At 46.7% G+C, this 115,343-nt stretch carries 107 protein-coding genes and 2 tRNA genes (2 of these 109 cut by a window edge); 91 read left to right on the forward strand and 18 right to left on the reverse strand.

From position 1 onward, the window contains the following. The 4 genes from MKY42_RS09075 to MKY42_RS09090 form a co-directional block, all read left to right on the forward strand. Positions 1-1,343 carry the 3' portion of a helix-turn-helix domain-containing protein gene (locus MKY42_RS09075; protein WP_339850543.1) on the forward strand. 1,072 nt of this gene lie to the left of the window's left edge, so the window shows 1,343 of its 2,415 coding nt (coding positions 1,073-2,415); its start codon lies beyond the left edge, outside the window; its stop codon occupies positions 1,341-1,343. A 30-nt stretch (positions 1,344-1,373) separates the two neighbouring features. Further along, a complete protein-coding gene (locus MKY42_RS09080) occupies positions 1,374-2,891 on the forward strand; it encodes a sulfatase-like hydrolase/transferase (protein WP_256221952.1) in 1,518 nt (505 codons plus the stop codon). Positions 2,892-3,125: 234 nt separating this feature from the next. Next, the gene (locus MKY42_RS09085; protein WP_218152268.1) at positions 3,126-5,024 is read left to right on the forward strand and encodes a hypothetical protein; all 1,899 of its coding nucleotides are present in this window, start codon (positions 3,126-3,128) and stop codon (positions 5,022-5,024) included. Between the two features lie 28 nt (positions 5,025-5,052). Continuing rightward, positions 5,053-6,087, forward strand: a complete 1,035-nt coding sequence (locus tag MKY42_RS09090) for a formylglycine-generating enzyme family protein (protein ID WP_090895017.1) — start codon at positions 5,053-5,055, stop codon at positions 6,085-6,087. A gap of 35 nt (positions 6,088-6,122) precedes the next feature. Here the strand turns inward: MKY42_RS09090 and MKY42_RS09095 are convergent, their stop codons facing one another. The 3 genes from MKY42_RS09095 to MKY42_RS09105 all read right to left on the reverse strand — a co-directional run bounded on the left by MKY42_RS09095 (position 6,123) and on the right by MKY42_RS09105 (position 8,695). Further along, positions 6,123-7,229, reverse strand: a complete 1,107-nt coding sequence (locus MKY42_RS09095) for an MFS transporter (protein ID WP_090895019.1) — start codon at positions 7,227-7,229, stop codon at positions 6,123-6,125. 88 nt (positions 7,230-7,317) lie between these two features. After that, a complete protein-coding gene (locus MKY42_RS09100) occupies positions 7,318-7,848 on the reverse strand; it encodes a TetR/AcrR family transcriptional regulator (RefSeq protein ID WP_090895021.1) in 531 nt (176 codons plus the stop codon). 76 nt (positions 7,849-7,924) lie between these two features. Then, positions 7,925-8,695, reverse strand: a complete 771-nt coding sequence (locus MKY42_RS09105) for a DeoR/GlpR family DNA-binding transcription regulator (protein ID WP_090895024.1) — start codon at positions 8,693-8,695, stop codon at positions 7,925-7,927. A gap of 262 nt (positions 8,696-8,957) precedes the next feature. Here MKY42_RS09105 and MKY42_RS09110 point away from each other — a divergent pair, with 262 nt between their 5' ends. From MKY42_RS09110 to MKY42_RS09220, 23 genes are all read left to right on the forward strand, one after another. Then, positions 8,958-9,923, forward strand: coding sequence for a metallophosphoesterase family protein (locus MKY42_RS09110; protein ID WP_339850548.1), 966 nt, complete (start codon positions 8,958-8,960; stop codon positions 9,921-9,923). A 42-nt stretch (positions 9,924-9,965) separates the two neighbouring features. Further along, positions 9,966-10,823: an EamA family transporter gene (locus MKY42_RS09115; RefSeq protein ID WP_339850550.1), complete on the forward strand. Its 858-nt coding sequence runs from the start codon at positions 9,966-9,968 to the stop codon at positions 10,821-10,823. A 78-nt stretch (positions 10,824-10,901) separates the two neighbouring features. After that, the gene (locus MKY42_RS09120) at positions 10,902-11,783 is read left to right on the forward strand and encodes a glycoside hydrolase family 43 protein (protein WP_090902025.1); all 882 of its coding nucleotides are present in this window, start codon (positions 10,902-10,904) and stop codon (positions 11,781-11,783) included. Positions 11,784-12,042: 259 nt separating this feature from the next. Beyond that, positions 12,043-12,594 (forward strand): nucleotidyltransferase family protein, encoded by a 552-nt coding sequence (locus tag MKY42_RS09125; RefSeq protein ID WP_306459223.1) that lies wholly within the window; start codon positions 12,043-12,045, stop codon positions 12,592-12,594. A gap of 52 nt (positions 12,595-12,646) precedes the next feature. Continuing rightward, the gene (locus tag MKY42_RS09130; protein WP_339850552.1) at positions 12,647-13,393 is read left to right on the forward strand and encodes a YdcF family protein; all 747 of its coding nucleotides are present in this window, start codon (positions 12,647-12,649) and stop codon (positions 13,391-13,393) included. A gap of 683 nt (positions 13,394-14,076) precedes the next feature. Further along, the gene (locus MKY42_RS09135; RefSeq protein WP_090895034.1) at positions 14,077-14,598 is read left to right on the forward strand and encodes a DUF4937 domain-containing protein; all 522 of its coding nucleotides are present in this window, start codon (positions 14,077-14,079) and stop codon (positions 14,596-14,598) included. Positions 14,599-14,616: 18 nt separating this feature from the next. After that, the gene (locus MKY42_RS09140; RefSeq protein WP_090895036.1) at positions 14,617-15,174 is read left to right on the forward strand and encodes a DJ-1/PfpI family protein; all 558 of its coding nucleotides are present in this window, start codon (positions 14,617-14,619) and stop codon (positions 15,172-15,174) included. 58 nt (positions 15,175-15,232) lie between these two features. Next, positions 15,233-15,736: a hypothetical protein gene (locus MKY42_RS09145; RefSeq protein ID WP_339850558.1), complete on the forward strand. Its 504-nt coding sequence runs from the start codon at positions 15,233-15,235 to the stop codon at positions 15,734-15,736. Between the two features lie 81 nt (positions 15,737-15,817). Next, a complete protein-coding gene (locus MKY42_RS09150) occupies positions 15,818-16,699 on the forward strand; it encodes a TIGR01777 family oxidoreductase (protein WP_339850560.1) in 882 nt (293 codons plus the stop codon). A 263-nt stretch (positions 16,700-16,962) separates the two neighbouring features. Next, entirely contained in the window at positions 16,963-17,964 is a 1,002-nt protein-coding gene (locus tag MKY42_RS09155; protein WP_339850562.1) for a beta-ketoacyl-ACP synthase III, read from the forward strand. Beyond that, positions 17,954-19,255, forward strand: a complete 1,302-nt coding sequence (locus MKY42_RS09160; RefSeq protein ID WP_090895046.1) for an ATP-grasp domain-containing protein — start codon at positions 17,954-17,956, stop codon at positions 19,253-19,255. Before MKY42_RS09155 ends, MKY42_RS09160 begins: the two co-directional genes overlap by 11 nt. Further along, positions 19,252-20,247 (forward strand): SDR family NAD(P)-dependent oxidoreductase, encoded by a 996-nt coding sequence (locus MKY42_RS09165; RefSeq protein WP_179265347.1) that lies wholly within the window; start codon positions 19,252-19,254, stop codon positions 20,245-20,247. The genes MKY42_RS09160 and MKY42_RS09165 overlap by 4 nt, the downstream gene beginning before the upstream one ends. Beyond that, positions 20,241-21,101, forward strand: coding sequence for an MBL fold metallo-hydrolase (locus tag MKY42_RS09170; protein WP_090895050.1), 861 nt, complete (start codon positions 20,241-20,243; stop codon positions 21,099-21,101). Before MKY42_RS09165 ends, MKY42_RS09170 begins: the two co-directional genes overlap by 7 nt. Next, positions 21,098-22,414, forward strand: coding sequence for a F390 synthetase-related protein (locus tag MKY42_RS09175; protein ID WP_339850565.1), 1,317 nt, complete (start codon positions 21,098-21,100; stop codon positions 22,412-22,414). The genes MKY42_RS09170 and MKY42_RS09175 overlap by 4 nt, the downstream gene beginning before the upstream one ends. An 86-nt stretch (positions 22,415-22,500) precedes the next feature. Beyond that, complete coding sequence (locus MKY42_RS09180) at positions 22,501-23,421, forward strand: SDR family oxidoreductase (RefSeq protein ID WP_339850567.1); 921 nt, start codon at positions 22,501-22,503, stop codon at positions 23,419-23,421. Positions 23,422-23,461: 40 nt separating this feature from the next. Beyond that, entirely contained in the window at positions 23,462-23,584 is a 123-nt protein-coding gene (locus tag MKY42_RS09185) for a hypothetical protein (protein ID WP_256221955.1), read from the forward strand. 22 nt (positions 23,585-23,606) lie between these two features. Beyond that, positions 23,607-24,188 carry a DJ-1/PfpI family protein gene (locus MKY42_RS09190; RefSeq protein ID WP_339850571.1) on the forward strand — a complete coding sequence of 194 codons (582 nt, stop codon included), beginning with the start codon at positions 23,607-23,609 and terminating at the stop codon, positions 24,186-24,188. Next, positions 24,185-24,766, forward strand: a complete 582-nt coding sequence (locus tag MKY42_RS09195; RefSeq protein WP_339850573.1) for a GNAT family N-acetyltransferase — start codon at positions 24,185-24,187, stop codon at positions 24,764-24,766. The genes MKY42_RS09190 and MKY42_RS09195 overlap by 4 nt, the downstream gene beginning before the upstream one ends. Next, positions 24,763-25,647: a serine/threonine protein kinase gene (locus tag MKY42_RS09200; RefSeq protein ID WP_090895062.1), complete on the forward strand. Its 885-nt coding sequence runs from the start codon at positions 24,763-24,765 to the stop codon at positions 25,645-25,647. Before MKY42_RS09195 ends, MKY42_RS09200 begins: the two co-directional genes overlap by 4 nt. Positions 25,648-25,934: 287 nt before the next feature. Then, positions 25,935-26,603: a GNAT family N-acetyltransferase gene (locus MKY42_RS09205; protein WP_339850576.1), complete on the forward strand. Its 669-nt coding sequence runs from the start codon at positions 25,935-25,937 to the stop codon at positions 26,601-26,603. Between the two features lie 237 nt (positions 26,604-26,840). Next, positions 26,841-27,227, forward strand: coding sequence for a hypothetical protein (locus tag MKY42_RS09210; protein ID WP_339850578.1), 387 nt, complete (start codon positions 26,841-26,843; stop codon positions 27,225-27,227). 32 nt (positions 27,228-27,259) lie between these two features. Next, on the forward strand, positions 27,260-28,084 hold the full coding sequence (murI, locus tag MKY42_RS09215; protein WP_179265338.1) for a glutamate racemase: 825 nt from the start codon (positions 27,260-27,262) through the stop codon (positions 28,082-28,084). A gap of 32 nt (positions 28,085-28,116) precedes the next feature. Further along, a complete protein-coding gene (locus MKY42_RS09220) occupies positions 28,117-28,668 on the forward strand; it encodes a histidine phosphatase family protein (protein ID WP_179265337.1) in 552 nt (183 codons plus the stop codon). 69 nt (positions 28,669-28,737) lie between these two features. Here the strand turns inward: MKY42_RS09220 and MKY42_RS09225 are convergent, their stop codons facing one another. Both MKY42_RS09225 and coaA read right to left on the reverse strand, forming a co-directional pair. Further along, a complete protein-coding gene (locus MKY42_RS09225) occupies positions 28,738-29,100 on the reverse strand; it encodes a DUF423 domain-containing protein (RefSeq protein WP_109999507.1) in 363 nt (120 codons plus the stop codon). 58 nt (positions 29,101-29,158) lie between these two features. After that, positions 29,159-30,088 (reverse strand): type I pantothenate kinase, encoded by a 930-nt coding sequence (gene coaA, locus MKY42_RS09230; protein ID WP_090895075.1) that lies wholly within the window; start codon positions 30,086-30,088, stop codon positions 29,159-29,161. A gap of 193 nt (positions 30,089-30,281) precedes the next feature. On the opposite strand from coaA, the gene MKY42_RS09235 reads away from it, so the two are divergent. The 11 genes from MKY42_RS09235 to odhB all read left to right on the forward strand — a co-directional run bounded on the left by MKY42_RS09235 (position 30,282) and on the right by odhB (position 44,561). After that, positions 30,282-31,067, forward strand: a complete 786-nt coding sequence (locus MKY42_RS09235) for a DUF3891 family protein (protein WP_090895077.1) — start codon at positions 30,282-30,284, stop codon at positions 31,065-31,067. 356 nt (positions 31,068-31,423) lie between these two features. Further along, positions 31,424-31,933 carry an 8-oxo-dGTP diphosphatase gene (locus MKY42_RS09240; RefSeq protein ID WP_090895079.1) on the forward strand — a complete coding sequence of 170 codons (510 nt, stop codon included), beginning with the start codon at positions 31,424-31,426 and terminating at the stop codon, positions 31,931-31,933. Positions 31,934-31,962: 29 nt separating this feature from the next. Beyond that, positions 31,963-32,331, forward strand: a complete 369-nt coding sequence (locus tag MKY42_RS09245; RefSeq protein ID WP_339850583.1) for a nuclear transport factor 2 family protein — start codon at positions 31,963-31,965, stop codon at positions 32,329-32,331. 170 nt (positions 32,332-32,501) lie between these two features. Further along, positions 32,502-32,756: a hypothetical protein gene (locus tag MKY42_RS09250; RefSeq protein ID WP_143067006.1), complete on the forward strand. Its 255-nt coding sequence runs from the start codon at positions 32,502-32,504 to the stop codon at positions 32,754-32,756. Positions 32,757-32,929: 173 nt separating this feature from the next. Next, on the forward strand, positions 32,930-33,442 hold the full coding sequence (locus tag MKY42_RS09255; RefSeq protein WP_177185652.1) for a GNAT family N-acetyltransferase: 513 nt from the start codon (positions 32,930-32,932) through the stop codon (positions 33,440-33,442). Next, positions 33,439-33,801, forward strand: a complete 363-nt coding sequence (locus tag MKY42_RS09260; protein ID WP_339850587.1) for a cupin — start codon at positions 33,439-33,441, stop codon at positions 33,799-33,801. The genes MKY42_RS09255 and MKY42_RS09260 overlap by 4 nt, the downstream gene beginning before the upstream one ends. Before the next feature lie 144 nt (positions 33,802-33,945). Next, positions 33,946-34,407, forward strand: coding sequence for an NUDIX domain-containing protein (locus MKY42_RS09265; protein ID WP_339850589.1), 462 nt, complete (start codon positions 33,946-33,948; stop codon positions 34,405-34,407). Positions 34,408-34,774: 367 nt separating this feature from the next. After that, positions 34,775-36,049, forward strand: coding sequence for an S-layer homology domain-containing protein (locus tag MKY42_RS09270; protein WP_339850591.1), 1,275 nt, complete (start codon positions 34,775-34,777; stop codon positions 36,047-36,049). 150 nt (positions 36,050-36,199) lie between these two features. After that, positions 36,200-39,727 (forward strand): DUF5704 domain-containing protein, encoded by a 3,528-nt coding sequence (locus MKY42_RS09275; protein WP_339850593.1) that lies wholly within the window; start codon positions 36,200-36,202, stop codon positions 39,725-39,727. Between the two features lie 677 nt (positions 39,728-40,404). After that, positions 40,405-43,278 carry a 2-oxoglutarate dehydrogenase E1 component gene (locus MKY42_RS09280; RefSeq protein WP_090895091.1) on the forward strand — a complete coding sequence of 958 codons (2,874 nt, stop codon included), beginning with the start codon at positions 40,405-40,407 and terminating at the stop codon, positions 43,276-43,278. Positions 43,279-43,283: 5 nt separating this feature from the next. Next, positions 43,284-44,561 (forward strand): 2-oxoglutarate dehydrogenase complex dihydrolipoyllysine-residue succinyltransferase, encoded by a 1,278-nt coding sequence (odhB, locus tag MKY42_RS09285; protein ID WP_339850596.1) that lies wholly within the window; start codon positions 43,284-43,286, stop codon positions 44,559-44,561. Between the two features lie 126 nt (positions 44,562-44,687). On the opposite strand, the gene MKY42_RS09290 is transcribed toward odhB, so the two are convergent. The 4 genes from MKY42_RS09290 to MKY42_RS09305 form a co-directional block, all read right to left on the reverse strand. Further along, the gene (locus MKY42_RS09290) at positions 44,688-45,665 is read right to left on the reverse strand and encodes an alpha/beta fold hydrolase (RefSeq protein ID WP_179265331.1); all 978 of its coding nucleotides are present in this window, start codon (positions 45,663-45,665) and stop codon (positions 44,688-44,690) included. An 81-nt stretch (positions 45,666-45,746) separates the two neighbouring features. Next, a complete protein-coding gene (locus MKY42_RS09295; protein WP_179265330.1) occupies positions 45,747-46,724 on the reverse strand; it encodes a type I phosphomannose isomerase catalytic subunit in 978 nt (325 codons plus the stop codon). Between the two features lie 189 nt (positions 46,725-46,913). Continuing rightward, on the reverse strand, positions 46,914-47,498 hold the full coding sequence (locus tag MKY42_RS09300) for a class I SAM-dependent methyltransferase (RefSeq protein WP_179265329.1): 585 nt from the start codon (positions 47,496-47,498) through the stop codon (positions 46,914-46,916). Position 47,499: 1 nt separating this feature from the next. Continuing rightward, positions 47,500-48,453 (reverse strand): TIGR01212 family radical SAM protein, encoded by a 954-nt coding sequence (locus MKY42_RS09305; protein ID WP_179265328.1) that lies wholly within the window; start codon positions 48,451-48,453, stop codon positions 47,500-47,502. Positions 48,454-48,725: 272 nt separating this feature from the next. Between MKY42_RS09305 and MKY42_RS09310 the strand changes: the two genes are divergently transcribed. Together MKY42_RS09310 and trmB are read left to right on the forward strand one after the other, a co-directional pair. After that, positions 48,726-48,926, forward strand: a complete 201-nt coding sequence (locus MKY42_RS09310; RefSeq protein WP_062320234.1) for a hypothetical protein — start codon at positions 48,726-48,728, stop codon at positions 48,924-48,926. A 152-nt stretch (positions 48,927-49,078) separates the two neighbouring features. Continuing rightward, positions 49,079-49,828 (forward strand): tRNA (guanosine(46)-N7)-methyltransferase TrmB, encoded by a 750-nt coding sequence (gene trmB, locus MKY42_RS09315; RefSeq protein WP_090895103.1) that lies wholly within the window; start codon positions 49,079-49,081, stop codon positions 49,826-49,828. 135 nt (positions 49,829-49,963) lie between these two features. On the opposite strand, the gene MKY42_RS09320 is transcribed toward trmB, so the two are convergent. Further along, positions 49,964-52,210 carry a helix-turn-helix domain-containing protein gene (locus tag MKY42_RS09320; protein ID WP_339850600.1) on the reverse strand — a complete coding sequence of 749 codons (2,247 nt, stop codon included), beginning with the start codon at positions 52,208-52,210 and terminating at the stop codon, positions 49,964-49,966. Positions 52,211-52,611: 401 nt separating this feature from the next. Between MKY42_RS09320 and MKY42_RS09325 the strand changes: the two genes are divergently transcribed. The 3 genes from MKY42_RS09325 (at position 52,612) to MKY42_RS09335 (ending at position 56,107) form a co-directional block, all read left to right on the forward strand. Next, positions 52,612-53,517: an ABC transporter permease subunit gene (locus MKY42_RS09325; RefSeq protein ID WP_063564186.1), complete on the forward strand. Its 906-nt coding sequence runs from the start codon at positions 52,612-52,614 to the stop codon at positions 53,515-53,517. A 29-nt stretch (positions 53,518-53,546) separates the two neighbouring features. Further along, a complete protein-coding gene (locus tag MKY42_RS09330) occupies positions 53,547-54,446 on the forward strand; it encodes a carbohydrate ABC transporter permease (RefSeq protein WP_090895107.1) in 900 nt (299 codons plus the stop codon). 113 nt (positions 54,447-54,559) lie between these two features. Continuing rightward, positions 54,560-56,107 (forward strand): extracellular solute-binding protein, encoded by a 1,548-nt coding sequence (locus MKY42_RS09335; protein WP_090895109.1) that lies wholly within the window; start codon positions 54,560-54,562, stop codon positions 56,105-56,107. Positions 56,108-56,193: 86 nt separating this feature from the next. On the opposite strand, the gene MKY42_RS09340 is transcribed toward MKY42_RS09335, so the two are convergent. Together MKY42_RS09340 and MKY42_RS09345 are read right to left on the reverse strand one after the other, a co-directional pair. Next, on the reverse strand, positions 56,194-57,342 hold the full coding sequence (locus tag MKY42_RS09340) for a glycosyltransferase (protein ID WP_090895111.1): 1,149 nt from the start codon (positions 57,340-57,342) through the stop codon (positions 56,194-56,196). A 50-nt stretch (positions 57,343-57,392) separates the two neighbouring features. Continuing rightward, positions 57,393-57,920, reverse strand: coding sequence for a phosphatase PAP2 family protein (locus MKY42_RS09345; protein WP_063564190.1), 528 nt, complete (start codon positions 57,918-57,920; stop codon positions 57,393-57,395). 714 nt (positions 57,921-58,634) lie between these two features. On the opposite strand from MKY42_RS09345, the gene MKY42_RS09350 reads away from it, so the two are divergent. From MKY42_RS09350 to MKY42_RS09390, 9 genes are all read left to right on the forward strand, one after another. Further along, positions 58,635-59,873 carry a glycosyltransferase family 2 protein gene (locus tag MKY42_RS09350; protein WP_024628308.1) on the forward strand — a complete coding sequence of 413 codons (1,239 nt, stop codon included), beginning with the start codon at positions 58,635-58,637 and terminating at the stop codon, positions 59,871-59,873. 305 nt (positions 59,874-60,178) lie between these two features. Next, complete coding sequence (infC, locus tag MKY42_RS09355) at positions 60,179-60,673, forward strand: translation initiation factor IF-3 (protein ID WP_024628309.1); 495 nt, start codon at positions 60,179-60,181, stop codon at positions 60,671-60,673. A gap of 24 nt (positions 60,674-60,697) precedes the next feature. Continuing rightward, a complete protein-coding gene (gene rpmI, locus MKY42_RS09360) occupies positions 60,698-60,898 on the forward strand; it encodes a 50S ribosomal protein L35 (RefSeq protein WP_062320217.1) in 201 nt (66 codons plus the stop codon). 77 nt (positions 60,899-60,975) lie between these two features. Further along, positions 60,976-61,335, forward strand: a complete 360-nt coding sequence (gene rplT, locus MKY42_RS09365; protein WP_017689664.1) for a 50S ribosomal protein L20 — start codon at positions 60,976-60,978, stop codon at positions 61,333-61,335. 578 nt (positions 61,336-61,913) lie between these two features. After that, positions 61,914-62,954, forward strand: coding sequence for a BMP family ABC transporter substrate-binding protein (locus MKY42_RS09370; protein WP_090895113.1), 1,041 nt, complete (start codon positions 61,914-61,916; stop codon positions 62,952-62,954). A 341-nt stretch (positions 62,955-63,295) separates the two neighbouring features. Further along, a complete protein-coding gene (locus MKY42_RS09375; protein WP_064639494.1) occupies positions 63,296-64,834 on the forward strand; it encodes an ABC transporter ATP-binding protein in 1,539 nt (512 codons plus the stop codon). Continuing rightward, the gene (locus MKY42_RS09380) at positions 64,827-65,906 is read left to right on the forward strand and encodes an ABC transporter permease (RefSeq protein ID WP_090895115.1); all 1,080 of its coding nucleotides are present in this window, start codon (positions 64,827-64,829) and stop codon (positions 65,904-65,906) included. The genes MKY42_RS09375 and MKY42_RS09380 overlap by 8 nt, the downstream gene beginning before the upstream one ends. Continuing rightward, on the forward strand, positions 65,907-66,869 hold the full coding sequence (locus MKY42_RS09385; protein ID WP_076289934.1) for an ABC transporter permease: 963 nt from the start codon (positions 65,907-65,909) through the stop codon (positions 66,867-66,869). It abuts the gene before it with no gap. Positions 66,870-67,084: 215 nt separating this feature from the next. After that, positions 67,085-67,459 carry a hypothetical protein gene (locus tag MKY42_RS09390; protein ID WP_090895116.1) on the forward strand — a complete coding sequence of 125 codons (375 nt, stop codon included), beginning with the start codon at positions 67,085-67,087 and terminating at the stop codon, positions 67,457-67,459. 6 nt (positions 67,460-67,465) lie between these two features. Here the strand turns inward: MKY42_RS09390 and MKY42_RS09395 are convergent, their stop codons facing one another. Next, positions 67,466-67,909 (reverse strand): GNAT family N-acetyltransferase, encoded by a 444-nt coding sequence (locus MKY42_RS09395; protein ID WP_090902036.1) that lies wholly within the window; start codon positions 67,907-67,909, stop codon positions 67,466-67,468. A 373-nt stretch (positions 67,910-68,282) separates the two neighbouring features. On the opposite strand from MKY42_RS09395, the gene MKY42_RS09400 reads away from it, so the two are divergent. From MKY42_RS09400 to MKY42_RS09420, 5 genes are all read left to right on the forward strand, one after another. Further along, entirely contained in the window at positions 68,283-68,432 is a 150-nt protein-coding gene (locus MKY42_RS09400; RefSeq protein WP_163759509.1) for a hypothetical protein, read from the forward strand. A 78-nt stretch (positions 68,433-68,510) separates the two neighbouring features. Next, positions 68,511-70,262, forward strand: coding sequence for a biosynthetic-type acetolactate synthase large subunit (gene ilvB / locus MKY42_RS09405; protein WP_090895118.1), 1,752 nt, complete (start codon positions 68,511-68,513; stop codon positions 70,260-70,262). Next, a complete protein-coding gene (gene ilvN / locus MKY42_RS09410) occupies positions 70,259-70,741 on the forward strand; it encodes an acetolactate synthase small subunit (RefSeq protein ID WP_076289931.1) in 483 nt (160 codons plus the stop codon). The genes ilvB and ilvN overlap by 4 nt, the downstream gene beginning before the upstream one ends. 303 nt (positions 70,742-71,044) lie before the next feature. After that, a complete protein-coding gene (gene ilvC, locus MKY42_RS09415) occupies positions 71,045-72,037 on the forward strand; it encodes a ketol-acid reductoisomerase (protein ID WP_024628318.1) in 993 nt (330 codons plus the stop codon). Between the two features lie 123 nt (positions 72,038-72,160). Next, complete coding sequence (locus MKY42_RS09420) at positions 72,161-73,702, forward strand: 2-isopropylmalate synthase (RefSeq protein WP_090895122.1); 1,542 nt, start codon at positions 72,161-72,163, stop codon at positions 73,700-73,702. 224 nt (positions 73,703-73,926) lie between these two features. Here the strand turns inward: MKY42_RS09420 and MKY42_RS09425 are convergent, their stop codons facing one another. Next, a complete protein-coding gene (locus MKY42_RS09425; RefSeq protein ID WP_076289930.1) occupies positions 73,927-74,907 on the reverse strand; it encodes an aldo/keto reductase in 981 nt (326 codons plus the stop codon). Positions 74,908-75,139: 232 nt separating this feature from the next. On the opposite strand from MKY42_RS09425, the gene leuB reads away from it, so the two are divergent. The 15 genes from leuB (at position 75,140) to zapA (ending at position 96,025) form a co-directional block, all read left to right on the forward strand. Next, entirely contained in the window at positions 75,140-76,225 is a 1,086-nt protein-coding gene (gene leuB / locus MKY42_RS09430) for a 3-isopropylmalate dehydrogenase (RefSeq protein WP_024628321.1), read from the forward strand. 273 nt (positions 76,226-76,498) lie between these two features. Then, positions 76,499-77,038: a peroxiredoxin gene (locus MKY42_RS09435; protein ID WP_090895124.1), complete on the forward strand. Its 540-nt coding sequence runs from the start codon at positions 76,499-76,501 to the stop codon at positions 77,036-77,038. Positions 77,039-77,394: 356 nt separating this feature from the next. Then, positions 77,395-77,811 (forward strand): hypothetical protein, encoded by a 417-nt coding sequence (locus tag MKY42_RS09440; protein ID WP_024628323.1) that lies wholly within the window; start codon positions 77,395-77,397, stop codon positions 77,809-77,811. 443 nt (positions 77,812-78,254) lie between these two features. After that, complete coding sequence (locus MKY42_RS09445; RefSeq protein ID WP_090895126.1) at positions 78,255-79,358, forward strand: ATP-binding protein; 1,104 nt, start codon at positions 78,255-78,257, stop codon at positions 79,356-79,358. A 128-nt stretch (positions 79,359-79,486) separates the two neighbouring features. After that, positions 79,487-80,455 (forward strand): MoxR family ATPase, encoded by a 969-nt coding sequence (locus MKY42_RS09450; protein ID WP_339850612.1) that lies wholly within the window; start codon positions 79,487-79,489, stop codon positions 80,453-80,455. 3 nt (positions 80,456-80,458) lie between these two features. After that, positions 80,459-81,574 carry a DUF58 domain-containing protein gene (locus MKY42_RS09455; RefSeq protein ID WP_179265324.1) on the forward strand — a complete coding sequence of 372 codons (1,116 nt, stop codon included), beginning with the start codon at positions 80,459-80,461 and terminating at the stop codon, positions 81,572-81,574. Then, entirely contained in the window at positions 81,571-82,887 is a 1,317-nt protein-coding gene (locus tag MKY42_RS09460; RefSeq protein ID WP_339850615.1) for a hypothetical protein, read from the forward strand. Before MKY42_RS09455 ends, MKY42_RS09460 begins: the two co-directional genes overlap by 4 nt. Positions 82,888-82,970: 83 nt before the next feature. Then, on the forward strand, positions 82,971-83,927 hold the full coding sequence (locus MKY42_RS09465; protein ID WP_090895136.1) for an aldolase catalytic domain-containing protein: 957 nt from the start codon (positions 82,971-82,973) through the stop codon (positions 83,925-83,927). Between the two features lie 410 nt (positions 83,928-84,337). Next, the gene (locus MKY42_RS09470) at positions 84,338-86,464 is read left to right on the forward strand and encodes an EAL domain-containing protein (protein ID WP_090895138.1); all 2,127 of its coding nucleotides are present in this window, start codon (positions 84,338-84,340) and stop codon (positions 86,462-86,464) included. A gap of 142 nt (positions 86,465-86,606) precedes the next feature. After that, positions 86,607-86,680: transfer RNA gene (locus MKY42_RS09475), tRNA-Pro, on the forward strand. Between the two features lie 11 nt (positions 86,681-86,691). After that, positions 86,692-86,762: transfer RNA gene (locus tag MKY42_RS09480), tRNA-Gly, on the forward strand. A 492-nt stretch (positions 86,763-87,254) separates the two neighbouring features. Further along, positions 87,255-89,147 (forward strand): ABC-F type ribosomal protection protein, encoded by a 1,893-nt coding sequence (gene abc-f / locus MKY42_RS09485; RefSeq protein ID WP_339850618.1) that lies wholly within the window; start codon positions 87,255-87,257, stop codon positions 89,145-89,147. Positions 89,148-89,605: 458 nt separating this feature from the next. Beyond that, complete coding sequence (gene pheS / locus MKY42_RS09490) at positions 89,606-90,640, forward strand: phenylalanine--tRNA ligase subunit alpha (RefSeq protein WP_109999538.1); 1,035 nt, start codon at positions 89,606-89,608, stop codon at positions 90,638-90,640. A 72-nt stretch (positions 90,641-90,712) separates the two neighbouring features. Then, complete coding sequence (pheT, locus tag MKY42_RS09495) at positions 90,713-93,166, forward strand: phenylalanine--tRNA ligase subunit beta (protein ID WP_339850621.1); 2,454 nt, start codon at positions 90,713-90,715, stop codon at positions 93,164-93,166. Between the two features lie 138 nt (positions 93,167-93,304). Then, a complete protein-coding gene (gene zapA / locus MKY42_RS09500) occupies positions 93,305-96,025 on the forward strand; it encodes a cell division protein ZapA (RefSeq protein ID WP_339850623.1) in 2,721 nt (906 codons plus the stop codon). Positions 96,026-96,128: 103 nt separating this feature from the next. On the opposite strand, the gene MKY42_RS09505 is transcribed toward zapA, so the two are convergent. After that, a complete protein-coding gene (locus tag MKY42_RS09505) occupies positions 96,129-96,512 on the reverse strand; it encodes a cytochrome C oxidase subunit II (RefSeq protein ID WP_090895147.1) in 384 nt (127 codons plus the stop codon). A gap of 206 nt (positions 96,513-96,718) precedes the next feature. Next, positions 96,719-97,084, reverse strand: coding sequence for a phage holin family protein (locus tag MKY42_RS09510; RefSeq protein WP_053780442.1), 366 nt, complete (start codon positions 97,082-97,084; stop codon positions 96,719-96,721). 187 nt (positions 97,085-97,271) lie between these two features. Between MKY42_RS09510 and MKY42_RS09515 the strand changes: the two genes are divergently transcribed. The 4 genes from MKY42_RS09515 to MKY42_RS09530 all read left to right on the forward strand — a co-directional run bounded on the left by MKY42_RS09515 (position 97,272) and on the right by MKY42_RS09530 (position 102,162). Further along, positions 97,272-99,641 carry an endonuclease MutS2 gene (locus tag MKY42_RS09515; protein WP_090895150.1) on the forward strand — a complete coding sequence of 790 codons (2,370 nt, stop codon included), beginning with the start codon at positions 97,272-97,274 and terminating at the stop codon, positions 99,639-99,641. 114 nt (positions 99,642-99,755) lie between these two features. Further along, positions 99,756-100,133 carry a DUF350 domain-containing protein gene (locus MKY42_RS09520; RefSeq protein WP_090902038.1) on the forward strand — a complete coding sequence of 126 codons (378 nt, stop codon included), beginning with the start codon at positions 99,756-99,758 and terminating at the stop codon, positions 100,131-100,133. Between the two features lie 120 nt (positions 100,134-100,253). After that, a complete protein-coding gene (locus tag MKY42_RS09525; RefSeq protein WP_090895152.1) occupies positions 100,254-100,820 on the forward strand; it encodes a hypothetical protein in 567 nt (188 codons plus the stop codon). Between the two features lie 127 nt (positions 100,821-100,947). Then, entirely contained in the window at positions 100,948-102,162 is a 1,215-nt protein-coding gene (locus tag MKY42_RS09530; protein ID WP_090895155.1) for an MFS transporter, read from the forward strand. Positions 102,163-102,223: 61 nt separating this feature from the next. Here MKY42_RS09530 and MKY42_RS09535 read toward each other — a convergent pair whose 3' ends face one another. Further along, positions 102,224-103,444, reverse strand: coding sequence for an FAD-dependent oxidoreductase (locus MKY42_RS09535; protein ID WP_090895157.1), 1,221 nt, complete (start codon positions 103,442-103,444; stop codon positions 102,224-102,226). A gap of 96 nt (positions 103,445-103,540) precedes the next feature. On the opposite strand from MKY42_RS09535, the gene MKY42_RS09540 reads away from it, so the two are divergent. The 7 genes from MKY42_RS09540 (at position 103,541) to MKY42_RS09570 (ending at position 107,792) form a co-directional block, all read left to right on the forward strand. Then, entirely contained in the window at positions 103,541-103,774 is a 234-nt protein-coding gene (locus tag MKY42_RS09540; RefSeq protein WP_090895159.1) for a hypothetical protein, read from the forward strand. A gap of 35 nt (positions 103,775-103,809) precedes the next feature. Beyond that, complete coding sequence (locus MKY42_RS09545) at positions 103,810-104,205, forward strand: spore coat protein (protein WP_090895162.1); 396 nt, start codon at positions 103,810-103,812, stop codon at positions 104,203-104,205. Positions 104,206-104,368: 163 nt separating this feature from the next. Continuing rightward, positions 104,369-104,869: an Lrp/AsnC family transcriptional regulator gene (locus MKY42_RS09550; protein ID WP_090895164.1), complete on the forward strand. Its 501-nt coding sequence runs from the start codon at positions 104,369-104,371 to the stop codon at positions 104,867-104,869. A gap of 13 nt (positions 104,870-104,882) precedes the next feature. Continuing rightward, on the forward strand, positions 104,883-106,091 hold the full coding sequence (locus tag MKY42_RS09555) for an aminotransferase class I/II-fold pyridoxal phosphate-dependent enzyme (protein WP_090895166.1): 1,209 nt from the start codon (positions 104,883-104,885) through the stop codon (positions 106,089-106,091). A 145-nt stretch (positions 106,092-106,236) separates the two neighbouring features. Then, a complete protein-coding gene (locus MKY42_RS09560) occupies positions 106,237-106,503 on the forward strand; it encodes an aspartyl-phosphate phosphatase Spo0E family protein (RefSeq protein ID WP_053780449.1) in 267 nt (88 codons plus the stop codon). Between the two features lie 163 nt (positions 106,504-106,666). Further along, positions 106,667-107,218: a hypothetical protein gene (locus tag MKY42_RS09565; RefSeq protein WP_090895169.1), complete on the forward strand. Its 552-nt coding sequence runs from the start codon at positions 106,667-106,669 to the stop codon at positions 107,216-107,218. 37 nt (positions 107,219-107,255) lie between these two features. Next, a complete protein-coding gene (locus MKY42_RS09570) occupies positions 107,256-107,792 on the forward strand; it encodes a bifunctional adenosylcobinamide kinase/adenosylcobinamide-phosphate guanylyltransferase (protein WP_339850630.1) in 537 nt (178 codons plus the stop codon). Positions 107,793-107,897: 105 nt separating this feature from the next. On the opposite strand, the gene MKY42_RS09575 is transcribed toward MKY42_RS09570, so the two are convergent. After that, a complete protein-coding gene (locus tag MKY42_RS09575; RefSeq protein WP_179265318.1) occupies positions 107,898-108,509 on the reverse strand; it encodes a DedA family protein in 612 nt (203 codons plus the stop codon). Positions 108,510-108,736: 227 nt separating this feature from the next. Here MKY42_RS09575 and MKY42_RS09580 point away from each other — a divergent pair, with 227 nt between their 5' ends. The 8 genes from MKY42_RS09580 to MKY42_RS09615 form a co-directional block, all read left to right on the forward strand. Next, positions 108,737-109,318: a cob(I)yrinic acid a,c-diamide adenosyltransferase gene (locus MKY42_RS09580; protein ID WP_090895176.1), complete on the forward strand. Its 582-nt coding sequence runs from the start codon at positions 108,737-108,739 to the stop codon at positions 109,316-109,318. Next, complete coding sequence (locus tag MKY42_RS09585; protein ID WP_339850633.1) at positions 109,315-110,298, forward strand: RluA family pseudouridine synthase; 984 nt, start codon at positions 109,315-109,317, stop codon at positions 110,296-110,298. The genes MKY42_RS09580 and MKY42_RS09585 overlap by 4 nt, the downstream gene beginning before the upstream one ends. A gap of 347 nt (positions 110,299-110,645) precedes the next feature. Continuing rightward, the gene (locus MKY42_RS09590) at positions 110,646-111,011 is read left to right on the forward strand and encodes an arsenate reductase family protein (protein ID WP_090895181.1); all 366 of its coding nucleotides are present in this window, start codon (positions 110,646-110,648) and stop codon (positions 111,009-111,011) included. A gap of 173 nt (positions 111,012-111,184) precedes the next feature. Beyond that, positions 111,185-112,078 (forward strand): 5'-3' exonuclease H3TH domain-containing protein, encoded by an 894-nt coding sequence (locus MKY42_RS09595; RefSeq protein ID WP_072734037.1) that lies wholly within the window; start codon positions 111,185-111,187, stop codon positions 112,076-112,078. Positions 112,079-112,083: 5 nt separating this feature from the next. After that, positions 112,084-113,190, forward strand: a complete 1,107-nt coding sequence (locus MKY42_RS09600; RefSeq protein WP_339850637.1) for a phosphodiester glycosidase family protein — start codon at positions 112,084-112,086, stop codon at positions 113,188-113,190. A gap of 29 nt (positions 113,191-113,219) precedes the next feature. Continuing rightward, on the forward strand, positions 113,220-113,915 hold the full coding sequence (locus tag MKY42_RS09605; protein WP_339850639.1) for an MOSC domain-containing protein: 696 nt from the start codon (positions 113,220-113,222) through the stop codon (positions 113,913-113,915). A 77-nt stretch (positions 113,916-113,992) separates the two neighbouring features. Further along, complete coding sequence (locus tag MKY42_RS09610; protein WP_339850641.1) at positions 113,993-114,871, forward strand: ROK family protein; 879 nt, start codon at positions 113,993-113,995, stop codon at positions 114,869-114,871. A 184-nt stretch (positions 114,872-115,055) separates the two neighbouring features. Further along, a protein-coding gene (locus MKY42_RS09615; protein WP_339850643.1) for an HRDC domain-containing protein crosses the window boundary here: on the forward strand, positions 115,056-115,343 show its 5' portion. It continues 714 nt past the right edge of the window; 288 of the gene's 1,002 nt are visible here — the first part of the coding sequence; its start codon is at positions 115,056-115,058; the stop codon falls past the right edge of the window.

A 115,343-nucleotide genomic window follows, 5' to 3' on the forward strand; every position in this document is an offset into this window, starting at 1 on the left:
GACCTGTACATCTGGATGAAATCAAGCATATCGAACAGCGCTGGATCGGGATAAACCGTGAACGGGAATCGTTACAACAGCGCTTGGAAGAACATCTGCCGCTTGCCCGGGAAAGCCTGTTAATCCAGCTAACCCTTGGTCATCTCTTGTTGCCATCAGACCGTGAATGGCGGGAACGACTGTCCCAGCTCGGATGGGATCTAAGGGATGAACAGTTCGTTATTATGCTTGCCCATATTCGTCCTGAAGTTGTTCTTCTTCAGGGGAGTGAACACCATGGGCGTGAATCCCAAGAGTGGATCAGTTTTGCCGTAACCGACATATTGGGCAGACAATTGCAAGAGCTTCCTTATCGGGCTGAGACACTCAATTATCATGATATGTCCATTGCCTTGCTGCTTGCTGTTCCTCCAGAGATCCAGCCGGATACGGCTGAGTTCAGAAATGAACTGATCCGTATGGGCCAACAGTGGATGGACAGTGTACATTCGGAATTGAATATCCGGTTGACGGTGGTCCTTAGCAAACTCACATTGGATGCTTCACACATTCCACAGCTGGTTAGAGAATCACGATCCGTATTGAGGAAAAGGCAGTTCTCTTCCAATCTGTCTATCATGGATATGAATGAGGAGGCGGAGCAGGATGTGAAGCAAAAAGGAGCTTATCCACTCGAATTGGAGCAGGACATTATTTCAGCATTGCGCAGTGGGGATGAGGAATTAGCTCTGGAGTATTTCAGGCGATTTATAGACACATACGCAGGATCTGAATCGCCAGAGGAGCACATTCGCCAGGCGTTATTCCAATTGCTGGCGCGGATACAGCATGCCCTGCTGCAATTAGGTGAAGATCCGGTTGAACTGTTCGGCTTGGCAGTGTATGAGGAAGTGGTACATTTGCATGATCTGGATGAATTGTTTCAGTGGTTCAGGGAACGCATCGTGCATGTATGTGTAGAGGAATTCACAGGCAAGGAAGAGAAGCAGATACAGATGGCCGTTCATCAGATGAAGGAGCACGCCGAGCAGCAATATGCTGGAGCATTATCTCTGGATGAACTGGCAGACCTTCACGGGATTCATGCCTACACGTTAAGCCGGGCCTTCAAGCAGACATTTGGTCAGAATTTTGTGGATTATTTAACCGAAATTAGATTAAATCGGGCTAAAGAGCTGCTTGAATCAACAGACGTCAAGATCAATGAAATTGCGGAGCAGGTCGGTTATCAGGCGAGTTATTTTAATCGTTTGTTCAAGAAAAGCGAGGGAACGACGCCGAGTCGCTATCGGGAAGACGTTCGCAAGCAAACCGGGCATTCACGTGGTAACCGTTCCGTATAATTTTCTGCCGAAAGGAGTGTAGGATCTAACGTGTCACAGCACAAGCCAAACATTATTTTTCTTATGACGGATCAGCAGCGATGGGACTGTATTGGGACCTTTAATGAGCATATTCATACGCCGAATCTGGATAAGCTTGCAGCCGAGGGAATTACTTTCCAGGATGCGGTCTGCCAATCCCCGATGTGTGCACCCAGCCGAAGCTCTATGATGATGGGATACTATCCGTCGCAGCTTGGAGTTCGAACGAATTATGGTGGTTTGTTTGAGGAAGACAAGCTGCCTTCTCAGCCGTTGCCTGAGTTGATGCATCGCGCAGGGTATCAGACGGCGGGGTTTGGAAAAACGCATTGGAACCATAGCGAGGGTATAGACGAGCCATCTACACGCGGGTTTGAAGTGAGATCGATCGGTCTCTCCCGCCAGAGTGGTCATTATGAGCAGGGGGCAAGGATGATGGGGGACACCCATCCCGAAGCGCTGGAGGCTTATCATCAGGAGACGAAGGACTTTGGGGGCGGGGAGGAAAATGTCAACGGTTATACCGGGTTCACCAGCCGAATTCCGATGAACCAGCATCGGGATGGATGGGTAGCCGAACAGGCACTGCAATTTCTGGATGACGGAGTAGATCCGGAGAGGCCGCTGTTTTTTTATTTGTCCTTTCTCAAGCCGCATGCCGGGTTCAACGTACCCCAACAATTTGAAGACCTCTACCGACTGGAGGATATCCCGGACATTCCGCAGCCACCATGGGAAGACGAATTGAATACTCATCTGGCAGCCTCGGATGATCTGAATGTGAACAGTCGTCAGTCTTATCTGGACAAGAAGGCCGTATGGGAGCAGCGCAGTTCGGAGGAGAGAAGAAGAACCACATTGAGGTACTGGGCGAATTGCTCCTGGCTGGATCACTATTTTGGGTTGGCATTGGATAAGCTGGAGCAGCTCGGAAGGCTGGAGAATGCGCTGATTGTATTTGTATCGGATCATGGAGAGATGTTGGGGGAAAGGCAATACCGCTTCACCAAATATAATCTGTATGACAGCAGCGTAAGAGTGCCGCTGATTTTGTCCGGTACGTACATCCCGGAACAGAAGCGAGGAACTATGGATCAGCAACCAGCCGAATTGGTCGATCTTGTGCCTACATTAACGCAAGCAGCAGGGTTAGAGGCCAACCCGATGCTACCGGGTGTGAACTTACTGGACGAGCTCCGGCATCGTGGAACGTTCTGTGAATTTCATGGTAAAGGTGTAACAGCACCCCATTCGGCCCCGGCTTATATGTGGCGTACAACGGAGTGGAAGCTCATTCTGTACATCGAAGGCTCTGTTAAGGAATCGGCCTCCAGGGTACATGAAACAAAAGGTGAATTATATCACCTGACCGTTGACCCCCATGAATGGACGAATCTGTATGATGAAGAGCAGCATGCTGCAGTCCGGGAGCAGTTAAAGACTGAACTGTTGATGCATCTGGCCGTTAGCTGGGCCAAGGGACCGTTCTTCTATGATCGTGGTGGCACCAAGTCGTTGGAGACGTAAAAAGAGTAACATTGAGTTGTTTATAAGTGTGTGAAGTACCAAGTGTATCCGTTGACCGGGCAACCGGAGGCAAAGCGAAGATTATTGCCCCCCTTAGACGATTGAGAGACGTCGGCTAAAGGGTGGAGATCATCTGCTTTGCTTTTTTTATGACCGGATAAGGAGGGGAGCTTGGCGTAAGATATCAGACGGTTTATGAGTTTTTGCCAATCTAATCAATGGAGGTAATTATTGATGAAAACCGAAATGACTGTGGCAAAAGGAAAGAAAGTGCTGTTCACATGGCTATTGAGTGGAGTCATTGGATTGACAGGCTTGGCTTCAACCGGAGGTATAGCACCCAAGGCAGAGGCCGCAGAAGTGTCTGCCCCACGACTGGTAGAAAACTTGGGACGAGGCCTTACTGCCGTGTACCTGGGTGAGAACAAAGTTTATCTGAGCTGGCGTTTACTTGGGACCGAACCGCAGCAGGTAACCTTCGATGTGTATCGACGGACGGGCACAGCAGAGGTGAAGCTGAATACCCAGCCTTTGACGCAGGGAACCAATTATACGGATACAGACGTGGATGTTAACCAGAGCCATACGTATATCGTGAAGTCTTATGTGGATGGTACTTTCCAGGGTACAAGTGCAGAGGTGGTGCTGGCCGCAAATCCCGAGATTCGCAATTATTTCAGTATTCCGCTGCAAAACATAACGTCCAATCCGTCCGATTATTTTGTCCAGCATGGCTGGCCAGGCGATCTGGACGGCGATGGGGAATATGAAGTTGTAGTCACCCGGATTCCGGTGAACGGAGGTAACAAATACGTGGAGGCGTATAGCCTGACTGAAGGTTTCCTATGGCGAATTGATCTGGGGCCTTACAGCGTGACCACAATCGATACATATAATGCGCCACCTGCTTCGGTGAGCGAATTCGGTGTGGCTGGACTGGGCGGCTGGCGTGACAACGACAATATTACAGTATTTGATCTGGATAGTGACGGAAAGGCTGAGGTACTGCTGCGTACCTTTGAAGGTGTGACGTTTGCCGATGGTCAGGTCGTCCCTGCTACAGTGCAGCGCGCACAGTATGTATCTGTCGTGGATGGATTGGCGGGTACAGAAGCTGCACGCACTACAATTACGAATGATTATGCAGCTGATGGACCGCTCAGCGGGCACTTTGGTATTGCTTATCTGGATGGTGAACATCCGAGCCTGATTACGGCGCTCAAGAATCGTGCGCTCAGCCGCAATTTCCAGTATGTGACGTCAGCTTATGACTACGCAGGCGGAGCCCTAACCGAGCGATGGAGACATGTAGGGACTGACGGTGAGTTTTTCCATCAGATTCGCATATTGGATCTCGATGGGGATGGAAAGGATGAGGTGTCTTTTGGCGGCTGGGCACTGGATGATAACGGAGAGACATTATACAGTCTGCCAGGTGTAGTCCATGGTGATCGGTTCCACATTGCGGATATTGATCCGGATCGGCCGGGGCTGGAGCAGTTCGGAATCCAGCAGGCGGAGAACGGCAACTTTAATCAATTTCCTTGGTTTTACGCGGATACAGTGACGGGTGAGATCATTCGTACGGGAGAAGTGCCCCAGGACGTGGCAAGAGGGACATTGGCGGATATTGATCCACGGCACAGAGGGCTTGAGATGTGGTCCAGTTCAGGCAATATCTATAATGTGGATGGTGAAGTGATCAGTTCGGTTCAACCATCAACGAACTTCCAAATCTGGTGGGATGGAGATGTGCTCGGCGAGCTGCTGGATAAGAACTTTGTGGAAAAGTGGAACTGGCAGCAGAACACGACGACACGTCTGTTTACAGCTGATGATGTTCGCGTGAATTCCAGAAACGCCCCTGTAATGTATGGGGATCTGCTCGGGGACTGGCGGGAAGAGATTCTGTATGAGACGAGTGATTTCCAAGAATTGCGTCTGTACACAACCACTATACCGTCGGATGTCCGCATCTACACACTGCCGCATAATCCGGCATACCGTAACGGACTGGCTGTCAAAGGATATATGCAGTCTTTGCTAACCGATTATTATCTGGGTGAAGGAATGACAACACCACCGTATCCGAATATTCGCCCTGCCGTGTACAATAGGGACAACGAGTCTTAAACTACCTATGGAAGGGGATGCTTCCCAGATGCATGATCAGCTGCCAAAGAAATCTTCTTCCTGCTGCTGCGCTGCAAGTCGGGGCGGCAAGCTGGAGGAAAAGAGTCTGTCAGAGGAAACGGCTGCATCGGTAGAGGCTGTTGAAGACAAGCCATCCAGTCATACTAGTTATTCAGCTGACTTCACGATAGCTCTAACCGATAGAGCAGTGAAGAAAGAAAGCATTCGTATTGAAGGTGGACGTTTCCTGATGGGCACAAATGACCCCGAAGCTTTTGAAGCAGACGGGGAAGGCCCCGTCAGGGAAGTTCAGGTGAACTCCTTTTATCTTGATACCTGTACGGTAACCAATGCGGAGTTTGCACAGTTTGTACGTGAGACGGGGTATCGGACTGAGGCGGAGCGGTTTGGCTGGTCTTTTGTTTTTCATCTGTTCGTTTCTCCGCAAACGGCGGCTCAAGTTCGAACCGTTGTACAACAGACACCCTGGTGGTGGGTTGTTGAAGGTGCAGATTGGGCTCATCCCGAAGGACCCGAATCTCATGTGAATGATCGCTCTGATCATCCGGTTCTTCATATCTCATGGAATGATGCCAATGCGTATTGCCGCTGGGAGGGTAAACGTCTGCCCACAGAAGCCGAATGGGAATACGCAGCCCGGGGTGGCCTGATACAGAAAAAATATCCCTGGGGCGATACGTTAAGGCCGGATGGACAGCACAATTGCAACATCTGGCAGGGTGTATTTCCGACGAAAAATAATGCAGCCGACGGTTATGCAGGCACCGCTCCATCCCAATCGTTTCCACCCAATGCATACGGACTTTATAATATGTCAGGCAATGTATGGGAGTGGTGCGCTGACAACTACATTACGGATCATGAGAAGGCTGCGGCTGCTGACACGGAATTATCTCCTCATGAAGATCGCAAGGTGTTAAAAGGTGGTTCCTATCTATGCCACCGTTCCTACTGCAATCGCTATAGAGTGGCGGCGAGAATCCCCAACACGCCTGATACATCTACCGGGCATATCGGTTTCAGATGTGCAGCGGATGTATAGTCTATGGTCTGTTTGTTTGTAGAGTAAGGCTCGGGCTATTTCACCCGAATAAGTAATCCGAACAGACCCAGTACAGCAAAGGCCAGAAATGCTCTAGTGTTAGAGAACATCTCAATGGTGTAACCCGCTAACGATGAACCTATGAACTGTCCTGCACCAAGCGCGAGAAAAGCAAGGCTGATCCCAATGGACGTATTTGGACGAAATAGCCTGGTCGCCCACACGATGAATACACTGGTCAGGAAAATATAGGTACTGCCGAACATAACGGCTGAGACCAGGCTGGCGGCCATCGATGGAAGAAGGATCACGCCAAGTGAAACAGACAAGAGCAAAAGGCCTATCCGATAGGACCATCCAATTCCGATGCGTTCAATAATCCGGCCAGCACATCCGCCGAGAATCCCCATAATTCCCATCACAATCCAGAACAGTACGGCTTCCGAATCGGAGGCCCCTTTTTCGTCTGTGAGGAAGTTACGGGCAAAGGTCCAATAGATCGCAGAACTGATACCTGTCAGAAGGGAAGCCATGAGCAGAGCCACGCCGGGTCTGGTCGGCTTCATGCATGCCCAGAGGGACTTGGTACAAGGCTCTGTTTTGCGTGTGGAGAGAACGCGACTATTCCATAACACCACCACAATACCCAGAACAGCAAAGAAGATGTAGGTCAAACGCCAATACTCGGTGAACAGCCAGTAGATCGGACCGGATACGATAATGCCAAAGCTGGTACCTGTGTTAATCCAGCTATTCCCTCTGGCTTGCTGATCAGGCGCAAGCTCAGCATAGACGGTGTTACCCAATGCAGGAGAGGCCAAGCCTGTACTTAATCCGGCAAGAAAAACGCCGAGTGTGAGAACAAATGCATTTGGAGATAAGCCAATGCCCAATAAACCGAGCACAGCACTAATACCCGCGATTTGAATGACATGATAGTGCCCGATGCGATTAATTAACAGTGGAGCACTAAGTAGAGACAGGCAATAAGCAATGTAGGTTGCGGAATTAATTGCTCCGGATTGGGCATCGTCCAGTTGGAGTGCTTCCGAGATCTCCGGCATAAACAGCCCATAGCTGAATCTCCCGAATGCATAACATACAGCGATAAGGGCAATCCCTGGGAAAATAATTTTTTTCATCAAATCCACCGCCTTTTATATAGAACGATCATTATATTTTCTTTGAAATAAAAAAGTGAGTTGAACTACTAACTCACCCTGTGTGGGACTACTTGAAACTATTCTGCGTCATGTCAATGAGTTCCCGGCATACGTTATTTACATTTTCTGTCTCAGCGAGTGCAGTAGAACCCTCCAGCAGCAGGTTAAATTGCAACACTGCACGGTCGCTTGCGGCAGGATCAAGATTTTTGATCAAGGTCATCACATGTTTCTTATGCGCGTTGACAGTTTGTACGATGACGTTGTCTGGATCTCCGCCAAATTCCTCCTTGGCACGCAGAAACAGACATCCTCTTGACTCATGCTCCATCAACCAGCGTGCATGTCCTTCCGCCAGATTGAGGAATACGGGCTGCGCTTTGTTGTCGGCATACTGCCGCAGCTGCTCCAGATAGCGCTGTTCGCGCCGCCGAAGTACTTCAACGATGAGATCATCCTTGGAGTTGAAGTGATTATATAACGTCATGATGGCGATCCCGGCATCTGTGATGATTCGCTTCAAGCCGATAGAATGAAAGCCGTGCAGGTAGAATAATTCCTCAGCCACGTTCAACAGCATTTCCTTTTTACTGCTCATAAGAAGTAATACGCTCCTTTCAGAATGAGATAGAACGATCATTATACTTCTAAAATATAGAAAATGGCTCACATTGTCAAATGTTGTGAACCATTTCGATTTCCATTTGGTGGAGAGCATCTACCCATTCTGTGGGACATCCTGAATCTGTAATCACCATGGATATTTGATTAATAGGTGCAATCTGGGCGAAGGTGGAACGTCCAAACTTGGTATGATCCGCTACCAAAATGGCTTCCTCCGCACGCTCCATCATTTTGCGCGAGATGAGTGCCTCTTCGAGTACATAATCTGTGATCCCATCCGTTAACGAAACACCGCCTGCTGAGATGAACGCCTTGTTGACTTTGAATTGACTGAGCAATTCATGAGCAATGGGGCCAGTAGAGGCTTGTACGACCGGGGTGACTTCTCCTCCGGCGAAAATGATTTTGCCTGCAAATTCCTCCAGTGCACAGGTAAGAATGGGGACGGAGTTGGTTATGACGGTCACCTGAGACCGATGTCGCAGCTGTCGCATGATCTCCAGCGTTGTTGTGCCGTTGTCGAGCATTACGGTCTCTCCATCCTCAATCAGAGAGGCGGCTGCCACGCCAATGGCCTGCTTTTCGTTCAGTTGAAGCTGCGCACGCTTTTGAAAAGGGGCTTCGATCATGCCTGAACGTACACGTACAGCACCTCCGTATACTTTGCGCAATTCGCCTTCCTTTTCAAGTCGGTCCAGATCCCGCCGAATTGTCTCCGTGGATACCTGGAACAGATCCGCGAGAACCTGTACCTGAACCTTGCCCTGGGTAGCAAGCTGGATAAGAATGGTGTGTCTTCGTTCTTCATACGTTAAAGACATGGGTCGTGCCTCCTGAAGTTTCGATTCTAAGTTCTATTTAGTTTAGAGTTGTGAGATAGTGTGGATTGTTGTTGTTTTAATAGTTTAAGTTGGAGAGAAGACCTTGTCAATTTTGAAATGCTAACGAGGAGAATATTCTGTTCTTAATATGTATTGACAGTAATATGATGTGGCGATAAGATCATATAAAACAACGAAAAACCACAACAAACAACATTGAAATTTTAATCCATAGTACATGGATCATCAGGGAGGAAAAAGGGTGAAACGTCAGCTTGCTTTTCAACAAAATGGGACATTCAAAATCGTGCAGTTTACAGATCTACACTGGAAGGACGGGCGACCTGAAGATCTTCGGACCCGGCAATTGATGAAAACGGTCATTGAAGCGGAACAGCCTGATCTGGTTGTATTTACAGGCGATGTCATCTACACGGGACCGGTTGATCCTGGCAATAAGGAATGTGAACACCCGCAGCAGGTATTCCGGGATGCCGTGTCGGTAGTGGAAGAGCGTGGTATTCCGTGGGCTTTTGTGTATGGCAACCATGATACAGAGAATCGGATTACCCCCGATGGATTAATGGATGTGATTCAGGAGCATGCGCATACCGTGACGGAATCGGGACCGCGTGAGATTGCGGGACTAGGCAATTACACATTGGAGATTGCCGGAGCGGATGGCCGTCCGGCAGCAGTGTTGTATTTACTCGATTCAGGGAGCTATTCCCGGTTCGAGTCCGTTCCCGGTTATGGCTGGATTCAGCCCAATCAGATCCAGTGGCTGATGTCTGAATCCACACGCGTCAATCCCGGCCGCAGCCGCGGGGAGAAGCTCCCAGCCCTGGCGTTTTTCCATATCCCGATTCCTGAATATCAGTCCATGTGGGACACACAGATCTGTTATGGCAGCAAGTACGAGCCTGTCTGCTCTGCTCAAGTGAACTCGGGTCTGTTCTCTGCACTGCTGGAGATGGGCGATGTGATGGGGACCTTTTGCGGACATGATCATGTGAATGATTTTCAGGGGACTTACCACGGCATTCGACTCTGCTACGGGCGTTCGAGTGGACACAGTACATATGGAAGGGAAGGCATGCTGCGCGGAGGACGGGTCATTCAATTGCAGGCGGGACAACGAGGCTTTGATACCTGGCTTCGTCTGGAAGACGGATCGGTCGTGAAGGAACAGTCAGAACATCAACCTGAGAGCACTTCGGCACATTAGAGAATATAGAAGAGCAAGGCATTAGAGAGGAACGTTTGAATTATGATTTTACCTATAGTTCTGGTGCTCGCTTCCGGGATGGCTCACGCTGTCTGGAGTATGTTCACCAAACGCAGCTTAAACAAAAGTGTGTTTTTATGGTCCATCATGATGATTCCGACCGTAATACTGCTGCCTGTGCTCATCGTGGAGTTGGTACGGGAACCATTATCCATGTCAGCCTATGCGCTGCTTGTGTTATCGATGGCACTGCAAGCCTTGTATTCCTGGCTGCTGTCGCAGACGTATGAATTGGGCGATTTGTCGCAGATTTATCCGATTATGCGGGGAACGAGCACCTTGCTGGTGCCATTGATCGGTGTTGCTTTTCTGGGGGAAACGTTATCCATGTTTGGCTGGCTTGGTATTGCCTGCATGATTGCAGGATTTACGGTGCTGAGTGGTGTGGGAAGCAGAGACGGCAAATCTGGCTCAAGGGTAATAGGATCTAAGCCGGTTCTGATGGCCTTATGTGTCGGGTTATGTACAACCAGTTATGTGTTCGTGGACAAATTAAATCTAGAGCATATTTCACCCCTGTCGTTACTTGAAGTGACGAACATTGGCTTTGTTGCCGGATTGACTCCGGCTCTGCTCGCTTCCCGCCAACTGCGTCAGGAGTGGCAGAAGAATCGATCAACCATTATGCTTGGAGCACTGCTGAATCCGGGCTCGTACTTGTTGTTCCTGTTCGCATTGCAGCAGGCGCCAATGGCCAGACTCGGCCCGCTTCGGGAAGTAGGAACCGTATTTGCGGCCTTCCTCGGTATTTTGTTACTAAAAGAACAGCAGGGGAAGAAGCGGATTCTCTGTTCCATCGTTATTTTTGGCGGCATATTGCTGATTGGCATGTGGGGTTAATGGAATTCCAGTATTTGGAGATATGGTGTATACTCATGGTTAATGAACCGCTTTCATGAGGAGGATGAGCCATTGAACGTGCACCGTTTGGAAGATATTCATTTTCGTGATCCCTACATACTGGCTATACCATCGCGCAAGAAATATTATTTATACGGCTCTATCGGTCAAAATGTGTGGAATGGCCCAGCCATCGGTTTTGATGTCTATGAGAGTGAAGACCTGATCCATTGGAGTGGTCCTTCCCCCTGCTTCCGTGCACCTGCGGACTTCTGGTCCGATCACCACTATTGGGCCCCGGAAGTCTATGAATGGGAAGGTCGCTTTTATATGTTTGCCAGCTTCAAGGCGGAAGGTGTTCCGCGGGTAACAGGTGTGTTGGTGGCTGATCAGCCGGAAGGACCTTTTGAATTGTGGTGTCGCTCCCTGACGCCTCCCGATTGGGAATGCCTGGACGGTACATTGTATGTGGACGATCAGGGTGATCCATGGATGATCTTTTGCAAAGAATGGGTGCAGGTGGAGGATGGGGAGATGTACGCGGTACGTCTGAAGCCCGATCTGAAAGGAACGATAGGCAAACCTGATCTGTTATTCAAAGCTTCCGAAGCGTCATGGTCTGTCGGAGGTGGAGAACAGCGAAACCGTTATGTCACGGATGGTCCGTTTCTATATCGCATGCAAAATGATGAACTCGTCATGATGTGGTCCACATCCGGTCAAGACGGTTATACAATGGGGCTGGCCCGCTCGCTGTCCGGCAGACCGCAAGGTCCATGGAAGCAGGATGACAGGCCGTTGTTCGCCAATAATGGAGGACACGGGATGTTGTTTCGAACGTTCGAAGGACAACTGTGCCTCACCATTCACGCTCCGAACAATCATCCGAATGAACGACCCGTTATTTTCCGAATGCAGGAGAAGAACGGACAACTGACGCTTATGGATAATCCAATGTAAATGCTGAAAATGCAGATCACGTATTCGGAAAAGGCACTGTTCTAATCACTTAATTAACTCTTCAATTCATCCCCTCAGGGTAAATGATCTTAAGGAACATCTGTTCAAGATGAGCTTAGGATGACTGCCCGAGGGGATTTGTTTATTTTATCGCAGGTACTCAAACATGATATATTGGAAGGAACAACGTGTCGATAATGTAAAAGGGAGTAATGATAGCTCTACAATGAAATGAACAGAGTGATGGGGAGAGACTTATATGCTGCATGAGGAAAAGTTGATCCAGGCGATTACGGAGCATGAACCATTAATGCACGACCTGCGGCGGGTTCGCAGTCTGGATTTGCCTCAGTGTTACATAGGTGCGGGGTATATTCGCAATTATATCTGGGATGTGCTTCATGGCTATCCTCTACGCGAACTGCACAGCGATATTGATGTGGTTTACTACGATACGAAAGACATACGTGAGAAAAGGGACTTGCTGCTGGAACAAGGGCTTCGCGAGCAAACAGGCAATTCCAAGTGGTCGGTGAAAAATCAGGCGAGGATGCATCTGCGCAATGGAAATAAGCCCTATCAATCCACAGAAGACGCTCTTCGATATTGGCCAGAAATCGTCACAGCCATAGGTGTGAGGTTAGATGAACAGGGTCAGGTGCGTATCTGTGCCCCGCATGGGCTGGAGGATCTGTATGCGTTAATCGTACGCCAAAGTCCGTTTTTCTCGGATGCAGACTACTATAATCAGCGTGTAAAAAAGAAATGCTGGCAACAACAGTGGCCCAAGCTCACGATCATAAAATCCTGAATCAAGGGCATATGACGGAAGTGAAGGCCCAAGAAGGAGTGTTACTGGATTTATGAAAAAGTTTATACGAGAAAAAGGCCTAATCCTTGATCTTATTTTCATTGCATGTTTTGTGTTCTTTCTGGTCTTCTGGGGCTGGAACTTCGCAGTGAAGTTTTATGGCATGATCACTGTAGTCTTTATCGTGTTAAGGCGGATTGATTATCAAAAGCATATTCTCCTAAAACGCATTCTGCTTACCGGCTTCGGGATCGTTGCGGTTTCATTCGTCATTATCGAAGCCCTTGTGTTTACTCAGCTTAACGCGAATGATCCGGAAGAAGCGGACTATGTCATCATTCTCGGCTCAGGCATCAAAGGAACGGAATTGACATTGACTTTGAAACAAAGGCTGGATGCCAGTCTGGACTATATCCGCAGTCATCCTCAGACGCCAGTGATTGTATCCGGCGGGCAGGGGCCGGGGGAATCCATTCCGGAAGCCCTTGCCATGAAAAATTACCTTGTTGATCAGGGGATCAGCCCCACACAAGTCATTATGGAAGATCGATCGACAAGCACTCAGGAGAATATGGCTTTTTCCAAAAAAATCATTGATGCATCCGGGCTGGAGCATCCCGAGATCATGATTGTCACAAGTGATTACCATATGTTCAGATCCAAGTATCTGGCCGCCAAGAACGGGTACGCTGCCGAATACGGCATCTCGGCTCCTTCACCGGGTTATCTGAAACCGATCAATATGATCCGGGAGTATTTTGGGACAATCAAAGCATTACTCTATCTGTTAACGCGATAAACCCGAGAAGGTTTTTAAGTTTACGACGTATAAATTAAAATAGGCAATGCCTCACTCTTAAACGAGTGGAGCATTGCTTTTTTTGTTATCTAATATCTTTACATTCTGAAAAGTATGGAAAGGAAAATATGAGGGTAACTGCGATCGAAAAATGATTTGAGGGCAAAATATTCATTGTAAGATCTTCGTTCAACTTCCGCTTCGTCGAAATCGTGGACGTCCCTCTCCCTATCGGTTGAAGCAGAGGGTGGAGCGCTTAACGAACCTGAGACGTGTTATTAAGGGGGGGGGGAAAGTATTCTGAGAAGGCTAAGGAATCTGAGACAAGCTATATCGGAATTTAGGGCTGTTATAGCGTTTTTTTAGGGCATTTTTAGGAAATAACACGCCTGAGGTTCCTTACGATTGTAAAAGAGGGTTTAGAGGCCAAATAAGACGTCTTATGTTCCTTAGGAAAAGAAAATGCTTACACATCTTAAATAATCTTTAATAATCCTACATATTATGTTTGCTTACTGATCATTTATAATGTGCTTACATGCAGACAGCCACCGACGCCAAGTAGCGTAAAGGGCTGTCTTTTTGTGGTGAAAAATACCAATATTCTGAAAGGATCTTGTACAATGAGATGGTTGGAAGACTGAAATAGAATTGGGTGGTGACTTGAAAGAGAGGGTGTTACGATGCTATTTAAGATCATTTGGTGTGAAGTAGAAGAGCAGCATCAAAAAGCATTTTATTCGGCGCAATCCAAGTGGGGGGAACTAATCAAGGCACCGGGTTTTGTGATGCAACGAGGTGGCTGGAATCTGTTGAACCCCCGGCAAGCTGTAATCCTGGCGATATGGGGCACCAAAACTGCTTATGACGAATTCATGAGGTCGACTCATGATCAGCTGATAAGCAACAACCGTCAGATAGATACATACACGTCTATCAGCGTTTGTTTGTACTCTGCTAACGTAAATAATATGTTTGTCTCTCAGGCAGAAGCATCACATCAATTCTACGTTTATAAATGCACAGAATCCGGGACTTTGTTAGATGCTACAATACCTGATGGGCTTTTATTACAACCGTATGATCCAGACGCATCCATGAGTTTTGTCGGATGGAAACCACTGGACGGTGTGCCTGATGGGATGCAGTGGGAGGCAGGCTTTACAACAATTACGGACTGGAATGTATCAAGAGTAGAACCATAAGGAAGGAGGTAGTTAAATTTGAAAACATACATATTATTATTTGAAGGATACGTATCCTTTGAGATTATGTTAGCCAGCTATTTTATGAAAACGCAAGGAGACATCATAACGGTGGCGTTGGAAAAGGGACCGTTACAGTCATATGAGGGATTTTCAGTTAATCCCTCTGCTCTACTAAATGAGATTAATCCGTCCGAAGTGGACCTTTTCATCATTCCCGGAGGAGATGTTACGGCAATGCTGCAACGTCCGGACTTGATGTACTTCATCAAAGAACTTCATGAGCGCAAGACGCCCATTGCAGCCATCTGTGCAGGAACATTATTGTTCGGTCAAGCGCAAATATTGGACAGCAGATCATTTACGACTAATGCTGAATCCGAGATGAGAGCAGTCACGGGCCAAGGGCAATATGTGAATGAAGGCGTTGTTGTTGATGGACATATCATTACAGCCAAGGCGAGTGCTTATGTGGATTTTGGAATCGAAATCGGTAAAGTGATGAATATCTATTCAGATGCTGAAGATCTGGAAGAAACGATTCAAGTGTTCAAATATTTCAACGCCAAATCATGATATAATATACGTCATTAATAGAAGAACGATGTAGGAGTGAATGATCATTACAGCATATATGTTACCTGCTCTCTATGAGCAAAAGAAAGTTTCAGCGCATGACATGGAAGGGATTGTACGTCTGTTGGCACACGCACCATTACTATATGATGACGGGCGGACAATTCAAGTTCAGGACTTCATGGAAGGGTTGGAGATTGAGCTTGAGCATGAGGTGCGGCGCGCTGTCATTGAGTTGTATGAACTGGCTGTGCAAGCTTGTCGTCCCTTCTCCGAGTCATCTGCTTATGAGCAGCTTCAGGATGCACTTGGATTACAGGCCGAACTATGGCAGGCAGAAGTGCTGACGCTTGCCGAATGGATGGAATGGTTGAAGCAGCTCGGTAAAGGTCATAGAAAATTGCCTGATTACAATTTTACAGCCATGCTGGGGAATTTGCCTGAAGGGTTCATGATTCATGATTTCCATGATGAGCTCATGTATCAGTTGGAGCAAAACCCATCGAATGCATGGGCGATCGAAGAACGCAATCGCTTATACGCAGCCTTGGGCGCAATTTAAAATCAAACAAAACGGTCGCAGATGGTGTTAGTCCTATATAGCGTACTTGCTTTACCCAGTATGGGGAAATGAGGGGATACCGTGAAAAAGGTTGTGTTGGCGGGTGGAACAGGGTTTGTAGGTCAGGATTTTGCCCAAAGATTCAAGGAGCTTGGGTATGAGGTGCTCATTATCTCACGCCAGCCCGGTCATATTGCCTGGGAGAACCAGGCTGGAATTATACAGGCACTTGAAGGTGCAGAATTGCTGATTAACCTGGCCGGAAAATCCGTAAACTGCCGTTACACGGACGAGAACCGCAAAATCATTCTGGAATCCAGAACACGCACAACCCGCATTTTGGGCGAGTCTGTTCTGGCGTGCAGCAATCCTCCTGAACTATGGATTAATTCAAGCACGGCCACCATATATAGACATGCAGAAGATCGCCCCATGACGGAGGAAGAGGGCGAGATTGGCTCCGGATTCTCGGTAGATGTCGCCAAGGCGTGGGAAAAGGCTTTTTTTGAATTCAGTCTGCCGTCTACACGTCAGATTGCATTACGGATTGCCATTGTGCTGGGAGAAGGTGGCGTCATGGAGCCACTCACCAATCTGGTCCGCTTTGGGCTGGGTGGATCACAAGGGCCTGGAACCCAGCAGTTTAGCTGGATTCATATAGAAGATTTGTTCCGCATGGTGATCTATGTTCAGCAGCATCCGCAGCTGGAGGGTGTATTTAATGCGTCCTCTCCGCATCCTGTTACGAATCGCCAGCTTATGGAGAGTCTGCGGCGGCAGATGGGAGTTCGGATTGGACTTCCTTCACCTCGCTGGATGCTGGAACTGGGAGCGCGATTCATTCGGACCGAAACAGAACTGGTTCTCAAAAGTCGCTGGGTGATTCCCGAAAGGCTGGAAAGAGAAGGATTTACATTCAAATATGATACGCTCGATCTTGCACTGGCCGAGATTTTGAAGTAAGGAAATGAATCAACGTGATTGAATAAAAAAGATAACACATCGGAGGGGCAGAGATATCTGCCCTTCTGCTGTATTTTCTGCACTTCGTCATGGCGTTTAGGCAGGCGGGGTGAAGTGTAATTTTCATTTAGATATGTTCGACTAAACATTCACTGGATAACAGCGATCGGAAGGTTGTTCTGTCATCGGAGTTTTAATGTAAGTAAATATTCATTAGTTGTACTTATATCGATCAGTCAGAAGAAGAGAAAGAGGTAGGTCATATGCAGCTTAGAAGAGTGAGAATTGTGGGAACAGGCAAGTACTTGCCTGAACAGGAAGTAACCGACGAGGAGTTGGATCACCGTTTGCAGGTGCCTGCGGGCTGGGTCAGCAAAGCAACAGGTGTAGGTGTTCGCCATTACGCTTCGGGGGGAGAGACCTCTTCCTTCATGGGAGCGAGGGCTGCTGAAGCCGCACTTGCCGATGCGGGATTGACGTTCGCAGATATAGACTGTCTGGTGTGCACGAGCGGTACGAAGGAACAACCCTTACCCAGTACGGCGGTATTCATTCAGCAGGCGATGGGGCAGCAGGATTCAGGGGTACCGGCTTTTGACATGGATGCGACCTGCTTAAGTTTTCTGAACGGGTTGGATGTTATCTCCTATATGGTGGATGCCGGGCGTTATAAAAGGGTGCTGCTTGTAGCTACGGAGATCGCTTCGAAGGGATTGAATTGGTCGAACAAGGAAAGTGCTGCCCTGTTCGGTGATGGGGCGGCTGCTGTCATTATTGAACGATCCGCTGAGGGAGAGTCTTCGCAGATTGTACATGCTTCGCTGAAAACGTACAGCCGCGGCGCACGCTTCTCGGAAATTGCCGGTGGAGGCACTCGTCTACCTGCCTCGACTTATAGGGAAGATCAGCCGGAGCCCTATCTTTTTCATATGGATGGACAGGCCATCTTCCGTATGGCTTCCAGGTTATTGCCAGCATTTATGGACGATATGTTGCAGGCAACCGGTAATCAGATGAAGGATTTTCAATTGGTGATTCCGCATCAGGGAAGTGCCATGGCGATGAGGCTGATCCGCAAGAAGCTGGGAATCGAAGAGGACCGTTTTATGGACATTACACGAAATCACGGCAATACCATTGCCGCTTCCATTCCAATGGGGCTGCATGAAGCGATCAAGCAGCAGCGCATTCAGAGGGGAGATCGGGTGCTAATGATCGGTACAGCCGCCGGATTATCACTGGGAGGACTTATTTTTGACTACTAGATTCACGAAGAATGGACATCAATCATCCACGTCCTTAAATGTGCTGCTCACAGGCGGCCGGGCTCCGGTAACCCTTGATCTGGCGCGTATGCTTCATCGTGCGGGTCACCGGGTTTACGTCGCGGAGAGCGTGGTGCGTCATTTGTGCAGATTGTCCAGTGCGGTGGAGCAATGCTTCATGGTTCCATCTCCACGTCATGACACAGAGAATTACTTGTTAGAGATGGAGAGTCTGGTTCAAGCCTGGCAGATCGACTTGTTGATTCCGATGTGTGAAGAAGTTTTTTATATTGCTCAAGGAGCAGAGCGGCTGCGTGATCACTGCCGTGTACTTGTTTCGCCTATAGAGCAGCTGCATGAATTGCATCATAAATATCACTTTATCCAGCTTGCAGAGTCGCTTGGCCTTTCGGTTCCAGATACCCGTCTAATCAACAGTCGGCAGGAATGGATGGAAGCGCAGGCTGATCTGGAAATAGAGGGGGAATGGGTATGGAAGCCCGTATATTCCCGTTTTGCTGCCAGAGTTCGTATGCCGATATCCTCCACAGCAGACTTTGATGGAGGCGCACCTGAACCTGATCAGAAGATATACGCGGGTAAAATGAAGCAGCACCGTTTACAGAATGATCCTCCTGGTGACATGGAAATATCCTCGGCTTCCCCTTGGGTAGCGCAGGCTTATGTTGCCGGGCAAATGTTATGTACATACAGCGTAGCTTATGAAGGGAAAATCGTTGCACATACGACCTACGACAGTCGCTATCGAACGGGCAGCGTAGGGGCGAGTGTTTTTTTTGAACATGTGGAACATGAAGGGATTTACGAGTGGGTAAGGCAATTTGTACAGGCGACAGGGTTTAGCGGGCAGATTGGTTTTGATTTTATTGAAACAGAGGACGGACAAGTGTATGCCATTGAGTGTAATCCGAGGGCGACCAGTGGAATCCATCTGTTTCACCCTGGTGATGGTTTGGTACGTGCTTTAATTGCACCTGAAGAACTGGTGAAAGCAGCAAAGGTAATCGTCCCTAAGCAAGGAAGCAAAGCGATGTTGATGTTTCCGATGCTGGGAAGTGGATTGCAGCAGCTCTGGGGGAAGGGCAGCCTGCGGACTTGGATGACAGCTTGGCGGGGAACGAGGGATGTGGTGTATATGAGACACGATGTGAAACCTTTGTTTGAGCAATTTGCAATTGTACTATCCGCCTGGCGGCTGGCAAGGGAACATAAGTTTTCGCTGACTGAAGCTTTGACTCACGACATAGAATGGAACGGTGAACAACGATGAATAGAGCATTGGTTACAGGAGCAACCGGATGTCTGGGCAGGCATCTGGCGATACGGCTTGCAGAGCAAGGCTGGCAAGTTACTGGTATGGGACGCCAGCAAAGGCACGGTGCACAGCTTGAGGCAGCAGGCATTCGCTTTTATAACGGAGATATACGAGATCAGGCGGCGGTGAATGAGGTCTGTTCGGGTCAGGATGTTGTGTTTCACTGTGCGGCGTTATCGTCGCCATGGGGCAAATACCGGGATTTTTACAGCAGTAATGTGGAGGGGACACAGCATTTGGTGGACCGTTGCATGAAAGGTGGCGTACAGCGCTTCATTCATGTATCAACACCGAGCTTATATTTTAACTACAGTCCGCGATATGACATACATGAGAATGACCCCTTGCCATCCAAACCAGCCAATCATTACGCTGCCACCAAGCGGCTTGCTGAGCAAGTGGTTTTGAAGGCTCATGCTAATGGACTTCCATCGATCATGATTCGTCCGAGAGCCATTTTTGGCCCGTATGACCAGACCCTTTTTCCCAGAATCGTTGCAGCAAATGCAAAATCGGGTGTACCTATGATCGGAGGCGGACAGGCACTTATTGACCTGACTTGTGTGGATAACGTGGTGGATGCGCTGTTGTTATGCCGGGATGCCAAGACAGAAGCGCTGGGTCGTGCCTATAATATTTCCAATGGGGATCCGAGACCGTTCCAGGATTTGGTGAGTACGTTGTTTGGCATGCTGGAAATGCCTTTACGCCGTCGAAACATTCCCTACAGAGCAGCATACGGAGCAGCCGGAGTGCTGGAACGTGTACATCGCTTGATTCCTGCGTTAGGAGAACCTCAATTGACTCGGTATACGGTTGGTTCGTTATCTATCCCGCAGACGCTGGATATTACGGATGCCCGCGAGAAGCTGGGGTATGTGCCTCGGTTGACCATTGATGAGGGGTTACAACAATTTGCAGACTGGTGGAGGGCTGAATCATGCTGACAACAACCTCGGTAAAACTTCATCTGGGCGCAGCAGGTTACTGCACACATCCGGAGTTTCTGACGCTGCGTGGTGGAAGTTTGCGTCCGGTGGCCTTTCCGGCCGGCTTTGCGTGCATCATTCATCCTGTACATGGTCCGATTCTGCTGGACACGGGATATAGCTCCCGTTTTTTCAAGGAAACCGCTCATTTGCCAAACGCGCTGTATCGTCACATTACACCTGTGGTCTATCGTGAAGAAGACAGTGCGGTACATTTTCTGGCCCGTATAGGGCTGAAAGCTTCGGATATTCGGTACATCATCCTCTCGCACTTTCATGGTGATCATATTGCAGGTGTGCGGGATTTTCCACAGGCGCAATTGATCTACCTGCCAAGAGCCTATGACGCCGTGCGTTTACTTGGCCCCATTGCGGCTGTAAAGGCAGGCTTTCTGTCCGGGCTGCTGCCAGAGGACTTTGATGCGCGATCATTACCTGTTACGAAGCAGCCAGAGCGATGGGTGAGAGCGGGTGAGGATTTTCCTTTTCCCGAGGTATACGATATTTTCGGTGATGGCAGTCTGCTGGGTGTTGACGTATCGGGTCATGCGGAAGGCATGATGGGAATTTTGCTCAGTACCGAGTCGCATGATTATTTTCTGTGCGCGGACGCCGTGTGGTCGAGTCGTGCTTTTCAGGAAAAACGCAGACCTCACGCACTCGCTGGAATCATTATGTCGGATCGTCAGGTGTATCGAAGAAATTTTGACAGACTGGTTCAGTTGCATCAGCAGTTTCCGGAGATACGGATTGTGCCCAGTCATTGCCGTGAAGCGCTGAATGCTTGGGGTATAGGGGCTGAGGATGTATGAGTAATACAATGCGTATTGTCTATCATTATGCACTTGCACGGGGATTGAGAAAATGGAAAACACGAACGCAGCTTGAACGCTGGCAGGAACGCCAGATCATTCGGCAAGTGGAGCGGGTTCGTAAAAAGTCGCCTTTTTACCGGGAGTGGTGGGGTGACGTGGATGCATCCAACTGGAGAAGCTTTCCGCTAATTGATAAAACGATCATGATGCAGCATTTCGATCGGCTCAACACGGTTGGCATCTCCAAGGACGAAGCGATGGCTCTCGCCGGGCAAAGCGAGGAAACGCGTGATTTCAAGCCATCCGTTCAGGGTGTGACGGTAGGATTGTCCTCAGGCACATCGGGCAACCGGGGGTTGTTTCTGGTGAGTGATCAGGAGCAGGATGTGTGGACAGGGACTGTGCTGGCCAAGCTCCTGCCTGGCGGACTGTGGAAGCCTGCCAAAATCGCCTTTTTTCTCCGGGCCAACAGTAATCTGTATGAATCGGTGCAGCGGGGGAAGCTGCAATTTCAATATTTTGATCTGTTAGAGCGTGTCGATACTTTGGTTAAACGTATGGAAACATACCGACCTACCGTATGGGTAGCGCCGCCCTCCATGCTGAGAATGCTGGCTGACGCTTATACGTCTGGCACATTGACCACTGTACCGGACAAAATCATTTCGGTTGCTGAAGTGCTGGACCCGCTGGATCACAAGGTGCTGGAGCATGTTTTTGGACAAACGATTCATCAGGTGTACCAGTGCACGGAAGGATTTCTGGGCGCAACCTGTAGCTTCGGTACGTTGCATTTGAATGAAGATATCGTTCATATTGAAAAAGAGTTCATTGATCCCGCGACCCGGAGGTTCGTGCCTGTGATTACGGACTTCTCCAGAACCTCACAGCCGATAATCCGGTACCGGCTGAACGACATTCTGACCGAGGCAGCGGTTCCTTGTGCCTGTGGTTCTCCATTCACTGCCATTGAGCGGATCGAAGGTCGCTGTGATGACACGCTTTATTTTCCACATCGACAAACGGGCGAAGCCGTACCTGTATTTCCGGATTTTGTTACGCGTGCGGTGATTGCGGCCTCTCCGGCTATTAATCATTATCGGGTCGTACAGCGAGCGAGCGGGATGTTGGAAGTATCGCTTCGGCTTGCGGTAGAAGAAGGAATGCAGCAGGTTGAAGCAAGTGTGCAACGGGAGCTGATGAAGCTTGGAGAGCGGCTGGAATGCAGCGTACCCGAGATCGGATTCGTTCCTTATACGTTTGAACCAGGAATAACGAAGCTGCGCCGAGTGGAGAGACAGCACACTTGAATGAAGCGTATGTGGATAGTGGTAACGAAAATAAATCCACTAAATTACGAAATTCATGAAATCCACCTAGGGAAGAGGTGAAGCAGATGACAGAACAGAAGACACAGACAGAGAACGATCATATACGGGGCGAAACAGGTTCAACCGTAGGGAAATCGAAAGAGTTCGACCCAAACGCTCCCGTGGTGTTAATTACGGGTACATCAAGTGGATTCGGTATGCTTACGGCGATTACGCTGGCTAAACAAGGTTATCGTGTTGCTGCAACGATGCGTGATGTGAGTCGAAATACGGAATTGGCAAGGCTGGCGGAGCAAGCGGGTATCTTGGATCGGTTACAGGTTATTCGACTGGATGTGACGGATGCTGATTCGGTGCAGGAGGCTGTTCAGACGGTACTTCAAAACCATGGGCGGATCGATATGCTGGTGAACAATGCAGGGTTTGCGCTTGGCGGATTTATTGAGGAAGTATCCATGGAAGATTGGCGTCGGCAAATGGAAACGAATCTGTTCGGCTTGATTGCCGTTACACGTGCGGTCCTGCCTGTCATGCGTGCGCAAAAGCAGGGATTGATCATCAACTTGTCCAGCGTCAGCGGATTGTCTGGTTTTCCCGGGTATGCGCCGTATGCTGCATCCAAATTCGCCGTGGAAGGTTTCACGGAAAGTTTGCGTCATGAGATGTCTTCGTTCGGCGTCCGGGTTGTGCTCGTAGAGCCAGGTGCTTATCGTACACCCATATGGAATAAAGGGTTGGGTGAAATTCATAGAAGTGACCATTCTCCCTATAAAGATAAGCTCGATGCGGTTCTTCGTTATTCCCAGCATGCTGGAGAGACTGCACCTGACCCGCAGGAAGTGGCCGATCTGATTGCTCGCATTGCACGGATGCGTGCACCAAGGCTTCGTTACGCGCTGGGCAAAGGCTCGCGTTTGCTTATCATCGGCAAGCTGCTGCTTCCATGGAAATGGCTGGAGTGGATTATAGCTCGTGGACTGAAGTAGAGCAAAACGCACTCAACTAATATGCTGGGGGTAAAGAGCTATGCTCGAAATCATCGTCATTATTTTACTGCTATCCATTGTTGGCCTGCTCTTCCGTATCAACAGTAAACTAACGGAACGTGATTGGGTGAAAGAAGCCATGGAGCGGGATGCGTCCAAATAAAAAAACACTGGAGGGCTTTGATATGAAAATCGCTTTTGTTTTGTTTGATGGTTTGACTTTCCTTGATTTTGCAGGATTTTATGATGTGATCAATCGGTTGAATTTCTTTGAACAAACCAAAGGCACGACATGGGAAACATGTGCGATGACAGATCAGGTTACGGACGAATCAGGCCTAACGTTGAAGGTGGACCGGGTGAAGCCTAATTTGGCGGAATATGATCTCGTTTTTGTGCCTGGTGGCATGGGAACACGCAAGCTTCGATTCGATGAGGCTTTTGTGGGCTGGCTGAGACAGGCCGAGAATGTTCCGCTAAAGGTATCCGTGTGCACAGGCTCTCTGCTGATGGGGGCAGCTGGGTTTTTAACAGGTAAAAAAGCAACGACGCATCCCAATGTCTATGAATTGCTTGAACCATACGTTGCCGAGGTAATTCGAACCCGGATTGTGAAAGACGGAAATGTGATTACAGCCGGCGGGGTAGCGACGTCTATTGATCTTGGGGTCTATGTTGTAGGTTTGCTTGCAGGCCAGGAAGCAGCAGAACATGTGAAGCTCCAGATCGATTATCCTTATGACATGCAGGGAGTGATTGAAGAATGAAGGGAGATCGGAAGGAGAACGTGTTCATCCTTCGCAACATGCGCAGAGATGAGGCAGAGAAATATTGGCCTTTGCGGCTGGAAGCGCTGAAAAATCATCCGGAAGCCTTCGGGGCTTCATTTGAAATGTCCATTCAGCTTCCCATGAGTGAAGTGCAGGAACGCATACATACCGAACCCGATGATTACATTCTGGGTGCATATACAGAAGAAGGCATCCTCGCAGGAACGATGGGGTTCAAAAGAGAACAGGGAATAAAGCTGAGGCACAAAGGATACATCTGGGGAGTTTATGTCTCACCGTCTTATCGTGGATGTGGACTTGCTTCCCGCATGCTCCGCGAAGTGTTGGATCGGGGAAGGGAATTGGAAGGCATAGAGCAAATTAATCTCAGTGTGGTTACCACAAACGAGTCAGCAAGGCGATTGTATGAGCAGTATGGATTTGAAACCTATGGCATTGAGCGTAATGCGCTGTTCGTTCAGGGAAAAGGTTACGATGAAGCGCATATGACGTACTTTTATACTGATTGTTTGAATGAGAGCAATGAGCATGTTGAACAAGGTGGTGACATATGACGGACACGGTTCAGCTTGAACTTGACGGCATTTCTTTTGAGTTAAAAGAACCTCATTCATTCGAGTGGATCGCGCGTCTGGGTACCGTATTTCGTGTGTTTGATCAGCAGGATTCCGGCAATTTGTCCTTTGGTGTTCTGGGTCAGGACGGAATGCGAAAATTCGTAAAATATGCTGGAGCACGCACGATACATGCGAACAGTTTAAGTGCACCTGCCGAAGCGATTCATTATTTGAAATCATCCGTTTCCATATACGAAGATTTGGCTCATGACACATTGATTCATTTAAAAGAACATTTTGCAACGGAACATGGCTATGCCTGTGTATTCGATTGGGTGGAAGGAGAATGTCTGCATTCCCATTGGGATTTTCCACCACCAGCCAAGTATGAGGACCCTCGTTCCCCCTATTTTCGATTCAGACAGCTTCCGGTAAAGACACGTATTCAGGCGATGGAGCGTATTTTGGATTTTCACATCGAAGTGCAACGGAGAGGGTATGTGGCTGTTGATTTTTACGATGGCAGTCTAATCTATGATTTTGACAAACAAACGATGAAAATATGTGATATTGATTTGTATCGAAAGGGTTCTTTCACGAATACGATGGGACGGATGTGGGGATCATCCCGGTTTATGTCTCCTGAGGAATTTGAGTTGGGTGCACCAATGGATGGAGTCACGAATGTGTTCAACTTAGGAGCGATGGCTTTCTCCCTGCTGGGTGGAGAGTTGGATCGTTCATATACCAGATGGGATGCTGGAGAAGCATTGTATCAAGTGGTTATTCGTGCGATAGACCCTGAGCGAGCGAGTCGCTATGCGTCGGTTGCTGAATTGAGTGATGCATGGAAAACAGCCGTGCTGCAGGATAATTAAGCGATATTGGATCATTGTCTGGATCTTAAAATCCTCTCGTATATTACACATACGCAATTGTGCACATTGCATTCGTATCTGCACGGGATATACCGTATTTCGTATCTGCACGGGATATACCGTATAATGGAAATTAATGAGGGGGTATAGCCAATGTGCAAATATACGATTTCAGGATTAATAACTGATTTTCTGAAGCAGGATGACGCTGGAAAAAGAAGTGTAGGCGAACCATTATTGCAGAGGTTCATTCCGTAATTATGAAACCTATTTCAAACCTATCACCCATGGATATGATGAAAATTCAGGCAGAGACATTGTATACGATGGACAATCAGAAGCGTCTGTTAAGCATTAATGAACCGGATGGTGGGCAGGCTCCAGCCTTATTTATTGGGATAACCTCTGTCGGGCAATGCTCCTATTATCATCATCAGCTGCCGTTCACTCTGATTGAGGAACTGGGCTGTGACGCTGAGCTTTCGCTCGATGTTGCGAAGCTGATTCGGAGAGTGGAGACGTTTAAGCCAGTGAAGAGTGTATGGATGGGCCCGGCATACACATTTCCCGAGACGTGTGGCGAATGGAATCCAAATGTTCAGCTTATAGAGAGTCATCGTACTTTTCTTCTGGAAGAGCATTTTCCTGATTTAATAGAGCATCTGCATGGAAAAATGCCCGTTGCCGCTTATGTCATTGAGGATTCGGCTGTCGCTGTATGTTGTTCAGCCCGTGTATCCCAACAGGGTGCTGAGGCGAGTCTGTATACGGCGCCTAATTTCAGAGGACAGGGTTATGCAGCAGAGGCGGTAAAGTGCTGGCAGTATCATGTTAAAGAGAGCGGGCGCATTCCAATCTATAGTACATCATGGGATAATATAGCTTCACAGGCTGTTGCCCGGAAGCTGGGACTAATCCAGTTTGGTGTGGATTTCAGCATCACGACTTCGTCATAAAAAGATGGTTTCATTTATTCTGTTTATGTTAAATATAGAGTATCAATCCGCTGAGTTGGTTACCCGGAATTAAAGTTGGTGTTTTTGCAATGGTTAGGATTTTTGTACAAAAGAACCTGCAATAAGTCATTATAGCGCATATCAGTCTCTATCGGGATGAGTATAATTATAATCATAGCTTTATCGAGTTTACTGAGAATGCTATTCATAAGTTTGAGCGGGGACAGGAGTGATTCCATGATTCGCAAACGTATTGCAAGCGGCACGATGATGCTGTGTGCAGCATGGATGTTGGTAGCATGTTCGAATCAGACGGAAAGTCAGAACGTGAGCTGGAAGATTGATAGCAATCTTCAGCACATCGTGAACGAACCTGAGATTCTGACCAGCAGTAATCCAGGTGATTATATTGCTGCTAATACAGAGGCGTATGCTCAGATTCTGGATACGGGTGAAGAGGGACTGAACGTCCTGATTCAGCAGTTGGACTTAAGTTCGAATGATGGGCTTAAGGAATGGCTTATGGCTCAGGCAAGTACGGAGCTGCTCGGAGAGCGTAATCCCGTGGAACACTGGCAAAGTGGCAAAGACTGGCTCAGACAGTATAAAATGAAGGTAGAATAACATAGCTCACCTCCCAGTCATCATGAGCAGGAATGAGAGGTTCCAGGAACCTGAAAGAATACGTTATAGAGGTGAAATCCTTGAAGAAGAAAATTGCATTTTTTGACTCGGGAATCGGTGGTTTAACCGTCTTGCATAAGGCTTTGCATCAATTCCCTGAAGAAGCATTTCTGTATTATGCCGATACGCTGCATGTTCCTTATGGGACCAAGTCCGCCGATGAGGTTAGAGGACATATCTTCAATTGTGTGGAGGCGATTGTTCAGGAAAATGTGAAAGCGATCGTAATTGCCTGCAATACAGCGACCAGTCTGACCGTGAAGGATTTGCGTGCCAAATATGATATCCCCGTTATCGGGATGGAGCCCGCTGTGAAACCAGCTGTGGAAATGAATCGACGAAGCGGTAAGAGAGTGCTTGTATTTGCTACAGCCCTGACCTTGAGTCAAACAAAATATCATGAATTGGTATCCCGTGTGGATGATCACCACAGTGTCGATTCCATTCCATTACCTGAACTTGTGGAGTGGTGTGAGCAGCTGGACTTTGATCCACAGAAGATTGCGGCATATTTCCGCCTCAAACTGGCTGATTTTGATCTGGACTTATACGGTACAGTTGTGCTTGGCTGCACGCATTATCCGTTCTACACCTCAATTCTTCGTACGGTTCTGCCAGATCATATTCAGATTATTGATGGCAGTACGGGCACGGTTAACCGCTTGAAGCAGCTTCTTGGGCTAACAGAACAAAAGGGCGTGTGGACAGAAGAAAAGGTTACTTTTCTTAGTTCATCTGGCCGTCTGGAAGACCAGGAGAATATGCGAATTGCACTCCAATATCTGGAGAAGCATTGAAGGTAAGTTGAATCAACAGGAGGTGAGGGGCGATGCAGTCTATTTATCTCATCCGTCATGCCAAAGCTACAGGGCAAGAACCGGATGCCGAGCTTACGGATGAAGGACTTCGTCAGGCGGAAGAACTTGCTGAGATGTTGGCGGAGCACCCTATACAATACATTGTGTCGAGTCCGTGGAAAAGGGCACTTCAAACCGCAGCGCCACTGGGCAAAACCGTCCTGCAACATATACATACGGATGAACGTCTTCAAGAAAGGGTGCTTAGTACCCTTCATCTGGATAACTGGATGGATGTGCTTGAACGTACATACACGGACGAAGACTGGACAGAAGAAGGTGGTGAATCTTCACGTTTTGCGACAGCTCGGGGCCTTGAGGTGCTGGACGAGTTGTGGAGCAGGCCGGAGCATAGCGGGGCTGTGATTACACACGGCAATCTGTTATCTCTGCTCATTCGCAGTCATGATGCATCCTTTGGTTTCGAGGAGTGGAAAAATCTATCTAATCCTGATGTATATGTCATGGAAAAACAGCAGGGGGATAAAGTTACACACAGCATTCGCCGTATATGGCGAAGTTAAACATAAAGAGAGTGCTCCAGCGATTTTTGAGATCGACTAGAACACTCTTTTCAGTTTACGATGTTGGTTTTACAAAGCGGCAACGAATAACATGACCCAACCGGCCAAGAAAGCTACTCCGCCGAGGGGTGTGATCGCCCCCAGTTTTCGAACGCCAGTTACGCTTAGGACATATAGACTGCCCGAGAACAAGAGGATGCCGGCGAATAGCAACCATCCAGCCAGCAACACAAGAGATGGCTGCTCCAGTCGATCAGCGAGCAGTCCGAGCAGGATGATTCCGATTCCGTGAACAAGGTGATACTGAACGCCAGTCTCGTATATTTTGATCATGTCAGCAGACAATCTGCGTTTGAGCGCATGTGCACCGAATGCTCCAAGGGCAACAGCAAGAAACATCATGATACTTCCAAGTATAATCAAGGTCTGCATGTGGTCTTGTCTCCTTTTTAATGAGTATGAAGCAGAATGTTTCTGCTCATTATGAAGCTTACAGCTTACGCAATTGGATGCGCTGAATCGAATGGTCCGCTTCCTTTTTCAAAATCAGTCTGGCTCTTCCTTTGGTTGGCAGGATATTTTCGTGCAGGTTTTTGGCATTGATATCTTTCCAGATCTGACTTGCTGTAAGAACAGCCTCATCTTCTTCTAGATTGGCAAAACGACTGTGGAAAAAGGAATTCTCATTCTGAAACGCTGTATTACGCAGCAGCTTGAAACGCTCAATGTACCAGTGACGGATATGCTCCTCTTCCGCATCAATATAGATGGAGAAGTCAAAAAAATCGCTGACCAACAGTGGGGTTTCCTTTTTAACCTGGAGCACGTTAATTCCTTCAATAATGAGGATATCCGGCTGACAGATAGCCGTCTCCTCACCTGCAATAACGTCGTAGGCAAGATGGGAGTATACGGGAGCCATCACTTCGGGTTTGCCTGATTTGACATCACCCATGAATTGAATCAGGGACTTGATATCGTAGCTTTCCGGGAATCCCTTCCGGTTCATAATGCCTTTCTCTTGCAGCACGGCATTGGGATACAGGAAACCATCTGTTGTGACCAGATCCACCTTGGGATTTCCTTTGCCTCTGGCCAGAAGAGCCTGAAGCAGGCGGGCGGTTGTACTTTTGCCCACGGCAACACTGCCCCCAATACCGATAATGTAGGGAGCGTGATGTGCTTCTTTTTTTAAAAAAGATGCCGTTAAGCGATTCAGCTCTCGTGAAGCTCCTGCGTATAAGTCAATAAAGTGGGTAAGAGGTAAATAAATATCCTCAACTTCTTGAATGGATACCTCTTCATTTAATCCCTTTAGCTGTTCCAATTCCGCTGTCGTTAGTGGAAGAGTGGTCTGATATTTCTTCAAGTCAGCCCATTCCTTGCGGTTAAACTCGGTGTAAGGAGAGTATAAATTCATGAGATCCCGCTTTCTGTATGTAATGTTATGTTGGCACAATCATTAGTGTACCAAATTTCAGGGAACTGACAACACCTTTACATTGATGGCTCCTTAGTATATTCCCTGAAAGTTGAATGAAAAGCAACTTATAGGAAATTGTAAACCAAATTATGTTAAAGTCAACGTATACCATGCGGAAGGGTGACAGCAAATGATCGTATATGAGAGAGAGCATGATTTTGTTTTGACCGCACAGCATGAGCATGGACTAGTAGCCGGAGAAATGGCTTCCCATTGGAAAACGGAATTGTTAACTGATGAAGCGCATCGAGAAGATCTGATTCTTGCCGCAAAAGAGCATGATCGGGGATGGATTGAGTTGGATTCTGCTCCATTCTGGAATGATTATAGTCAGATACCGTATTCGTTTCGTGATTTTCCGCTACGTCCGCGATTTGTATTTTACCGTAAAGGTATTGAAGAGGTCCGTGAGAAAAACCTGTACGCCGGGTTGTTGTGCAGCATGATGTATACAGAATTGTTTCAAAACAATCTGGGTGCTAACGCCAATGATGATGAAGATATCAGGGAGTATCTAGACGATGAACAGGAACACCAGTTGCGTTGGGAACAGCAGCTTGGTGGCGGTGAGGCGTTGAAACTCAGGCTGAAAAGTGATGTGGAAATCATGCTTTTTTGTGATCAGCTCAGCCTTTTTCTCTGTATGGAGGAACCCGGAACACCTGCTGCACGTTATGATTTTTTCGCTGATGGACTCGGCTGTACCTTCGATGCCTGTTCAAGGGAACCCATTCATGCCGAGTGGCTTTCCAATGAGAAAGTAGGATTGTCTTTTGTGCCGTTTGATAAGGACTTTACGGTCGTTATGCCTTACAAATCGGTGCCAAAAGCAAGTATCCGCAAATTTGGTCTGCTGCAGGCTTATCGTCGTGCCGAGTGGAAAGAGCGCCGAGTGTTAATTACAGGCATGAGCTGAGGATCGCCTAATCGATATTCGGCTCAAAAACAAAACATTGCATACATCACAAAGAGGCGGGCCTCCGAAATTTCCGGTGTCCGTCTTTCGTATGCTTTTATATCCAAATTGACTTTGCAGAAGTTAGGAAAATTTAAGATGGATTTGGAATAGAGATTGAAGCAGGAAAATCTATCTACGTACCAGAAGTGTTAGTGTACAACGGAAATATATATGATGAATTCAACAATTCCACAAGAACGAAGAAGACAGAAAAAAACTAGGGATAAAAGGGGGGAAAGGCCTTCTGTTGTCGTAGTGAATATGTGTGGATTGCAAGGGATTAAGTTTTGTATAAGGCAACTGGGAGGATCAACATGGACACTAGAACTGAGATTTTAACGATGTGTATGGTATGGGACAAACGAAATGATCAGGTGCTATTAATGAATCGACCGAACCGAAAAGGATTTCCGGGATATATTGCTCCTGGAGGGAAAGTTGATTTTCCGGAAAGTATTGTGGATGGTGCCGTGCGAGAAGTTAAAGAGGAAACAGGACTTGTGGTAAAAGAAATTACATACAAAGGTCTTGATGAATTTTGTGACCCGGAGCAAGGATTACGTTATATGGTATTCAACTACGTGGCTACTTCTTATGAGGGGGAGCTTTTGAGCGAGCCACCGGAAGGTGAACTGTTGTGGGTGTCTCTAGGACAGGCGGTTGAGCTGCCCATGCAGGATTGGTTTGCAGAACGTTTCCCGCGATTTTTTCAAGCAGGAACGTTTGAACGAAGTGTAATCTGGGAGAAATCAACCGGACGTACACTGAAAGAGACGTTTATGGTGTATAGCGATTCGGTTCTTGAACAGAGTGAAGTCAAATAATTAAAAACGCTCAGGAGGCGGAAGAAATCATGGGATACCAGCATGCGCTTGAAGGATATATTGCAGCAACTAATACACATCAGTTTGATGAGGTAAGCAAATGGTTATCACCGGATGCTATATATTGGTTTACGGGAACGTCTTGCACTACCCTTAACGAAATTCGGGCTTATTTTGAAAACGCTTGGGAGACAGTCAAGGATGAGGTATATCGTGCAGAAGATGTCACGTGGATTACGACTGGCGAAGAGCAGGCAGTCTGTATTTATACCTATCACTGGAAAGGAATGTATCAAGGGGAGCTGGCTTCGGGAAAAGGTCGGGCTACCAATGTATTTGTTGCAGACCTCAATGGAGAATGGAAATTAATCCACGAGCATTTAAGTACGGGGGTTTAACGTGAGGAATAGGACGTTGCGTGTTTAGATCAGTTCACTTGAATAAAGCTAATAATTAAGGCTTCTATTTGAAGCATGCCTCATATTTTATCAGCCAATTATATATATTTATATCCAGATATTATGATATAATGAAGTTTACTTTTTTTAAAAGGAGATGACTTGCTATTATGGAGATTACATTTCGTGAATCGCTGGAGGGAATAGGTATCGACCAACTTAGCGGGAATTTTTTCGAAGGTTGGCCAAACCCTCCATCTACGCCTACATTTCTGAAATTACTGGAACAATCCTATGCTGTCGAACTGGCTGTTGATGAAGAAACGGGAGAACTTCAGTCATTCTATGAGAAACAGGGCATGCAAAAAGCCTCTGGCATGGTGATTCGTCATTATCAAAATCAGGCTGGAGCGGTAAATAGCTAATAGATTTGGTGAACTAGATGAATGAAATAAAGGATAAATATCGTTCCGCAGTAACCCGAGGTTATAAAAAGAGAAAAATATGAATTCAGACCCAAACATTTATATACGGAAGGTTGTTATATATTTGGTGACTAGCCATACATAGGCTTCTGCAAACGGGACGTTAAATGAATATGTACGAGGAAAAGGTGGAGATTGGTGTGAAATTGTCGTTCCGGATTTTGGACTGGGAAGAAGAAAAACCTTATGAACTTTTATTGATGGCTGATCCGTCCAAAGCCATAGTTGACGAATATCTGAGTCGCGGTGTTTGTTTTATCGCTGAATATGAAGGAGAAATGGTAGGAGAGTTTGTTTTGCTTAAGACGCGTCCAGAGACGGTAGAGATTGTTAATATTGCCGTACAGGAAGAGTTACAGGGACAGGGCGTTGGCAAACACATGATCAAGGAAGCGATAGAAGCAGCACGCAGGCTCGGTGGTCGAACGATAGAAATTGGGACAGGCAACTCAAGTTTTCATCAGTTGAAGCTGTATCAACGCTGTGGTTTTCGCATTATAGGGGTCGATCGGGATTTTTTTGTGAAACATTATGAAGAAGAGATTATAGAAGATGGTATTCGCTGCGTCGATATGATCCGTTTGGCTCTGGACCTAGATACCGTGGCAGAGGAGAACAAGAAGTGAAGATATATCGCCTCAAATCAAAGGACCGTCGCAGTATTACCGCTTATGGTAGTGAGGGAGCAGAGATTACGCCGATACTCCGAAGCACAACAGCCTGCCACGTAGCACAACTGAAACTGTCTGCAGGAGGAAGTGTAGGTTTGCATGCAGCTGTGGGTGAGCAGGTGTTTCTGGTGCTTGAAGGGGAAGGTTGGGTGGAAGGTGAGACAGGCGAACGGGTAGCTGTACGATCGGGAGAAGCTGCGTATTGGACCAACGGAGAGAATCACCAATCTGGCTCGGATATAGGGTTAACCGCATTGTTGATTGAGGGTGAAGAACTAATTGTTCGGTTATCGCTAGAGGCGGGAGACTTTTAGATAGGGGCTGATGATTTGAGTGTTTGGGTCATTGTTATTATTATTGGGGTGATTTTTACTCCATCGTTCTATCAGATGAATAAGCGTATTCGTAGATTGGAAGAGCAAGTTAGGCATCTCTCAGACGAGAGGAAGAACCTTTAAATGGATCGGTACACACACATAGGGGTATACGGTTTAGTCACTTGGGAGCAAAAATTCCTGTTAATACATAAGGCTAGAGGAGCCTATATGGGGAAATGGGATTTGCCTGGAGGAAGGTTGGAGTTTGGTGAGCAACCGGAGACCGCCCTACACCGTGAGATCGAGGAGGAGACGGGTCTTTCCAATCTACAATTGGTGATTCGTTCTGCGGAATCAAACGTATTGGTGTGGGTTTACGAAGGCGAGCCGGAAGAGCTGCACCATATTGGAATTCTGTACGATGTATATTTGACAAGCGAAAGTCGGCCTTATGAGATCAAAAGTGAACCGGATGGTGAAGATTCATTGGGCGCACAATGGTTTACTATGGAAGAGGCCGGAGCGTTATCGTTGACGCCATTTGCAGCGTATATGATTAGAAATAGTGGAGTGTTAGGGTTGTCAGGTAACAGTTTTGAATGAACAATTTTGATAGAAACCTATTTTGGTTTAATTTTAGGACTGGTCAAATGGAACAGAATCGTTTATTCTGTGATAGATAGATTACATTTTTTTCAATTGAATAGGACTGACACCTTAAAGCATAAGGCTATGAATCTGCGGATTCGTGGCCTTTTTTTGTGTTTTTAGGGGTGAATTGGGTCTTTGGAAGGGGAGGTTGCATGCCTTGTAGTGATGGGGATGGCTGAAAAATAATACCAATAGCCTAGATTTGCATGGTAGAATATTGATGATTATGACAAATTTAGGTTTTGGCTTGAAGAGTAGTACGAGTGCTGAAGAAGCAGAAGTTTGCCCCATACTAAGGTACATAGGAGAGTGAGTAGATTTGAAGAAGCAGATGAGATTAAACGGTAGGAAATCAAAAAGGAATGTGTTGATAGTCGGTATGTTGACGACGGTTTTGATAGGAGGAACGCTGCTGACTACTGGAACCGTCGGTCTGGTGTCTACTGTGGATGCTGCTACAAGCACGAATGGAGTGGGGACTACGGCTTCTGCACTTACGAAGTTCAAAGATATCAAAGGGCATTGGGCGCAAGCTACAATTGTTAAAGCCTATGATAAAAATCTAATTTCCGGCTACCAGGACGGTACGTTCCGCCCCAATGCCAAAATCACCCGTGGTGAGTATGCTACACTTCTCAGCCGTGCAACCAGCTTGGAAAAGGTACAAGGCGAGAATCCTTTTGCTGATCTCAAGGGACACTGGTCTGAATCAGCTGTGGCACAGTTGGTTGGGCAAGGCTTTATTAACGCTAATGATTATCCGAAAGGATTCAATCCCAATGCTGAGCTGACACGCTATGAGATGATGAAATGGATTGCAAACGGACTGATCAAATCGGGAACCAGTTTCCAGGATGCTTTTGACGATACCCAAAATACACTGCTACCTACCCCTGAAGTGAATCGGGGAACGATTCGTGCAGAGCAAATTCCTTATCTTGCACTTGTTCGCGGCACTGGCATTGTCGGCGGATTTGAGGATGGTTCCCTGAAGCCTGCTGATCCAACAACGCGAGCCGAAGTGTCTGCCATTTTGCTGCGTTATATGGATGTAGAAGGTACGGATGCAGGGAAGTACAGTGATCTGAATGAAATGCGTGAGGTAGGCACGACAGGGACGAATTTAACGACTGTTTCAAACTATAAATATATCAAAGGTAGCTTTGCAGATATCGTTAACACCGATTACACATTGAAAAACAATGTTGGTGTTGTAAAATACCACAGATTTATTGTAGTGGATACAAGAGGAAGTAAGCCGAAGGGTCTGTATGCTTCGCTGTTTATCAATAAACTAGCAAAGCACGAAACAGATAGATTTGTGACTTTTACTGAAATGACATTCACATCAAAAAATGAAAATGCTGATTTAATGACTTTATATCGTTCAAATGAAAATATAGCATTGCCTATCCAAAGTCTAGTGGACCCAACCTTTGGTAAAGATAGAGGCTTTACAACAATTTCTCATGACACCAGTGTTCCTTTTAAAAAAAATTCACCACTGAGATTCTGGTCTTCGCATACCTTGGATAAAAAGGGAGGATATCTGATTAAAAATGATGCTGGAATTAAAGTTCAAATTTATAACTAGTGGTTGCTATAGTTGGATTCTAGAATGAAGAAAATTAAGGGAATAAATATAATTATCTTATCGCTAACATTTATTTTCGTGACAATCCTTGATTTATCTTTTTCAGCAAAGTTTGCATACGCTCTGAGTGATCCCTATGGTCCAAAATCGATGAAGGGCCCCGCTGTGACAGTGGATGCTCTCAAAACTGAAGGAACTCCAGGTGTTTATTGGTATCAACTGGATTCGGGAGAATTTCGAGCTGATTACAATGGAACTTATAAAATTGTCGCTAATGGTGGAACTGACTCAGACGCTTATCCAGTTAAAACCCCAATTCCAGATAGTGTAGATATGAGTCGTTGGCCTGCGGAGAGTTGGAATCCTTATAGGGGAGTGGCAATTGAACCTGAGATGGTCACTGACATAAAACTTAAACCCACACCAGAAGGAGTTAAATATCAGGATTCAAGAAGTTACGAAGGTATTGGTCATCCAAATGTAACAAGTATAAATAATGCAGATATAAATACTTATACGGGAAAAGGATATGCCTATACAAAGCGTGAACAATTCGGAACTCGACCTGGAAATAAACCAAAGTTTTCAGTTGTGTACTACACGCCAGTGGATATTTTCTGGGAAGGGAAGATCCATGAAGAAAAGGAAATTGACGTAACCCCAGATTCCACCCTAACGGTTGGAGAAACTAAACAGATGGTAGCCAAAGTTAAAACGAAAAACTATGGAGCTACTCAATTTAGTGAAGGCATCGACGTAAGTCGACGCGAGGCTGAGACCACCTGGTGGTCATCCGATCCGAGTATTGTAAGTATTGAACCCAAAACCGGAATGGTGAAGGCTGAAAAGCCGGGTACTGCTTTTGTACGTGCAATCTGGAACAACGGTACATATCTCATCTCGGATACGGCTGACATTACAGTTACGTCCGAACCAGGACTCATTGTGAACCTGCCAAACGCCTGTAAAGCTGACACAGCTACACCGCTGCAAGCGAAAGCTATCCTGACCAAGTCAGACCTTTCTGTTCATGAGCTTACCGCTCATCCCAAATTGACCTGGCAAAGCTCCAATCAAGCGGTAGCAACCATAGGTGCCGATGGGAAAATGACGATTAAAGGTATTGTCGGCAGCACCACTATCACTGCGCGATTTGTGGACACTGCCCAGCAGTTGGATGAGCAAGGAACGCAGGTGTTAGATGTAAAGGATTGCACAGGCAACGGAGGAGACGGGGGAACTGATCCAGGTAACGGCGGTGTTGTGGGTTGCCCCGTGACCATCAGTCCCCCTAATAAAGGAACGTTGATCGAATCTTCTGCTATGGACCCCTCCGTGCGGGGCGTGCTTAAGGCTGATGATCGGGGATCTGAGAAGTTTGATGTCACTCGAGGCATCCCGACTTCTGAAGATCTCTATGCAAATGTCATGGCTAAAGGATATTTGTTCCAGCACCGTTGGGTGAACATGACGGGTACAGTCACTTATACGGTCAACGTAAAAAAGAATTATCACAAAACGTGGACGATTCCGGGCAGAGCCTCGACAGGACCGAATGATCCAGGCACACCTGCACAACCTAAGGAGCTAGACGTTCCAGTGGAAAAACCAATGCAGGTTATCCGGCAATATAGTTATTGGCAGATTGAGAATTTGGAAGTCTATCAGCTCAATCAAGCTACGATATCCAATTATGCACTTGGTGGCTACGGTGGTACAGTAACGCTGACTCCAAACGGATATACACCGCCGACCTTACAATCGGCTAATGATGATGCCGTTACCGCACATGTGAAACCAGCACCTTGCAAGGCAATCGACCTTGGCACTGAGACAAAGCCAGGCGGTGACAGCGAGCCGCCTACACCTGAGGAGACGTCATTATTCCAATCCAAAGCAGAGGCCGAGGTCAAAGAGAATACTGTAAATAATGACAAGGTAGTGTTTAACGGTACCACTGTGATGGATCCAGCTCCGATGGATAAGACTGCTCCTCGACCTGGGACTATCCCTCAACCTGGTATGTTCGGCGACAACGTGCTGTACCAGAATCGTTTAACTATTCAAAATACACTGGTCAACAAGGCGGATCAACCGACAACAGGAGAGATCGCATATGGCTTGATTCCTGGCAACATTAAAGGAGGTCAGGATCAGAAGTTTTCTATTCAAGGCATCAATTCTGTCACGGTGCACACGCCTGTTGTTAACTACGCCTCAGTGTCTGATGATCAGCTGCATAACCAGAAAACAGTACCTGATCCGACCAGTTCGGCACTTATTCTGGAACGACCGTTTATCGTGCGCATCCCTACCGCAGGGCAGCATCTGGACGCAAACAGTTACCCGGGTTATGGCAATAGGGACTATGCCAAGTATTTTCGTATCAAGCAGATTCGTTTCCCCTTTGACGTCTATAACGCCGATAGGAGTCAGTTTATTCCAGCCAAGACCTGGGTGGACATTCCGGTCAATCAACTGGATACCGTTTTCTATCTTCCAGTATGGGTGGATGAAGGACATTACCGAATTGAATTTCGCAATATTGCAGAAAATGCTCCGTCGACATTCACCGAACAGCAGGATGCCAACACGAATCTGACCCATCATGTTGCGGCAGATACGGTTCCGGTGGAGGTTATTGGACGATTGTATGATTTTCACGTTACGGATATCGCTGATTATAATTGGGAGAACGTGTTCCGCAGGCAGCTTGGGAGTTCGGAACCGACAGGAGTGAGCTACTGGACAGGACTTAACAGTATTGATGGTGATCCGCGAGGGAATCTGGCACCATTCGTGTTACCTGTTCGCCCAGGCAGTCATCCAGTGCAGGGTTTCAGTAATATTGCGGTGAAAACGGGTTACCATATCAAGTTTGACCTGAAAACAAAAGGCAATATGTTTGGCAAACAGGATGGTGTTCGAATTACTCCAACATTCTACTTTGTGAGCAAAGACGGCTCTTCCAGACAAGAAGTTGATCTATACTACCACCGCGGTCAAGAGCGACTTATTCGGATAGGATCAGCGCAGGATTTGGAGAAAAGGTTTGTTGTCCTGAACTCGAGGTTGCGTAACGTACCCGGTACGGAATTGGGGGATACGGCGCGTTATCAGTATACGTATGAACTGACTGCCGATGAACGCAATCAGAGTTCGCTCGCTGATTATATGGTTACGCTTGTAGATCAAACCTCTCACCAGAAAACGTGGGTAGGCCGCTATGATTGGATGATTCTGCCCGCTTCCATTCGTACACTGATTGGACCCAAGACAGACATTCCTTCGGGTGTTAGTGTAGACCGAGCGAATGCGGCGATCCAACGTTGGTACGGAGAATACAGCCTGCCTGCGGATGTATACACTGTGCCAAAGGGAACCAATCTTGAATCGCTCGCCAGACAAAATCAACTGGATGAAAAGGCTTCTGTATTTCTGAAGGACGGATATATCGTGGTCAACTTTAATATCGAGACACTTCGAGATGGGAATACAGAAGCTCCACACCTGCAATACATTTATGCTCCACTGATGAATCAGTGGCAGATGGAAGGTTTCAACATTAGCCCAGTAAACAGTCAAGGCCGAACTTGGCCTTTGAAGGATGGCGATGTGGTCTTTTACCACGCAGATCAGTCCAGCCGGAGCGATTTCCAGTCTCAGGTGCCACATTAAAAATAAAAAGACTGTCAGCCTAAATAAACCAATTCAAAAAGAAGCCGCCCGGATGCTTTTACGCATTACAGGCGGCTTTTGGTGTATAACATTGAATTGCAAGAAACACCCATTTTTTTGTTGAATACCAAGCCAAATGGTTAATATTTATCTTGACGGTTTGTTTTTGCACAATATGGACCACAATTCTAAATAAGGAGGCTAAAAATCGGGAGAAAACTGAAAGTATGTAGAAACCATCGTAGGACAAGCGATTAACAACATAACGCCATACAATCAGAGCACATTTGTGGGTTGGAAATGTTCCAATTATTCGATTCATCTAATTTATGCATCAATTGAACTAAAAATAGGAAATGCTCCTGAGCGTAAAAGTTTATAGAATAGATATTAGAACACGGACTTCACTTGGAAAAGTTGAGGAAGGTGTAACCCTCGAACGGATCAGGACAGTATTCGACATCTGTGCGACGGTATATACAATCATCAGTTTACTATGATTTTGAAAACGCAGACAAACCTTGACGGGAGCGTCGGAACAACGTTACTACCACCAACAGCACGATTATTGGACTTCATGAAAAATTTAGCTTAAAATGTTGAACGAACGCAAATTACGGCTTAGTCAATGATTTCCGTCAAAAACTTATGACTAAATCAAGACGGAGGGAACGTCGATGACGATCGAGGAAGGCAACAAGAAACCCTGGGAAAGTTACTATGGCCCGAATATGGGATACGTACAGGAACAATATGAATTATACTCCCAAGACCCGGGTGCAGTTACACCGGCTTATCGGGAATTATTTGAACAATGGGGTGCACCGCCGATGTCTGGCAGGGATGCACATACAGCCTCGTATTCTGGCAATGCCCAAAAGGCTTCCGGAAGCGTGGATATTCAACTATTACAGAAAGCGGTTACAGCAGGGAAACTGGTAATGAATATTCGTACCTATGGTCACCTTGCGGCCGACATTGATCCTCTAGGAATCAGTGAAGATTCAGATACTTCTTTGCTTGAACCGAAGCATTTTGAATTGAATGAAGAAGATTTGAAAGCTCTGCCAGCTTCCCTGATCTGGGAAGGTGCAGATGGACAGACGGTAACAGGATTGGATGCCATCCAGCGCCTGCGGCAAATATATACGGGTCCTATCGCTTATGAATTCAGCCATGTGCATGAAGTTCATGAGCGGGAGTGGCTGAACCGCCGTGCAGAATCTCGTACTTCGCCGGCACCGCTTAATCCAGAGGAGCGTAAAGCTTTGCTGGAACGTTTGGTAGAAGTGGAGCAATTTGAAGATTTCCTCCACAAAACATTTGTTGGGCAAAAACGTTTTTCCATTGAAGGTAACGATGTGTTAGTCCCTATGCTGGATGAAGCAGTCCGAATTATGGCACACGCTGGTTCAAGTCATATTCTGATGGGAATGGCTCACCGTGGTCGGTTGAACGTACTTGCTCATGTACTGGGCAAGCCGTATAGCAAAATTTTCTCTGAATTTCATCATTCTCCGAACAAGGATTTGGTTCCTTCCGAAGGGTCAACAGGAATCAATTACGGTTGGACGGGGGATGTCAAATATCATCTGGGCGCAAACCGTTATGTAAAAGACGGCGAAACAGTACAAGCGCGTCTTACACTTGCCAATAACCCGAGTCACCTGGAATATGTAAACCCGGTTGTACAGGGCTTTGCACGTGCAGCACAGGATGACCGCCGTGATCCGGGATATCCGAAGCAGGATGTAACCAAAGCGGCAACCATCTTGATGCATGGTGATGCGGCTTTCCCTGGGGAAGGAATTGTAGCAGAAACGCTCAATTTCAAAGCATTGCCTGGTTACCAAAATGGCGGAACAATTCATATTATCGTGAACAACCGTCTTGGATTCACTACAGACAGCGGTGATTCACGCTCAACGTATTATGCGAGTGACCTTGCCAAAGGATATGAAATTCCGATTGTGCATGTCAATGCAGACAATCCTGATGCATGTATCGCAGCTATTCGTATGGCAGCAGAATATCGTAACCTGTTCAAAAAGGACTTCCTGATTGACCTGATTGGTTACCGTCGTTATGGTCATAACGAAACGGATGATCCGGAAACAACTCAGCCGACGGTGTATGACAAAGTAAAAGCTCATCCAACGGTTAGCCACTTGTACCAGGATCATCTGAAAGAGGAATCGGTAATCGACGATGCTTCCATCAACAGCATTCGTGAGGCTGTGACGAACCGCTTAAAAGAAGCATACGAGCAGATGAAGAACAATGAAGTACATGAATATTACCAACGTCAAATTAATGAGCCTGAAGCCGTTTCGATTATTCCAACAGCGGTACCATTGGAAAATCTGCGGGCAATTAATGCAGACTTGCTGAAATGGCCAGAGAATTTTAATGTGTATCCGAAGTTACAGCGCATTTTGCAGCGCAGAAGCACATCTCTGAACGAAGGTGAGAAGGTAGACTGGAGTCTTGCAGAGACGCTTGCGTTTGCTACTATTCTTGCGGATGGCAAACCGATCCGGATCAGCGGGCAGGATGCAGAGCGTGCAACGTTTGCCCATCGGAATCTGGTGTTGCATGACTCCGAGAATGGTGCGAAATTCTGCCCGCTGCATCATCTGCCACAGGCAAGAGCATCCTTTGCAATCTACAACAGTCCATTATCTGAGGAGTCGGTTGTTGGTTTCGAATACGGCTATAACGTCTACTCTCCAGATACGCTTGTAATCTGGGAAGCTCAATTCGGAGATTTTGCCAACTGTGCACAGGTTATTTTTGACCAGTTCGTATCTGCCGGCCGTGCCAAATGGTCACAAAAATCCAGTCTGGTCATGCTGCTTCCGCATGCGAACGAAGGTCAGGGACCTGAGCATACAAGTGCTCGTCTGGAACGTTTCCTGCAGCTTTGTGCAGAAGACAATATGACCGTTGCGAACTTGACAAGCGCATCCCAATATTTCCATCTGCTGCGTCGTCAGGCTTCATTGACTGAAACAGAAGATGCTCGTCCGCTCGTTATGATGTCGCCGAAAAGTCTCATTCGTAATCCTCGCGTCGCTTCACCTGCAACAGAGTTCAGCGAAGGCAAGTTTGAGCCTGTGCTGGAGCAAGCAGGATTGGGCACGAAACCGGATCGCGTAGAGCGTATCATCTTGTGCAGTGGTAAAATCGCCATCGATCTGGAAGATGCTTTTGAGAAGGATAAAGCAGATTGGTCTTGGCTTCACATTATTCGTGTCGAACAGCTGTATCCGTTCCCGGCGGAAGAAATCAAGCGTGTGCTTGCACGTTTCAGCAAGCTGAAAGAGCTGGTGTGGGTACAGGAAGAAAACAAAAACATGGGTGCCTGGACATACATGGAGCCTCGTCTTCGTGAAATCGCGCCAGAAGGAATAACCGTTAAATACGAAGGTCGCCCGGAACATGCGAGTCCTTCCAGCGGTTATCAACTTGTGCATGGCATGGAGCAGCAACAGATCATTACATCCGCATTGAAGCAAACGACGAAGAATAATATTCCACTGGGGAGGTAACAGCTGTGAGTGAAATTAAAGTACCTGCAATGGGTGAGTCGATAACGGAAGGAACTGTATCCAGATGGCTGGTCAAAGAAGGCGACACCGTTAATCAGGGTGATGTTCTTCTGGAACTGGAAACGGATAAAGTGAATATTGAGATCAGTGCTGAAGAGAGCGGTGTTCTTGAGAAAATTGTTCGCCAGGAAGGCGAGACTGTTGAAATCGGTGAAACGATTGGAACACTCTCGGCAGGAACTGGGGGAGGAAGCGGCGCGCCCGCTTCCCAACCAGCAGCGACGGAGCAGAAACAAGCAGCTGCTCCTGCACCGGAAGCTCCAACTCCGCCACCAGCACCCGTTGCTGCAGCACCGGAATCTTCGGATAGCAGTTCGAAGACAGCTTCACCATCTGCTCGTAAACTTGCACGTGAACGTGGTATTGAGCTGGATCAGGTACAGAGCAAAGATCCGATTGGCCGTGTTTATCAGGATGATGTGAAAACTCACAACACTCAGGCTGCCGCTCCTACAGCGCCTCCTGCTAAAGCTCCCGCAGCAGCACCTAGTGCGCCGGCAGCAGGTGGTTCCACCTATACCAAACCAGTAGAGCGTCAACGTATGTCCCGCCGTCGTGCTACCATTGCAAAACGCCTGGTAGAAGCACAGCAGACTGCAGCGATGTTGACTACGTTTAACGAAGTAGATATGACGGCAATCATGGATGTTCGTAAACGTCGTAAGGACAAGTTCAAAGAGAAACATGAAATTAATCTCGGCTTCATGTCCTTCTTCACCAAAGCGGTTGTAGGCGCACTGAAAAAGTTCCCAACCATTAACGCGGAAATTGATGGCGAAGATGTAGTTCTCAAAAAGTACTATGATATCGGTATTGCGGTATCTGCCAAAGAAGGTCTTGTCGTACCGGTTGTACGTGATGCAGATCGTCTTGGCTTCGCTGAGATCGAGAAAAGCATTGCTGATCTGGCATCCAAAGCGCGTTCCAACACGCTGGCCTTGTCTGATCTGCAAGGAGGAACCTTCACCATTACCAATGGCGGAACGTTTGGCTCCCTGTTGTCCACACCAATATTGAATACACCTCAAGTAGGTATTCTGGGTATGCACAAAATCCAGCTTCGTCCAGTAGCGATTGATGCAGAGCGGATGGAGAACCGTCCGATGATGTATATCGCCCTGTCGTACGATCACCGTATCATCGATGGTAGCGAAGCCGTACGTTTCCTCGTAACGGTGAAAGAATTGCTTGAAGATCCAGAGTCTTTGCTGATCGAAGGGTAATCCATAACGTTTAACATTAAATTGCCATCTTATAAATAAAAAAAGAAAGCCCCTGAACACGGAGCACAGTGTATGCTGTGCACACGTTCAGGGGCTTTCGTTATTGTATAAGTAATTTATGTCGCATTATATGGAATCGGCTGTTTCTGCATGTGCTTTGGAATGATATGCACTGTAGTCGGGTGTATGCCTCTCCAGCCACTCCACGACATGCCCTGCAACCTCAGTCCGATTCGTCTCATGCAGCATTTCGTGGCGTCCCCCCGGATAGAGGCGGTATTCGATATCCTCAAGCTGAAGCTCCCGATATTGCGAGACCAGGTTAAGCACTCCTTTGCCATGAAGTCCCACCGGATCTTGTTCACCCGAGAACAGATATACAGATTTATCCTTGGGAATACGTTTCATGTTGCGTGGCAAGTGAATCTCCAACAGCAGTTTGAAAAAGTCACGGAAAAAACCTGCGGAGCAGATGGCTCCACACAAAGGGTCATCGATAAATCGCTTGACCTCTTCGGGGTCCCGAGACAGCCAATCAAACGGCGTAGTTGCCGGTCGGAAAGAACGGTTGAACCCGCCAAATACGAGCGCGTTGAGCAGCATACTTGGATGACCCGTCCCCTGAATGCCACACTGCAAGAAAGCCAGTTTCTCTCCGATCCGAAGAAGACCACGCTTGCCATTGGTCCCGGACAAAATAAATGCATGGTAACGCTCGTGACCAGCATACATTAGATGCTGTACCAGAAACGACCCCATGCTATGCCCCATCAGAAAGAGGGGCACATCAGGGTTTTCTTTGGCGGCAACTTCGCCCAGATTCATCATGTCACTCGCCATCCAGCGGAAAGCATCGACGCCGGCATTGCCCAATAAATTCGGGTTTTCTACCGTTTTACCATGACCACGATGGTCATTCGCGTAGACCGCGTAGCCGTGCGTGGTGAGATGTTGGGCAAATTCCGCATATCGGGCAGCAGTCTCGCTCATGCCATGTGCAACCTGGACCACACCTTTGATGTTACACTCCGGATCGGGAAGCCAGCGGTACACATGAATACGGGTACCTTCATTGCCAACCAGGCTAAAGGTAGATTCCTGCATCTCGTGTAAATCCTCCTTCACAGGTCACATTAGAGCCATATAAGCTAAGTAAATCACTTGAATAGATCATTGGTTATTGGATTATGGCAAATAAGAACGAAGAACAGTAGTGTTACCATCCAGCGTATAGGAGCCCAGGTTGGCAGGCAGTAAGTAACATTGTCCAGCTTTTAGATCAATCTTATCCGATTCCGCGTTATCCCACTCCAGCGTTCCGCTACCTTCACAGACCACAAGAATAGTGAAGCTTTCAGCACTTGTAGAGAGCTCCCAACGTCCGGTAACAATCCCTTTCTCCACTACAAAGTATGGGCATTCCGCAAGCTTCAGCCACTCACCTGGAGTTGCGTTATTGGTTTTCATCGTCGTGGCGCCAGCACCCTCATAAGCCGTTACATTCAATGAATCCTCAACATGCAGCTCACGTGGTTTGCCATCCAGGCCTGGGCGGTTATAATCGTAAATTCGGTAGGTTGTATCCGAGTTTTGCTGAATCTCAGCCACAACGACACCTGCACATAGAGCGTGTACCGTTCCCGCAGGGATAAAGAACGTATCTCCAGCCGCTACAGGTACTTGACGAAGGGTATCCATGACCGTACCATTTTCCAGCGCTTCCTTCAGTACTTCACGATTAACGCCTTCATTCAAGCCGTAGATGATATGAGCTCCTGGCTTGGCATCCAGCACATACCACATTTCCGTTTTGCCAAGCTCGCCGGGAGGCAGTGCTTCGTAATCATCTGTTGGATGAACTTGTACGGACAGATCATCGTTACAGTCAAGCAGTTTGATCAGAAGCGGGAATCTTCCGCCCTTTTCCGAAACGCCTTTGGTTCCAAGCCATGCTGTGCCCTGCTGTTCACGAACTTCGTCCAGTCCCTTTCCAGCAAGTGCTCCATTCAATACCTTGGTTGTACCGTTGGGATGATCCGCAATCATCCAGCCTTCTCCTATATGTCCTTCAGGTGGCGTCAGGCCGAATTGTTCCAGCGCGCGACCTCCCCATACACGTTCTTTGAACTCTGGTTGGAATTGCAGTGGATATGGTGTAGGCATTCCTAATCTCTCCTCTAGTATATGAAATGGTGGATCGCTTTAATCAATCATGACCAGATAGCTGACATGAATGTGAGAAAGTGAATACGGTTGCACGTCTTTATGTAGAACACAAATCGCATAAATTGAACCCAAAGAGTACTTTGTTGCGATTGTGTCTAGTTTATTGCATTTGTTGGACAAAGGAAATTATTTTTTCTCGATGCCAATCAGAAAAGGGGAGGTCTCACGCTGCAATTGGCGATAGATTACCACTTGTGCCTGCTCTACAGACAGAGCAGAGGACCACTCAAGAACCGCATCCGCTTCCTGTGATCCTCCATCATGACCCGGATACAGCACAATGGTAATAATGCCGCGCGGCTTGAGCAATGCCAGTGCAGCCTGAAGTGCAGCAAGGGTACTGTTTGTTTCCGTAATTATGGTGGAGTCCGCACCTTCCGAAGGCAGGTACCCCAGGTTGAACATTACAGCACCGACGTTACCCTGCCAACTTTCAGGAACGGCCTCAGCCATACGATCATGGCTTAATTGAAGCATGGAGATGGAGCCCAATTTAGCGCTGTCCTCTTGTTTGCGAATACGGGCTTGTGCCAGGGTAAGTGCCTCGCTCTGAATATCGAAACCAATGACTTGCCCGCGTTTACCAACTTTTTGTGCCAGAAACAGAGTATCCGCCCCCGTTCCTACCGTTGCATCGATAGCTAAATCTCCAGGCTGTAAACGGGAAGAAATCCATTGATGGGCACAACTTAAAACTGAAAGAAAGCCCATCTTAAGCACCCCTCCAGTATTTACCCTGCCAGGAATCCCGCTCACGCAGCTCACGATCAATGGAATTCAACACTTCCCATTTGTTCATGGACCACATCGGCCCAATTAGTAAATCACGCGGTGCATCCCCTGTAAGGCGGTGTACAATCATTTCGGGTGGCAGCATCTCCAGCGTATCGACGATCAGTTTAATGTACTCGTCTTGTTCCAGGAAACGAAGAAGCCCAGCTTCATACTGCTTCACCATTGGTGTTTTGCGCATCAGATGAAGCAGATGAATTTTGATTCCCTGCACATCCATGTTGGCAACAGCACGTCCGGTATCCAGCATCATTTCATGGGTTTCCTGCGGCAGTCCGTAAATAATATGTGTACACACCCGAATATTCCGTTTGCGCAGCTTCGCAACGGCTTCCTCATAGCAATGAGTATCATGCGCACGGTTAATTAGGGTTGACGTGGACTCGTGAATGGTTTGCAGACCCATCTCAACCCAGAGGTAGGTGCGTTCATTCAATTCAGCCAAATAATCAACGACGTCATCCGGTAAACAGTCAGGCCGAGTGGCGATGGACAGACCCACAACACCGGGCTGCTTCAAAATTTCTTCAAAATATTCACGCAGTTCTTCAACGGGTGCGTATGTGTTGGTATAGGCTTGGAAATAGCCAATGTAGTGGGCTGTAGGCCATTTCAGATGCTGTTTATCCCGAATGGTATTAAACTGGGTGACCAGATCATCCCGTCTGCTACCGGCGAAATCACCCGATCCACGAGCGCTGCAAAATGTACAGCCCCCTTTGGCGATAGATCCATCTCGGTTCGGGCAGGTGAAACCCGCATCCAGCATCACTTTGAAAACCTTATTGTTAAATTCGTCTCTCATTTCATAATTCCAGGTATGGAATCGTTTATCTCCCCACAGAAGAGGAGGTTGTATTGAAGGTGCATTCATCTTCAGGGTACTCCTTTGGCTAACCTAATGGCTTGCTTGTTATATTACGGAATTCGACTCTTTTTGAACTTTTACCATTGTATCAAAAAACTCAAAAAAAGGGGAATCTAGTCGCAAAAATAGGCCGTAGAAACGAGGTTTTATCCTTGCTATAGTTTACACATTATGTTATATTTAAACCAGCGTCAGACACCATCTAATGGGTACTATTCATCATAGCATTTGAATTAATGTTGACGTCATGGACCATACTATACCGTGAGGTGATATGAATGAATTCCCAAGTTAAAAATAATGATCTTCATCATGTTTCTGTAGAACTGACGGCAGAAGAAGCTCTGGCTTTGACAGGTGTTCGTTTCAATGGCAATCCGAAAGTGAAAGCGGCTGCAAGACAAAAAGTTCGCGATGCTTTCGAAAAGACATTTGATTTTTCACACCAAGATAAGGTAGACTATGAACTATTAAAGTAGTTGGACCCCAATTCCAAATAAATCGAAGAGGGAATCTTTGAGATTTGCCCCAAAGTGGCAGATCCGAAGATTCCTTTTTCATTGCTCTTTACAATTAGCCGGTTCTTCGGCAAAATGATTCTGAGACAAGTATGGATAAACGGAGGAATAAGATGCGTTTACGTGGCAGAAAAGGGATTCGGGAAAATCTGGAGCAACAAGTTGACCTCGTTGTTCTTGATCCCAAACAGTACAAAGGAAAATGGTCTGAACTGTTTGGCAATGACCATCCGATCTTTGTGGAATTTGGCATGGGTAAAGGTCAATTTATCAGCCAAATGAGTTATAAATATCCGGAATATAATTTTATCGGTATTGATATGTATGATGAATTGGTGCGTCGTGCCAGCGAGAAGGCTCGGAAAGCATGGAGTCAGGCAGAAGTGGAGACACCTCCCAACCTGAAGCTGGCGCTTGCTAATATCGAACAGATTGAAGATGTATTTGAACCGGAAGAACTGGAACGGATTTATCTGAACTTCAGCGATCCTTGGCCGAAAGCCAAGCATGCACGCCGTCGTTTGACACATCCACGTTTCCTGAAGAAATATACGGAACTGCTTAACACCAAAGGACAGATTCATTTCAAAACCGATTCGGAGACATTGTTTGATTTCTCTCTCAATGCGATCGCCGACTTTGGTCTGCAAATGACCAATTTGTCCCTGAACCTGCACCGCGATGGATTGAATGAAGAGCATGTCATGACTGAGTACGAGCAGAAATTCATGGGTAAAGGCATGAACATTCACCGGGTTGAAGTCATCGTTGGTGAAGAGGCCTTGCGAGAGTATCAACAAATCCGCTTGGACAAGTATAAAGTGCGGGAAGCAGCGGACGAGTCTGGCGAAGATCAAGAATAATATTACAAGAAAAGCGTGATATGCGTCTGGTTACCAGACTCTCATATCACGCTTTTCTGTTGTTTTGATTGAACTTTGGGATGAACTAAACCTCATGACACCGCTTGTGGCTCTTCGTTTTTCGTTTTACTTCTGCTAAAGCTCCGAATGAAGCTCCTTACGTCGATAATCATTGGGAGTAACGCCGTTGAATTTCTTAAACATCCGATAGAAATAAGAACTGTTGGTGAAGCCGGTTTGCTCAGCAATATCTGCTACAGAGTGTTCCGTCTCAATAAGCAGATTTTGCGCTTTGGCTATGCGCGTCTCGTTAATGACATCGGTTAGACCTTTTAACGTTAGTTGTTTATAGAGTCTGCTGACATAGATGGGTGACATGGCTAGTTCATCTGCAATCGAGGTCAGACAAAGATTGGTGTCTGCGTAATCTCTTTCAATAATGCAGTTAATTTTGCGAATGAGTTCTTCATGTTTAAGTGTTCTTTTTTCCTCAACTTTGGATCCAAGCTCGTCGAACATACGATAAAAGTGGGCGTGAACTTCACTGAGATCCTCGGCATCATGGATCGGCAGCATTGAACGATCGGAGATGGATTCAAGTGTAAGCTGGTTGTTCTTTTTGAGTGTGTTTCTTACATGATTCAGGGTCATGGTCAGATGGGACAGAGCGAGTTGAAATACGGTAAATGGATAAGTTGCCGTTTCGCTCACGATGTCTGCATAGACCTGTTTGGCTTCGCCTGTTTTGCCTGTCATCAGGCAATCAATCAACTGTCTCTCTTTTCCAACAGGGAAAGCATATTCTTTGGCATGGTACGCCATGATGTCCGAGGTGTAAATCAGGCATCCAGGACCCATGAACAAACGATGAAGCGATGCTTCTGCTGATCGGGTATAAGAAGCAATACTGTTTTCCAGTGAATCTTCCGCTGGTCCGATAGTAAATGAAATGGAACATCTTAGATGTGTCATCACGGCAGCCTGCATCATGCGCAGCAGGTCCTCAATGGGGCTGTCCTCATAATCAGCTTCATCCCGAATTTTATCATTAAAGATAAGTGTGATCAGATCGCCCCCCATATCCACAGCTTCGGTGTGGTAGTAGAGGTCGGCCGTCTCCGTGCAAATGTTCATCATCGCGTATTTTACAAGTTGGACTTCTTCCCGGTAGGTATCGCTGAAATCGGTAAAATGATCAATCCGAAGCAGCACCAGTCGGGTTAGACGATGAACATCAACAGAAGAGCCATAGAACTTCATTCGTTCCTCCAGCATGCCTCCCGTTACCGTTTCCCTTCCTTGCAAAGCCCCGCGTAGAAAGTCCTGTCGTAATAGGTGCAGACTGCCACGACGCTCCGCTTCCATCACACGCATACGGACAAGCACTTTATCAATGGGATGATATAGCTTCCGGGACACGAGGTAGGACAAGAACACTCCCGCAATTAATAGCCCGAGACAAAACAGAACAGTGTGAGTTCGCATATTACGAATATCGGAGGTGATCAGGTCATAAGGCGTGATTCGTACATAACGCCACCCGAGGTTGTCTGGAGCAGTGTAGGTAATAAGTGATTTTTCTCCATCAACCTCTGCGGTAAAGTAAGCAGACTGCTCTTTATTTTGCAGAATTGGCAGCATAAACGTTTCATTGGACAGATCTTTCATCAAAGCACGATTGCTGAAGTCGGACAATAACTGTCCCTGTTCATTGATAATAAACGTTTTCCCTGGCTGATCTGCTGTGTTCATATTGGGACTGAGCCAGTCGTCCTTAATATTGACGACAACCGCATAATTCAATGTGGCATTGTCATTGATTGTATCGTAACAGAGGTACGTATAACTGCTGACCTGAGTTTCCTCGGTAGAGCCAACCTGGTATGTACGCGGAATGGGGACGAAAGGTTTGTAGTCATGGAATCGGTCGAGGATGCTTGTAATCCCTTGATCGTCAATTTCCGAGATAGACTGTTGTCCATTGCGAACTTCATTAGAACTGATAAAGAACTCATCATTTTTGGAGTTATATACATAGATGGATTCGATAAAAGGGAGGGACATGCGATAGTTGTCGAGTTGCTCCATCGCTGGTGTAATTTCATAGATGCTCGGATTCGAATAGAGCAGCAGAGCAGAGATGGTGTAATCCTGATAAATCTGATAAGACAGTGATTTGGCGGTCTCGGTCATCTTGGAAACTTCTCGACTGGTCTGAGTAAGACTGTTCATATCGGTCCGATAGACCTGACGAAGGGCAATACGATTATAGTTGACGTACAAAATGGTAGAAGCCACAAGCAAAGTGGCAACGGTGCTAACAATAATGCCAATAAGAATCCGTGCAAACACCTTCTGACTGTCCTCTGAACGTTTACGCATGACTTTTCCTCCTGTGGACCTCCTGTTTTGGATGAACAAAGTTAGACTTCATAGCGAAGGATAAGACTTCATATATGGGCGTGGTGAATCACGGATGTCACTTGAATTATATATTATGTATGCGTTTACATCAACGATGGACGGCATGCTAAGGCCGATTTCCTTAGCTAAAGTTCAACTTTCGCGATATTGTTCACTAGGTTCAACCTATGCACGATATCAACTTTTGTGAACGCGCAGACATTCATTTCAGTTTTCGTTCATATTGTTCATATTCTGTTTCGCAGAATCGTTCATGATCTGGCCGAATGATTCAGTATCCGGTAGCACTCAGGGCATCTACAATAAAAACAGAGCTCCACTGCGCGCCGCGCCGTAAGAAATTCGGGAGGGATCGAGCCATGCTCAAAGAATTGAACAAAAACAAAATCATGTTTCTCATGCTGCTGCCTACACTGATCTTTTTTCTGATTAACTCGTATTTTCCGATGGTCGGCATCTATTATGCGTTTACCCGCTATGATTTTGAAGGTGGGTTGTTCGGCAGTCCGTTTGTGGGCCTGGAGAACTTCAAGTTCCTGTGGCAATCCGGAATGCTGCTGAAGCTGACAACCAACACGGTGGGGTATAATCTGGCCTTCATTATATTGGGAAACGGGCTGGCGATCTTCTGTGCAATTTTGCTCAGTGAGATTCGGGGAAAAGTGTTTAAGAAAATTACGCAGTCGGTCATGTTTTTACCGTATTTCATCTCGTTTGTTCTATTAAGTGTAATCGCTTACAACATGTTCAACTATGAATCCGGTTTTGTGAACACGGTACTCAAACGTTTCGAGGCAGGGCCCGTCGATATTTACAATACACCCTGGATCTGGGTGTTCCTGATCATCATTTTTTATCTGTGGAAAAATCTTGGGTACAGCATGGTCATCTACCTTGCAGCTATTACAGGAATCAGTGATGAGTATTACGAGGCAGCCCGGATTGACGGGGCCAATATCTTTCAGCGTATTTGGTATATCACCGTACCGATGCTAAAACCGACCTTTGTCATCCTCCTGTTATTCTCGCTCGGGAGCATTATGAAGGGACAATTTGATCTCTTTTACCAACTCATTGGAAACAACGGCGTCTTATATAACGCTACAGATATCATCGATACGTATGTGTATCGTTCCCTGAAAGTGACGTTTGATATTGGAATGGCTACCGCAGCTGGACTGTATCAATCTCTGTTCGGTTTTATCCTGATCATGACCGTTAACTATATCATCCGTAAAGTAAATGAGGACTACGCCTTGTTCTAAAACGCCAATAAGCAGAAGGGAGAACCACTATGCATACTCGTGCCCGAGATACGGAATTCACTTTGTTGTTTCAAATCATCGCTTACAGCATGATCCTGATTCTTTCCTTAATCTGTATCATTCCATTTCTTTTGATTTTATCCGGCTCATTCAGCAGCAACGAATCGATTGTAAGAGATGGGTATCACCTCTTTCCCACCGATTTTTCCTTGGAAGGTTACAAGATGGTGTTCAAATTTCCGACCCAGGTGCTCAAAGCTTATGGCGTGACGGTTTTTACAACCGTTGTGGGTACGGCCCTTGGACTGTTTTTCATTACGATGGCGGGATTTGTACTGCAGCGCAAAGATTTCAGGTACCGGAACACCTTCTCTTTTTTCATCTACTTTACAACCCTTTTTGGTGGGGGATTAGTTCCTTGGTACATCATGCTGGCAAACTATTTCAATCTTACGGACACGTATACGGTGTTGATTTTTCCGGGACTGATGACACCATTTCTCATTATCCTGATGAAAAACTTCATTCGTTCAGCCGTTCCGGATGAGCTGATTGAGTCAGCCAAAATCGATGGAGCAAATGATTTCCGCATTTACTTTAGCGTAGTACTGAAACTGGCGATGCCCGGCATTGCCACTGTAGGGTTATTTCTGGCGCTGGGATACTGGAATGACTGGTTCACATCCTCCTTGTTCATTAACAACCCGGATATGTACCAGCTGCAATTTTATTTGTATAACACCATGAACACAATTACCTTCATTGACCAGATGGCGATTGGTACCGGCATAACACTTAGCCAGGATGTACCTACCGAATCAACCAAAATGGCGATGGCTATTGTGGTTACTGGCCCCATTTTGTTCCTGTATCCATTTGTACAGCGTTACTTTGTCAAGGGTCTTACCATTGGTGCGGTGAAAGGTTAGAACGTGTACGCGCTGTGGGTACGGATTGCGGGATAGCTGTCTGCCCGTCTGCCTCTGATTCATGGCGAGTCTGCGCTAACATATAAGGTTGATCACAAAAAGGGAGGATGCGTATGCGTAACAAAACAATTCGGCACCTGTCTATGGTTCTTGCCCTGATGCTGTTTGCCGGGGTGCTTGCCGCGTGTAATAACGGTTCGGGGGGATCGGCGCAAGGAAGTGAGCAGGGAGGTTCTTCTGAAAACAAAGGGGAGAAGGTAACGCTGCAATTCTACATGCTTGGTGATGCCCCCAAAGATCTGCCTGTGATTGAGTCGGAAATCAACAAGCTGGCTGAGGCCGATCTGAACGTCAATGTAAAATTCAACTATACCTCATGGACAGACTGGGACCAAAAATACAAATTGCTGCTGTCTTCCGGTCAACCGATTGATCTGATCTTTACCGCGGATTGGACGTTCTATCAGTCCTATGCGAAAAAAGGAGCATTCCTGCCTCTGGATGAACTATTGCCTAAGGCAGCACCAACGCTCAAAGGTTATGTACCTGATGACATGTGGAACGCGGTAAAAGTAAATGACAAGATCTATACTGTGCCATCGACATGGACTGAATATGTTACTGAGGGTATTGCGTACCGTGAGGATTTGCGTGAAAAGTACAATCTGCCCAAACCGGAATCTTTGGAGACACTCGAAGCCTATCTGGAGGGAATCAAAGCTAATGAACCCAATATGATTCCAATCGCGGATAGCAATGCGAACCATACTCATGGTATTCGTCAATTAACATCCAAGCTGGTGAATACGGCAGGTCAGCTCCCTTATGGACTGGACATCATGTATGATACACCATCCAATATCACTTCCTATTGGGGGTCAGCGCAGCATCTGGAAGACCTGAAAACGTACAAACGCTGGATGGACAAAGGCTTTTTCCCGAAAAACGTGCTGAATGTAAAGGATACGTCCAACTCATTGCTGCAAAATGGCAAAGCAGCTGTTGTTCTGTCGGGAGAGAACCCGAACAAATTTAACGCGGATGTGATCAAGGTTCAGTCCACGCACCCGGATTGGAAGCTCGGTTATTTCCCATACCCGAATGCCAAAGGGTTTGCACAACCCGTTCACCCGATTCACAATGGTTTTGCAATTCCGCGCAGCAGCAAAAACCCGGAGAGAGCTCTCGCATTCTATGAGAAACTGGTTACCGACAAACGTTACAACTGGCTTACCGAATATGGTGTCGAAGGCAAAAACTTTGAAGTTCAAGACGGCTATTATAAAATGGTGGGCGATGCCCAGACCAACGGATTCCCGCGAGAAGGCATGAATGGCTGGGCTTGGCGTAATCCGGAATTCATGCTTTATGATAAGAGCTTTGATGATGTGCTGGCTATTTTCAAAGAGCTGGACAAAATGAAAAAGCCGGACATCTACACCGGATTTGCTGAGGATTGGACGCCTTACCAAGCTGAGAAAGCTGCACTGGAGCAGGTAGAGAAGCAGTATCTCTATCCGTTGAATGTGGGCTTGGTGGACGATGTAGAAGCGGGTCTGAATACATTTATGGAAAAAGCCAAACAGGCAGGCCTTGAGAAGATTCAGAGTGAGTATACCAAACAGTGGCAGGATTACTTGAAGTCGGCTGGTATTCAATAGTTTGTACTTTTCTTCATATTTTTAAAAAAAGGTGCCTTCGAATCGAAGGCACCTTTACTGTGTACATGCAGGCTTGTTTGAAGCCGTTATAGTCCGGCTTGGTCTGCCGAGTAGGGACGCAGGTCCAGAAGGTCGATAATACTTTGTGCGCTTTGCATGGGGTGATACTTGGCAATCTGTGCCATGTGGCGTTTGCGTTTGCGAACAATGTCAGAGTAGTTATGGACCAGTTTATTCATCCATTTTACAACAACGTCAAGGGAAGTTATGGACTCCCCCAAACCTCGTGCGGTGAAATACTGGACATTTTCTTCTTCCTGGCCTGGTATGGGATTATGGAACAACATGGGGATTCCTTTTGCCAACCCTTCACTGCATGTCATTCCGCCTGGCTTGGTGATCAGGAGATCAGATACTTCCATTAATTTGTCCACTTCATTGGTGTACCCGATGATATGAATATTATCTTTTTGATACAACGGATTCTGTTCCATGCTGATTCGGCTTTTGTCATTGCGGCCAAGGCAGAAAATAATCTGAACATCCTCATGCCAGCGTGTCAATAATTGGTTAACCACTTCATCACTAAGCATTCCCCAACCACCGCCCATCACAAGCACAGTAGGCATGTTCTTCAATTTGAATTTGCCTCGAATCTCGTCCCGCCCGGGATGTTCCCAGAAGTTGGGATGGATCGGAATGCCGGTAACTCGAATTTTGTCTATAGATACACCCCGCAGCATTAATTTGGACTTTACCTCATCTGTGGAAACAAGATACAGGTCCACTTCTGGGCTAATCCATGTCCCGTGCGCGTCATAATCCGTGATGACTGTACAAAGTGGAACCTGCACACCCAGACGTTTCAGTCTGGATATGACGGCACTGGGAATAGGGTGGGTGCATACAATAACATTTGGACGAAGCTGACGCACGATACTGCGTGTATGGGTGTAAAACAGTTTATGCAGCGCAAGTGTAGTCAGCCGGTTCAAGGATTTTTTATATTGATGCCTGTATACATACCCGATGAGCTTGGGCTGATTAATGACCGTTTTTTTGTATGCTGTAATGATGAGTGGCGCAACTCTGGGGTTCAGAAAACTCCCCAACTCAAGCACTTTGGTTTGCACATTCGGCGAAAGTTTTCGCAAACTGCTGGACAGCGCATAAGCGGCTTGAGTATGACCAGCGCCAAAGCCTTCAGATAATAGTAATACTCTTTTCTTTTCCACGCTTGCTTCACCTGTTCCTGCTAGGTTTTCCTTAGTCTAACATATTCACATTATGTCCATAAAGCAACTGTTGCAAGTGCGACTAAAGTACCGATCGTAGCACCTGCGAGCACATCTGAGGGATAGTGTAATCCGAGGTAAATTCGTGAAAATCCGACAATTAATGCAACAGGGAGTAACAACAGCAACAGGAACGGCTCCATCGTCATAAAAGGAACCGTAACTGAGAATACGGCAGTAGTATGCCCTGAAGGGAACGAATGGTCCGTCAGGGGGTTGCGGAACGTAATCGTATCCGGTAGAGCCAGGTAAGGCCGAATGCGCGGATACAGTTTTTTGGCGATTGCTACGGGAATGTGGCTAACCGCTAGAGCGATGCATGCCTGAAGTCCTGTTGTGCTCCAAGGAGCGGGAGCCAGCAGCCAAATTAGTAAGGATACTGCAATAGAAGAAGTTGCTCCGCCCAGATGGGTGAAATAATACAGCCAAAAGTTCATAAATCGATTATGAAGTCGACCATTAATCCACATAAATACATTTCGATCATACTCTTGAAACTTTACGAATAAACGGCTCATATTGGCCTCCTGCCAGTCAGGCCCCATGTTGGCGGCAGTATTTCCGGTAAATTGCTGTGTCCGGTTTCGTCCTGATTAGTATATAACCGTTTTTTCGTGAACTTGAGGTTATTTCAGGTATATGTTTATCATATTTTTAAATGTTGTCCTTTTCAAGAAGAACACATGTGAATAAGGTAAAATTCATGTTAAAGAGTGGATATACACCCAACTTAACTTTTTGACTCGGACGATCTAAAAAAGATACAATGATTCAACATGGCTGAAATGCGGTTAAAAAAATGTGAGTTTAAGACTGAACTTTTTGAGGTCCGTTTACGTTATTTGATATAGAGCCTCTGTTGATATGCATCAGCCTGATGAAAAAAGCAGGGACTTTAGAAATAAAAATCAAGTAAACGGCTGAAAATAAGATATAACAGGCATGAATGCGAGGTTGGAGTATCACGAAGTGCCTATTCAGCGTTTAAAGTTCACATTTCTGCTTCAGGAAGTGGAATTGCGGTTTTGACAAATGGCTGAAAAGAATACAAAATCGATAAAGCAGCCAACTGGCATCAACCATGCTTGAAACATTGTCTGAAATATTTGCGTAGTAAACAAAAGAACAGGGTCATATTCTGCGCATCACAAAAAAAATAAAAAGTGCAGAATCCAGGAAGAGAAACGTTTTAAAGTAATCTGGTTTTGAAAAAAAGGGGGTAACAGAGAACGATGTTGGACGCTATATTCGTCACGATGCAGGTCATTCTGGCACTGCTAGCCGTGTACCAATTCACGTTTTCGCTGTTCGGTCTGATTAAGAAAAAGAAAAAGAAACATTATCCGGCGACAAAATCATTCGCTGTACTCGTCGCAGCACACAATGAAGAACAAGTTATTGGTGCTTTGATGGAGAACTTGAAACAACTGGATTACCCGGAAGATCTGTACGATGTGTTTGTCATTTGTGACAACTGTACGGATGGAACAGCTCAAATTGTAAGACAGCATGGTTTGAATGCTTGTGTACGTACCAATGCTGATCTCAGAGGTAAAGGGTATGCCATCGAATGGATGCTTAAATATCTGTGGAAATTGCCACGTCAGTATGACGCAGTTGTCATGTTTGATGCGGATAATCTGGTTGACCGTAACTTCTTGCTTGAGATGAATGACGACTTGTGCAATGGTTCGCGTGTAATTCAAGGATACATTGATACGAAAAATCCGGAGGATTCCTGGATCACTGCAGCTTATGGCGTATCTTACTGGTACATCAACCGTTTGTGGCAGTTGTCCCGTCATAATTTGAATATGGCGAATTTCCTCGGAGGTACTGGAATGTGCTTCGAGACCAACCTGCTGAAAGAAATTGGTTGGGGCGCTACAAGTCTGGTGGAGGATTTGGAATTTACGATGCGCAGTGTTCAGCGTAATGTATATCCTGTCTTTAACTATGATGCCAAAGTATTTGATGAGAAGCCGTTAACCTTTAAAGCTTCAGCAAGACAACGTCTTCGCTGGATGCAAGGTCACTTTACAGTTGCGCGTAGATATTTCTTCCCGCTGCTGTGGCAAAGTATCAAGGAAAGAAGCTTGGTGAAATTTGACCTTGCTGTGTATGGCGCAAACGTGTACGTTGTTTTGCTTACGTTCCTGATGACAGCTGTCCTATGGGTGGATACAGCGATCTTCAGTGGTCCACATATCGCAAACATATACGGGTACTTCCCGCTTTGGGTAGGATTTGTAGCGATTGGTCTGAACATCCTGACATTCTTGTTGTCCATGGCACTGGAAAAGGTTACTTTTGCCAAAGTGTATCTGTACCTGATCTTGTTCCCGATTTACCTTCTTTCATGGTATCCAATTACGTTCTACGCGTTCTTCACGCAGAACAATAAACAATGGAGCCATACCCAACATACACGTGTTGTACGTTTGGATGAGGTGCAGAGCAAGCAGGGTTAATGAATGACTTGGATGAGAGCATTTCTGAAAAAATATTGTAGAGACGTTGACAATGGTTTTGCAAGATGTTATAGTATTCAAGTGCGTTAAATGAATAGCTATGGAATCACAAGTAGAAGTCCGACTTCTCACCTGATCAACAAACATGTTGACTGGTCAACGATCCCAATAATTTATGAAGTGTTTACTCATGAAGAATTGTGTTGATTACAGGGATGTCGGTAGCTTAACCGGCATCCCTTTTATTTTTGTGTAACAGGATATTCAAAATGACCTGGAGGTGGACGGTTATTAGTAAAGATCACATGATTAATGATGAGATTCGGGCGAAGGAAGTACGCCTTGTCGGAGCTGAAGGAGAACAAATTGGGATCACGCCGATTCGGGAAGCACTGCAAATGGCGATTGACCTGAACTTGGACCTGGTCAATGTGGCACCACAGGCTAAACCGCCGGTATGCCGCATCATGGACTATGGCAAATTCCGCTATGAGCAACAAAAGAAAGACAAAGAAGCCCGTAAGAACCAGAAAATTGTTGACATTAAAGAAGTATGGTTCCGTTCCAATATTGAGGAGCATGATTATCAAACGAAGCTTCGTAATGTAGTTAAGTTCTTGAAAGAAGGCGACAAGGTAAAATGTTCCGTTCGTTACCGCGGACGTGAAATTGCGCATGCCGCCATTGGTCAACGGATTTTGGAGCGTGTTAAGGTGGAGGTTGCAGAACTTTGCACCATCGAACGTCAGCCGAAATTGGAAGGCCGCAGTATGATCATGATTCTGGCTCCTAAAGCCTGATAACATTGAAGGAGGAAACACAAAATGCCTAAAATGAAAACACACAGCAGTTTGAAAGGACGCTTCAAAATTACCGGTTCCGGTAAAGTCCTGCGTTACAAAGCTCACAAAAACCACTTGCTTTCCCACAAATCAAAACGTGCTAAGCGCGTTCTGAACGGTAACCCAGTTATGGCTGCCGGGGACGTAAGACGTTTGAAACAAGGTCTGGCTAACTTGAAATAGTAATTCCGTATGGGGGATCGGCTTAGGCCGTACACATACCACGGATACATTTAATATTTATTGGGAGGTTCTTTAATATGGCAAGAGTAAAAGGCGGTTTTGTAGTACGTCGTCGTCATAAAAAGGTTTTGAAACTGGCAAGAGGTTATTTCGGTTCCAAACACCGTATTTTTAAAACAGCTAACGAGCAAGTAATGAAATCCCTGGTATACGCATACCGTGACCGTCGCAACACAAAACGTAACTTCCGCAGACTGTGGATCGTTCGTATCAATGCTGCAGCACGTATGAATGGTTTGTCTTACAACAAACTGATCCATGGATTGAAACTTGCTGGAGTTGACATGAACCGTAAAATGTTGGCTGATCTGGCCGTTAACGACATCAATGCGTTCAACTCTTTGGCTACTGTAGCTAAAGGCAAAATCAACGCTTAAAATTGTTTATGCAAGCCGCCGTACCTATGGCGGCTTTTTTTACGGCTTAAAGATTGATCTACTCCAAGGAGTAGGGGGTTCGCAACGAATATGCTGTAGCCTGTAAGGACACAATGAAAGCATATAACAGTTGAATAACAGGCTGTGATATTACATAAAATACGAACGGTGAAATAATGCAAACCAAAACAGGTCAATTCCACATCTTTCTAGTAAGGACGATATGTTTTTGTTATATAACATCACATCGTTGTAACGTTAGTGTGTTAAATCGTTAAATTATTAAGCGCTTTCAATAAAAAAAGAGCAAAAATAAGTGATATTTGGTGATGAAACATCTGGATTTTACCACGGGTTGAATGTATAATCACCTCTAGTAGGCTAGTCCTAAAATTTTCTCTTCATGTCATAATGTTCGGTTTTTCGACAGGTGACACAATCTTTAAGGGGTAAGAATGCGCTTTTAATGTCGAAGAAACCATACATTCTGCTTAAAAGCCTTATTATCGATCTGTTGATCCGTTCCATTTTGGCCTGGACAGGAATTAGGTATATATCATTAAGGGGGAACAAGAGAAATGAAAAAGATGCTCAGCTTGTCTTTGGTCATGTTGCTGGCAGTATCGGTTATGCTCGCAGGTTGCGGTAGCAAACCGAAAGAGGAAACAAATGCCGGAGGAACTACAGGTGGCGAAAACACTGAAGCTAAATCCGATTTGAAAATCGGTATGGTTACTGACGTAGGTGGAGTTAACGACAAATCGTTTAACCAATCCGCTTGGGAAGCTCTGCAAGCAACTGAAACTGAAACAGGTGTAGCTGTTAAATACCTGCAAAGTAAATCCGATGAAGAGTACATTCCAAACCTGAACGAGTTCGTTAAAGGTGGATATGATCTGACTTGGGGTATCGGTTTCCAATTGGCTGATGCGATCAAGACTGTAGCTGAACAAAATCCTGATTCCAAACTCGCGATCATCGACAGTGTTGTTGATGCTCCTAACGTTAAATCCGTAACATTTGCTGAAGAAGAAGGTTCTTACTTGGTAGGTGTTGTAGCTGGTCTGACAACTAAATCAAACAAAATTGGTTTTGTAGGCGGTATGGAAAGCCCACTGATCAAAAAGTTTGAAGTAGGTTTCAGAGAAGGCGTTAAAGCTGTTAATCCTAATGCTGAGTTCATTTCGAACTACACAGGTGCATTTGATAAGCCTGACCTTGGTAAAGCAGCAGCAGCTACACTTTACAACAAAGGCGTAGATATCATTTTCCACGCTTCCGGTGCTACGGGTAATGGTGTGTTCAATGAAGCAATCGCTCGTAAGAAACAAGGCCAAGACGTTTGGGTTATCGGTGTAGATAAAGACCAATCCCTGGAGTTTGGTGATGATGTAACACTGACTTCCATGATCAAAAAAGTTGACGAAGCTGTTAAGCGCGTAAATCAAGAAATCATTGATGGAACATTCAAAGGCGGAGCTGAGAATCTGACTTTGAAAGAAAATGGTGTAGGTGTCGCTGATACTTCTACGAAAAATGTTTCTGCTGATATCCTTGCAAAAGTGGACGAATACAAAGAAAAAATCATCAACGGCGAAATCAAAGTTCCTACAGAGTAATCTGATTCTGCTGTGAAAATAAATAATCATCGAGGCCGGTCTTGACCGGCCTTATGATTGTCAGAGCAGGAAAATTTGCTCATGTCATCATAACAATTGTACAAGCTACGTAATACGTGCTTGGGCATAAGCCCACGGCAAAAGCAAGAAGACTTTGTATCAACGCTCCGGTAGGAGCTTTTCTTAAGATTATGGAATGCAGAAGTTTCAATGAAACTGAAGGATTCGATAATCCTAAGAAAAAGTACCGCTGAAATGCGGTCATCTTCCTTGAATAAACGTCGTTAGACGTTTTTCTTACGTTTGCGGAACCACACTATATCAGGTATAAGGGTGATTACATGGGTGCAGCAACCCCCGTCGTTGAGTTGAAACAAATCACGAAGCGTTTCCCAGGCATTGTTGCCAACGACGCCATCAGCCTTCAGCTTCGTAAAGGCGAGATCCATGCTCTACTGGGCGAAAACGGCGCTGGTAAATCAACGTTGATGAATATTGTCTTTGGTCTCTATCAGCCGGATGAAGGTTCCATTGAAGTGAATGGCAAGCCTGTCATCATCGACAGCCCTAACAAAGCAATCGATCTTGGCATCGGCATGGTGCATCAGCACTTTAAGCTTGTACAGCCGTTCACGGTAACAGAGAACATTATTTTGGGATCTGAACCAAGGAAAGGTCTCAACATTAATTATAAAAAAGCTGCTGCTGAAGTGCAGCGTCTGTCTGAACAGTATGGACTCAAAGTGAATCCGCATGCCAAAATTCATGACATTTCTGTCGGAATGCAGCAACGTGTTGAGATTGTAAAAACGTTGTATCGTGGTGCAGACATTCTTATTTTTGACGAGCCTACTGCTGTATTAACACCTCAGGAAATCAAAGAACTGATGGTAATCATGAAAAAGTTGGTGGCCGAAGGCAAATCCATTATTCTGATTACACACAAACTGAAAGAAATCATGGAAATCTCAGATACGGTAACGATTATTCGCCGGGGTAAAGTGATTGATTCCGTGATAACATCAGAAACGAATCCGAATGAGTTGGCAGAAAAAATGGTTGGTCGCAATGTCACATTTAAAGTGGACAAAAAGCCGGCTACACCAGGAAACAATGTGCTTGAAGTTAGCAAATTGACCGCCAAAAACAAAGAAGGTATCTCGGTTCTGAACGAACTTAACCTGAATGTACGTGCAGGAGAGATTGTAGGAATCGCAGGTGTCGATGGTAATGGACAGAGCGAACTGATTGAGGCTCTTACCGGACTGCGTAAAGTAGATAGCGGTTCGATTCGTCTCGAGGGTAAAGAACTGTCTAATCATTCTCCGCGCCATATTTCGGAGTCGGGTGTAGCCCATATTCCGGAAGACCGGCACAAACATGGACTTGTCCTTGATTTTTCTGTGAGTGAAAATATCGTCCTGGAATCGTATTATAAAGCTCCTTATACGCGTAAAGGATTCCTTAACTTCGATGCCATTAAGAAGCAAGCGAAACGTCTTGTGGAGGCATTTGATGTGCGTACACCAAGCATTGAAACGAAAGCCCGCTCTTTATCGGGAGGGAACCAACAGAAAGCCATTATCGCACGTGAGGTTGATAAGAACCCAGAACTGCTTATTGCTGCCCAGCCAACTCGTGGTCTGGACGTAGGTGCTATTGAGTTTGTTCAAAAACAATTGATTGCACAACGTGATCAGGGCAAAGCGGTATTGCTGATCTCATTCGAGCTGGATGAAATTATCAACGTATCCGACCGAATTGCTGTCATTTATGAAGGACAGATCGTGGGCGAGGTGCTGCCGGAAGAAACCAATGACAGGGAGCTCGGCTTGATGATGGCGGGCAGCACCCAAAAGAGAGGTACTGTGCATGAGTAACGTATTGAAATGGTTTACCCGTGATTCATTTATATTACCTATTGTAGCCATCATTATGGGTCTGATCCTCGGTGGTATTGTCATGCTGATCGGCGGATACAACCCGATTGAAGCTTACAGCGCATTGTTTACGAAGGTTTTCGGAGACATGTACAACTTTGGTGAAGCAGTCCGGGAAATGACACCGCTCATTATGACAGGACTTGCATTTGCATTTGCGGCACGTGCAGGACTGTTTAATATCGGGGGAGAAGGACAATTTCTCGTCGGTATGACTGCGGCAACTTTTGTAGGTGTGAAGTTTGCAGGTCTGCCAATCTACATTCATGCTCCACTGGCTTTGATTGCTGGTGCAGTATTTGGTGGTCTGTGGGCAGCTATTGCCGGTTACCTGAAAGCAGCGCGTGGGGTTAACGAAGTTATCAGTAGTATCATGCTGAACTGGATTGGTCTGTATCTGGCCAACCTGATCGTGCGCCAATTCCTGCTGTTAAAAGGTGAAAATCGTTCGGTGGATATCAGTGATACCGCATCGATTAGTCTGACATGGCTTTCCGAGCTGATGGGCAACTCTCGTGTCCACATGGGAACATTGATTGCTCTTGTCATGGCTGTACTCTTTTATATTTACATGTGGAAAACCAAACAAGGGTACGAGATTCGTGCCGTAGGATATAACCCGAATGCGGCAGAGTATGCGGGTATGCATGTCAATCGCAATATCGTTAAAGCTATGTTTATCAGTGGTATGCTTGCAGGTCTTGGCGGTGCATTCCAGGTACTTGGTGTGTTCCAATACCAGACCGTTATGTCAGGCTCGCCGGGAACAGGTTTTGACGGCATCGCGGTTGCACTGATTGGTTTGAATCATCCGTTCGGTGTGTTGCTGGGCGCGTTGTTGTTCGGTACGCTCACTTATGGATCTGCGGGAATGAGCTTTGCTGCGGATGTACCGCCCGAGATTATTCGGATTGTTATCGGTTCGATTATCTTCTTCATTGCGGCACAAGGCATCGTGCGCTGGGTACTTAAACCGTTCTATTCCAAGCGCAAGAAAGAGAAGGTGTTGTAGATGGACTTGTTGACAATTGGGCAAATTATCAATACGACGCTTGTCTTTGCCACGGCATTGATTTTTGCATCCCTGGGCGGGATTTTCTCGGAAAAATCCGGTGTGACTAACCTTGGACTTGAAGGTTTCATGGTATTTGGTGCGTTTGCTGCGGGGATTGCTGCGCATTATGCACAAGAAGCTGGCATGGGTGGAACAACGTCTGCATGGATGGGGATTTTGTTCGCAGTTGTGCTGGGCGTAGTGGTTTCACTGATCCACGCGGTTGCCTCCATTACGTTTAAGGCAGACCAAATTATCAGCGGTATCGTTATTAACTTTCTGGCAGCAGGAAGTACACTTTATCTGGTAAAGCTGCTGTTTGAAGGATCAGGCGATTCACCATTGGTGCAAGGATTCAGCAAGTTTGATGTGCCACTGTTAAAAGATATTCCTTTGCTTGGGGAAGCTTTCTTCAAGAATGTGTACCCGACAACTTATCTGGCTGTTTTGTTCGTCTTTCTGACGTATTACATTATGTACAAAACCCCATTCGGTCTTCGTCTTCGCTCGGTTGGTGAACATCCTAGTGCTGCGGATACCGTAGGTGTTAAAGTGCGTCGTTACCGTTATGTTGCGGTTATGATCAGTGGTGCGCTGGCTGCTATTGGTGGAGCTGCAATCACGCTGACTACGACGGGTACATTCTCTCATAATACTGTTTCCGGCCAAGGTTACATTGCGATTGCAGCGATGATCTTTGGTAAGTGGAATCCGATTGGCGCCTTTGGGGCGGCTGTGTTCTTTGGTTTCTCTCAAGCTATCCGGAACTATGTACAGTTGTTCGAATGGTCTCAAAGTATTCCCCAGGAAATTATTTATATGCTGCCATACCTGCTCACCATCATCGTGCTCGTTGCGGCTGTTGGACGCTCTTCTGCTCCGTCCGCACTCGGGGAACCGTATGATCCGGGGAAAAGGTAACAAGAGAAATGATGTTTTGCCACATAATGCTTTACTAGAAAAGGTTCGCCTCGTGCGGACCTTTTTTTTGTTTCATAAAGAAAAATAACAGATAACCAGCTCTCTTAACTGATATAGAGAAAGAAACCCATATTTTCATTTAGGGACAAAGAAACAGGCGAAGCTGGCCCTGGACGAATACACTGTTTTGAACGATCCGAGGAGGAGGGGAAAGTATGAAACAACATGTTACGCGTGATGAAGCGATGAAATTAATAGGCAAAAATATTGTCGCGATCAAAAAAGACGGAACTCGGGTGACGGGAAAACTCTTAAAAGTATCAGGTAATAAATTGGTTTTGAAACGTCCCATTGGCAAAAAAGTACGCACCAAAGCCATTTTGCCATTGGTATTATTTGATTTACTCGCTGTTGCAACGCTGCCTTATGCTTACGGCCCTGGTCCTGGATATGGTTTTGGTCCAGGTGTTGGACCAGGATATGGCCCGGGACCAAAACCAGGCCCTGGATATGGACCAGGTTTTGGTGGTGGATATGGACCAGGCCCTGGATATGGACCCTACGGACCACGGCCACCAGGATTTTTCTAGACCGAGTTATAATGTTTTTTCCAACTCGTAACAGCGGCTTAACATAATGTATCGAATCGTGCTATATCCATTTTTTTGGTAAAATTGCAGGCCTTTTGTATTGCCTTCATCAACCATAACTTTGGATCTTTTGCAACCTCGAGATGCTGCGAAATTTTCTGCTTTGAGCAGCAAGTTCTGACCATATCTCTTTCGCTGTTCTTTTGTGGCAACAGCCATCATATCCACATACAGCAGTTCGCCGTGCATGAGAAAATGAATGAATGCGACAGCTTCGTTGTCAGGATTCGATGAGACAACAAAGGTCATGCCCCTGTTCATTCGCAGGGGTATATCTTTGCGTATTTTATTGATTTCACTTTCACTCATATGAGATAGAGGAACAAGTTGAGAGTCAATCAGCCTCATTATGGCGGCATCATCCAGCTTGGATTTACGTTGCCGAATCACCATCGGAAGCCTCCTTTCAGGACCAGTCGTGCTGCTCGTATATCCTATGCCTGAAGCAAGTTGAAAGGTGACTGAATGAAGCAGTGTGATTGGGGTAACGTTAAAGATGGAGAATGAAGGATTAGGGACGTTCTGAATTTTTATACAAAAGGGGTATTGACTTATCGGTTGGAGGAATCATATAATGTTCCTAACATTTAACGAGAATATTTCATCGGCTATGAAGAGGACGAAGTTTTAAGGGCTCTTTTGCTCAGAGAGTGGCTGGAATTGCTGAAACCACCACCATTACCCCTTATATACGAGCTCACCTCGGAGCTGTTTTCCTGAAAAGCATTGGATGTCACTCCACTCGCGTATTAGGGGAAATCGTATGTCTGCGTTACAGACAACAGGTATGGAGAACGGGTATATCCGTTTGATCTATCGTTTTTTGTACCTGGTAAGGTCCGTTATTGCGAAATTTCGGACAAAGTTGGGTGGTACCACGGAAGCAACAACCTTTCGTCCCTCGCAAGCATAAACTTGTTTGCAGGGATGGAAGGTTTTTTTTGTAACTTTAAATGTCAGAATGATGTAAATTCCGAGAGGAGGATGACTGATGGGAGCTCAAATTCCAGAAGTACGATCGACAGATGAATTACGTGAAAAATGGATGAAGCCGGAGGTCATTAGCGGTTCCGAAATTCTGCTGAGAAGCTTGTTGCTGGAAGGTGTAGAGTGCGTTTTTGGTTACCCGGGCGGCGCAGTGTTGTACATTTACGATGCGATGTATGGTTTCGAGGATTTCAAGCACGTATTAACCCGTCACGAACAAGGCGCCATTCATGCGGCTGACGGATATGCACGGGCGAGTGGAAAAGTGGGTGTCTGTATCGCAACCTCCGGACCTGGAGCAACAAATCTGGTTACGGGTATTGCAACAGCGTATATGGACTCGGTACCACTCGTTGTCATTACCGGGAATGTAATCTCCAGCCTGATCGGCTCAGATGCTTTCCAGGAAGCTGATATTACCGGAATCACGATGCCAATAACCAAACACAGTTATCTGGTAAAAGACGTAAAAGATCTGCCACGTGTCATTCATGAGGCATTCCATATTGCGAATACGGGCCGTAAAGGTCCAGTATTAATCGACATTCCAAAAGATGTATCGGCCAACAAAACGTTGTTTGAACCGATAACTGAACCTGTTACATTGAGAGGGTATAACCCACGGACAGTGCCAAACAAACTTCAGGTTGATCGTCTGGCTCAGGCGATTCAGGAAGCAGAACGTCCGATGATTCTGGCAGGCGGCGGTGTAGTTTACTCCGGTGGACACGAAGCGCTGTTCGAATTTGTGGAGAAGACAGGCATTCCAATCACGACAACACTTCTCGGACTTGGAGCATTCCCAAGTGGCCATGAATTGTGGACCGGGATGCCGGGTATGCACGGAACATACACTTCCAATCAGGCGATTCAAAAATCGGATTTGCTGATCAACATCGGCGCAAGATTCGATGACAGGGTAACAGGCAAGTTGGACGGATTCGCTCCACATGCGAAAATTGTGCACATTGATATTGATCCGGCTGAAATTGGCAAAAACATCGCAACGGACATTCCAATCGTTGGTGATGTGAAAACGGTTCTCGAAATAGCGAACAAAGAGGTTCAACGCGCTGAACGTGCGGATGCTTGGAGAGATCAGATCAAACAGTGGAAACAAGAGAAACCTTACAGCTACACAGATTCAGACGAAGTTTTGAAACCGCAATGGGTTGTGGAAATGCTGAATGATACAACCAAAGGCGAAGCAATCGTGACTACGGACGTTGGACAGCATCAAATGTGGGCTGCTCAGTATTACAAATTCAACCAGCCACGTTCATGGGTAACCTCCGGTGGACTGGGAACGATGGGTTTTGGATTCCCTTCTGCAATTGGTGCTCAAATGGCCAACCCGGACAGACTCGTTATTTCGATCAACGGTGACGGCGGCATGCAGATGTGTTCTCAAGAACTTGCGATCTGTGCCATTAACAACATCCCGGTGAAAATTGTTATTATCAACAATCAGGTCCTTGGAATGGTACGTCAGTGGCAAGAGATCATCTACGAGAACCGTTATAGTCATATCGACTTGGCAGGCAGCCCTGATTTTGTAAAACTTGCTGAAGCTTATGGTGTAAAAGGATTGCGTGCAACCAACAAGGAAGAAGCCGAGCGTGCTTGGCAAGAAGCCCTGGATACACCAGGACCGGTCGTTGTTGAGTTCGTAGTACGCAAGGAAGAAAATGTATATCCAATGGTTCCGCAAGGAGCGACAATCGATCAAATGCTGATGGGGGATGCTGAGGAATGATAAGACATACGATTTCGATATTGGTCAACGATCAGCCTGGCGTCCTGCAGCGGGTATCAGGGTTGTTCGGTCGACGGGGGTTCAACATTGAGAGCATCACGGTAGGTCAATCCGAGGAACCGGGTTTGTCCCGGATGGTCATTGTGACGATCGGAGATGACAAAACGCTGGAACAGATTGAAAAGCAACTGTACAAAATCATCGATGTCATCAAAGTGGTTGATTTCAGTCTGAAACCGATGGTTGCCCGTGAACTTGCATTGATCAAGGTAAAGGCAGAGCCATCCGAACGTCCAGAAATTCTGGGTGTGGTGGAGACATTCCGCGCATCTGTTGTAGATGTTGGTCCAGGCAGCCTGATTGTACAGGTAGTCGGAGACACAGATAAAATTGATGCGATGATCGAACTGCTTAAGCCATACGGCATTCGCGAACTGTCACGTACAGGCGTAACTGCATTGGTACGAGGCAACGTGTAAACAGTCATATTGAAAAAAAAGCATGGTCTGATGCTTATCAACGGAACGACTAAGGTGCGTTAGCAGCATTAAGCTGAGAAATACCGTTAATCTTAGATGAGGTGCCAGTCCCTTACAAGTTGCAATTTAACATTTTAGTGATGTAACGCTTGACAATATAGCCACACACCCGCATTAACGGGCGGGTGTCTGAATGGATCGGATCAGACCAGAGACGCTAAAGCAGGGAAAAGCGTGCCGGTCCCTTGAGACACCCGCTCATTAATGAAGGGTTCTTTACAATACAAAGGAGGACTTATAAACATGCCAGTAACTACTTATTATGAACAGGATGCAGAGCTTAGCGTATTGAAAGGAAAAACGATTGCGGTCATCGGTTACGGTAGCCAGGGCCATGCCCAAGCTCAAAACCTGCGTGACAGTGGATTGAACGTAGTCATCGGACTTCGTGAAGGTAAATCTTTTGACACTGCAAAAAATGACGGATTCGAAGTTCTGTCCCCGGCTGAAGCAACTAGCCGTGCAGACGTAGTTCAAATTTTGCTGCCTGACGAAACACAAGCTTCTGTATACAAAAACGAAATCGAACCAAACCTGAAAAAAGGTGCTGCATTGCTCTTCTCCCACGGTTTCAACGTTCATTTCGGTCAAATCGTTGCTCCAAAAGACAGCGATGTATTGCTGGTAGCTCCTAAGTCTCCTGGCCACATGGTACGTCGTACCTACGTGGAAGGATTCGGTGTACCAGGCCTGATCGCAATCGAGCAAGATGCAACAGGAAAAGCAAAAGATATCGGTTTGGCTTATGCCAAAGGTATCGGTTGCACGCGTGCAGGGGTTATCGAAACTTCCTTCCGTGAAGAAACAGAAACAGACCTGTTCGGTGAGCAAGCTGTTCTGTGTGGCGGTGTAAGTGCCCTGGTAAAAGCTGGATTTGAAACGTTAACAGAAGCGGGTTACGCTCCTGAAATGGCATACTTCGAGTGTCTGCACGAATTGAAATTGATCGTTGACCTGATGTATGAAGGTGGACTTGCAAGCATGCGTGATTCCATCAGTAACACAGCTGAGTACGGTGACTATGTAACTGGGCCTCGCGTGGTAACTGAAGATACGAAGAAAGCAATGAAAGAAGTTCTGACAGATATCCAACAAGGTAAATTTGCACGTGATTTCATCCTGGAAAACCAATCCGGCCGTGCGTTCCTGACAGCAACTCGTCGCAACGAAGCTGAACACCCAATCGAAGTGGTTGGCGGACAATTGCGTGAGATGATGCACTGGATCAAGAAGTAAGCATGCCCTTTAAGGTAATCTAGTAAACTTACAGCTTTAACCGGGAATAGCGGCCGTGCATATGCGTGTGCCGCTATTACTGGTTTAGAGGAACACACAATACAAGTCTAGGAGGTGCGAGGCGTGCGTAAAATCTATGTATTTGACACAACGCTGCGTGATGGAGAACAATCCCCGGGGGTCAATCTGAACACTCGTGAAAAGGTGGAAATTGCGCACCAGCTCGAGCGGCTTGGTATTGACCGAATGGAAGCCGGTTTCCCCGCGGCCTCTCCAGGGGATTTGGCGGCAGTTAATGCAGTAGCCAAAGCGGTCAAAAACGTTACGGTCATTGGCTTGTCCCGCTCCAGAGAGCAGGATATTGATGCCGTAAAAGAGGCGTTGAAGGGCGCTCAAGATCCGTGTATCCATATCTTTTTGGCAACTTCACCTATTCACCGTCAGCACAAATTGCGCATGGACAGAGCCCAGGTTCTCGATACAGCTCGTTCCGCCATTCGTTATGCGAAGAAAACTTTTTCGAAGCTCGAATTCTCGTTGGAGGATGCAGGTCGGACCGAGTATGATTTCCTCGTTGAGATGGTGAATATGGCTGTGGAAGAAGGCGCAGCGGTTGTAAATATCCCGGATACGGTGGGCTATCTGAGCCCATACGAGTACGGTAATATTTTCAAGCATCTAAAGGAAAACGTTCACAACATCGATAAAGTGCAGCTGAGTGCACACTGTCATAATGACCTGGGGATGGCAACTGCCAACACGCTTGCAGCGATTCTGAATGGAGCCGATCAAATTGAGGGCACTATTAACGGCATTGGTGAACGTGCAGGTAATACCGCGATTGAAGAGATTGCCATGGCACTGGAGACACGTCAGGAATTTTTCCAGGCAAAAACTTCGCTGCAACTTTCTGAAATTGCTCGCACAAGTCGTCTCGTGAGTCGTTTGACGGGTATGATTGTACCTGGAAATAAAGCGATTGTTGGTGCGAATGCGTTTGCACACGAATCCGGAATTCACCAGGATGGCATGCTGAAGGAGAAAACAACGTACGAAATTATGACGCCAGAGACCATCGGTCTGAAGGAAAGCAAGCTCGTATTGGGTAAACACTCAGGACGTCATGCCTTCCGTGAGCGCTTGATTGAGCTCGGTTATGAACTGGAAGATGAAGCCTTGAACCGTGCTTTTGCCCAATTCAAAGATCTGGCTGATAAGAAAAAAGAAGTGACGGATGAGGATTTGCTGGCAGTCATCGAAGAGAAATTGCAGGATGCACCTGAGGTGTTTAAACTGGAATCCATCTTTGTGACGTATGGTGATGAATCCACTCCAACAGCTAAAGTTCGCATTGCTACACTTGATGGGGATACGTTGGAACAACAAGCAGAAGGAAATGGATCGGTAGATGCGATCTATAATGCGATTGACCAAGTGAGCGGGGAAGAGGTAACGCTATCCGACTACTCGATCAAATCCGTTACGCATGGTAAGGATGCACTGGGTGAGGTACACGTCGTACTTACTCAAAATCAGATTTCTGTACAAGGACGTGGCGTAAGTACCGATATACTGGGTGCCAGTGCACGTGCTTATGTGGATGGATTGAACAAGTTGATTGAGAAACGCAAAACCTATACGGATCGCGTTAATGTGAACCTGTAACACATCATTTGCAGCAAGCAAAGCTCTTCATTGGACTGGAATTCGTCTGGCTGGAGAAGCTGAGGTGGGGTTCCCAGTCCTAAGTATTGTAGTTCAGTGAGGTACATAAAAAGTCTGACCCTCAACATTTGAAGGTCAGACTTTTTTGTTGTTACGTATAGGATAATTGCATTTTATTAGAGTATTTCCATGGAAAAGACGTATTCAGTTAAGCCGATAAGCTTTTACCAAGCATATGCGTTCGGAGCATGTCCTCCCGGTCCAGGGAAGATTTCATCCAGACGTTTGAGGACCGCTTCATCCAAAGTGACATCGAGACATTTGAGAGCCGTTTCAAACTGCTCCAGCGTACGCGGCCCAATAATAGGTGCGGTAACTGCCGGATTAGCGGCCACCCATGCCAAAGCGATGGTGTCCTGCGGTTCGCCGAGTTCGCGGCAGAGTGCTGCGAATTGTTCAAGCTGAGTTTGATGGGACTCAATCCGCTCAGCAATGCCACCACTGCGTGTGCCTTCCAGCTTCTGGAGTGCATTACGTCCGAGTAAGCCACCATCCAACGGGCTCCATGGTATTACGCCAAGGCCCAGTTCTTTCGCTGCGGGCAGGACTTCGAGTTCAGGCAACCGGCAGTTGAGACTGTATTTATGCTGCTCGGATACAAGACCGAGGAAATGGCGATTTTTGGCTTCACTTTGTGCAACGGCAATCTGCCAACCGGCAAAGTTACTTGAACCTACATAACCAATTTTGCCTTGATGAACAGCGTTCTCAAACGCGCCCCAAAGCTCGTCCCATGAGATGGCGGGATCAACATGGTGCATCTGGTACAGTTCAACATGATCGGTTTGCAGGCGGCGGAGGGAACCCTCCAGATGCCGTCTAATTTTGTAGGCGGAGAGACCTGCATCATTGTTTGGACCGTCTGTATCGTCATGCATGGAGCCATAGACTTTGGTAGCAAGAACGACTTTTTCACGTCTGCCTCCGCCCTGTTTAAACCAGCGACCAATGATCTCCTCGGTGAGACCCGAATTTTCGCCCCAACCATAAATGTTAGCGGTATCAAAAAAGTTCACACCGGCATCGAGTGCCGCATCCATGATACGGAATGCCTCTTTTTCGTCTGTAGCAGGACCAAAGTTCATCGTGCCGAGACAGATCCGGCTGACTTTAAGACCTGATTTTCCCAAGTACGTGTATTGCATGATTGCAATCCCTCCTGAGTTACCTGAATTTGTCTTCAGGTTTTATTTTAACTCAGTCAGAGGGGCAGAACAACCAATCTTAAACAGCTTATAGGTAAAAACTATTAAAGTCATAGATTGTATATCTTGGTCAAATGACCTCTGAATATGATACAAAAGAGAGAGTTAAAAATGACACGTTAATCATTGAAGTGAATAACCGAATGAAATGGATATAAGGAGTGGACAACCCATGGCAGACGTGAAAAAAATTGCAGTTATCGCAGGTGACGGAATCGGTCCTGAAGTCGTAGCGGAGGCAGAAAAAGTTCTCAAACGTACGGAGGAAGTGTTCGGATACCGTTTTGAGACAGAGCATGCGCTGTTTGGTGGAATCGCTATTGATGAAAAAGGTACACCACTTCCAGAAGAAACACTGACAGTATGTAAGAGTGCAGATGCTGTGCTGCTCGGAGCCGTTGGTGGTCCAAAATGGGACAACAACAGCAAGGAATTGCGTCCCGAAACAGGCTTGCTCGGCATTCGCAAAGCGCTCGGACTGTTCTCGAACCTGCGTCCGGCAGTGGTGTTTGATTGCTTGAAAGATGCTTCCACCTTGAAACCGGAAGTGTTGGAAGGTACGGATCTGATGGTCGTGCGTGAGTTGACCGGGGGAATCTACTTTGGTGAAAAGTTCAGACGTGAAGGTGCACAAGGCGAAGAAGCAGTGGATACATGCGTATATAATGTAACCGAAGTGGAGCGCATCGTTCGTCAGGCGTTTGTAATTGCCCAAGGACGTAGCAAAAGATTGGCTTCAGTAGATAAAGCCAACGTGCTGGAAACTTCCCGTCTTTGGAGAGAAGTTGTTAACCGTGTAGCACCGGAATATCCGGATGTTGAAGTGGAACATGTACTTGTAGACAACTGTGCAATGCAGCTGCTGCGTCGTCCATCCAGCTTTGACGTTATCGTGACTGAAAATATGTTCGGAGATATCCTTAGTGATGAAGCAGCGATGTTGACAGGTTCAATCGGCATGCTCGCATCTGCATCACTGGGTGAAGGAAGCTTTGGTCTTTATGAGCCAGTACACGGTTCAGCGCCGGATATCGCAGGTCAAGGACTGGCGAATCCGATCGCAACGATCCTTTCGCTGGCATTGATGTTCCGTACAACCTTTGGTTATGCGGAAGGTGCTGATGCAATTGAAGCAGCTGTGTCTGATGTGCTGAATGCAGGACATCGTACAAGCGACATCGCTGTAGACAAGAGCAAAGCGATCAGCACGACAGAAATGGGCGATTTGATCGTCGCAGCCATCCAAAAGCAAGCTTAATAATAGTAACAACCGAACAGCTCTTTGCTCCGATCCGGAATTGCAGAGGGCTGTTCCTTTATAATTTTTGCCACGAAAAATTCTTATTTATAATGATTATAAAAAAACAACGATTATAATCTTGACTTTGAGAAGTCCGGATGATAACATTTTACTTGTACTTGTTATCAAGTCACAAACCCATTTTAATTACAGGAAAAGCGTTCTCGTTTTTCTTGATGATGAGCATTCAACTTGAGTGCTTACATAATCCCAAAGGAGGAATTGTTAGTTATGGCAGAACGTTTGGTTGGTAGACCCGCACCGGATTTTGCAATGGAAACAGTATCGGGAGATGGACAAGACTTTGGTTCCGTAAAACTGTCCGATTATCGTGGCAAATGGCTCGTATTTTTCTTTTATCCTTTGGATTTCACTTTTGTGTGCCCAACTGAAATTACAGCTTTGAGTGATGCTGCTGAGCAATTCAAAGCTTTGGATACTGAAGTTCTTGGCGTGAGCGTTGACTCCGTACACAGCCACAAAGCTTGGATCAACACACCTAAAGACAGCAATGGTCTGGGTCAATTGAACTTCCCGCTTGCTTCCGACATCACAAAACAAGTTGCTAAAGATTATGGCGTTCTGATCGAAGAAGAAGGCGTTGCTCTACGCGGCTTGTTCATCATCGATCCAGAAGGCGAATTGAAATACCAAGTGGTTAACCACAATGATGTAGGCCGTAGTGTTGAAGAAACACTTCGTGTACTGCAAGCTCTGCAATCCGGTGGATTGTGTGCAATGAACTGGAAACCAGGCGACAGCAATCTGTAAGCCTGATTGAACTTGAACGTTTATTGTTCAAGCCCTCATCCCTCAGGGGATTGAGGGCTTTTTGCACCCTTTTGCGAGAATGTAAGTCCTAAAGGAAGAAAAGTGTTTAAACAGGGACATAAACGTGGTAATGATGTAATAGAAGAAAGCCTTCATTTTATCTCTGGAAAGAGGAATCGAAGGGCCTCAAGGCGAATAGGGTATGGAAACCCGGTAAATATTCCGGTGCTCTGCATTTATAATTTGTACATGAATGTGATACACTGATGGAACTATTCCTTTTTCGGAAGTGCTTGAAGTGTACGGGACTGCTTTTATTAAAAAGTCTCGGCACGTTATAAGGAGGGTGAACAAAAATGAGTTACTGTTGTGGGGCAAGTATGGTGGGAACAAAGGGCACGCTGAAGCATTACCGCACCCAGGTTCATAATGTTCCCCTGCTTTTTTGTCCGGTGTGTCACCGGGTAGAAGTGCATTATAAAGTGGAAAATGAATATGAAATTTTGGCTGAATATGCGCATGGAGATGGTGCGTCGGAGATTGATTTTCAAGATTACGTGACGGAAGATGAAGATGCGATTTTTGAAAATTGCGTGAATCGTGAAAGCGAGGATGCTATGGTCATTGTTCAGCGTCAGATCGACATGTCTCTGGATCTACTTCGTCTTGCCAAGGAAATGAAGGATGAGAAGTGGGAAAGCGAACTCAAGCGTCGCTTAGCCGTCATGAGTCAGCGCAGACTCAAAATTCAGCATAACAAGAGTGGACTATAGATTGAATTTAATTATTTAAAATTTAAACTATACAAATGAAGCTTATTCGCTAATCGAGCGAATAAGCTTCGTTTTTGTTGTATACAGAAACTAATTCACGGTTTTTCTTAAAATAATTTCCATTCGACACTTTCTCCGATTGACTCCCTTCTATAAACTTGTCTATGATAAAAACAGACTTGCAAAAGAGGCGGAGCAAAAAATGTTCGTGTTTGGGAATAGGAGAAGCTTAGAATGGAACAAACGTATAATGTTTTCCGGATCGACTCTTGGTTACCCGGAATAGACCAGCCTGGGTTCCGGACATGCCATCCGTATTTTCGGCTCAGCCCCCTAATGAAAGGGCACCGGTAATGAAAAATAAAATCGGCCCTTCCTGTTTCTGTGATGATATGATGTCCGAATGGCAAGTTTATCATTTACGTGAAAAGGAGGAACCTGACATGATTAGTGAATTTCAGGATACAGTGCCTCGACCAACGAATGGATTCCCGCCTGTACATCTGGATAACAACAAGTATGAGAATGTCCTGGAGCATCTGGATAGCGGTATAATGTTGTTTGACAGTAACGGTGTATTGACGTTTATTAACGTTCAGATGGCAAAATTGTTGGAGCTTCCTCGGAGTCTTTTGAGCGGCTGCACCCTGATGCAAATGCTGCATCATCCACAGATGAGCCGATTCAAGAAAAAGAAAATTTTACGCATCTATCGGGAAACTATCTTTCATCGTAAGCGCTATCATGAATTGATTGACGAGTATGGCAGGCATTGGCTGGTTACAGTAACGTACGGGGATCAGATGGATGGGGACTTCCTCTTCAGTGTGAAGGATGTTTCCGATTATAAACAGATTGAGCAGACCGCTTATCAAAATGACAAACTTGCAATGTTGGGGCGGATTTCGGCATCGATTGCCCATGAGATTCGCAATCCTTTGACGGCTATCCGCGGATTTATCCAGTTGCTTCGTCCTCATTTGCTGCAATTGGGGAAAGACGAGTACGCTCGAATCATTCTAACGGAGATTGACAGGGCGAACGACATTATCTACGAATTTCTGAATTCCTCGAAACCGTCAGCTCCTCAGAAGACCATTATGTCTGTTAACTCTTTGCTCAAAGAGGTGGTTTTGCTGACAGAAAGCGAAGGATTAATGAAGGGGTGCGAGATCACCCTGGATGAAGCAGAAGTCCCGTTAAATGTGTCCATTGATGTCAAACAGATTAAGCAGGTCATTTTGAATATGGTTAAAAACGCAATGGATGCCATCGAGGATGTGGGCGAAGAGCATGCTGGCTTGATTCAGATCTCTACGGGAACCGAGGGCAAGTATGTGAAGATCTCCATTGCTGATAATGGACAGGGGATGGATCACAACACCCTTGTGCGCCTGTTTGACCCGTTTTTCACCACCAAGGAGAGCGGAACAGGACTGGGGCTTTCCGTGAGTTACCGGATTATCAAGAATCACGGAGGCAACATCTCTGTGGATAGCAAAAAAGGGGAAGGCACCCGGTTCATCATTATGCTTCCTTTGGTGTAAAGGCAAAGAGTTATGCGAACAGGAATTGGCCAACCCGCCGATTCCTGTTGTTTTTTGTTGGGGCGATTAGGGTTATAGTTAGAATGAATGCGAATACATAGCTCAATTTACGGGAGGAAGAACCAATTATGAATATCCAGGGAATGGAACAAATGAACAAACAGCTAATGGACCATGTAGGGAAGATCATTGTGGGCAAAGACCATACGATTGAGCTTGTGATGACAGCTATCATCGCTTCTGGACATGTCCTGCTGGAGGACGTGCCCGGTACGGGGAAAACCATGTTGGCCAAATCAGTAGCCTCTTCACTGGATTGCACCTTCCAGCGTATTCAGTTCACACCGGATCTGTTGCCATCTGACTTGACGGGAATTCACTTTTTCAATCAAAAAGAAGGTGACTTTGAATTCAGACCAGGCCCTCTGTTTGCCAACCTGGTGCTGGCAGATGAGATTAACCGGGCTACACCGCGTACCCAGTCCAGTTTGCTGGAGTGCATGGAGGAACGGCAGATTAGTATTGATGGTTCGACCAGACAGCTGGAGCGACCGTTTATCGTCATTGCCACACAAAACCCGGTAGACAATCAGGGAACCTTTCCGTTACCCGAGGCACAGATGGATCGTTTCATGATGAAGATCCGAATGGGCTATCCAAGTAGTGAAGAAAGTGTAGAAATTCTGAGACGTACGGTAGCGAGCCGTTCTGTTACCGATCTGTCCGCTATTATTAGTCGCGAGCAGTTGCTTGAGGCACAGAGCACGTATACTTCGGTCCAAATCGACGAAGATCTGTTACGATATATTATCCGACTGACAGAAGCCACTAGGCAGCATCCCGAGCTTTCACTGGGCGTAAGCCCACGAGGAGCTCAGGCGTTACTCAAGGCAAGTCAGGCCTGGGCTGCTTTGCATGGCAGAGACTACGTTCTCCCTGATGATATTAAAATATTGGCGGAGCCCGTGCTGGCCCATCGGCTTGTATTCCGCAACCGGGTAAGACAACAAGAGGGCTTGGCGGAACGTATTATTCAGGAACTTCTGAGCCAGACTGAAGTGCCGACGGAGAATCTTGCTACAGGCAGTGGGCGATAACATATGGCATTACTATGGCTAGTCATTGTCGGAGGCATGGTTATTGGAGTACACGGCATATGGTTCGGCCGTCCGGCTTTACGGAAGCTCAAATACACCAGACAGTTCAGCAAAATGCGTTGTTACGCCGGGGATGAACTGGAGATGGTTGAGACAATTGCGAATGAAAAACGAATTTCGGTTCCATGGCTCAGACTTGAAGCTATGATGCCAGTTTCATTTGTATTCCGTTCAGGTTCAGGCATGGATATCAGTCAGGGAGATATCTATCAGAATCATAAAAGTATCTTTACGTTGAAACCGTTTACCCGTATTACGCGCAAGCATCCTTTTGTATGCAGCAGACGTGGAATCTACACGTTAAACACCGTAACTATGACCGGAGGGGACTTGTTCGGCCTGTGGCGTACATCGAAGCCTATTCCCGTTCATCTGTCCATGGTCGTATATCCTTCACTTGTTCATGCGGAGGATCTACCTGAGATTTATCAGGTATGGCAGGGTGAGGTTGAAGTATCCCGTTGGATTGTTGAAGATCCCTTTCTGATTCTCGGGGTACGTCCGTATGGTGCAGGTGATCCGATGAACCGTATTCATTGGAAAGCGAGTGCACGCACAGGAGAACTACAGGTGTACAAGCAGGGATGGACTGCGGACCCTCAATCGTGGATTGTGGTTAACATTCAGGAGTCAGCAGACATGTGGAGTGTCGTTACCCGCCCAGAGATGATCGAACGGGCACTCCGTTATGCAGCAACGGCAGCGGTAGATGCGATTGGAAGAGGGTTACCCGCGGGATTTGCTCATAATGGCTACCGTGTGAGCGGAGGGCGTGATCCATTGCGGATTGAGCCGGATTACGGCAGTCCTCATCTGGAAATGTTATTGGAAGCTATGGCAGAGACGGAGCTGAAATGCATGGTTCCCATGGAGCAGTTCCTGAGTGATGAAGTTGAACGGAATGAAGAAGCTCAGCAGGTCCGCAGTTATCTCTTAATTACGTCCTATGTGTCTCCAGCTATGGAACATGAAATTGCGCGTTTGCATGAGCAAGGCCACCGTGTGACCATACTCCCGGTAGAGAGCGGGAAAAGCGATGCCAAGGCGGTGAGTGCATGAACGAGTCCAAAAGCAGCAGTAATAAGGAAAGAGTATTTTTATCCATGTCGGCCGTTCTGTTGATTGGAGTATATTTCTATCCGCTTTTAACGCTGACTTCCCTCTATGCAACGGGACATTTGCCTTACACCTTAATGGCAGTCTTTGTTATTGCTGGCTGGTTAGGTCAGTGGGTACAGCACAGGTTACCAGCCCTCAGCGAAAAAAACACATTTATTCGATGGGGAGCAGCGCTGCTTATGGGGCTGTTGGTCTCATTGGTGATCGCACTGCTATGGGCGTTTCCTTTACCTGATTTGCTGACGGCAATGGTATGGGGGGTTATTTCAGCCTATATTGGGATAAATTTTCAACCTGTCTTCCGTTCGATTTTGATTTGGCGCTTGCAGATTTGGGGGGTAGTTAGTGCAATTGTGCTTAGTGGGGCGGCAAATGGAGTTGAATTCATGGAACCTCTTCGGGCTTACACCGGAACCATATATGCAGCGGGAGTAATCAGTTTTGTTGGCTGGTTAGTAGGACAATACAGTGTGCAACTGGATCGTGCGATATTAAATGACGGCTCAAAACGAATCGTGTTACGTGAGTTTGCCCGTGCGAATCACCAGCGTCTGTTATGGATGCTGATTGTGATCGCAGGAATTGGCGCTTTTCCCAGTCTTGTTGCCTGGTTAGGACCATTGCGTGACCGTCTGCTTGCATGGATCAGAAGTCTAATGGGCTCGAGCTCCAATCAGGAGCCGCCTATTACGCCTACTGCTCCAAATGAGCCGCCAATGATACCTGAAGGGATGGAACCGGCAGGGGAGCCCTCTATTTTCTGGGATATCTTAGGCTGGGTCGTCATGGGGGCTGTCGCAGTTGTGATCTTGTGGCTTATCCTGCGTTTGGGGCAGAAGGCGATAAACAAACTTATGGAGCGTTTCAAAGGGCTGCTGCAGCCCGGTCAGAAGAAGGTAGAACCCCGGACGGAGTATGTGGACATTAGCGAAACGTTAGAGGCGCCTGCCAAAACGCGCAAATCCTGGTTCCGCAAGAAGGAGTCGCTGCCCTCACAGGAAACTGAACGTGTTCGATATTATTATCGGAAGTGGATTGACAGAGCTGCACACCGAGGCGTGGATATACAGGGTGCACATACGCCACTGGAGGCTGCGGAGACCATTGTTCAGCATGGAGCCAGAGAAGACGATCAGAAGCTCTCTGCAATGCTGCCCGATACTTATAACGCTGTGCGTTATGGAAAGAAAGCTCCAGACCATTCCGAGATGAGTGAGATTGATCGGATATGGAAATCTTATCGAAGTAAATAAGTCGGGAATCCCTTTACTTTTCTTGTTACGTTCAAGTATCATGAGAGGAATACACAAGTTGGTTAGAAAAGGAGCAGACATTAATGAAGACAAATCATTGCAAAATAGTAGATTGTACAATCCGTGATGGCGGATTGGTAAATAACTGGGACTTTAGCGTGGACTTTGTTCAACAGCTCTATGCTGGATTGAATGAAGCTGGCGTTGATTATATGGAAATTGGGTATAAAAACTCACCTAAGCTCTTGAAAGGTGCGGAAGAAGCAGGACCATGGCGTTTTCTGAATGATGATTTCCTGCGCAAAGTAATTCCGCAAAAAGGCAACACCAAATTGTCTGCACTCGTTGACGTTGGACGTGTGGACGAGAATGACATTCTGCCGCGCAGCGAAAGCATGCTGGATCTGATCCGTGTAGCCTGCTACAGCAAAGATGTAGACAAGGCACTTGCTCTGGTTCAAACGTTCCACGATCGTGGATATGAAACAACGCTGAACATTATGGCATTGTCTAATGTTATGGAAAATGAACTGCTGGAAGCATTTGAACTGATCAAGGAAAGTGCTGTGGATGTTGTATACATAGTAGACTCCTATGGAAGCCTGGATCATAACGATGTAAAATATCTGGTGGAGAAGTTCAAAACTCATCTGCCGAACAAACGTCTTGGCGTTCACACACACAATAACATGCAGCTGGCGTTCTCGAACTCGTTGGTAGCAGCTGAACTTGGCGTTGAACTGCTGGATGCTTCCGTGTACGGCATGGGACGTGCTGCAGGGAACTGTCCGACTGAACTGCTCGTGGCTCATTTGAAAGGTACGAAATACAATCTGCGTCCAGTACTTGGTGTATTGGAGCAATTGATGGTCCCTCTCCGTGAAAAAGAAGAGTGGGGTTACATTTTGCCTTATATGATTACAGGTACATTGGACGAGCATCCTCGCTCGGCGATGGCACTGCGTTCGTCGGAAGATAAAGATAAGGTTGTTGATTTCTATGATAAATTGACAACACCAGAAGTGAATTTTGACAAATAAGCACCTTTATAGTTCTTGATTGACTTCAAGTCAACAAGAGATGGATTTAATACGCTATAACTTTAGCGCTTTAGCGTTTTAAGTCGAATGGTTAATGGTGCATCAATGGCGAGCGAAAATTAGTCTAAAATACAGTTGCAAACTAAAAAAACATGGACTCCAATGTGGGGTTCATGTTTTTTTAGTTCTTATTGCCTTGTTTTTTTACATATCTATGAATAAATATTCCTAGAAGTGCTTATTTTTTTGTTCACGTCTGCGGAAATAAATGTTATTATGTACCAGATAGCATGTATTCACATGTGAATTGAGCGTTGGTAGATATAAAAATGTCGAATTATGTAACAATGTAGATTTATATCGTTAAGGTTATTTCAGGATAGGTGATCCCGGGAAGGAAAAAACACGGCATGAAGGCTAATCAGCAAGATCAGAGAAAAATAGGTTGGGTCGCGATAGGCGGCTTATTGTGTTTCCTCGCAAGTCAATGGTTTCGTTCCTCTGCAAGCTCTGATCTGATCATATCCGGTTATCCGGTTTTGACACTCTTGGGTGGATTCGCTGCGGCAGCGGCCTGTATCGGCATTTATAATCAAAGCTGGTTGTTTCAAACTCAACGACTGACCCTCCGAAGGGTCCTTATGACTACGCTGTTTTTATTGATTGGTTTGTTTGAATTGGTTCACATCGTTTCTTTTGCCGAAGAATTGCCGAATGGCGCGATGGTCGAGTCCGAATTCTCGCTGAAGATGATGTCGCTTGGATCTCTGGTTTGTGCGGCAGGTTTGCTAGTCATATATGCAGTCAGCGAGAGGGAAATTGCGTTACCACGCAAATTTTTAATCTTCAGTGGAACAGTCGGTATTTTTGTTATTTTGTATACAGTGGCCATTCAGGAATGGTCTGTACTGCCGAACTTGCTGGAGGGGAATGTGCTTGGCGGCATGTTTACAAGAATTCATTTTCTGATCGGAATCCTGTATGGCGTGACTGCGGTCGTGTTATTCATTCAATGGAAAAAAGGCAAAGATGGTGATCTGCCTACCATTCTTTGTGCCATTCTCTGTTTTTTCTTTGGAGAATGTTACTTTGTGTCTGCTACGAAGATTAATGACCTCAATCTCTTGTTAGGTCTGTTAAGCGATTGTTTGGGCTATTTCTTCATCCAGAAGGGACTGTATTCGTTTGTAGTGGATACGCCTTTCCTCAAACAACAGGTGGCGGAAGCGAAAATGAATTTTATTGCTCACCATGATGATGTGACAGGGCTGCCGAATCGCCGTCGTCTTTCTCAGCGACTGAAAGTGATGATGAATTCAGCTAGGGTAGAGGAGCAGCTTGTCGGAGTCCTGGTATTGAATATTAACCGGTTCAAAACGATTAATGATTCGCTGGGTCAACAAGCGGCTAACCGTGTACTTCGTCAGGTTGGACAGCGTTTGAAGCATTCTTCGCTCCCCGGAGAGGAAGTGTTCGGACTGGGAAGAGATGAATTCGTACTGACCATGACAGACTTCTTCACAACAGATACGGCGTTGCGGCGGACAAGATCGATCTTGCAACTGTTCGAAAAACCTGTAACGGTGGATGGGAACGAGTATCATCTCACGTTAGGTATCGGTATGGCGATATTCCCGCATGACGGAGACTCACCGGAAGAGATCATCCAGAATGCGGATACGGCGCTGCATAATGCCAAAGAGCAGGGAATAGAGCTAAACCGATATGCCCATGCGATGCAGATGAAAGCCCAGGAACGTTTGCAGCTTGAGAATGATTTGCGCAAAGCACTGGATCGTGGGCAATTCTATCTTGTGTATCAGCCGCAGGTTAATCTGGCGAGTGGCTTGATTGTGGGTATGGAGGCATTGGTGCGTTGGCAGCATCCGCTGAGAGGGGCAGTATCCCCAGGTGAATTTATTCCTCTTGCTGAGGAGAGTGGGCTGATTGTGCCGCTTGGAGAATGGGTATTACGTGAGGCGTGTGCACAGAACAAGCGATGGCAAGAAGCGGGTTACCGCAAGCTTTGTGTATCGGTTAACCTGTCCATGAGACAATTCAGGCATTCCCATCTGCTGGACAACATCAGCGGCATTCTCAAGGAGACAGGCTTGGAACCTGTGTGGCTTGAGCTTGAGATTACGGAGAGCATGACGTTTGACAAGGATCGTGCGTTTGAGCAGTTGCGCAAAATTAAGGAAATTGGTGTGCACATCAGTATTGATGATTTTGGCACAGGATACAGTTCACTGCACTATCTGAAAGATCTACCGATTGACCGACTCAAGATTGATCGTTCCTTTGTTAATGAAGTGATGGAGGATAGCAATAACGCGGCAATTGTATCGACCATTACGTCAATGGCTCATCACCTGCAGCTGAAAGTAACGGCTGAAGGGGTTGAAAATGAGGACCAGCTTTCGTTTCTTCGTGATCAGCATTGTCATGAGGCTCAAGGGTATTTTTTCAGCAAACCGATTGTGGCAGCCGATTTTGAAAAAAAATTTTTGAGAGATGTGGATAAACCTACGGGTTAAGGATAGACGGGGGCGTGAACACGCTTCTGTCTTGTTTTTGTTTCGAAAGGTTAGAGGGAAGTGGTAAAAAGAAGTTGCAAGCATTGGATGATCATGGTATATTAATTTTATAAAATTCATGTTAATGTTCCTCGGAACTTGACGGGACGTAGCTCAGCTTGGTAGAGCACCTGGTTTGGGACCAGGGGGTCGCATGTTCAAATCGTGTCGTCCCGATCGTCATTCGTGCGGGTGTAGTTCAATGGTAGAACTTTAGCCTTCCAAGCTAATAGCGTGGGTTCGATTCCCATCACCCGCTTAACTAATGCAACACTTGAAATCCTTGTGAAAACAAGGGTTTTTTCTTTTTTTCTGAAATCAAATGACTAAAAGTTATATTGAAAAGTTATATTGAATGGAGAGGTTGAAATTCAAAACCTTTGCTTTTTCCCCATCATCTGGTACAATAACGGAGAAATCGATACTACACATGAATGAGAGGTAACCATACGTCCCATGAAGTAAAACACATGAATTGAACCCCAGTAACTGCAGAGAGTGTATTGACGCAGTCAGCCAAAGCGGCTGAGCAATGAGGGGATTCGTGTGTCCAAATTCAGCTATGGGATCAGGTATGGAAGCAGGCAGGCTGTTCTGGCTTAGCTTGTGTATACCCTTTTAAGGGTTCTTTATTCATGCCGTGGGGTATCTTATGCTTGTTTTTTTGACGCTTTATCCAATCCTGAATTGCCAGACCGCCGGCTGATGCCAGCGGTTTTTTTATTTTGAATTGCAGGAAGGATGAGGCCTCATGATGACAATGGTACGCCTACATGAAGTATCGAAAGAGTGGAACGGAAATGAGTTGTTTGCAGGATTGAATCTCGAAATAAATGAAGGTGAGCGGCTCGCTATTCTGGGTCGCAACGGCTGTGGCAAGACCACCTTATTACGCATCATTCTTGGAGAAGAAGAGGGCGGTGGACGCATCGAACGCCACATTCCGCAGCAGGAGTGGGGTTTCATGCGCCAGCGCTCCTTGATCAAACCTGAGATGAATGTGCTTGATGCTATCCGGCAGGAAAGTGGGCGGATCTACGAGGTGAAGCGTGACCTGGAAGAATTAGAACAACGGATGAGCAGCAGTGGAGCGGCAGATGAGCAGCGGCTGCTCGAAGCCTATACGATAGCGATGGAACAATATGAGCAATTGAACGGGTATATGTGGGAGACTGAGGTAGAGAAGGTACTGACGCGTTTGGGGTTATCGTCGGAACATTGGAGTCGGCCGTATCATTCTTTGAGTGGTGGGCAAAAAACGAAGGCCCGTCTCGCAGGATTGCTGGTCAGTAAACCCAAATTTCTGATTTTGGATGAACCGACGAATCATCTGGATGAAGAGAGCATGCGCTGGCTTGAGGAATGGCTTTCCGCCTATACCGGAACATTATTATTTGTCTCTCATGACCGGACCTTTATTGATCAGGTTGCAACGGGTGTCATTGAGTTTAGCCCGGATGCCCTCACCAAATATAAGGGCGGCTACACGGATTACAAAGGCCATAAGGAACGCGAATTGCGTGAGCAGGAAGCAACTTATCGCAAGCAGGAACTGGAGCGAAAAGCACTAGAAGAGACAATTCGCAATTATCAGCAGTGGTTTCATCAGGCTCATAATTCAGCATGCGATGTGGAAGTGAAAATAACTCAGAGCTTTTACAAAGCGAAAGCCAACAAGAACATTTCCCGCTACCATGCCAAGCAAAAACAACTGGAGCGTCTGGAGAAAGAACGGGTGGATAAACCCCGCGAAGCTGCAAAATTAAACATGGAGCTGCAAGTGAATACGCTGGCTGCCCGCCAGCTCCTTGCACTGGAAGACGTTAGCTTTGCTTATCCGGGAAGTCGGACATTGCTTCACAATCTTCGGATTGCGGTCGAACGTGGGGATCGTCTTGCCGTACGTGGTCCGAATGGCACAGGCAAGACGACACTACTGAAATTGATGATTGGCGAACTGGAACCTTCTCAAGGCGAGGTGACACGCCATCCACAGCTGAAGATCGGTTATTTTTCGCAAGAGCTTGAAGGGTTACCGGAAAGCGAGACACTTCTGGACAGTTTGCTCAGTCTTCCATCCATGACCCAAAGTGCTGCACGTACCATTCTCGGATGCTTTTTATTCTCAAGAGATGATGTGTTCAAGCGTATAGGGGATTTGAGTATGGGAGAAAAGTGCAGAGTTGCTTTCCTGCGGTTGTATTTCGGAGGTTCTAATGTACTGGTACTGGATGAACCGACGAACTATTTGGATATTGACACCCAGGAAGTGATGGAGAATATATTGAAGCAGGCATCCGGAGCACTGGTGCTCGTATCCCATGACCGTATGTTGACCAAAGTGCTTGCCAGCCGCTTGCTTGATCTGGAGCCCGGGGGGAAGGCTACATTGTTCGAAGGTGGCGTGGAAGACTGGGAGCAATCCATTAAACTAAGAGAGTCCGCCCTTGAGGTTCGGGAGTCAGATGATGAACGGCTGCGGCTTGAAATGCGTTTGTCCGAGTTATTATCTCCCATGAACAGTGCGGGCAATGATGTGCTGACTAAGCCTGATGATATAATTGAACGAGCGGCTGAGGTTGCTGAGGTTCGCGAAATTCAGCGTCGTTTAAAACAGTTGCACGAGCTGCGAAAACAGAAGTAGTTGACTGACAAAGCTTATGCGGGTTTACTTTTTGGCTTAACGTTTGATTATGCTGCTTTACGGCTTGCTATTTCGAGCGATTTTGCATATAATAATGGACGATCATCAGTAAATTTGAAGGTTTATCTGACATGCAAACGTGATGATGGAGACAAGTAAGCAGTGCCTCTGGACAGGGAGGAAGCGCCGTAGATTGAGAGCGTTTCTGTAGAACAAGGCTGCTGAAATTCACTCCGGAGCGGTTCCCTGAACCATGTCTTGCGATTCATCGCAGGAGTTAGTAGGGGGTAACGGTTAACGGTCGTTATTCCGTATAGAGTGAGGCAAACATGTTGCAGGCCGGAAGGGCCGGGCAGCACTGAATGTCTAACAAGGGTGGTACCACGGTCTTTTCGTCCCTTCAGGGGAGAGAAGGCCTTTTTTTGTTGCATTTAACCACATAAAGGGGGCATTTACACATGAAAGAACGTTTGGAGGCATTAAAGATCGAAGCGCTGGAGCAACTGTCTGGCGTGAACGATCCACAAACGCTGAGTGATCTGCGTGTAAAGTATTTGGGGAAAAAGGGTGCATTGACCGAGATTTTGCGCGGCATGGGTGCGCTTAGTGCAGAGGAACGTCCAGTGATTGGTCAGGTTGCGAATGATGTTCGCGGCGCGATTGAAGCAGTCATTGACAGCAAGCAGGAGCAGTTCCAGAAGGAAGAGACGGCGAAACGCCTGCAGTCCGAAAAAATTGATGTGACCCTGCCAGGACGTCGCGGACGCCAAGGCGGACTGCATCCACTGACCAAAGTGGTACAGGAAATCGAAGATATTTTCATTGGTATGGGATACCGCATAGCGGAAGGTCCTGAGGTTGAAATGGATTATTACAACTTCGAAGCACTGAATCTGCCGAAGAACCATCCGGCGCGTGATATGCAGGATTCTTTCTATGTAACAGAAGATCTGTTGATGCGTACGCATACGTCACCGGTTCAGGTTCGCACGATGCAAAGCATGAAAGGCGAAGTGCCTGTTAAAGTCATCTGCCCGGGTAAAGTATACCGTCGTGACGATGACGATGCGACGCATTCGTTCCAGTTCAATCAGGTTGAAGGTTTGGTTATTAGCGAGAACATTCGCATGAGTGACCTGAAAGGTACCTTGCTGCAATTCGTACGCGAAATGTTTGGTTCACACACTGAAATTCGTCTTCGTCCAAGCTTCTTCCCGTTCACCGAGCCAAGTGCTGAAGTGGATGTGACTTGTGTGCAATGTGGAGGCAGTGGCTGCCGGGTATGTAAACAGACTGGTTGGCTTGAGATTTTGGGCGGCGGTATGGTTCACCCGAAAGTGCTTGAGATGGGCGGTTATGATCCGGAGAAATACAGTGGGTTTGCATTCGGAATGGGCGTAGAGCGTATCGCCATGCTGAAATACGGCATTGATGATATTCGTCATTTCTACAACAGTGATATGGCGTTCTTGAAACAATTCGGACGACTGTAATTACCGAAGTAGCATACAGGGCGAACGCCCTTCATTTGCAACACCAATTCATAGATTAGGAAGTGAACGTCCATGAGAGTATCGACAGATTGGCTGTCTGATTATATCGCGCTGGAAGGCGTGGCACCGCAGGAGTTGGCAGAGAAATTCACCCGTGCGGGGATTGAGATTGATGTAGTGGAGAACCGGAACCAGGGCGTGAACAACGTGGTAGTCGGTTACGTGAAGAGCAAGGAGAAGCACCCTGACGCTGATAAGCTGAATGTATGTGTGATTGATGCCGGACAGGAAGAAGATCTGCAGATCGTATGTGGTGCGAAAAATGTGGATGCGGGTCAAAAGGTAGTCGTTGCCCTGGTAGGAGCGAAGCTCCCTGGTGGACTCGATATCAAAAAAGCCAAGCTGCGCGGCGTTGTATCCCTTGGCATGATCTGCTCTGCCAAAGAACTGGGCATGAACGACAAGCTGCTGCCGAAGGACCAACAGGAAGGCATTCTCGTTCTGCCAGCACAAACGGAGATTGGCACGCCAATCAGCCAAGTGCTTGGTCTCGACGATCATGTTCTTGAACTGGACCTGACACCGAACCGCTCCGACTGTCTGAGCATGCTTGGTGCCGCTTATGAAGTAGGTGCAATTCTCGGTCGTGAAGTGAAACTGCCTGATCCCACTCAAAAGTTGGTGGAAATCGGTGATGCGGCTGCAAATCATATCTCGGTTGAGATTACGGCTGATGAACAATGCAGTCATTATGCAGCCCGCTATATAACTGGCATCAAGCTGGGAGCTTCCCCGCAGTGGATGCAAAACCGTTTGATGGCTGCGGGCATCCGCCCAATCAATAATATCGTTGACATCACGAACTATGTCATGCTGGAATACGGACAGCCGCTGCATGCTTTTGATGCAGATAAGCTGGAGAAGGGCCATATCGAAGTGCGAATGGCCAAAGAAGGCGAAACGATCGTGACGTTGGATAGTCAGGAGCGCAAGCTGGAGCCGCATATGCTGCTCATTACGGATGGCGTGAAACCGGTAGCCATCGCGGGTGTTATGGGTGGCGAGAATTCTGAGGTAACGGAAACCACAGTCAATCTGTTACTGGAATCCGCCAAGTTCGACGGCGGAACCGTTCGGAAAACGTCGCGCCAACTGGGGCTGCGTTCCGAAGCAAGCATGCGTTTTGAGAAAGAGGTCGATCCGGCTGCTGTCATTACGGCATTGAACCGTGCGGCTGAATTGATTCAGCGTTATGCGGAAGGCGAAGTTCATCAGGGGATCGTGGAAGCTGGAACAGCCGCAGCGGATAAACATGTTGTGCAGCTGTCGCTGGATAAACTGAATCGCTATTTGGGAACCGAGTTGTCCCTGCTTGAAGTGAAAACCATTTTCGCTCGTTTGCACTTTGCATGTGGTGATTCGCAGCAAGGTCTGCTTGATGTTGAAGTGCCTAGCCGCAGAGGGGATATTACACTTGATGTGGATCTGTTTGAAGAGATTGCCCGTCTGTACGGATACGACAATATTCCAACTACGTTGATTGAAGGACCAACAACACCAGGTGCTTATACGCGTTCGCAAGCAATGCGCCGTACCATTCGTGGTCTGTTTGCAGGCAGTGGCTGGCAGGAAATGATCAGCTATTCATTCGTACACCCGGATAAAGTCTCCTTGTTCCCTGCTCTGACAGAAGGCAGTAAAGCCGTGAAGCTGGCTATGCCAATGAGTGAGGATCGCAGCGTGCTTCGTAAGAGCATTTTGCCGCAAATGTTGGATGCAGCGGTGTATAACATGAACCGTAAGCAAGATTCATTGGCTGTATTTGAAGTAGGCAGTGTGTTCTTCACTGAGGAAGAAAAGCTGACGAAGCAACCGCATGAAATTCCGGTCCTGAGCTTGTTGCTCACGGGAAATCGTGCATCCCAGCAGTGGAATGTGGGAGCAGAGAAAGTGGACTTCTTCGATCTGAAAGGTGCACTTGAAAACCTGTTCGGCTATGTGGGTCTGGAGCAGCGCATTCGCCTGGTGGCAAACAGTCCTGAAGGTTTCCATCCTGGTCGCTCTGCATCGGTATACCTGGATGCAAAAGATGGCGGAGAGGGCAAACGGATTGGTACGATGGGTCAATTGCACCCTGAACTGCAGCAGCAGTATGATTTGAACGATGTATATCTGGCGGAGATTGCGCTCGAAGCGATCTATAGTGAAGCGGATGCGGATATCCGTTATCGTGAGCTTCCACGTTTCCCTGCAGTTGAGCGGGATATCGCCGTTGTTGTGAATAAAGATATCGAAGCTGGGGATATGCTGCGTGCGATTCGTGAATCTGCTGGTGAACTGTTGCAAACCGTACAGGTATTCGACGTGTTCACAGGCAGCAAGCTGGGTGAAGACAAGAAGAGCGTAGCGATGGCTCTCGTTTATCGCAACCGTGAACGCACATTGACGGATGAGGAAATTACCGAGGTTCATGCTCGTGTTGTTGCACGTCTGGAGGAGCAATTTGCAGCCGAATTACGTAAATAGAACATAAGTCAATTTTTTGAACAAAGATTAGCAGGAATTGCTTGAAGTCACATCGAATCCTTAGCATTAGAGGATCGATGTGACTTTTTTTGTTTTACAGCTTAGAATCAACATACAGACTTGAAGGAGGGCACAACTGTGACTACACCTGATCGTACACGCGTCACCGTAGAGATCTACGGGACTTCCTATAAACTGGTTGGCAGCAGTGCCGACTATATGAAACAAGTAGCTAACCTGGTGGATGAGCGGATGAGCGCCATCTCCAAACATCATTCCCGACTGGATACCCCGCGTATTGCAGTTCTGGCAGCTGTACATATGGCTGAGCAGTCTCTTCAGACTCAGGAAATTCGAAATGAGCTGAAAATGCTGACCGGTGAACGTACCGAAATGAGAAATGAACTCAATCGGTTGAATGCCATACAAAATGAACATCAGCAGGAACTGGAACGCCGTGACCAAGCACTCGCTGAAGCATTGAAGCTTAAGGCTGAGGCGGAACAAGCCATCGCGAAGCTCCAGAAGGATCAGCAGGCAGAAATAGCCAAGTTGAATACACTCCTGGAGCAGGAGCGCGCTCAGGCAGCAGGTCGAGAGCAAAAGCTTCAGGCTCAAACTGCGGCGCAGCTTAAAGCAGCCGAGGAGAAGGCGCAGGCGCGTCTGAAAGAAGCAGAAGAAAAAGCAGCGAATCAAATGAAGAATGCACAGACTCAGGCGGCAGCCCAGCTGAAGGAAGCACAGGCACGTTCCGCAAATGAATTGCAGCAAGCACAAGCCAAAGCGGCTGCACAATACAAGGAGCTGCAGGATAAGACGGCAGCTCAACTGAAAGAGGCCGAAGCTCGGGCCATGGCAGAACGTCAAAAAATTGAGGCTCAAGCCGCACAGCAAGTACAAACGGCGAAGGAACAAGCCGAAGCGGCAATTTTGTCTGAATTGGAACAAGCCGAGGCTCAATTGCAAAAGGTTCAGGAAGAAGCCCAGCTTCAATACCGTGAACTTCAATCCGAGATGGAGCAGCGTTTACATCAGGCAGAGCAGGCTGCCGTGAATCAAGCTCAAGAACTGACTGAAAAGGCAAAACAAGAACAAGCCGCACTGCAGCAACAAGCAGAGCAGAAGCGACTGGCTGAGATTGAACAGCTGAATGCTACGTTCAAGGAGTCATCCGAACAGGCCGAATTGGAATGGATGGAAAAAGAAGCGGCCTATGAAGAGCAGATTCAGCAAATCCATGAAGCGGCCCAGACTCAGGCGAGCGAAGCTGCGGTAACTGCTGAGATTTTGCTGGAAGAAGAACGAGGCAAGCTGAAGCAGCAGTTGGAAGAAGAGCGTGAACAGGCTAAATCTCGCTTAGCCGATGTTGAAAGTCAATTAGCCGAGGTGCGTAAGCAGCTCAAGAATGCTCAAGAAGTTGTTGTGGATCAGGAGCAACAACTCCAACACGAACGTAGTCAGACTGAAACGTTGCGCAAAGAACAAGCCGTATACAAGCAGGAACAGGAAATTCAGCTTCGTCGAATTACGGAATTGGAGCAGCAGCTGGAACAATTAAAAGCAGATAGTGCTCAGCTGACTGAACAACTCCGCTACACAGAAGCTGAGGCGGAGCAGTTCCGGGAAGCGGAGCAGCAATGGAAACAGCAGTATAACGAAACCATTGAACGTGAATCTTCTCTGACCGCACAGCTGCGAAAAGTACAGGAGCAGCACGGACAGCTCGAACAGGAAGTCAAGAAACTTCGTGAAGCTGAAGTGAAGTCTGAGGATGAGCAGCGCAGGCTGCAAAAAGTGCTTGAGCAGGCCCATGCGGCAGTACGCACATTGCAACATGAGCTCGGTGCACTGACGCAGAGCGAGCAGTCCTGGAAAGAGCAGGCTGAACAACGTCTGATCGAGATCGGTGAATTAGAGACACAGGTACTTGAAGCTGCAGAACAGAATGAAACGTTGGAGTCTGGTGTGCAGTCCCTTCATGATGAATTATCTGTTGTTAAAGAAGAAGCTCGTCACGCCAGCGAAGAAGCAGAACGTTACATTGCACAAGCTGGTCGTCTGGAACTGCAACATAAAGAGCTTGATGGTGAATTGAATGATGCACGTGAAGAGCTAAACAAGCTGCAGGAAAATTATAAACAAATCCGCAAGGAATATGGTGATGCACTGCAGCGTGAAGAAGACTATGCTCGCCAGCTGAATGAGATGAGCGAAGAAAAGAAAGAAATCTTGCGTGCGCTTGAAGAGTCCAGGCAGAATGCCAATCGGCTATCTGAACGGATCGATGAACAAGGCAGCTTATTGGCTCAGACAGAAGAAGAAGCACTTGAGTGGCAGATTAAACATGAAGAATTGTCTGCCAAACAGGCAGAGCTCTCCTCTCGCCTGCAAGAGCTGACTACTCGGGAAGTTGAGCTAAGCTCCAGGGTAGAACAAGCAGAACAACATGCGGAACAACAAGATCAGGTTTGGCAACGTCGTGCAGATGAATGGACGGCTCAGGAGCAGTCCTGGCAAGAACGATGGACTGCACTGGAGAATGAATTGAATCTCTGGCAGAAAGAAAGTGCTGCCAGTGTGGAGAAGGTAGAAGAGCTGGAACACGAGCGGCAGCAGCTTGCCCAGCAGCGTGCGGAAGCAATCGAAGAAAAGCAGACGATGGAAAATGAACTGCTGGACATCGGTGAGCGGTATGAACTCGCGGCCAATCAGTTACGTTTGCTGCAGGTTGAACGTGAGATGGAGCAGGAGAAGGCGGAGCAACTGAATACGGAATACCGCCAATTGAGGGATGAATATACGAAATTGCAGACGGAATATAACGAATGGATTGAATTGATTGAGCAGGATCAGACCTAGCTGATGATTATGTCATAACTGGAATCCTGAACAGCGCACTCTTGTACAATTTGTTATAATAAAGAAAGAGCTCCCGTCCTACGGGGGCTCCTTGTCTTGAACACTATTCTTCAACAATAATTTTGGAGATCATACTGCTGTGACCGCTTCCGCAAAAGACGGAACAGGACATTTCAAATTCCCCTGCCTTGTCGGGAGTAATCACTTTGGAATTGTTCTTGGTATCCAGCCGAAGGTTCAGCTCAGGCACGAGAACACCATGGTTTCCGTTTGTATTTTCATAAACAATCTTAACCGGGACACCTTTTTTCAAATGGTATTCAGGTTGGTCAAATTCATAGTTGCTTGCTTTGATTACCAGTTCTTCGCTTGCAGTTGCACCCGAATCGGACTCGCCATTTGATTCTGCGGATTGTCCAGTTCCACCACAGGCAGCAAGGACCAGAATCAACATAAAGGCTGCGAGCCATGCCATGCCTTTCTTCATCATATTGCCTCCTTAAAAAGCGTGATATGGATAAAATTTGAATGATTGCTCCAGTCATCATACCGCAAATTGTCGATGCCTGTACATGCTGCCTATGTCGTTTTTTTGAACATCCGGGCATGCTTATAACCCCCAAAAAATAAACCTCTTCAGGCGTTTAAGCCATCAGAGGTTTAGGGGAAGCCTATGGAGAGTGTACGTGGAGCCTATGCGTGATCTTTCGACCTTCTTCCGGCATCAAAAGGGGTGGAAACCGGGATGAACAGATCGATGATCCCAATGACCAATGCAGCCAGAACAGCACCAAGCAGACTGACATGCACATGATCTACGACATATTGACCAATCCAGATCACCAGTGCGCTGACGATGAAGCCGACAATACCCCGGCCAAAAGGATTAACCCTTTTACCGAAGATGCCTTCAACAACCCAGCCGAGCAGTGCAATAACCAGAGCAAGCATAAGTGCGCTCCAGAAACCACCTACTGCAAATCCGGGTACGATCCAGCTGACGACCATCAATACAATTGCGGCGATGATAAATCGCACGACATGTCCCAGAAAATTCATAGCGTTATACCTCCTTTATTCAGATCAGATTGAGCATTGTGCATCCTGTTGAATGGCGAGGTTGCACAATCCTGACACCTGTAGTTTGCTGCGCTATGTCCCAAGTTATGTGTGGAAGGATTCGTTAAATAGCGCTCGAAAGTTTCTTTCGTTATAATACAGTTATAGTTTGGAAGGAGTTGTACACTTGGACACGAAAATTTTACACACATTGGAATATCGAAAAATTTTAAATACATTGCAAAGCTTTGCCCAGACTACGATGGGAAAAAAGAAAGCGGAACAATTGGAGCCGATCAGTGAACTGGAAGAAGTGAAGAGACTGCTCCAGCAAACCGATGAAGCCTTTACCTTTGATCGTCTGAAAGGCTCTCCATCTTTTGGGGGAATTGTGGATATCACCGCTTCGATCAAACGCGCCGAAATAGGGGGCACGTTAAACCCACATGAGTTACTGGGAATTTCCAACACCACCTTGGCGGCACGTCGACTGAAACGTCAGATCGCTGCGCTCCACGATGATGAAAAGGTGGAATCGATTTTCTATATCAGTGATCAGTTATCTGAGCAAAAAGCGCTTGAAGATGCAATTCGTATCTGTATTGACGACAATGCCGAAGTCTCAGACAGCGCGAGTGTAACACTGGCGCAGATTCGTCGTGAGCTGCGTGGCGGTGAAGCTCGCATCCGCGAGAAACTGGATTCGATGATTCGTTCTTCGACGGTATCCAAAATGCTGCAGGACCAGTTGATTACCATTCGGGGAGACCGTTTCGTGATTCCCGTGAAATCGGAATATCGCTCTTACTTTGGCGGGATTGTACATGATCAATCCGGTTCGGGAGCAACGCTGTTTATTGAGCCGGAATCCATCGTTGCGATGAATAACAAATTGCGCGAGACCCGGATTCGGGAAGAACGCGAAATTGAAGTGATTTTGCAGAAATTGACTGCACTTGTCAGTGAACAGGCAGAGTGGTTATTGGTTGATGTTGACCTGCTGGGATCGCTGGATTTCATATTTGCCAAAGCACGTCTTGCCCGTGAATTGAAAGCCACCTTGCCACGCATGAATGATCGTGGATTCATCAAGCTCAAAAAGGGGCGCCATCCGCTGATCTCGATTGAAAATGTGGTGCCAACCGACATTGAACTCGGTAACGATTATACGTCCATTATCGTAACGGGTCCCAATACGGGTGGTAAGACAGTTACCCTCAAAACGATTGGGTTACTGAGCCTCATGGCGATGTCAGGTTTGTTCGTTCCAGCGGAAGATGGCAGCCAGCTATGCGTATTTGATGCAATTTACGCGGACATCGGTGACGAGCAAAGTATTGAACAGAACCTGAGTACGTTCTCCAGTCATATGACGAACATCATTCGGATATTGAAGAACATGACAACCAAGAGCCTGGTGCTGCTCGACGAACTCGGTGCAGGTACTGACCCGGCAGAAGGGTCTGCGCTGGCGATCTCCATTCTGGAGCATATGCATCAGACCGGATGCCGCATGGTAGCAACAACTCATTACAGTGAGCTGAAAGCTTACGCTTATGAGCGCAAAGGCGTTATTAATGCCAGCATGGAATTCGACGTTAATACACTCAGCCCTACCTACCGACTGCTCGTCGGTGTTCCGGGACGGAGTAATGCGTTCGCAATTGCGGAGCGGCTCGGCCTGCCAGGATACATCCTGGATTACGCTCGTGGTGAAGTGAAAGAGGAAGACCAGCGCGTAGAGAATATGATTGCTTCCTTGGAAGAAAACCGGCTTACTGCGGAGCAAGAACGTGAGAGTGCAGAGCGTTTGCGTCAGGATATGGAGAAATTGCGCAGCCGTCATCAAGCCGAACTGGAGAAGTTGGAACAGCAGCGTGACCGCCGCATTGAAAAAGCGGAAGAAGATGCTCGTAACATTGTGGACAAGGCCAGAGCGGAAGCTGAGAAGATTATAGCCGATCTTCGCCAGCTCGCCATGGAAGAAGGCGCATCCGTGAAGGAGCACAAACTTATTGCTGCTCGTAAACAACTGGATGAAGCTGAACCTGAGAAACGCAAGAAGACAGTTAAACGTACTTCAACGGCAACGAAGTCTCGTGCCATTGGACCGGGCGATGAAGTTCTTGTGTACAGTTTGAATCAAAAAGGTCATGTGGTGGAGATGTCAGGCACCAAGGATGCTATGGTTCAATTGGGCATCATGAAAATGAAAGTATCCCTGAATGACCTTGAATTACAGCAGTCTGCACCAGCAGAAGCCAAACCGAAGCAGAAACCGGTAACTGGTGTGAAACGAACTCGCGATGACAATGTGAAAAGTGAACTGGATCTGCGGGGTACAAATCTGGAAGAAGCCTTGATGGAGACAGATCGTTTTATCGATGAAGCTTTCCTTGCTAATCTGGGTCAGGTTTACATTATCCACGGTAAAGGAACAGGAATTTTGCGTTCCGGTATTCAGGATTACCTGCGTAAGCATAGACATATAAAAAGTTACCGGCTGGGCAATTACGGAGAAGGCGGAAACGGTGTGACCGTCGCAGAATTGGAATAGCCCGACCAGGAATCAAAGAAGTTCTGCCGCCTGAGTGAGTTCAGGCAGCAGAATGGGGAAGGGGAACGATGAGTGAAAGGGACGATTGACGAATTGCTGTCTCATCCCTTGGGGATGGTGCTCGGATTTTTCTCCGTAGCGATTATGGAGCTGCTTGTATTTCTGGCTTGCTTTGAACTGGTGACCAAGTACAAATGCTGGCATGAAATCAAGAAGGGCAATGTGGCGGTTGCGATGGCTACAGGAGGCAAAATCTTTGGAATTTGCAACGTGCTTCATTTCTGCATTCAGGCCAAATCATCGGTGTATGAAGCTATGACGTGGTCATTTGTAGGATTTGTCCTTCTGCTCATTGCCTATTTTCTATTCGAGTTTCTGACGCCGGTGTTCTCGATTGACAAGGAGATTGCAGCGGATAACCGGGCCGTAGGATTGATATCCATGATTATTTCCGTCTCGTTGTCATTTGTTATTGGCGCGAGCATCATGTAGGGGGACCGTTCATGAAAATATTGATACGGATTCTGTTTGCTGCATCGATTGTATTTTTTGCCATAGGCGTCATTTATGTGTTGAACACATGATTATCTGAAAGAGAAAGGTTGATTCAATATGGAACCAACAGTATGTCCATGGTGCCACACCGAGATTGTATGGGATGAGGAGTTAGGTCCTGAAGAAGAATGCCCTTACTGCCACAATGAATTAAAGGGATATCGTACACTAAACATCAATATCGGTGATGAAGAGAACGATGAAGCCGAGGAAGACATCTATGATCTGGATGATGTCGAGGACGATGAACAAACTTCGGATCTCGCCAACCTGTGGGGAGACGAAGTAGAGCTGAAATTGCCGGAGCTTCGTACATTGACGAAGTATGCGGATGAGGGCAATGATCTGATTCAATACGAAGAAGGCGTGGAGAAGCAGCTTGATTTGCAAGAAGAGGTGCCGGAATGCCCGCACTGTCGTGAATTCATGATCCTCACGGGTACACAGAAGGCTACCAAGGATACGTTTAATCCTGTTGCCAATGCTGTCTTAGGTACGGACTCGTTGCTGGATGCGCCGTTCTCTGTACAAATGTATGTATGCTCAGGCTGCTTCCAGGTTCAATATAATTTGTCAGAAGATGATCGTCTGCGTCTGATCCAGAATTTGAGTGCACGGAAATAAGGGATTAAAATGTTACTGAAATATAATATTCCGGGAAATTCATCATGTTTTCCTTCTGCTTGGGGTACGTTAACCCTGATACCTTGCCTGTGAAGTACTGACTTCAGGTGGAATGAGGAGGGAGCAGATGAAGATTTCACTGGGCCGACAATCCATTCTGCTACTAGGCGTGAATGGATTGTTTGTGTTAGCCGGAGCTTTGTCGGGAACGTTTCTGAATGTGTATCTATGGAAAAGCCGTCCGGACTACGCCATGCTGGGATGGTTTACGATCAGCCAGCAAATTGCACTTGGGCTCACGTTTTGGCTTGCGGGAAAGTGGGTCAAGGAACATAACAAAATGAGTGCGTTGCGATTGGGAACGGCCTTGTCAGGTATTTTTTACATGCTTGTGTTATGGGCGGGACCCAAGGCGGTTGACTGGATATGGCCTCTGGGAATTTTGTTTGGATGCGCACTTGGATTGTTCTGGATTGCGTTTAATGTGGTTTATTTTGAAGTGACTGACCGGGAGAATCGGGACCTGTTCAATGGCTGGGTGGGTCTACTGGGTTCCATGACAGGCATCATCGGCCCGTGGTTCTCAGGTCTTATTATTTCACGAATGATTGATAATTCGGGTTATCGCCTTATTTTTACGGTGTCATTGGTCATATATGTGATTGCCGTTGTGTTCAGTTTTTTTCTGAAAAAAAGGGAAGTCAGCGGAACATACCGCTGGTCTGAACCGTGGCGACAGTTGTCTGCCAGAGATAGTGCATGGAGGCCACTTGGCATGGGACTGTTTGCGCAAGGCGTGCGGGAAGGCGTATTTGCCTTTCTGATTGCGCTGCTCGTCTATGTGGCAACTAAGCAGGAGTATAAGCTAGGACAGTTCTCGCTAATCACTTCTGCCGTAGCACTGGTGAGTTACTGGGCCGCAGGAAAATGGTTTAAGCCGCAATACAGGTCCAGGGGGATGTTAATCGGCGCGATATTGTTATTCATCGTGTTGATTCCGCTATTATGGAAGGTCAGCTATGGTACGCTTTTGATTATGGGAATTGGATCTGCCTTGTCGATGCCGTTGTATATTTTGCCGATGATTTCGGCAGGATTCGACCTGATGGGAGCGAGCGGCGAAAATGTAGAGAAAAGGGTTGAACTTGTCGTATTAAGGGAGCTTTGTTTGATGGTCGGTCGTTTATTTGGCCTTGCTGTATTTATTGTGACGGTCATGAATGGCCCTTCGTTGCAAACGTTAACCTGGCTTATTGTGGCGCTGGGGGCTTTTCCACTCATTGGCTGGATATTCATGCGCAACATGTTAGTGCATCCGGATCAGCAAGAACCCTCAGCATAGGGAAAAGGGTACAGTTCAGGGATGAATCCTGAGCTGTACCCTTATTTATGTGAGACGTTACTTACACAGGAGATGGTTTACTCGTTCTCGTTAATGAGAAAAGTTCCATATCGCCATTCTCAACTCCTGTAACAGCATCGGCCAAAATAGAAGCAGCGAACATGCTGTACACCGTCCCGTTACCGCCATAACCCTCGAGAAAATAAGAATGCGGGTATTCAGGATGTGGGCCGATAAACGGAAGTCCGTCATGTGTATTGCCAAACACGGCACCCCAGGCATAATCCACTTCAAGACCTTCTAGTGGGAAATAAGAGCGGACTTCTTCCAGGAGTGTATCTCCCCGGTGTCTTGCCCGAATTTCACGCTGATCTTCCCTAGGTGTCTCTTCATCCAGACCGCCAGCAATGATCCGTCCATCTGGTGTAGTTCTCATATACAGGTAAGGGCGTGCTGTCTCCCAGATCAGACTGTGTTCGTACCATTCTTTCAGGTCAGGCAACGGCTTAGTAGCAATAGCATAGGTGGTTTGCAGGTAGGCTCCTTGATCCTTTTTGATGGTCTGCGTCTCATAACCGGCAGCAAAAATAACCTTGCGTGCTCGGATTTTTCCACCTGAAGTATGGCAGAGTACACCATCATCATCGAATTCACAATGAATCATCTCCGTCTGTCCATAGATTCGTGCTCCTCGTTTACTTGCCGATTCAAACAAGGCATGAACAAAGCGATACGGGTTCACTTCAGCATCCCCCAACGTATATAGTGCGGCAGGTTTGCTGAAGGGGAAATGGCTGCTGATTTTGTCGGAATTCCACAGCTCAGCTTCAAAGCCATAATGCTTCAACGTTTGATATTCTTCCTCCAGCATGGCTACATCATCAGTGCTGCTGGCAAAACAGAGACTGGTCCGCTGAATAAACCAGGGATCGGTATCGAGCCTGTCTGCAATTTGTGCGAGCTTCTGCATGGCTTCACGACACAGTTGATAGAAGCGCAAGCCTGTCTTTTCGCCAAAGGTATTGATGCAGGATGTCAATGTTTTGTCGTTTGTGTACTGCAAAAGTCCTGTATTGGCTGAACTGCTGCCATGTGCAATCTTTCTCTTATCAATAACAACCGTTTTAACTCCACGCTCCGAGAGCAATTCGGAAGTCAGTGCACCCCCCATACCACCACCTATAATCAAGCAGTCACAGGAAATGTCGTTTTGTAGCGAGGGGTAGGTGGAATTCGGATTAAAAGTGGAAGGCCAGAACGGTGTACCATAGACCAGATCCATTAGAAACATCTCCTTCGTGATTACGTTTGTATACTTTTGAGTGACCGGGTTAACAATAATTGCGCATAACTTAATGCCGAGGAGGTCAACCAGAACATGCAGAATCAATCCATGCAAGCGCTGAGTCCGAAAGAATTGAATTATATTGCGGATTCAATAACCAATGAAGAATTGCTAATCAAACAGTGTGCGGCCACAGCTTCCATCTCACAACATCCGCAAATTCAGCAGGCACTGAATCACTATGTTCGTTCCCATGAACAGCATCTGAACACACTTGTCAATGTTTTGCAGCAACATCAATCTATTGCTCCAACACAAGCACAGTAATAGAAGCCGAATCTAACCGTATAGGAGGAAACTTTGTGTATTCTCAATCTTTATCATCGAATGGATCTTTTATGCAGGAACAGGATTTGTTGAAGTCGATTCTTGCTGATTTAAGACGAACCGCGCGCGAATATACGACAGCAACAACCGAAGCTTCCTGTCCCGTGACACGCCGGATGTTCACAGACTTGACCAATGATACACTCCGTTTGCAAGGTGAGCTGTTCAATGTGATGCAGCAGAACAACATGTATTCGGTAGGTTCGAAGGCATTGCGACAGGATGTGGACAAGCAGATTCAATCGGCCCACCAGACCCAACAGAAATGTCAACAGTTCATTCAGGAAAAGAATACTCAGACGAGTGCTTACAGCCAAGCGCCTAATGTACCCCAGCATCAACCGAATTACGGTAACCCTTATTACATGTAACCTTTGTAATAATGGTTTGAAGCAGGTACTGTACTGTTGCAGACCATACCACCGCTTGCCCGAATTCAGGGCGGGCGGTTTTTGTCTTTGCATGATCGTTGAATTCATGTAATATAAGTATTAATTCATTTTCAGGAACCTGGATGACGCTGGAGGGAAAGACATGAAGGATCTGAACGATCTGCAATTAAAAGTTCTGGATTTGTTGAAGGAAGACGCGAGAAGGACTCCCGCACTGCTGTCGACGCTGCTGGGGGAGTCGGAAGATAAGATCAAGAACGCCGTGACACAGCTTGAACAGGACCATGTGATTGTGAAATACGCAACCGTTGTGAACTGGAGCAAGATTGATGATGAGAAAGTAACAGCCTTGATTGAAGTACAGATTACGCCTGAGCGTGGTCGTGGCTTCGAAGGGATCGCCGAACGCATTTATCTGTATCCGCAAGTGAAATCAGTATATCTCATGTCAGGTGCATATGATCTGCTCGTAGAAGTGGAAGGTGGCAACCTGCGCGAAGTCGCTAATTTTGTTTCGGAGAAATTGTCTCCGATTGACTCTGTACTTTCAACCAAAACGAATTTTATTCTTAAAAAATATAAACAGGACGGGATTATTTTTGAAGACCATCAGGAAGACAACCGTCTCATGATCTCGCCGTAAAGGAAGATGCGTCATGATAGTGAATGAACAGACAACAGGAAACAACAAGAAAATGACATCGTATTTGGCACCTTTGGTTCAACAGATTCCGCCTTCCGGCATACGGAAATTTTTTGATCTGGTTGGCGATAACAAGGATATTATCACACTGGGTGTAGGTGAACCGGACTTTGTAACACCATGGCATATGCGTGAAGCTTGTGTATATTCACTGGAAAGAGGCATGACCAGTTACACTTCCAATGCGGGTATGCCGAAGCTGAGGGAAGCCATTAGCGAGTATCTGGATACTCAATTTGATACCAAGTATGATCCAAAGGACGAAATTATCGTTACCGTTGGTGGCAGTGAAGCCATAGATCTGGCATTGCGTGCATTGATCGTACCTGGAGACGAAATTCTAATTCCAGAACCTTCGTATGTGGCCTATTCTCCAATCGCTTCGATTGGCGGAGGCATTCCGGTTGGTGTAGAAACGTATGCGAAGGATCAGTTCAAGCTGACTGCCGAGGCGCTGGAAGCGGGAATTACGCCTAAGTCCAAGGTTCTTATCCTCTGTTATCCGAGCAATCCGACAGGTGCCATCATGACCTATGAAGAATGGCTGCCTATTGCTGAAGTGATCAAAAAGCATGATCTGATCGTCATTGCGGATGAGATTTATGCTGAGCTGACGTATACGCAAAAACATGTTAGTTTCGCTTCGATTCCGGATATGAAGGAACGTACCATTTTGGTTAGTGGGTTTTCCAAGGCTTTTGCGATGACCGGCTGGCGAATTGGGTATATGTGCGGACATCCTGAACTGATTGCAGCCATGCTCAAAATTCATCAGTACACGGTGATGTGTGCACCTGCCATGGGACAGGTGGCCGCGCTTGAGGCATTGACAAACGGTTTGGGTGAGAAGGATAGAATGGTTGAATCCTATAATCAGCGCAGACGCCTTATCGTGCAGGGTTTTAGAGATATTGGACTGGACTGCCATGAACCCCAGGGAGCATTTTATGCGTTTCCTAGTATCCAGAAGACAGGGCTGAGTTCCGATCTTTTTGCTGAGCGTCTGCTAACGGAAAATAAAGTAGCGGCTGTTCCGGGTAATGTATTTGGGCCGCAAGGTGAAGGATTTCTTCGCTGCTCCTATGCAACATCTGTGACCCAATTGAATGAAGCATTGGAACGAATCGGAAACTTTGTTTACAAACTGCAAAAAGAGGGTTAATAGGGATTATAAGCTTCTGATCGACATAAACTTTCTTCAAACTAGAAAAAAATAACTTTCTTTTACAAAATATTGTGATATAATTTCAATTTGAAATATGTTTTTCTTGTATTTGGAAACTAATTTTTCCAAGGAGGGGTTGGCTTTGTTTTGTGTTGAATATGATTTACCGACTAATCGTGGGCATTATTTGGCAGAAGGCGATCATGGCGACCGATGGTCGGTGAAACCGGATCACGCATCTTTGCATAACGTTTCCTTGGAAGATGAGATCCATATGCTACGCCGCAAGATGGAACAGATATTCCTTGAAGAGAAATCATTCACATCCGATATTGTAATTGAAATTAGCAGTTTGCTAGATTTGAAGATTAATGAATACATGAAGGCTAATCCGATTAAAGGAAAGTAATTTTTCGTTGTATCGAAACGTTACGCATATTGCGAATCGAAGAAGACCCTGATGGGGTCTTTTTTTTTTGCTTATGAACAGTTTGCTTCGGATAGGCAGGGTTATTTTTTTGCGTGGAACAATTGTGATATATTGTACATAGGAGACTAAAGGGGGAACTGGAATGAAGAGATTTTGGGGGCTTACCGCAATCATTTCTATGATTTTTCTGCTTGCTGGCTGTGGCGGTAAGGACGGTTTTACGATTTTTATCATTGATAACCAAGGAAATCCATCCGTGATCTCGGAGCAGTTGCAAGCTAATTTGCAGCAGAAGCTGGGCGAGGAGCCCAAGGTGGAGGTTATCACCAGTGCAATGTATGATGTTCAGAAAATTATGGTAGAGTATGCGGCTGGTGGTCATGATATTTTCATTTTGCCTGAAGCTGATATGAAGCAGTACGGAAGTAACGGCTCCAATATTCCGCTGGATGATACATTTGATTCGGAGAAGTATAAGCGCGGTGTATTTGAAGGCGGTGTCTTGGTTGAGAAGGGTGAAGGAGATGACGGTTCAGATATCAAGACAGAATCACATCTTTATGGCATACCGCTGGAAGATATGCAAATGTTCAAAGATGTAGATTATGCTGCGCAAAATCTGTTTGCTACCATTCCGGTGTCGGCGTCCAATGTCGAAGAATCCAAGAAAGTGCTGAAGGCGCTGACAGAGTAAATGCAATCTAGTATGGCTACTGAAGGAGGGGAGCGGATTGCTAATTACGGTCACAGGCGGCATAGGCAGTGGTAAAACCCGATTTGCGCTTGCATACGCAGCCCGGATTAGCCGGGAGGGCATCTATTTATCCACTGGTGATCATGATCCCGTGATTCCCGAATTGCCATCCGCTCATTATCGTGCTATCCAGGCTGGGAACGGCCCGCACCTGACGGAGGTGCTTCACCAGATTAATCGGGAATCCAATCTCTTCCTGGCTGATCAGCGAATTGTCATTGTGGATAGTCTGACGGCCTGGATGGCTGCCGGGTTCCGGGCAAGTGATGATCTGGATCAGCAGCGTTCAGAGACACAGCTGTTGCTGGACGCCCTTCTGTCTTACCAGGGAAAGCTGCTCGTGATTACCAATGAAATGCATGGCTCTTTGAATCCTTCAGAGGAAGAACGCATTTTTGCGGCAAGAATGGCGTCGGTTAACCGGGCGCTGCAGGCGCATTCCGAACAGATGTATCTGTTGATATCTGGCCTGGCTGTTGATCTCAAAGATCGAGGGCTGCGATATGAAGATTAGCATTTCATAATGTTAAACGATGAACGAGCCTAAAGAAGCCTCCGTCACCACAAATAGTGATGCGGAGGCTTTGTTTTATGACAAAAGCTATGCGTGTAAATTTCTTTATTTCCGAGTTTTATTTCGTCTGATCCACCAGATGATACAGCCCACAACAATAATCGCCAGAAGCACATATACGACCAGGGAGTACACGTCCATAAAGTGCAGGATACTCTCCCATGACGCCCCTAGAGCCGCACCAACCGAGACGAGAATAATATTCCAGGCCAATGTTCCAATGGTTGTGAAGAGGACAAATAAACCAAATTTCATATTGGACATGCCGGCAGGGATCGAGATGAGGCTGCGAACAAGGGGAACCATGCGACAGAATAATACGGTCCACATTCCATATTTGTCAAACCATGCATCGACACGGTGGATATCTTCTTTTTTGATCCGCAGAATATGACCCCAACGTTCTACAATCTTCTCCAGCCGATTGACATCAATCAGCAGTCCGATCCCATAGAGAATGACAGCCCCAAGCACAGAACCAATGGTAGCCGCAATAATAACACCGGGAAGGGTCAGGCTGGTGTAAGTGGTCATGAAGCCGCCAAAAGGTAATATGATTTCGGAGGGGATGGGGGGGAATACGTTTTCTAGAGCAATAATGAGTGCAATGCCTATGTAGCCGTATTGTTCCATGAAATCGGTTATCCAGTTTTGCATAATCGTCTCCTCTACTTTTGGTTTGCAAGGATTTGGCGTATACTCGGCAGAGTACACCAATTCATATATACGTGTGAAGGATCTCACTGGTTTCTGAAAATAATAGCATTCCCGTATTCATAGCAGGTCAAGTATACTGATTAAGTTAAACTCTAAAAGGGTCATGCATTTATATTTAACCCCAGCGTTCTACCATGCGAATGATATTAACAATAGGAGGGATTACAATGGGCATATATACACGAACAGGTGACGAGGGGCAGACCTCCGTCATTGGTGGACGGGTCATCAAGGATGATGACCGGGTTGAAGCTTATGGGACAATTGATGAGCTGAATTGTTTTGTTGGGCAGGCCATCAGTTTTATTGATCAAGCAAATGGGGAATTTGAGGATTTGCGTGAACATTTGCTCGAAATTCAGCAAGAATTGTTTGATTGCGGGTCCGATCTCGCCTTTGTAAAAATTAGCGAATCCAAATATAAAGTACGGGATGAGATGGTCGCCCGGCTTGAGCAGTGGATTGATCAGTATGATGCGGAGAATCCGAAAGTGGAACGGTTTATTTTGCCTGGGGGCAGTCTGCTCTCTTCCACATTGCATGTCTGCCGCACCGTATGTCGCCGTGCTGAGCGCCGCGCCGTAACCCTCGGACAACATACGGATATCAACCCTTCTGTGCGACGATATTTGAACCGTCTGTCTGATTATTTCTTCGTTGTTGCACGGACTGCCAATGCGAGACAACAGGTAGCTGACATTGAGTATGTGCGGAGCAAAAAAGTATTCCGCCGCAAAGACAAAGAATGAGCGATTATTATTCACCACTTACTTACACGGTTCCCGAACATGAAGATGGCTGGCTGCTGAAGACCGTGCTTCAGCGGCGCCTGCAGGTTTCGCGCAAGCTCCTGTCGAGAATCAAACTTACAGAGCAGGGAATTATGCTAAATGGCGAGCGGGTATACATCAGCGTCAAAGTTAGCGCAGGTGACGTTCTGGAAGTCCGGATGGAGCAAGAAGAGTCGGATGATATTTTACCTGAGCCGATTCCCTTTATGATACTGTATGAAGACGAGCACTTGCTTATCGTGAACAAGGATTCAGGTGTCATCGTACATCCAACACATGGGCATTACACAGGTACATTGGCAAACGGGGTTGTCCATTATTGGAAGTCCAAAGGCGAGCGTTTCCGCTTCAGACCGATTCATCGACTGGATCAGGAAACATCAGGAGTACTGGCAATCGCGAAAAATCCATATGTGCACCAGCATGTCTCTGAACAAATGATCGCAGGAACGGTGGATAAACAATATATTGCCTTTGTACACGGTAGTCCTGCCCAAGAAGAGGGGGCCATTGATGGCCCGATTGATCGTGATCCCGAAGAACCGCATCGTCGAATCGTTACACCTGACGGGTATGCGGCAAGAACGTTATACACGACAGTCGCAAGGTGGGCGGGTGGAAGTGCCAGTGCAGTGAACCTGAAGCTGGAGAGTGGCAGAACCCATCAAATAAGGGTACATATGACATCGATCGGCTGCCCGTTAATTGGGGATCGGATGTACAAGACCCTTCCTGTGCATGAGATCGATGGGCAGACCATGGCTGTTCGGGAGGAACAAGATACTTGGATTGCTCGTCAGGCATTGCACGCATGTGAGCTGGCGTTTGACCATCCCATTTTGCAAAGTCGAATGACGTTCCAAGCCCCGTTGCCCGCAGATATGGCTGCCCTGGAGGCACGTTTGGATGCTGAGGCATCTCCAAGGGAGACGCTCTAGGAAGCTGTCAAACGCAATGTTATTTGCGCTGTGTGCAGACTTCAGTGCATTGTGTCCTGCTGTATGTTCAACGACTAGTCAATTAAATGCGTGTGAGGCATGCAAACTGCATCCGAACAAAATGCCACAGGCTAATTTTAAAAATTTTTAGGTTGTAGGATTTTATGTTTTAAGGTTTTTGACCCTAAAGCCGAATGGACATTTTTCTCATTCGAGAAGAGGTTTAAAATTACAGTGCGATGGTATCGGTTTGGAGCGACTTTTGGATTTGCGAAGCAAACCAAGGGAAGCGAGAAATCGAAACCGGAGCACCCGATACCGGAGCAATTTTAGGAGGACAAGTCACGATGAGTAATCTAAAAGTATTTCAGTACGCCAAATGTGGCACGTGCCGTAAAGCCGTAAAATGGCTGGAAGCTCAGGGGCATGAACTGGAATTAGTTCCTATTTTCGACACACCCCCATCCGAAGCAGAATTAACGGAGTTGATTCAGAAGAGCGGACTTGAAGTGAAGAAGTTTTTCAATACGAGCGGAGAAGTATACAAGGAGCAGCAATTGAAAGACAAGCTGCCAGGGCTTTCCACTGAAGAGCAGATTCGTTTGCTGGCTTCCAATGGTCGTCTGATTAAACGTCCAATCGTTACGGATGGTCACAAAGTAACCGTCGGATTCAAGGAAGATACGTATGAGCAGGAATGGAACAACGCGTAATTTTTAGATGAATGATTTCATTGATTGTTAAATGAACCAAGGTGAAAAAAGCTCTGAATGTTCAAATTTCAGGGCTTTTTTGGCTGGTCGATCCTTGGCGGAACTATGCTATAATGATAGAATTAGTTCGATATTTTATTTGCTAGATACAGGACAGGAGAGAACAAATTCAAGTGAATCAACGTAATGAACCTACTTTGTTGCTGGTAGATGGTATGGCGGTGTTGTTCCGTGCATTTTATGCAACATCTGCAAGCGGATATATCAGACGTACAAAGGCAGGCGTGCCAACCAACGCAGTATACGGTTTTATCCGTTATTTCTGGGATGCGGTTCAAACCTTTGGGCCAAGTCATGTCGTATGCTGTTGGGATATGGGGGGCAAGACGTTTCGCGGTGAAGAGTATGCAGCGTACAAGGGAAACCGTCCGGAAGCTCCGGATGATCTGATTCCTCAGTTTGCTCTGATTCGTGAAGTGATGGATAGTTTGAACATTCCGAATATTGGTGCTCAAGGATATGAAGCTGATGATTGTATCGGTACACTTGCCAAGTATTACACCGAGCAGACGGATATGAACGTGATGGTACTGACGGGTGACCACGATATGCTGCAACTGATTGATGACCGCACAAGTATTATTATTATGAAAAAAGGTCATGGCAATTACATGGTGTATACGCCTGAATCCCTAATGACGGAGAAACAACTGACACCTCGTCAAGTGATAGACATGAAAGGTCTGATGGGCGATGCCAGTGACAATTATCCTGGGGTACGGGGCATTGGGGAGAAGACAGCTTTGAAGCTTGTACAGGAGTTTGGCTCCATTGAAGGTATTTTGGACAATATGGACAAACTTACCCCTTCGGTACGTAACAAGATTGAGAATGATCTCGACATGCTGCATCTGTCCCGCAAACTGGCAGAGATTCACTGTGCTGTTCCGGTAGCTTGTGCACTGGATGTATGTGAATTGCGTCTTGATCCGGATATGGTGATGGACAAGTTCGAACAACTTGAGATGAAGAGCCTGGGCTCTTGGATGGGAGTGGCAATAGGGTGAGTAGCATGCAGACAAAACGGACGGGCAAAAAGTGGTGGACAGGGGCTATGGCCCTCGTCCTTGCTTTGCCTGTAATCCTTTCAGGAGCGGTGAGTGCTCCACAGACAGCAGATGCCAAAGCGGCAATCAGCACCAAGGTACAGAAAGTAAAAGCAGCAGGACGCAGTTTTACCGTGCAGACGGTTAGTATTCCCAAGGGTACACCAGTTACCGTAGGATTGGCGAAGAAGCAGGTCGGTCAGACCGCAACATTACCTTCGATTGTCAAAGCTTATGGCGCGCAAGCGGCCATTAACGGAGCGTTTTTTGAAGCTTATAACGGAGCTCCAGATCCATACGGCATGTTAATAGCAAACGGCAAGGTTATACATATTGGAAGATACGGAACTACGATCGGGTTTAAGGAAGATGGCTCTGCCATCATGGATTCGCTTCAAGTGAGCCTGACGGGTAAAGTAACAGATACAGAAGGGAAATCACGCAGTTGGTATGCGACCTTTATTAACCGAACACCTTCCGCGAATGCGAGTATTACGATGTTATACACGCCAGAGCGGGGTTCCACAGTCGGGTTCAAAGGAGGTACGGCGGTTGTGATGGAGAAAGGGATTGTCACCAAGAAAGTACCGAATACCAATGTAGCCATTCCGAAGAATGGCTCGGTACTGGTCTTCACGGGGAATCAGAAAGCTTCTTCGGACCGCTTCACCGTTGGATCAACTGTAGAGATGAATTATAAATACACCAATGCAACAGGCAAAGAGATTCCTTGGCAGGATGTAGTCACCGCTGTGGGTGCAGGTCCACGTCTGGTGAAAGACGGCCAAGTTGCCGTAAATCCAGCGAGTGAGGGCTTCAAGGATACCAAAATTCTCAATGCCTCCGGTGCAAGAAGCGGTATCGCCATTATGGCCGACGGTTCGGTAATGTTGGCTACCGTGTCAGGAGCGACGATTAAGGAATGGGCTGCTGTCATGCAGAAGCTGGGTGCCAAGCAGGCAATGAACCTGGATGGTGGTGCATCTTCTGGGATGTATGCTGGCGGCAAAATGCTTACTTCCCCGGGCCGCTTGTTAAGTAATACACTTGTTTTTGGTGGCTCTGTTCGTTAAAAGAAAGCTAATATGGGAGGCAGGATCAGATGACACTCGCACATAACCGGAAGCCAGATGAAAACAAAACGGCGGTATTAGCTGTAAACGTAGGCCAGCTTCAGGCCTTGCCTGGCCAGAAGCGCGAAGTGATGAGCGGCATTGTGAAACATCCCATATCCAGCCCGGTTTTCCTGTCATTCACCGGAATGACAGGGGATGCCCAGGCGGATCTGGAGCATCATGGTGGGCCTGACAAGGCGGTTTGTGTATACGATTACAGTCGTTATCCGGCGCTTGAACAACTGCTGGATCGCAAGCTGGACTGGGGAGCTTGTGGAGAAAATCTGACAGTTGAAGGCTGTATGGAGGAAGAAGTCCGGATTGGTGATGTGTATGAATTGGGGGAAGCCACGGTACAGGTCAGCCAGCCAAGACAGCCTTGCTTCAAGCTTGGTGCAAGGTATGATTACAAAGAGCTGCCTGTTTATTTTCAGGATAGCGGGCATACCGGATTTTATTTTCGAGTATTGGAAGAGGGTGAGGTAACTCCTTCTGCAATATTCAGACGAATAAGCACGGACTCTGCATCAATGACCATTCTGGAAGCTAATCGAATTATGCATCAGGGGAAGCAGGATGCCGCTGGTATGCGTGCTTTGCTGGCGATTCCAACGCTATCCGACAGCTGGAAGCAGACCTTATTGAAGCGATTGGTGAAGCTCGAAGCTGCTGAACAGGAGTAATCATGCTTTTGTTCTGTTATTCAGAGAACAGATTCGAAGATCCATTTAATTTTAAACGACTTGGGAGCGTGACTAACATGACGATTTTAGGCGCAATTGAAGCTGGAGGAACCAAATTTGTATGTGGAATCGGTACGGAAGAAGGGGAAGTTCTTGAACGCGTGAGCTTTCCAACGACAACACCGGAAGAGACAATGGCTCAAGTAATCGCTTTTTTTGAAGGTAAAGGTATTGAAGCTTTGGGTGTAGGTTCATTTGGTCCGATTGATCCGATTGAAGGAAGCCCGACCTATGGTTACATCACAACAACACCGAAGCCGCATTGGGGTCAGTACAACCTGATTGGTAAGCTCAAGGAGCACTTTGATGTACCGATGACGTTCGACACGGATGTAAACGGTGCTGCACTGGGGGAAGCAACCTGGGGGGCTGCACAAGGCCTGGATAGCTGTCTGTATATTACTGTTGGAACAGGGATTGGTGCAGGTGCAGTTGTAGGTGGCAAAATGGTCCATGGATTGTCACATCCAGAGATGGGACACATCATTGTACGCAAGCATCCCGAAGATACGTATGAAGGGTTCTGTCCGTATCATGGAGACTGCCTGGAAGGACTTGCCGCAGGTCCTGCCATCAATAAACGTTGGGGGCAACCTGCCTACGAACTGCCAGCCGATCATAAGGCCTGGGAGATTGAAGCACATTATCTGGCGCATGCCTTGATGAACTATGTGTTGATCCTCACTCCGCAGAAAATTGTAATGGGCGGCGGTGTGATGAAGCAGGAGCATCTGTTCCCGATGGTTCGCAGCAAGCTGCAAGAATTGCTCGCTGGATACGTTCAGCATCCTGCACTTCAGTCCGATATTGACCAGTATGTCGTTTCTCCGGGACTTGGTGATAATGCGGGACTGTGTGGTTCGCTTGCCCTGGCGAAACTGGCTTTGAACATGTAAATAGCTTTATAAACAAGTGGTTGACGAATTTTTCCATTGTGGTAATATATGAGCAACAGCATAGCACGGTTAATGAGGAAGCACCTCTCTTGCATGGATTTTGCAGGAGAGGTGTTTTTTTGTGCTGCTTAATTTAGCACAATACAGACTGTGTAGAGCTGAACTATTGAAGGAGGGACAAGAAATGGAAGTCATTTTCATGAACAGATTATCCAGAATGTCAGATCAGAATGAAGAACATGCCCAGCTGTGGATCGGTGAAGAAGAAGGGGCGTGGCATCTGGGATGGAGCCAATATGAGGAAGGAGATCGTACGGATGCCATCTGGTATGCTGGCAGTTCGTGGGACGAGCTGTTACATGTGTATCGTCATCAGTTAGCCATTCAGATGGGCGAAGGATATCGTCCCTTGCTGCAGGGCTTGTTTCACGAAAATGATGATTTGAAGTCGCGCAATTATGGCGGTCAGCGT

Source organism: Paenibacillus sp. FSL W7-1088 (genome assembly GCF_037969855.1).
Lineage (GTDB): Bacteria > Bacillota > Bacilli > Paenibacillales > Paenibacillaceae > Paenibacillus.

What these genes read in the sequence shown, in the direction of transcription:
- MKY42_RS09130 (WP_339850552.1), top strand. Translation starts at nt 12,647, where the DNA reads ATGAAAAAGTTTATACGAGAAAAAGGCCTAATCCTTGATCTTATTTTC.
- MKY42_RS09095 (WP_090895019.1), bottom strand. Translation starts at nt 7,229, where the DNA reads ATGAAAAAAATTATTTTCCCAGGGATTGCCCTTATCGCTGTATGTTAT.
- MKY42_RS09385 (WP_076289934.1), top strand. Translation starts at nt 65,907, where the DNA reads ATGGACTTGTTGACAATTGGGCAAATTATCAATACGACGCTTGTCTTT.
- MKY42_RS09505 (WP_090895147.1), bottom strand. Translation starts at nt 96,512, where the DNA reads ATGAAGAAAGGCATGGCATGGCTCGCAGCCTTTATGTTGATTCTGGTC.
- MKY42_RS09135 (WP_090895034.1), top strand. Translation starts at nt 14,077, where the DNA reads ATGCTATTTAAGATCATTTGGTGTGAAGTAGAAGAGCAGCATCAAAAA.
- coaA (WP_090895075.1), bottom strand. Translation starts at nt 30,088, where the DNA reads ATGAATTTATACTCTCCTTACACCGAGTTTAACCGCAAGGAATGGGCT.
- MKY42_RS09195 (WP_339850573.1), top strand. Translation starts at nt 24,185, where the DNA reads ATGAAGGGAGATCGGAAGGAGAACGTGTTCATCCTTCGCAACATGCGC.
- MKY42_RS09210 (WP_339850578.1), top strand. Translation starts at nt 26,841, where the DNA reads ATGATTCGCAAACGTATTGCAAGCGGCACGATGATGCTGTGTGCAGCA.
- MKY42_RS09605 (WP_339850639.1), top strand. Translation starts at nt 113,220, where the DNA reads ATGACACTCGCACATAACCGGAAGCCAGATGAAAACAAAACGGCGGTA.
- MKY42_RS09295 (WP_179265330.1), bottom strand. Translation starts at nt 46,724, where the DNA reads ATGCCTACACCATATCCACTGCAATTCCAACCAGAGTTCAAAGAACGT.
- pheS (WP_109999538.1), top strand. Translation starts at nt 89,606, where the DNA reads ATGAAAGAACGTTTGGAGGCATTAAAGATCGAAGCGCTGGAGCAACTG.
- MKY42_RS09310 (WP_062320234.1), top strand. Translation starts at nt 48,726, where the DNA reads ATGAATTCCCAAGTTAAAAATAATGATCTTCATCATGTTTCTGTAGAA.
- MKY42_RS09590 (WP_090895181.1), top strand. Translation starts at nt 110,646, where the DNA reads ATGAGTAATCTAAAAGTATTTCAGTACGCCAAATGTGGCACGTGCCGT.
- MKY42_RS09090 (WP_090895017.1), top strand. Translation starts at nt 5,053, where the DNA reads ATGCATGATCAGCTGCCAAAGAAATCTTCTTCCTGCTGCTGCGCTGCA.
- MKY42_RS09425 (WP_076289930.1), bottom strand. Translation starts at nt 74,907, where the DNA reads ATGCAATACACGTACTTGGGAAAATCAGGTCTTAAAGTCAGCCGGATC.
- MKY42_RS09445 (WP_090895126.1), top strand. Translation starts at nt 78,255, where the DNA reads ATGATTAGTGAATTTCAGGATACAGTGCCTCGACCAACGAATGGATTC.
- MKY42_RS09440 (WP_024628323.1), top strand. Translation starts at nt 77,395, where the DNA reads ATGAGTTACTGTTGTGGGGCAAGTATGGTGGGAACAAAGGGCACGCTG.
- MKY42_RS09235 (WP_090895077.1), top strand. Translation starts at nt 30,282, where the DNA reads ATGATCGTATATGAGAGAGAGCATGATTTTGTTTTGACCGCACAGCAT.
- MKY42_RS09105 (WP_090895024.1), bottom strand. Translation starts at nt 8,695, where the DNA reads ATGTCTTTAACGTATGAAGAACGAAGACACACCATTCTTATCCAGCTT.
- MKY42_RS09375 (WP_064639494.1), top strand. Translation starts at nt 63,296, where the DNA reads ATGGGTGCAGCAACCCCCGTCGTTGAGTTGAAACAAATCACGAAGCGT.
- MKY42_RS09330 (WP_090895107.1), top strand. Translation starts at nt 53,547, where the DNA reads ATGCATACTCGTGCCCGAGATACGGAATTCACTTTGTTGTTTCAAATC.
- MKY42_RS09555 (WP_090895166.1), top strand. Translation starts at nt 104,883, where the DNA reads ATGATAGTGAATGAACAGACAACAGGAAACAACAAGAAAATGACATCG.
- ilvB (WP_090895118.1), top strand. Translation starts at nt 68,511, where the DNA reads ATGGGAGCTCAAATTCCAGAAGTACGATCGACAGATGAATTACGTGAA.
- MKY42_RS09345 (WP_063564190.1), bottom strand. Translation starts at nt 57,920, where the DNA reads ATGAGCCGTTTATTCGTAAAGTTTCAAGAGTATGATCGAAATGTATTT.
- MKY42_RS09335 (WP_090895109.1), top strand. Translation starts at nt 54,560, where the DNA reads ATGCGTAACAAAACAATTCGGCACCTGTCTATGGTTCTTGCCCTGATG.
- MKY42_RS09085 (WP_218152268.1), top strand. Translation starts at nt 3,126, where the DNA reads ATGAAAACCGAAATGACTGTGGCAAAAGGAAAGAAAGTGCTGTTCACA.
- MKY42_RS09180 (WP_339850567.1), top strand. Translation starts at nt 22,501, where the DNA reads ATGACAGAACAGAAGACACAGACAGAGAACGATCATATACGGGGCGAA.
- MKY42_RS09470 (WP_090895138.1), top strand. Translation starts at nt 84,338, where the DNA reads ATGAAGGCTAATCAGCAAGATCAGAGAAAAATAGGTTGGGTCGCGATA.
- MKY42_RS09540 (WP_090895159.1), top strand. Translation starts at nt 103,541, where the DNA reads ATGCAGAATCAATCCATGCAAGCGCTGAGTCCGAAAGAATTGAATTAT.
- MKY42_RS09190 (WP_339850571.1), top strand. Translation starts at nt 23,607, where the DNA reads ATGAAAATCGCTTTTGTTTTGTTTGATGGTTTGACTTTCCTTGATTTT.
- MKY42_RS09300 (WP_179265329.1), bottom strand. Translation starts at nt 47,498, where the DNA reads ATGGGCTTTCTTTCAGTTTTAAGTTGTGCCCATCAATGGATTTCTTCC.
- rplT (WP_017689664.1), top strand. Translation starts at nt 60,976, where the DNA reads ATGGCAAGAGTAAAAGGCGGTTTTGTAGTACGTCGTCGTCATAAAAAG.
- MKY42_RS09100 (WP_090895021.1), bottom strand. Translation starts at nt 7,848, where the DNA reads ATGAGCAGTAAAAAGGAAATGCTGTTGAACGTGGCTGAGGAATTATTC.
- MKY42_RS09175 (WP_339850565.1), top strand. Translation starts at nt 21,098, where the DNA reads ATGAGTAATACAATGCGTATTGTCTATCATTATGCACTTGCACGGGGA.
- MKY42_RS09585 (WP_339850633.1), top strand. Translation starts at nt 109,315, where the DNA reads ATGAGCGATTATTATTCACCACTTACTTACACGGTTCCCGAACATGAA.
- MKY42_RS09250 (WP_143067006.1), top strand. Translation starts at nt 32,502, where the DNA reads ATGGAGATTACATTTCGTGAATCGCTGGAGGGAATAGGTATCGACCAA.
- MKY42_RS09165 (WP_179265347.1), top strand. Translation starts at nt 19,252, where the DNA reads ATGAATAGAGCATTGGTTACAGGAGCAACCGGATGTCTGGGCAGGCAT.
- MKY42_RS09550 (WP_090895164.1), top strand. Translation starts at nt 104,369, where the DNA reads ATGAAGGATCTGAACGATCTGCAATTAAAAGTTCTGGATTTGTTGAAG.
- MKY42_RS09600 (WP_339850637.1), top strand. Translation starts at nt 112,084, where the DNA reads ATGCAGACAAAACGGACGGGCAAAAAGTGGTGGACAGGGGCTATGGCC.
- MKY42_RS09275 (WP_339850593.1), top strand. Translation starts at nt 36,200, where the DNA reads ATGAAGGGCCCCGCTGTGACAGTGGATGCTCTCAAAACTGAAGGAACT.
- MKY42_RS09450 (WP_339850612.1), top strand. Translation starts at nt 79,487, where the DNA reads ATGAATATCCAGGGAATGGAACAAATGAACAAACAGCTAATGGACCAT.
- MKY42_RS09125 (WP_306459223.1), top strand. Translation starts at nt 12,043, where the DNA reads ATGCTGCATGAGGAAAAGTTGATCCAGGCGATTACGGAGCATGAACCA.
- MKY42_RS09145 (WP_339850558.1), top strand. Translation starts at nt 15,233, where the DNA reads ATGTTACCTGCTCTCTATGAGCAAAAGAAAGTTTCAGCGCATGACATG.
- MKY42_RS09465 (WP_090895136.1), top strand. Translation starts at nt 82,971, where the DNA reads ATGAAGACAAATCATTGCAAAATAGTAGATTGTACAATCCGTGATGGC.
- MKY42_RS09520 (WP_090902038.1), top strand. Translation starts at nt 99,756, where the DNA reads ATGGTGCTCGGATTTTTCTCCGTAGCGATTATGGAGCTGCTTGTATTT.
- MKY42_RS09225 (WP_109999507.1), bottom strand. Translation starts at nt 29,100, where the DNA reads ATGCAGACCTTGATTATACTTGGAAGTATCATGATGTTTCTTGCTGTT.
- MKY42_RS09530 (WP_090895155.1), top strand. Translation starts at nt 100,948, where the DNA reads ATGAAGATTTCACTGGGCCGACAATCCATTCTGCTACTAGGCGTGAAT.
- MKY42_RS09610 (WP_339850641.1), top strand. Translation starts at nt 113,993, where the DNA reads ATGACGATTTTAGGCGCAATTGAAGCTGGAGGAACCAAATTTGTATGT.
- MKY42_RS09390 (WP_090895116.1), top strand. Translation starts at nt 67,085, where the DNA reads ATGAAACAACATGTTACGCGTGATGAAGCGATGAAATTAATAGGCAAA.
- MKY42_RS09265 (WP_339850589.1), top strand. Translation starts at nt 33,946, where the DNA reads ATGGATCGGTACACACACATAGGGGTATACGGTTTAGTCACTTGGGAG.
- MKY42_RS09320 (WP_339850600.1), bottom strand. Translation starts at nt 52,210, where the DNA reads ATGCGTAAACGTTCAGAGGACAGTCAGAAGGTGTTTGCACGGATTCTT.
- rpmI (WP_062320217.1), top strand. Translation starts at nt 60,698, where the DNA reads ATGCCTAAAATGAAAACACACAGCAGTTTGAAAGGACGCTTCAAAATT.
- MKY42_RS09455 (WP_179265324.1), top strand. Translation starts at nt 80,459, where the DNA reads ATGGCATTACTATGGCTAGTCATTGTCGGAGGCATGGTTATTGGAGTA.
- pheT (WP_339850621.1), top strand. Translation starts at nt 90,713, where the DNA reads ATGAGAGTATCGACAGATTGGCTGTCTGATTATATCGCGCTGGAAGGC.
- MKY42_RS09580 (WP_090895176.1), top strand. Translation starts at nt 108,737, where the DNA reads ATGGGCATATATACACGAACAGGTGACGAGGGGCAGACCTCCGTCATT.
- MKY42_RS09350 (WP_024628308.1), top strand. Translation starts at nt 58,635, where the DNA reads ATGTTGGACGCTATATTCGTCACGATGCAGGTCATTCTGGCACTGCTA.
- MKY42_RS09255 (WP_177185652.1), top strand. Translation starts at nt 32,930, where the DNA reads ATGTACGAGGAAAAGGTGGAGATTGGTGTGAAATTGTCGTTCCGGATT.
- MKY42_RS09245 (WP_339850583.1), top strand. Translation starts at nt 31,963, where the DNA reads ATGGGATACCAGCATGCGCTTGAAGGATATATTGCAGCAACTAATACA.
- MKY42_RS09460 (WP_339850615.1), top strand. Translation starts at nt 81,571, where the DNA reads ATGAACGAGTCCAAAAGCAGCAGTAATAAGGAAAGAGTATTTTTATCC.
- MKY42_RS09325 (WP_063564186.1), top strand. Translation starts at nt 52,612, where the DNA reads ATGCTCAAAGAATTGAACAAAAACAAAATCATGTTTCTCATGCTGCTG.
- MKY42_RS09400 (WP_163759509.1), top strand. Translation starts at nt 68,283, where the DNA reads ATGTCTGCGTTACAGACAACAGGTATGGAGAACGGGTATATCCGTTTG.
- MKY42_RS09535 (WP_090895157.1), bottom strand. Translation starts at nt 103,444, where the DNA reads ATGGATCTGGTCTATGGTACACCGTTCTGGCCTTCCACTTTTAATCCG.
- ilvC (WP_024628318.1), top strand. Translation starts at nt 71,045, where the DNA reads ATGCCAGTAACTACTTATTATGAACAGGATGCAGAGCTTAGCGTATTG.
- MKY42_RS09565 (WP_090895169.1), top strand. Translation starts at nt 106,667, where the DNA reads ATGAAGAGATTTTGGGGGCTTACCGCAATCATTTCTATGATTTTTCTG.
- MKY42_RS09435 (WP_090895124.1), top strand. Translation starts at nt 76,499, where the DNA reads ATGGCAGAACGTTTGGTTGGTAGACCCGCACCGGATTTTGCAATGGAA.
- MKY42_RS09290 (WP_179265331.1), bottom strand. Translation starts at nt 45,665, where the DNA reads ATGCAGGAATCTACCTTTAGCCTGGTTGGCAATGAAGGTACCCGTATT.
- MKY42_RS09185 (WP_256221955.1), top strand. Translation starts at nt 23,462, where the DNA reads ATGCTCGAAATCATCGTCATTATTTTACTGCTATCCATTGTTGGCCTG.
- trmB (WP_090895103.1), top strand. Translation starts at nt 49,079, where the DNA reads ATGCGTTTACGTGGCAGAAAAGGGATTCGGGAAAATCTGGAGCAACAA.
- murI (WP_179265338.1), top strand. Translation starts at nt 27,260, where the DNA reads ATGAGAGGTTCCAGGAACCTGAAAGAATACGTTATAGAGGTGAAATCC.
- ilvN (WP_076289931.1), top strand. Translation starts at nt 70,259, where the DNA reads ATGATAAGACATACGATTTCGATATTGGTCAACGATCAGCCTGGCGTC.
- MKY42_RS09575 (WP_179265318.1), bottom strand. Translation starts at nt 108,509, where the DNA reads ATGCAAAACTGGATAACCGATTTCATGGAACAATACGGCTACATAGGC.
- MKY42_RS09380 (WP_090895115.1), top strand. Translation starts at nt 64,827, where the DNA reads ATGAGTAACGTATTGAAATGGTTTACCCGTGATTCATTTATATTACCT.
- infC (WP_024628309.1), top strand. Translation starts at nt 60,179, where the DNA reads ATGATTAATGATGAGATTCGGGCGAAGGAAGTACGCCTTGTCGGAGCT.
- leuB (WP_024628321.1), top strand. Translation starts at nt 75,140, where the DNA reads ATGGCAGACGTGAAAAAAATTGCAGTTATCGCAGGTGACGGAATCGGT.
- MKY42_RS09280 (WP_090895091.1), top strand. Translation starts at nt 40,405, where the DNA reads ATGACGATCGAGGAAGGCAACAAGAAACCCTGGGAAAGTTACTATGGC.
- MKY42_RS09200 (WP_090895062.1), top strand. Translation starts at nt 24,763, where the DNA reads ATGACGGACACGGTTCAGCTTGAACTTGACGGCATTTCTTTTGAGTTA.
- MKY42_RS09240 (WP_090895079.1), top strand. Translation starts at nt 31,424, where the DNA reads ATGGACACTAGAACTGAGATTTTAACGATGTGTATGGTATGGGACAAA.
- MKY42_RS09525 (WP_090895152.1), top strand. Translation starts at nt 100,254, where the DNA reads ATGGAACCAACAGTATGTCCATGGTGCCACACCGAGATTGTATGGGAT.
- MKY42_RS09155 (WP_339850562.1), top strand. Translation starts at nt 16,963, where the DNA reads ATGCAGCTTAGAAGAGTGAGAATTGTGGGAACAGGCAAGTACTTGCCT.
- MKY42_RS09510 (WP_053780442.1), bottom strand. Translation starts at nt 97,084, where the DNA reads ATGAATTTTCTGGGACATGTCGTGCGATTTATCATCGCCGCAATTGTA.
- MKY42_RS09115 (WP_339850550.1), top strand. Translation starts at nt 9,966, where the DNA reads ATGATTTTACCTATAGTTCTGGTGCTCGCTTCCGGGATGGCTCACGCT.
- MKY42_RS09220 (WP_179265337.1), top strand. Translation starts at nt 28,117, where the DNA reads ATGCAGTCTATTTATCTCATCCGTCATGCCAAAGCTACAGGGCAAGAA.
- MKY42_RS09205 (WP_339850576.1), top strand. Translation starts at nt 25,935, where the DNA reads ATGGATATGATGAAAATTCAGGCAGAGACATTGTATACGATGGACAAT.
- abc-f (WP_339850618.1), top strand. Translation starts at nt 87,255, where the DNA reads ATGATGACAATGGTACGCCTACATGAAGTATCGAAAGAGTGGAACGGA.
- MKY42_RS09370 (WP_090895113.1), top strand. Translation starts at nt 61,914, where the DNA reads ATGAAAAAGATGCTCAGCTTGTCTTTGGTCATGTTGCTGGCAGTATCG.
- MKY42_RS09170 (WP_090895050.1), top strand. Translation starts at nt 20,241, where the DNA reads ATGCTGACAACAACCTCGGTAAAACTTCATCTGGGCGCAGCAGGTTAC.
- MKY42_RS09305 (WP_179265328.1), bottom strand. Translation starts at nt 48,453, where the DNA reads ATGAATGCACCTTCAATACAACCTCCTCTTCTGTGGGGAGATAAACGA.